Origin of the sequence: Variovorax sp. YR634, from assembly GCF_900106655.1 — a bacterium.
In the GTDB taxonomy this organism is placed as follows: domain Bacteria; phylum Pseudomonadota; class Gammaproteobacteria; order Burkholderiales; family Burkholderiaceae_C; genus Variovorax.
In genome coordinates this window covers 1-112,582 of sequence record NZ_FNOL01000020.1, presented here as the reverse complement: position 1 = coordinate 112,582, position 112,582 = coordinate 1, and the positions used below count along the sequence as shown (strand labels likewise).

Below are 112,582 nucleotides of genomic sequence, written 5' to 3'. Positions count from 1 at the left end.
ACGCGGCCCGCTTCGCCAGCGCAGAGCCCGCACAGGGCCTGAAGCCGCCCATTTCCTGATCTCCCTGCCCGTAGTCCGTCCGTAGTGAGCCCTTTCCGGCTCGCAGCGTCCGTCGTATTGCTCATGGAGATCGAGCGTGAACCCCATTGTTCGCCGGCAGCTTGCCGGCCCCCCTTGCTATCGAAGAAGTAGCGCGCTGCTCAAACGCGCCACTGCACTCGCGAGCGTCCTGATACTGGCAGGCTGCGCCAGCCTCTCGCCCGACGGCGGCACCGCCGACGTGCAGGCGCTGGTCAACGGCAACCCGCTGATGGCGGGCAGCGCAGCCCAGCGCATGCCCGACGAAGCCTCGCAAAGGAGCGTCGATGCCCTGCTCGCCAGGCCGCTGGACGTCGAAGCCGCGCTACGCATCGCGCTCATCAACGGCCCGCGCGTGCAAGACGCCTTCGCCACCCTGCAACTTAGCGATGCCGACCGTGTGCAGGCCGCGAGCCTGCCGAATCCGGTGCTTTCCTTCAGCCGGCTGGCGCAGGGCAGCGAGCGCGAGTTCGAGCGAATGCTCAGCTTCAACGTGGTGGGCCTGGTCACGCTGCCATGGCAGGCCCGATGGGCTGGCCAGCGGCACGAGGCGGCCAAGCTGCAGGCTGCGCAGAGCGTGCTGATGCTCGCCGCTGACACTCGCCGCGCCTGGGTACGCGCAGTGGCCGCGCAGCAAAGCGTGGTCTACCTGCGCGATGCGAAGGAGGCGGCCGAAGCCGGCGCCGAGCTCGCGCATCGCATGGCCCAGGTCGGCAACTGGAGCGCGCTGCAGCGCACGCGCGAACAACTGCTGCTGGCCGATGCCTCCGCGCAGCTCGCGCGGGCCGAACAGGCGGCTGTCGCCAGCCGCGAGCAGCTCACGCGCCTGATGGGCCTGAGCGGCGCTCGCGCCGGCTACACCCTGCCCGACCGCCTGCCACCGCTGCCGCAAGCCGCGCCCGAACTGGGCGACGTGCAGGCGCTGGCGCTGCGCGACCGCCTCGACGTGCGTTCGGCGCAAGCGCAGAACACGGCCGTAGCCGGCTCCCTCGGCCTGACGCATGCCACCAGCGTGATCAACGCGATGGAACTGGGCGTGGTGCGCAACACCACCTTCGACAACGACGCCGATCGCACGAAAAAGACCAAGCGCGGCTTCGAACTCGACCTGCCCATTCCGATCTTCGACTGGGGACAGGCCCGCAATGGCCGCGCCGAGGCGCAATACCTGCAGTCGGCCGCCCGCGTGCGCGACGTGGGCGTGCTGGCCGCGAGCGAGGCGCGCGAAGCATGGCAGGGCTGGAATACCGCCTACGCCATCGCCCGCCGCTACCGCGACGAGGTGCTGCCGCTGCGCAAGAAGGTCAACGAGGAGATGGTCCTTCGCTACAACGGCATGCTCGCGAGCGTGTGGGAGCTGCTTGGCGAAACGCGCGCCAGCATGCTCGCCGTGAACGCCGGCATCGAGGCGCAGCGCGATTTCTGGCTGGCGGACACCGATCTGCAGCTGGTGCTCACGGGCAGCTCGCCCGGTGGAATGACGGCTGCGCAGACCGCGTCGGCCGGTGATGCCCCCGCAACGGGAGGCCATTGAAATGAATCGTCGCAACTTCTTCGCAGGCGCAGCCACCGCTGTTGCCGCAACCACCGTCAGCCGTGTGTCCATGGCAGCGCTGCCCGAACCTGTGTCGCAAGGCTCCACCGCCACTGCGCCGCCGCTCGTTCCGCCGAACGGCCGCCCCTACAACCCCGTCGTCACGCTCAACGGCTGGACGCTGCCCTGGCGCATGAACGCCGGCGTCAAGGAATTCCACCTCGTCGCAGAACCCGTGGTGCGCGAGATGGCGCCTGGCTTCAAGGTCAACATGTGGGGCTACAACGGCCAGTCGCCCGGCCCGACCATCGAGGTGGTCGAGGGCGACCGCCTGCGCATCTTCGTGACCAACCGGCTGCCCGAGCACACCACCGTGCACTGGCACGGCCAGCGCCTGCCCAACGGCATGGACGGCGTGGGCGGCATCACGCAGCCGCACATTCCGCCGGGCAAGACCTTCGTCTACGAGTTCACCGCGCGCCGGCCCGGCACCTTCATGTACCACCCGCACGCCGACGAGATGGTGCAGATGGCGATGGGGATGATGGGCTTCTGGGTCACGCACCCGAAGGAGAGTCATCCGCTGATCGAGCCCGTGCAGCGCGACTTCTGCTTCCTGCTCGGCAGCTTCGACGTGGAGCCCGGCAGCGCCACGCCCAAGGTCAACACCATGACCGACTTCAACATCTGGAGCTTCAACAGCCGCGTGTTCCCGGCCATCGACACGCTGAACGTGCGCAAGGGCGACCGCGTGCGCATCCGCGTGGGCAACCTCACGATGACCAACCACCCCATTCACATCCACGGCCACGAGTTCGAGGTGACCGGCACCGACGGCGGCCCTGTGCCGCGCACCGCGCGCTGGCCCGAGGTGTCGGTGGACATCGCGGTGGGCCAGATGCGGCAGATGGAATTCATAGCCGACGAGGAAGGCGACTGGTCGCTGCACTGCCACAAGGCGCACCACACCATGGGGCCGATGGGCCACGACGTGCCGACCATGATCGGCGTGGACCACAAGGGCGTGGCCGAGAAGATCCGCAAGCTCGTGCCCGACTACATGGTGATGGGAGACAAGGGCATGGCGGACATGGGCGAAATGGAAATGCCCATCCCCGACAACACCGTGCCGATGATGACCGGCACCGGCCCCTTCGGATCAGCCGAGATGGGCGGCATGTTCACGCTGCTGAAGGTGCGGCGCGACCAGAAGCCCGGCGACTACCGCGACCCGGGGTGGTTCAAGCACCCGGCCGGCACGGTCGCACGCGAAGTGCCGAACGCGAACGTGCCGCCGGCCACGCGCAAGGAAACACCCGCGCCGTCGATGAAGAACAGCAGCCCCGACGCAACCGTGCGCAAGCCCTCCGGATCTGGCGCACACAACCACTGATTCCTTTACCCCTTCCTCTCTGGAGCTCAAATCATGAACAAGACACTCATCAAGTCCATCGCCGCGGGCCTCGTGCTCGCGGCTGCCACTACTGCTTCGTTGGCCCACGAGGCCCACAACGGCCCCAAGCCCAAAGGCGCTGCCACGCTCGCGCCCGAGCAGAAGGCCTGGGGCATCGCAGGCAAGGCCAATGCGGTGAAGCGAACCATCGACATCGCGATGGCCGACGACATGACCTTCACGCCCTCGGTCATCGAAGTGCGCGAAGGCGACACCATCCGCCTGCGCCTGAAGAACCGCGGCAAGGAACTGCACGAACTCGTGCTCGGCACCACCGCCGAGATCGAGGCTCACGCGGCCATGATGAAGAAGTTCCCGGACATGGAACACGACGATCCGTGGATGGTGCACGTGCCCGCCGGCAAGACCGGCGACATGGTCTGGACCTTCAACCGCGCCGGCGATTTCGACTTCGCCTGCCTCGTGAAGGACCACTACGAACTCGGCATGGCAGGCCGCATCCGCGTGCTGGCTGCCGCTGGCAAATCCTGAAGGAGAAACCATGCAACGAAGAAACCTGCTGCTGGCACTGGCTTCCACTGCCGTGCCTTTCACTGCGATGGCCGCGGCACCGATGGTCGAGATCTGGAAAGACCCGAACTGCGGCTGCTGCCAGGACTGGGTCAAGCACCTCAACAAGAGCGGCTTCGCCACGCGCGTGCACGACGAAGGCAACGCAGCCGCGCGCACCCGCCTGGGCGTGCCTGCCAAGCTGGGCTCGTGCCACACGGGCCTCGTCGGCGGCTACGCCATCGAAGGCCACGTGCCCGCACGCGAAGTGCAGCGACTGCTCAAGGAAAAGCCCAAGGCCGTCGGCCTCGCCGTGCCCGGAATGCCGGTCGGCTCGCCGGGCATGGATGGCCCCGCCTACGGCGACCAGCGCGATCCCTACGACGTGCTGCTGGTGCTGGCCGATGGCAGCACGCGCATCTATCAAAGCTATCGCTGAATCAACCGACAACCGAGGAAAGCAAACTCATCATGAAGAAACTGTTCACCGCACTCTGTGCCGCCCTGCTCGCCGCAGCCGCCTTCGCGCAGGCTGCATTGCCGTCCGTCGAAGGCGAGGTCCGCAAGATCGACACCGACGCGAAGAAGATCACGCTGAAGCACGGCGACATTCCCAACCTCGATATGACGGGCATGACGATGGTCTTCCGCGTGAGCGATCCCGCGCTGCTCACGAAGGTGAAGCCCGGCGACAAGGTGCAGTTCACGGCCGACAAGGTCGATGGCGCGCTCACTGTGCTGTCGATAGCGCCTGCGAACTGAGGTTCGCCTGCGTGCTTCTTGCGCAGCTGGAACGCGGCGAACTCTAGGACTTGAAGCGCCCCGGGTCGAAAGGCGCCAACGGTATCTCCGCAGCAACGCCCGCGAGCAACTGCGCCGCCAGCCGCCCCGTGCGCGCCGAGCCGCACAGGCCGACATGGCCATGCCCGAAGGCCAGCACGATGTCGGCGCTGCCGCCTGACGGGCCGATGCAGGGCAGCCCGTCGGGCAGGCTCGGGCGGTGTCCGAGCCAGTGCTTCACTGAAGGCGCGCCGGGCGCGGGTCGTGCAAGCGACGGAAACATCGATTGCAGATGCTCGTGCAGGATTTCGGCGCGGCGCCAGTCGGGCGCCGCTTCGAGGCCCGCGATCTCGACCTGCCCTGCCGCGCGCAGGCCGCCGTCCATCCAGTGCGCGATGAGCTTGCCGTCGGCCACCATGGTCGGCGTGCGCGGGCCGGCCGTGGCGTCTTCGACGACCACGTGGTAGCCGCGCTCCGACTCCAGCGGCACCGCGGAGCCGGCGGCTGCGGCCAGCGGGCCTGAGCAGGCACCGGCGCAGATGGCGGCGCCGTCGCAGGCGATTTCGCCAGCCTCTGTGCGCACGGCGCGCAGACGGCCGCCCTCGATGCGAAAGCCCGTCGCGCGGGCGGCGACACGTTCGGCGCCCACATCGAGTGCATGCTGCGCCAGGGCCGCCACGTAGGCGCCCGGATTGCGGCAGTGGCCGGCTTCGGGCACGAAGATGCCGAGCGTGTAGCGCGCCGCCAGATCGGGCTCGCGGCGGCGCAGTTCGTCTTCCGGCCATTCCTCCCACTGGACGCCGACGCGCTGGCGCACGCGCCAGCCCAGCGCATCGCCGTCGAACTCGGTGCGCGAACGGTAGGCGTGCAGCAGCCCGCGCCGCTCGATGAGCTGCGGCACGCCGGCCTCGGCGGCCAATTGCGCATGCAGCGCGGGCGCGTCGGCCAGCAGCGTGCGCAGGGCATCGGCTGTGCGCTGCACGCGCGCCTCGGTCCAGCCCGAGGCCAGGTAACGCAGCAGCCACGGCAGGGCCCTCGGTAGGTAGCGCCAGCGCAGGGCGAGCGGCCCGAGCGGGTCGGCCAGCCAGCCCGGCACCTTGCGCCAGGCACCCGGCAGCGCGGGCGGCACCACGGAGTGCGACGACAGCCAGCCGGCATTGCCGTAGCTCGTGGCCTGCGGACCACCCGGTTCGCCGGGCTCCACCACCGTCACGCGCAGGCCCGCGCGCAGGGCTTCGATGGCGGTGGCGCTGCCCACCGCGCCCGCGCCGATCACCACGACATGACGGCGGCCGCCGTCTGGGGAGAAACTTCTTGCAACTGTCATGGTGGGGATCGTAGAGGGTGCGGTCTCATAATCGGCCGCCATGTCTGCCCCGTCTTCCACCCCCACTCATTCCGCCGGTTCCATCACCGACGTCGCCGGCATCGAGGTCGGTCACTTCTCCGACACCCGCCGCCCCACCGGCTGCACCGTTGTCATGGCGCGCGACGGCGCCGTGGCCGGCGTGGACGTTCGCGGCGCTGCCCCCGGCACGCGCGAGACCGACCTGCTCGCGCCCGGCAACCTCGTGCAACAGGTACACGCCGTGATGCTCGCGGGCGGCAGCGCCTGGGGCCTGGCAGCCGCCGACGGCGCGATGCGCTGGATGGAAGAACGCAACATCGGCATGGACGTGCGCTTCGGCACCCTGCCCATCGTGCCGGCCGCCGTGCTGTTCGACCTGCCCATGGGCGACGCGCGCATCCGCCCCGACGCCGCGGCCGGCTATGCCGCCTGCGAGGCCGCGAGCACCGCTGCCCCCGCCGAAGGCAACGTGGGCGCCGGCACCGGAGCGCTGGTGGGCAAGCTCTTCGGCGTGCAGCGCGCGATGAAGGGCGGCATCGGCACCGCATCGGTCACGGTCGGCGGCGTCACGGTGGGTGCGCTGATCGCGGTGAACTCGCTGGGCGACGTGATCGATCACAACACCGGCCAGCCCGTGGCCGGCGCGCGCACCGAAGACGGCAAGGCGCTGCTCGACACCCGCCGCGCCCTGCTGCGCGGCGACAGCCCCAAGCCCCTGCTGGCGGGCACCAACACCACCATTGGCGTGATCGCCACCGACGCGGTGCTGACCAAGGTACAGGCCAACCGGCTCGCCATGGTCGCGCACGACGGGCTGGCGCGTTCCATCAACCCGGTGCACACCATGAGCGACGGCGACACGCTGTTCGCGCTGGCCACCGGCCGCGTGCCGCTGGAAGGCAACGCACCCGGCATGACGGTGCTCAGCACCATGGCCGCCGAGGCGGTGGCCATCGCCACGTTGCGCGCGGTGCATGCGGCGCGCACGGTGACGGTGGGCGAGCTGCACATTCCCTGCGCGGCGGATCTCGCTGCAGCGCGCGGCTGAACACGAGAAGACCACCATGGCGTTCCCCAGAACCCTGAAGCTGATCCTGCTGTCGATCCGCGACCTCATCGCCTCGGCAGGGCCGATCATTTTCATCGTCATCGGCCTGCTGATCGCCGCCTACTGGTGGCTGCAGCCGCAGCCGCCCAAGCACGTGACGCTGGCCACCGGCCCCACAGGCAGCGCCTATGCGCAGTTCGGCAAGCGCTATGCCGAAGCGCTCAAGCACAGCGGCATCGAGGTAGAGCTCAAGCCCACATCGGGCTCGACCGAGAACCTGCAGCTGCTGCGCACCGGCGGGGCCGACGTGGCCTTCGTGCGCGGCGGCAGCGCCGACCCGGTGGCCGACGAAGAGGCCGGCCTCACTTCGCTCGGCAGCCTGTTCTACGAGCCGATCTGGCTCTTCTACCGTGCCGACTCGGCGCAGAAGATCGATCGCAAGACCGGCACGCTGACCACGCTCGCCCAATTGCGCGGCCTGCGCGTGAACATCGACCTGCCTGGCAGCGGGCTGCCAGACATCATGGAGCGCCTGCTCAAGGCCAACAGGCTGGGCCCCGAAGACCTGCTGCTGTCGAACCTCGAACAGGCGTCGGCCGCCGAGGCGCTGCAGGCCGGCCTTCTCGATGCCATCGTGCTGTCTTCCGCGCCGCAATCGCCGCAGGTGCAACGGCTGCTGCGTTCGGACGACATCAAGCTCATGGACTTCGGCCAGGCCGACGCCTACTCGCGGCGCTTTCCGTTCCTCTCGGCGGTGACGCTGCCGCGCGGCGTGGTCGACCTGTCGAAAGACCTGCCGCCGCACGACGTGGCTCTGCTGGCAGCCACCACCTCGCTGCTGTCGCGTGACGAAACCCACCCGGCCCTGCGCCAGCTGTTCGCGCAGGCGGCGCAATCGGTGCACAGCGGCGCCGGCTGGTTCAACCGGGCGCGCGACTTTCCCAACACCCGCACCAGCGAACTGCCGGTGAGCCCCGAAGGCGACCGCGCCATCAACGGCACGCCGCCGATCTGGCAGCGCTACCTGCCCTTCTGGGCCAGCAACCTCGTCGAGCGCATGTGGCTGGTGCTGGGCGGCCTGCTGGTGCTGATGCTGCCGCTGAGCCGCGTGGTGCCGCCGCTGTACCAGTTCCGCGTGCGCCGGCGCGTGTTCCGCTGGTATGCGCGGCTGCGCGACATCGAGGCGAAGGTCGATGCAAAGACGGAAGTGAAAGAGGCCGAACAGAAGTCCCTGCTCGAAGACCTCGACCAGCTCGACCGTACGGTCAACAAGGTGGCGGTGCCGCTGTCGTATGCCGACGAGCTCTATGCGCTGCGCAACAACATCTATGCGGTGCGCAAGCGGGTGCTGGCCCGTGCGCCGCAAGGCAGCAGTGCGGGCGGTGGGGCCGGACCGACGACCGCGGCGAACGATGCCGCCTGATGGCGCCCTCCATCCGACCTTGCGCACGCTGATCGATTTCGCACAGCCGCGCGGCGATGGTGCGAGCCGGCTGCGCCTGTCTTTCGGTGCGCCGTCGCGCGTGCTGGTGGCGCGGACGGTCGCAGAGGTGTTGCCTGTGCTCGAAGCCGTCGAGGCGCTGGCGCGTGAGGGGCACTGGTGCGTGGGGTATCTGCGCTACGAGGCTGCAGCGGCCTTCGACCCCGCGTTCGCGGTGCATGCGGCGGACGGGCCGTTGGCCTGGTTCGGCGTGCACGACGAAGCCCTGCCATGGCCGGAAGCCCGGAGCGACGCTTCGGCAGTGCCTTCGGTCGATTGGCAAGACAGCCTCTCACGCGCCGACTTCGACCAGCGCATGCAGGCCATCCACCGCGCGATTGCGCACGGCGAGCTCTACCAGCTCAACTACACCGCCCCATCGCATGCCGGCTTTCATGGCGATGCACAAGACTGGTTTCTTGCGCTGCGGCAGGCGCAGCCCGACGGCTACACCGCCTTCATCGACACCGGCGAAGAGCAGGTGCTGTCGGTGTCACCCGAACTATTCTTCGACTGGCATGGCGATCGCATCCTCACGCGTCCCATGAAGGGCACCGCCCCGCGCGGCGCCACGCCCGCCGAAGACGAAGCGCTGGCGCAGCGGCTGCGCACCGTGCCGAAGGAGCGGGCCGAGAACGTCATGATCGTGGACCTGATCCGCAACGACCTCTCGCGCGTGGCCCGGCCTTTCTCGGTCCGCGTGCCGCGGCTGTTCCACACCGAGGCGCTGCCGACGGTGTGGCAGATGACGTCCGATGTCGAGGCCCTCGTGCGCGAAGGCACCACGCTGGCCGACGTGTTCGGTGCGCTGTTTCCGTGCGGCTCGATCACCGGAGCGCCCAAGGTCAGCGCGATGCGCATGATCCGCGAACTGGAGCCCGAGGCGCGCGGTGTGTACTGCGGTGCCGTGGGCGTGGTGCAGCCCGGCGGACGGGCGACTTTCAACGTACCGATCCGCACCGTGACGCTGCGCGACGGCGAGGCGCGTTGCGGCATCGGAAGCGGGATCACGGCCGACGCGCAAGCCGACGCCGAGTGGGAAGAGTGGCGGCACAAGCGTGCCTTCCTGTCGCACGCAAAGCTGCCCGTGAATCCGCCTTTCGAGCTGCTCGAAACACTGGCACTGGCGGAAGGCGAATTGCGCGATGCACCGGCGCACCTGGCGCGCATGGCAAACGCCGCCCGGCATTTCGGCTACGCGTGGAACGAAGCGCTCGCCGCCGCCTGCCTGCATCGTCTTCAGGCACAGCACACGGCCGGCACGTGGCGCGTGCGCCTGCTGTTCGATGCGCAAGGTACGCCCCGCGCCGAGGCGTTCGCGATGGAAGCGCCGCCCTCACGCGTGCAACTGCAGCTCGCGGACCGCGCATTCGACGAGGCCCATAGCGACTTCACCCGCTTCAAGACCACCCGCCGCGCCCACTACGAAGCCTTCGCGCCCACCGCTGCGGGCGTGTTCGACACCCTGCTGTGGAACCGCGACGGCGAGATCACCGAATGCACGCGCGGCAACATTGCCCTGCTGCTCGACGGCCGCTGGGTCACGCCGCCCTTGCGCTGTGGTTTGCTGAACGGCATCGGCCGCGCCAACCGCGTGCGCAGCGGCCAGCTTGCCGAAGCGGTCGTGCGGGTGGACGATCTGCCCCGGGTGCAGGCGCTGGCCTTCGTGAACAGCCTGCGCGGCTGGCTGGATGCCGATCTGAACGTCCCGCAAAAATAGTTCGACAAAGCGCTTGACTTAGAGCGCGCTCTAATTTCGAGAATCAACGCCATGGAAACCAGTCTGACCATTGCGGAAGTCGCAGAGCGAACCGGCCTGACGGCCTACACGCTGCGCTACTACGAACGCATCGGGCTGATTGCCGCGGTGCCGCGTGCACCGGGCGGTCAGCGGCGCTATGCGAGCGCCGACATGGACTTGCTGGATTTCCTGTTGCGCCTGCGCGAGACCGGCATGTCCATCCAGGGCATGCAGGCCTTCGTCAGGCTTCGAAGCCAGGGGGACGCCAGCGTCGGCGAACGGCGCGAGATGCTCGAACAGCACCTTGCCGAAGTTCAGGCCCGGGTGGCGACGCTGCAGCAATCCATGCAGGCGCTGTCGCTCAAGATCGACCACTACCGCGAGGTCGAGAAGACGAAGAAGCGTCCTCCTCTATCGGGCAAAGCCCGGGAAGGAAAGACGAGCAATGACGAACACACAGAACCAGGGCCACAACGACAACCTGCGCTACACGCGTGGCCTGGCCAAGCTCCACGAGATCGACGGTGAAGGCGGCGTCAAGGTGGTCGAGAGCCTGGCCGACATCGCGCCCGACTTTGGCCGTCTGGTGATCGAGTTTCCGTTCGGCGACATCTACTCGCGCCCCGGCCTCGACCTGCGCTCCCGCGAGATCGCGACCGTGGCCGCGCTCACCGCCATGGGCAATGCCGCGCCGCAGTTGAAGGTGCACATCCACGCTGCGCTCAACGTCGGCGTGACGCGCGACGAGGTGGTCGAGGTCATCATGCAGATGGCGGTATACGCGGGCTTTCCGGCGGCACTGAACGGCCTCTTCGCCGCACGCGAGGTGTTTGCGGCGGACGATGAAAAAAGCGCGCAGCCCCTTGCGGAACCGCGCGCTCTTGCTGAAGCAGACTGAGCTTTTTTCAGAGGCCGTCTGCCCCCACCCAACCCTCCCCCGGCAGGGGGAAGGAGAAGCGACACGAACTGCGCGCAGCCTGGGGGTGAGCCTTATTTCAGGGCCTTGTAGCGCATGCGCTTGGGTTTTGCGCCTTCTTCGCCGAGGCGCTTCTTCTTGTCGGCTTCGTACTCCTGGTAGTTGCCGTCGAAGAAGGTCCACTGGCTGTCGCCTTCGGCGGCCAGGATGTGCGTGGCGATACGGTCGAGGAACCAGCGGTCATGGCTGATCACCATGACCGTGCCGGCGAATTCGAGCAGCGCGTCTTCGAGCGCGCGCAGCGTTTCCACGTCGAGGTCGTTCGACGGTTCGTCAAGCAGCAGCACGTTGCCGCCCGCGATCAGCGTCTTGGCCAGGTGCAGGCGGCCGCGTTCACCGCCCGACAGCGTGCCGACCTTCTTCTGCTGGTCGGCGCCGTTGAAGTTGAAGCGGCCCGCATACGCGCGGCTGGCCATCTGGAACTTGCCGACGTTGATGATGTCGAGGCCGTTCGAGATGTCTTCCCACACGGTCTTCTGGTTGGCCAGTTCGTCGCGATGCTGGTCGACGAAAGCCATCTTCACGGTCTGGCCGATGACGACCTCGCCCGAATCCGGCTTTTCCTTGCCCGCGAGCAGCTTGAACAGCGTCGACTTGCCGGCGCCGTTCGGGCCGATGATGCCGACGATGGCGCCCGGCGGCACGGTGAAGCTCAGGTTGTCGATCAGCATGCGGTCGCCGAAGGACTTGCTGACGCCGTGGAACTCGAACACCTGCTGACCCAGCCGCTCCGCCACCGGAATGAAGATTTCCTGGGTCTCGTTGCGCTTCTGGTATTCCATGTCGCTCAGCTCTTCGAAGCGGGCCAGGCGGGATTTGCTCTTGGCCTGGCGTGCCTTCGGGTTCTGGCGCGACCACTCCAGCTCCTTCTTCAGCGCCTTGGCGTGGGCTTCTTCGCTCTTCTGCTCCTGCGCCAGGCGTTCGCCCTTCTGCTCGAGCCAGGTGCTGTAGTTGCCCTTCCAGGGAATGCCGCGACCACGGTCCATTTCCAGGATCCACTCGGCCGCGTTGTCGAGGAAGTAGCGATCGTGGGTGATGGCCACCACGGTGCCCGTGAAGCGCTGCAGGAACACTTCGAGCCATTCGACAGATTCGGCGTCCAAATGGTTGGTCGGTTCGTCGAGCAGCAGCATGTCGGGCTTGCTCAGCAGCAGGCGACACAGTGCCACGCGGCGCTTTTCGCCGCCCGACAGCACGCCGATCTTGGCGTCCCAGGCCGGCAGGCGCAGGGCGTCGGCGGCAATTTCGAGCTGGTGTTCGGAATCGGTGCCGGCGGTGGCGATGATGGCTTCGAGCTGGGCCTGCTCGGCCGCCAGCGCGTCGAAGTCGGCGTCTTCGGCACCATAGGCGATGTACACCTCTTCGAGGCGCGCCTTGGCCGCGAACACCGCGCCCATGGACTCTTCGACCGACTCGCGCACCGTGTGCTCGGTGTTGAGCTTGGGTTCCTGCTCCAGATAGCCGATCGTCATCCCCGGCATGGGCAGCGCCTCGCCCTCGAATTCCTTGTCCACACCCGCCATGATCTTGAGCAGCGTGGACTTGCCCGAGCCGTTCAGGCCGAGCACGCCGATCTTGGCGCCGGGGAAGAAAGAGAGCGAAATGTCTTTCAAGAGCTGCCGCTTGGGCGGCACGGTCTTGCTGACACGGTTCATCGAATAGACGTATTGAGCCATGTGTGGGTAGTTACCTTGGGTAGCGGGGATTCAGGGAAAGCGCGGCGGCCGGAATGCGGGCATTCAGGCGCGGCAAACCACCGATTATCGACTCATGCGACAATAGGCCCCGTTGCCGGGTCCAGTTGCCCGCAACACCGGCTCTCTGCCGGGGACGAAGAAAGCCCTTTATCACGACGGGTTTTTCGGCTCCCACCCCTGACCTTCATCTGCCTTGACTGGCTCGGTGTCAACAAGACGCCTGGCGGGCCGATGCCACTGCGCCGTGTATGGCGCTTATTGTTTCCAATGAATTTTGACGAACTGAAGCTGGCCCCCGCCATCTTGAAGGCTGTGCACGAGCACGGCTACGACACCCCCACCCCCATCCAGGCGCAAGCCATTCCCGCGGTTCTCGAAGGCCACGACCTGCTGGGCGGCGCCCAGACCGGCACCGGCAAGACGGCCGCCTTCACGCTGCCGATGCTGCACAAGCTCAGCATGAGCCGCAGCGCCACCAACAAGTTCGGCGGCACCGGTATCCGCGCCCTTGTGCTGACCCCCACGCGCGAACTCGCGGCCCAGGTCGAAGAGTCGGTGCGCACCTACGGCAAGTACCTGCAGCTCGACTCCACCGTGATCTTCGGCGGTGTCGGCATGAACCCGCAGATCAGCAAGCTCAAGAAGGGCGTCGACATCCTCGTGGCCACCCCCGGCCGCCTGCTCGACCTGCAGCAGCAAGGCATGCTCGACCTGAGCCAGGTCCAGATGCTGATCCTGGACGAAGCCGACCGCATGCTGGACATGGGCTTCATCCATGACGTGAAGAAGATCCTGGCCCTGGTGCCCAGGGAAAAGCAGAGCCTGCTGTTCTCGGCCACCTTCAGCGACGAGATCCGCGACCTCGCAGCCACGCTGCTGAAGAATCCGCAAAGCATCCAGGTCACGCCTCGCAACACCACCGTGCAGCGCATCACCCAGGTGATCCACCCCGTGGGCCGCGGCAAGAAGAAGGCGCTGCTCGCGCACATCATCAACGAGAACAAGTGGAGCCAGGTGCTCGTGTTCACGCGCACCAAGTTCGGCGCCAACAGCGTGGCCGAATTCCTCACCAAGAACGGCATCGAGGCGATGGCGCTGCACGGCAACAAGAGCCAGAGCGCGCGCACGCAGGCGCTGGCCGGCTTCAAGAGCGGCGACATCCGCGCGCTGGTGGCCACCGACATCGCGGCCCGCGGCATCGACATCGATGAGCTGCCGCACGTCGTGAACTACGAGATCCCGAACGTCAGCGAAGACTACGTTCACCGCATCGGCCGCACCGGCCGTGCCGGTTCGAGCGGCGAGGCCGTGAGCTTCGTGTGCCTGGACGAAGAAGGCTTCATGCAGGAAATCGAACGCTTCACCAAGCAGACGATTCCCGTGCAGATCGTCGACGGCTTCGGTCCTGAAGAAGGCGAACGCGCCGAGCCCATCGCCATGGGCCGCCAGACCATCTGGGGCGGCGCTGGTCGTCCCCCGAGCCGCGACGTGATGCAGGCAGCCGCCAAGGCTGCCCGCACCGAGATGCTGCAGCGCATCCGCGAGAACAAGGCCGGCCAGGGTGCTGGCGGTGGCGGTGGTGGCGGCAATGGCGGCGGTCAGCGCCGCGGTGGCGGCCAGGGCGGTGGCGGTCAAGGCCGCAACGCCAACAACGGCGGCGGACAAGGCCAAGGCCAGGGTCCGCGCGGCCAGGGCGCTCGCCCGCCGCAAGGCCGCGGCCCGCAAGGTCCGGCACGCACGCCGCACCATGCCCCGCAGCACCAACAAGGCCATCTGCCGCATGACGAGCGCCAACCGCGCCATCACGGCAACAGCCACAGCCCGACGCAAGCCAACCAGGTCGCGCACCTGCGCGCCGAAGCGGTCGCAGGCGGCGCCGGCCAGCCGGATCCGTTGCGCACGAGCGTCGACCACATGGGTGGCGGCCGCGGACGCGGTCGTCCGGGTGGCGGCGGCGGTGGTGGCTACGGCGGCAATCGTTCGGGCGGCGGTGGCCGTTCGGGTGGTGGCGGCGGCTACGGCGGCGGTGGTGGCAACCGCTCGGGTGGCGGTGGCGGCGGACGTTCGTTCGGTCGCTGATATCCACGGGCAGAGCACCTGCCCCGGAACATGAAGAAAGGGCACCTCGGTGCCCTTTTTCTTTGGTGCATCGGCACAATCGTTCCGCCATGCAATACATCCCACCCAACTACGCCACCCTCTTCGTAGCCACCTGCAACCTCCTCAATCTCGCGGCCCCGAACCGCGTGTACTACGAGAACCAGGACGCCTACACCGAGCGCGAGTACGAGCGAAAGATCGACTGGACCGGCGAGCGCTTTCATGCGCTCAATGCCGACGTGCTGGCGGTGCAGGAGGTGTGGGACGAATCGGCGCTGAAGGCGGCCATCGCGCGCAGCGGCCTGCGCTACGACTTCGTCTCGGTGCCCGGCGCCGAAAACACACCACCGCCCGGCAGCCCCGAGGGCACGCCTGCGAGAACTGGCGCACAAGGCACGCCGCGCGTAGGCATCGTCACGCGGCTGATGGTGGACGAGGTCCGCTCCTTCGTCGACTTTCCGCCGGGCTTCGGCGTCGATGTGCCCGGCCTCGGTCCACACACACGCTTCGAACGGCCGCCCCTGCTGGTCACGGTGCGCATGAAGCACGGCCAGCAGGTGCATGTGCTCACGGTGCACCTGAAGTCCAAGCGCCCGAAGTTCCTGCAGGACGCGCAGGGCAACCACCTCGAGGACCGCGACGACCGCAAGATCGGCGTGATGGCGTCGCTGCGCTCGCTGCTGATGCGCGGCGCGGAGGCCGCGGCCCTGCGCTGCATCGTCATCGATCTGCTGCAGGGCACGAACGTACCGCTCGTGGTGATGGGCGACTTCAACGACAACCCGCACAGCGTGACGACGCAGCTCGTGGCGGCTACCTCCGAAGTGGCCTACGACAAGGCCGCGCGCGACGTGGCCTTGTTCAACGCCTACGAGATGCAGGGCGAGTCGGCGCTCAAGAAGGACGTGGCGTACTCGCACATCCACCAGGGCTTTCCGGATGTGCTCGACCAGATTCTCGTGAGCGAGGAGTTCGTCGCCAGCAGCCGGCACAGCCTTGGCGACGTGCGGCGTGTCGACTACTTCAACGATCACCTGCACGAAGGGCGCGACCGCTCGCGCTCCGACCACGGCTTCGTGCGCGCCCTGCTGCGGCTGCGCACGGCCTGACCCAGGCGACTCAGCCCATGCGCCGGCCGGTCTGCCGGTCGAACATGTGCACGCTCTCGGCCTCGATGGCCAGCCGCACCGTGTCGTCGGGTCCAGCATCGACGCGGCCATGCACTGCGAGCACCAGCTTGGCTTCGCCGACCTGCACCAGCAGTTCGGTCTCCGCGCCCGTGGGCTCGACCACGATCACCCTGGCCTCCACGCCGTGCGAGCCGCCGCCGAGCGTCATGTCGCCGGGTCGGATGCCGTAGTGCACCGGCTGGCCGTCTGGCGCCGAGGTGCCGATGGGAACCGGCCAGCGCGCGCCCTGCGATTCGACCCAGCAGTCGCCGCCCGAACGCCGCACCGTGCCTTCGATGACGTTCATCGACGGCGAACCGATGAACTGCGCGACGAACAGGTTGTCGGGCCGGTCGTACAGGTCCAGCGGAGTGCCGATCTGCTCGACGATGCCGTCGTGCATCACGACGATGCGGTCGGCCATGGTCATGGCCTCGATCTGGTCGTGCGTCACATAGACGGTGGTGGTCTTCAGGCGCTGGTGCAGCGCCTTGATCTCGGCGCGCATTGCCACACGCAGCTTGGCGTCGAGGTTCGACAGCGGCTCGTCGAACAGGAAAACCTTCGGGTCGCGCACGATGGCGCGGCCCATGGCCACACGCTGGCGCTGGCCGCCCGAGAGCTCGCGCGGGTAGCGGCCCAGCAGCGCGTCGAGGTTGAGAATTTTTGCGGCCCTGGCCACGCGCTCGTCGGTCACCGACTTCTCGGCGTTGCGCAGCCGCAGGCTGAAGCCCATGTTCTCGCCCACCGTCATGTGCGGGTACAGCGCGTAGCTCTGGAACACCATCGCGATGTCGCGGTCCTTCGACTCGAGGTCGTTGACCACGCGGCCGTCGATGACGATCTCGCCGCCGCTGATGTCTTCCAGGCCCGCGAGCATGCGCAGCAGCGTCGACTTGCCGCAGCCCGAAGGGCCGACCAGCACGACGAACTCGCCGTCGGTGATGTCGAAGCCCAGGCCCTTGATGATCTGGACCTTGCCGAAGGATTTCTCGATATTGCGAAAGGATACGGATGCCATGTGTTGTCCCTGAAATCGTTCAGCTCTTGACGGCGCCGGCGGTCAGGCCGCCGACCATGTAGCGCTTGAATGCGTAATAGATGGCCGCGGGCGGCAGTGCGTAGATGAGGCCGGTGGCCATCAGCAGCTCCCACGGCGAATCATCGGCCGACAGGAAATTGCCCAGCGCCACCGCCAGCGTCACGCTCTTGTCGTTCGACAGCAGCAGGAAGGCATAGAGGTACTCGTTCCAGGCCAGCAGCAGCGAATATGTGCCCACAGCCACCAGGGACGGCACCATCAGCGGCAGGTACACGAGGCGGAACAGCTGCAGCGGCGAGGCGCCGTCCATGCGCGCGGCTTCGTCGAGCTCGTAGGGCAGCTTGTCCGACGCCTGCTTCAGCACCCAGATGCAGTACGGCGAGGCGATGGTCACCATCGCGAGGATCAGCGCCCACTGGCTGTTGAGCAGCCCGTAGTTGCCCATGGTCTTGTACATGGGCACGGCCAGGAACGCCGCCGGAATGAAGTACGTGAACAGCGCCAGGTTCATCACCGTGCGCCCGCCACGCACGCGCAGCCGGCTGATCGCGAAGGCTGCCGTGGTTGCCACGAAGAGCGTGATCGCACCTACCGACACCGCGATCAGCAGCGAGTTCCACAGCTGCAGCCAGAAGTGGTCGAGGTAGAAGTGCTTCTGCTGGAACACGATGCGGAAGTTGTCCAGCGTCGGATTCTTGGGCCACAGGTGGCCCGAGGTTGCGGAATCTTTCGACGAGATCGCGAACAGCACCATGTGATAGACCGGGATCAGCGTCCACAGCAGCACCGGAATGCCGATGAGCAGCAGCTTGGCCTCTGTCGCCACGGCCTTGGGGGTCCAGCGCTTCATTTCGAGAGCCTCTTCATCATGAAGTACACGAGCGGCAGCACGAGTGGCAAGGCCACCACGATGGATGCCATCGACAGGTCGACCTGGTCGAGCCGCAGGTAGCGGATGCCCAGCGTGGCGAGCACGTGCGTCAGGTCGGCGGGGCCACCACCGGTGAGCAGATAGACGCTGTTGAAGTCGCCCAGCGTCCAGATCATCGAGAGGATCAGCGATGTGATGTAGAGCGTCTTGAGCGCAGGCCAGCTCACGAAGCGGAACTTCTGCCACGACGAGGCTCCATCGACCGAAGCCGCTTCATATTGCTCGGTGGGAATGGCCAGCCGCCCCGCCACGAGGATGAGCGTCCAGAACGGCAGCGACTTCCACACGTGCACCACCATCGCGAAGCTCAGCGCCAGCGCAGGGTCGTTGAGCCAGTTGGGACCATCGGCGCCGGTCAGGCGAAAGATGGTGCTGTTGATCACGCCCCACTCCGGGTTCAGCATGAAGCGGATCGACAGGATGGTCGGAATCGAGGGCATCGCCCACGGGAGGATGAAGATCGCCGAAATGATCTTGATCCACCAGCGAGACGTTACGAAGAAGCCCGAGAGCACCAACGCCACGAGCATCTTGAGGTTGATCGCCACGACCAGGAAGATGGCCGTGTTGATCACGGAGCGGAAGAAGATCGGGTCTTCGACCAGCTTCACGTAGCTTTGCGGATGGCGGGCGAGCCAAAGCCCGTAGCCCACCGGGTACAGCACGAACACCACGAACACCAGCAGGTAGGGCACGACCATGACCGCGCCCCAGAACTGCCAGCGCGCATGCCGCGCCCCGAGATTGACGACAGGCGCCGGTGTGGTCGACGCGGCGGCGGTGGCAGTGGCGCTCATGGCATGCAGCTGCTGTTGTTGACGGGTGCCGTGCGTGCGCGGCTTACTGCCCCGCCACCGTCTTGATGCGCGCGATCATCTCGTCCACGGCCTTGTCCACCGGCACCTTGTCGGTCACGACGCGGCTCATGGCCTTGGCCCAGACGTTCTCGTTGTTCAGCACGGTGAACTTGTAGTTCTTGGTGAATTCGAAGGTCACGGTGCCGGCGGCATACTGGTTGTAGACCGAGAGGCGATGCGGGTCGGCCTTCCAGAAGTCACGCTGCTGCGCGGTCTTGGTTACGGGGAACCAGCGGCCCAGCGAACCCTCGACGTACGGCGTCAGGTTTTCTTCCTGCAGCAGGAAGGTGACGAACTCCTTGGCACGGGCCTTGTTCTTCGCGTCCTTGAACACCACGCCGGTCTTCACGGCCGTGCGGTAGACCATCTTGCTGCCGTCGGGCTTGCTCGGAAAGCCTGCCGTGCGGATGCGCTCGGTGTAGTTCTTGCGCGCTTCTTCACGCTGCTCGGTCGTGAGCGAGGCGTTGTTCGAATCGTCGAGCCACTTGGCGGCAATGGAGATGGTCGCGTTGTGCGTCATCACGGTCGTCTTGTTGTGGAAGGCGACGTTGTTGTCCGGGTCCTTCCAGCTGGTGGAAGAAGGCGGCGTGCAACCCTTGGTGTAGGGCGTGGTGTAGTCGGTCATGGCGCCGATCAGGCCGGTGCGAACCTTCGGGTCGTCGACCAGCAGCTTGCCGTTGTCGTCCACCAGCTTGACGTTGTAGGCGTCCATGAAGGTCAGGAAGGAATAGAACGCATCGCTCGAATCAACGCCCATCGGCATGCCGATGCCGAAGTTGCGCTTGCCGCTTTCCTTGCGGCTGGCGGGCTGCACCTTGTCGCACCAGAACGACCAATACTCCTTCCAGGTGGTCGGGATGTCCGACTCCTTGAAGCCCGCCTCGGCCAGCATGTCGCGCCAGTACTCGATGTGCATCGTCTGCTGCTTGATCGGGAAGGCGTAGTAGGCCTTGGTCTTGGTCTGCTCGTTGTAGAGGTAGGTGGTCTCCAGCGTGTTGGGCGCGAAGCGGTCCTTCATGGGCGTGAGCACGCTGCTGATGTCTTCGAGCTTGCCGTCGTAGGCCCACTTGCCGGTGACCTGGAAGTCGTACACGTCGGCGTACGCCACGTCTGGCGGGCTGCCCGAGTCGAGCGCGGACACGGTCTTGGGGATCATGTCCTGGATCGGGTACTGCGACAGTTCGATCTTCACGTTCTTGTTCTTCTCCTCGAACTTCTTGATGGCGGCGAACAGCGCGTCGTCCTCCGCCTTGTAGAAGCCCTTGACCCACCATACGGTGAGTTTTTCCTGCGCGGCAGCGTGGCCTGCCGACAGCAGGCCCAGCGCGACCAGCGTCGGCGCAATCAGCGACTTGACGAGTTTCATGGTTGGTGTCTCCTTCTTCTCTTGGGTGGAATTTGCTCGGGGCGCGAGCGTAGGGTGAAAGAACCGGATGCGAACTGCGGACAAACGCGTAGACGGCGCCGATGCGGCCAGCTAACTGGCCTTGAGCCTGGGCGGTGGTCTGCTCAGGCGCGGCAATCGTCGGCGCGAGCCCAGCACGTCCTCGATGTCCTGGCGCGCGCCGTCGATGAGACGGATGATCGCGAGCTCGGCCCTGGCCGGGTCGTGCGCGATCACCGCGTCGAGCACCGCGCGATGCAGCGGCAGCGAAAGCGTGGGGCCGTCGGGCTTGGTGGTCGAAATCTCGAAGCTGGTGCGCAGCAGCGCGTTGAGCACCTTGCTCATCTGCGACAGCATGCGGTTGCCCGCGGCACTCAGCAGGCCGTTGTGAAAGCGCAGGTCGAAGGTGACGTAGTCGCCGCCGTTCTCCACGGCTTCCTTCATGCCCGCGAAGGCGCTTTCTATTTCCTCGATGTCGGTGGCCGTGGCCCGCTCGGCCGCGAGCCTTACTGCCGCCGGCTCCACCACGCGGCGCAGGTCCTGCAGGTCGCGCAGGAACTCGGGCGTGAGCCCCGCGCGCGCCTGCCAGGTAATGACGTCGGGATCGAACCAGTTCCACTTGTCCTTGGGCAGCACGCGCGTGCCGACCTTCGGCCCCGTGACGATCAGGCCCTTGGCCGCCAGCGACTTGATGGCCTCGCGCACCACGGTCCGGCTCACGCCGAGTTCCTCGCCGAGCACGGGCTCGGAGGGGATCGACGCGCCGATCGCATAGCGCCCCGCCACCACGGCTTCACCGAGGAGTTCGAGCGTGCGACCGTGGATGTTCTTGATCATGTGTGATGTGAAATCTGGTATCTCGCCGCTCGAAAACACTAAGGCTCCGGCGCATTGTTCACGCTTATCATATGATGATTGAAACGCTGGATCGGCAGGACAAACCCTGAGGGTCGAGCCCACGCATCGACAACAAAGAGAGACATTTCATGAGCACCGCACCAAAGAAAAAACCCGGTGAACTTCGCAGCCAGCAATGGTTCGGCCGTCATGACCGCGACGGCTTCATCTACCGCAGCTGGATGAAGGGCAAGGGTGTGCCGCACGATCAGTTCGACGGTCGCCCGGTCATCGGCATCTGCAACACCTTCAGCGAACTCACGCCTTGCAATTCGCACTTCCGCACGCTCGCGGAGCAGGTGAAGATCGGCGTGTACGAAGCGGGCGGCTTCCCGCTCGAGTTTCCCGTGATGTCGCTCGGCGAAACGCTGCTGCGCCCCACCGCCATGCTGTATCGCAACCTCGCGAGCATGGACGTGGAAGAAAGCATTCGCGGCAATCCGCTCGACGGCGTGGTGCTGCTCATGGGCTGCGACAAGACCACGCCCGCGCTCATGATGGGCGCGGCCAGCGTCGACCTGCCGACCATCGGCGTGTCGGGCGGCCCGATGCTCTCGGGCAAGTGGCGCGGGCAAGAGCTCGGCTCGGGCACCGGCGTGTGGCAGATGAGCGAGCAGGTGCGCGCCGGCACGCTCAAGCTGCAGGAATTCTTCGAGGCCGAGAGCTGCATGCATCGCAGCCACGGCCACTGCATGACGATGGGCACCGCGAGCACCATGGCCAGCATGGTCGAGTCGCTGGGCATCGGCCTGCCGGGCAACGCGGCCTACCCCGCCGTGGACGGCCGCCGCAACGTGCTGGCACGCCAGGCGGGCAGACGCATCGTCGACATGGTGCATGAAGACATGAACATGTCGAAGATCCTCACGCGCCAGGCCATCGAGAACGCGATCAAGGTCAACGCGGCCATCGGCGGCTCGACCAACCTCGTGATCCACCTGCTGGCCATTGCGGGCCGCATCGGCGTCGACCTCTCGCTCGACGACTTCGACCGTCTCGCCTCCGATCTGCCCTGCCTCGTGAACCTGCAACCCTCGGGCCAGTACCTGATGGAAGACTTCTGCTACGCAGGCGGCCTGCCGGTAGTCATCAAGGAGATCGCCGAGCACCTGCACAAGGACATCCTCACTGTCACCGGCCAGAGCCTGTGGGAGAACGTGAAGGACGCCGAGAACTACGGCCCGCAAGTCATCCGCACGCTGGCGGAGCCCTTCAAGGAAAAGGCCGGCATCTGCGTGCTGCGCGGCAACCTCGCACCCAACGGCGCCATCATCAAGCCGAGCGCGGCCACGCCCGAGCTGCTGGTGCACAAGGGCCGCGCGGTGGTGTTCGAAAGCGCCGAAGACCTGCACAAGCGCATCGACGACGAGAACCTCGACATCGACGAGCACTGCATCATGGTGCTCAAGAACTGCGGCCCCAAGGGCTACCCCGGCATGGCCGAAGCGGGCAACATGCCGCTGCCGCCGAAGGTGCTGCGCAAGGGCATCACCGACATGGTCCGCATCAGCGATGCACGCATGAGCGGCACGGCCTACGGCACAGTGGTTCTGCACACCGCGCCCGAAGCGGCCGCGGGCGGCCCGCTGGCGCTGGTGCAGGACGGCGACATCGTCGAGCTCGACGTGCCGAACCGCAAATTGCATCTGCATGTGAGCGACGAAGAACTGGCCGAGCGCCGTGCGAAGTGGGTGGCACCGAAGGCGCCGCTCGACTCTGGTTACTGGAAGTTGTACGTCGATACAGTTTTGCAGGCTGACCAAGGGGCTGACTTGGCCTTCCTGCGTGGTCGCCGCGGGGCATTCGTGCCGCGCGACAATCACTGAGATGACAAGACTGGTAGCAATCGACTGGGGCACGAGTTCACTGCGCGGCGCACTGCTGGATGCCGGCGGCAAGGTGCTGGAAGAACGCAGCGATGCGCGCGGCATCCTCACGGTGCCCGAAGGCGGTTTCCCCGCCGTCTTCGAGACGCTGTTCGGCGACTGGATGCGCCTTGAGGGCACGCGCTGCCTGATCTCCGGCATGGCCGGCAGCAAGCAGGGCTGGGTGGAAGCGCCCTACTGCGCCTGCCCTGCGGGCCGTGTCGAAGTGGGCCGCAAGATCATCGACATCGATGCCATTCCCGGAGCCCGCATCGCGATCGTGCCGGGCCTGAGCGACGAGCACGCCGGCGTGCCCGACGTGATGCGCGGCGAAGAGGTGCAGATCTTCGGCGCGATGGAGCTCACCGGCCTGAGCGAAGGCGTCTTCGTGCTGCCCGGCACGCACAACAAATGGGCCACGGTAAAAAGGGGCCGCGTCGCGGGCTTTCGCACCTACATGACGGGCGAGTTCTATGCGCTGCTGAGCCAGCACTCGATCCTGGCGCGCACGCTCGATGCATCGGCACCGCTCGACGAAGCCTCGTTCCTCGAAGGTGTGACCCGCTCCGAGAACGGGCACGGCCTGCTGCACAACGCCTTCGGCACGCGCACGCTCGCGCTGTTCGAGCGCATGCCGAAGGAAGAACTCGCGAGCTACCTCTCGGGCCTGCTGATCGGCGAAGAGTTGCGCACGCAGTCGCTGCAGGCGGCCGGCGAGGTGATCCTGATCGGTTCGTCCGCCCTCACCCAGCGCTACACACTGGCCCTGCGCGCCACCGGCGTTGCCACGCGCACGCTGGGGGCCGAAGCCACCTGGGCCGGGCTGCATGCGCTGTCCGGCTTTCTCGATTCCGACAGAATTCCCGCATGAGCACCCCCACACCCCTCGACAAATTCGGCGCCGCGATGCGCGAGCTGCCACTGGTGGCGATCCTGCGCGGCCTCACGCCCGCCGAGGCAGCCGATGTCGGCGACGCCATCGTCGAGCCCGGCTTCCGGCTGCTCGAAGTGCCGCTCAATTCGCCTCAGCCGCTGGAAAGCATCGCGCTGATGCGCAAGCGCTTTCCGCAGGCGCTGGTCGGCGCCGGCACGGTGCTCGGCGCGCGGCAGGTGCGCGAGGTTCATGCGGCCGGCGGCGAGCTGATCGTCTCGCCCAACTTCAACGCCGAAGTCATCGCCGAAGCCGTGCGGCTCGGCATGGTCTGCCTGCCGGGCGTGATGACGCCGACCGAGGCCTTCGGCGCGCTCGCGGCCGGCGCGACCGGGCTCAAGCTGTTCCCGGCCGAACTGGCTTCGCCCGCCGTGGTGAAGGCGCTATTGGCCGTGCTGCCGGCCGGCACGCCGGTGATGCCCGTGGGCGGCATCACGCCCGCGAACATGGCCGAATGGCGCACGGCCGGCGCAGCCGGCTTCGGCATCGGCTCAGCGCTCTACAAGCCCGGTAAGCAGGCCGCGGCGGTGCGCGACGATGCGAAGAAATTCATCGCGGCCTGGACGGGCACAACCCTCGCCTGATCTACGCCCTTCCTCCGCAACAAGAAAAATGGAGAGCCCCTCGATGTCCGCCGATGCCACCTACGCCAGCCCTGCCGTCCGCAAGCTGCGCGAAGACCTCGCCCTGGCCCTGCGCGCCGCCGCCCATCACGGGCTGTCCGAAGGCGTCTGCAACCACTTCAGCGTGATGCTGCCGGGCGCGCAAGACCGCTACCTCATCAACCCGCGCGGGCTGCACTGGAGCGAGATCGGCCCCGACGACATCGTGCTGATCGACGTGCATGGCGAGGTGCTCGCCGGGCGCCATCGCGTGGAGCCCACAGCCCTCTTCATCCACGGCGCGGTGCATCGCATCACGGGTCATGCGGTCGTGCTGCACTGCCACATGCCGTACGCCACGGCGCTCACGATCACGGTCGACCGCGCGCTCGACCCGACCGCGAGCCAGAACGCCATGCGCTACATGAACCGCATCGCCGTCGACGCCGAATACAACGGCCTCGCGCTCGACGACGCGGAGGGTGAACGCATCGCCCGCGCCATGGCGGGCAAGGACGTGGCCTTTCTGGCGAACCACGGCGTGATCGTGGCCGGCGGCAACATCGCCCACGCCTACGACGACCTCTATTACCTCGAGCGCGCCTGCCTGCACCAGGTGATCGCGCAGTCGACTGGGCGTCCGCTGGTGCCGGTCAACGCGAAGCTGGCCGCGCACGTGGCGGCGCAGATCCAGGGCGAGCGCGAGCAGTCGGACCTGTTCTTCGAAGCCCTGCGCCGCATGCTGCCCGCCCCGCGCGGCTGAACTTCCGGCCGATACGGCCAATGGCCTATCCGCGGGACATGTTCCGCGGTGCAAACTCCATTCACAATTGTGTCTTGGCCTTGCTACGTCCTGCGCGCAAGGCGCTTACAGCTCTTCATCCGATTTCGCTCCAGCCTTACACCAACTTCACACAAGGCCGCGAGGATGGGGCTTCCAACCACAACCGGGGGATCACATGAAACAGCTTTCTTTTGCATTCGGCGCCGCGGCCCTTCTGTCGCTGGCCACGCTCACCGTTCCGGCCCAGGCCCATGCGAGCGGAAACTTCATCCAGGCGCAGGTGTATGTCGTGCCCGCACCGCCGCCTCCGCGCCGCTACTACGCACCGCCGCCTCCGCCGCGCCACTATTACGGCCCCGGTTATCGCCGCGACGGCTACTACGACCGCCGCTGGGATGACCGCCGCCACCATGGCGGCCGCCGGGACAACGACGGTGACGGTGTGCCCAACCGTTACGACCGCCGGCCCAACAACCCCCATCGCTATTGATGAAGACCCGGGCCGCTTGCCCGGGTTTTTCGTTCAGGCCGGGGAACCCGCATAGGGCGGCGTCGCGCTCGACAGGGTCTGCTTGAGCTGCCGCGAGACTTCGTCCGCCAGCACCTCGGGCTGCCCCGCCTCAATGCCCGCCAGCGCCTGGCGCGCCACGTCGTCCGGCGAGGACTTGTCGCCCTGCACGTGCGCGGCCATGTCGGTGTCCATGTAGCCCACGTGCAGGCTCGTGACCTGCGTGCCCTGCCCGGCCAGTTCGTTGCGCAGGCCGTTGCTCAGCGACCAGGCCGCCGACTTGGTTGCGCTGTAGGTCGCCACGCTCGGGAAGGTGGTCCAGCTCAGGGCCGACAGCACGTTGATCACACCTCCGCCGCCATTGGCCGCGAGCACGGGCGCGAAGGCCTGCGTCAGCGCCCAGGGGCCGAAGAAGTTGGTTTCGAATTCAGCGCGAGCGGCAGCCAGCGCATCGGGCGAGCCGAGGAAGCTGGAACCGCGCGAGATGCCCGCGTTGTTGACGAGCAGCGTGACGTCGCCGCAGGCACGCACGGCCGCTTCGATCTGCGCCGGCTGCGTCACGTCGAGTGCCACTGGCGTCACGCCGGGCAAGGTGACGCTCTTGGGGTCGCGCGCCGCGCCATAGACCTTGCGTGCGCCTGCTGCCAGCGCTGCCTTCGCAAAGGCGAGACCGAGGCCGCGATTGGCGCCAGTGATGAAGACCACGGAGTCCTTGATTTTCATGATGAGTCTTTCGTTGATGGAAATCGTTGAAAACTGTTCTCAGGCCTGCACCACGCGCCGTAGCAGGCCGCTGGTGGTGCGCGGCCAGCCCACGCGGCCGAACCAGGCGCCGCCCGCGATGGCCGATGCGATCACGATGCCGTACACCACGAGTGCCACGCCCTGCGCCGCGAACACGCCGGTGAGCCCGCCGCCCCAGCGCAGCGCCAGCCAGCCGCCCGTGCCGGCAACCGCCAGGCGCGCGATGTTGCCCAGCACCGGCCACAACAGCCGCCCCGCGCCCTGCGACGCGAAATACAGCACCAGCCCGACACCGAAGAAGCCATACAGCGGCCCCACCACGCGCAGGTAGTGCGCGCCGGTTTCGAGCATGGCTGGGTCATTGCCGAACAGCAGCAGCCACGGGCGCGGGAACAGTGCGGCCGCAATGCCGATGGTCTCGGTCAGCGCAAAGGCCAGCGCCGCGCCGGCCCAGGTGGCACGCAGCGCACGCTCGCGCTGCCCGGCGCCCATGCAGGTGCCGACCATCGCCACCAGCGGCGCGCCCAGCCCGAACACCAGGGGCACCAGCAGGTATTCGAGCCGCGAGGCCGTGCCGTAGCCAGCCAGCGCGCCCGAGCCGAAGTGCCCCGTCAGCGCAGTGGCAATGCCGATCGACAGGTTGGTCGCCACCGTCGACACCGCGCCCACCAGCCCGATGCGCAGGATGTCGCGGAACAGCGGCCAGCGCAGCTTGAGCGCGGCCAGCGTGGGCCGCAGCAAACTGCGCGGCGAGCGCAGGTAGACGATGAGCGCGATGGAGCCCAGCAGGTAGTACAGCAGCAGCGCCATCGCGCCGCCCGCGATGCCCATGCCCGGCAGCGGCCCGACGCCGAAGATCAGCAGCGGCGACGCCGGAATGAGGAACACCACGCCCACCACCGTCACGTTGGCCGGCACCGACATGTTGCCGGTGCCGCGGATGATGGCCGAGAGCGAGTTGAAGAGCCACACCAGCGTCGCGCCCGCGAACACCCAGTTCGAGTACGTGAGCGCCGCGTCGAGCGCGGCCCCGGTGCCGCCCATGATTCCGTACAACCAGCGCCCGCCCAGCAGCAGCGCCAGCGTGAAGCACAGGCCGAAGCCCAGCGCGATGACGATGGCGTGCCACACCAGCGCGTCGGCATCGGCGCGGCGGCGTGCGCCGAGCGCACGGGCGATCGACGAAGCGATGCCGCCTCCCATCGCGCCGCTCGATGTCATCTGCATCAGCATGACGATGGGGAACACCAGTGCCATGCCCGCGAGCGCATTGGTGCCGAGCTTGCCGACGAAGTAGGTTTCGATGAGGCCGACGGAGGCCTGCGCCACCATCACCAGCACGTTGGGTGCAGCAAGGCGCAGCAGCGTGGGAACGATGGGGGCTTCGAGCAGGCGGCGCGTGCGCGGGTCGAGTTCAGTGGCGCTGTTTGGTGCGGTCATGGCGGGAACCCTGGTGCGTTCAGGCACGGGCCGCGGCGGAAGGCGTGACCGGCGAGCCGGCCTTCGCCGCCGGGCGGCGGATCATCATCACGATCAGCGCCGCCACCAGGCAGGCCGCGCCGGCCGCGTAGAGCGCCGGTGTGTAGGTCAGCAGCAGCGTGCGAGCAAAGCCGGCGCCGTAGGCAGCCGTGGCGGCGCCCAGCTGGTGCGCGGCAAAGACCCAGCCGAACACCAGGCCGACCTTGGCGGGGCCGAAGGCGGCGCCCGCGAGTTTGACGGTCGGCGGCACGGTGGCGATCCAATCGAGGCCGTAGAACATCGCGAAGATGCCCAGGCCGTAGATGGTGAACTCCGAATGCGGCAGCCAGAACAGCGACAGCCCGCGCAGGCCGTAGTACCAGAACAGCAGCTTGCGGTTGTCATAGCGGTCCGACAGCCAGCCCGAGAGGATGGTGCCGACGAAGTCGAAGGCGCCCATCATCGCGAGCACCGAGGCAGCGGGCACCGCGCCCATGCCGTTGTCGCCGCACAGCGAGATGAAGTGCGTCTGCACGAGTCCGTTGGTGCTCAGGCCGCAGATGAAGAAGGTGCCGGCCAGGATCCAGAAGGTGCGGTTGGTCGACACCTCCTTCAGCACGCGGAACGGCGTGGCGAAGTTCATCGCTGGCGCGGCGGCGGCCGGCGCTGCCGGCTGCGTGCCGGGCAGTTCACCGTAAGGCAGCAGGCCGATGTCCGAAGGCCGGTTGCGCATGAGGCACAGCGCCAGCACGCCGATGAGGATGCTGCCGATCACGATCGGCACGATGGCCGAGCGCCAGCCCCAGTGTTCGATCATCCAGGCCGCGAACGGCAGGAAGGCCAGCTGCCCGGTCGCAGAACTGGCCGTGAGCATGCCGATCACCAGCCCGCGCCGCGCGACGAACCACCGGTTCGCCACCACCGCGCCGAGCACCAGCGCCGTCATGCCGGTGCCCAGGCCCAGCATCAGGCTCCACAGCACGAACAGCTGCCACAGCTGCGAGGCCATGGTGACCAGCGCCATGCCCATGCCTACGAGCGCAAGGCCGGTGCAGATCACCGCGCGCAGGCCGTAGCGTTCCATCAGCACCGCGGCGAACGGCCCCATGAGGCCGAACAGCGCGAAACGCAGCGCGAGCGCCGAGGAGATCTGTTCGGTGCTCCAGCCGAACTCCTTGCCCAGCGGCTGCAGCATGGCGCCCGGCAGGCCCAGCGCGGCCGACATGGTCAGCATGGTCAGGAAGGTGATGGCGGCGACGATCCATCCGTAGTGGATGCCGCGGCGCTGGAGCCATGCGGAAACGGGGGTGGCGAACATGGGACCTCTGCTGTTGGAATGAGATGTGGAGGAAAAAAGGAAAACGGGTAGCCGCGCGTGACTGCTCGCGTGACGCGGTGTTGGGAAAGCGGTTAGGGGCGGGTCAGTCGTCGCCGTCGGGCACGTCTTCGGCGCCCAGCAGTTCCATCGACTCGTCGATCAGCAGGTGCAGCGCCAGCACGCGCTCCACACCCAGCAGCGCATTGAGCTTTTGCTGCGCGGTCTTCCAGTGGGCCAGCGCCTCGCGCCGTTTTTCTTCGCCCTCGGGCGTGACATGCACCAGCCGGCTGCGCGCATCGGCGCCGGCGGTCTGCGCGACCAGGCCCGCGACGATCAGCGGCTGCAGGTTGCGGCTCAGGGTCGAGGCGGTCATCTTGAGTTCGCCCGCCAGGTCGACCGGCCGCGAAGGGCCGAGCCGCGCGAGATTCGACAGCAGCGAGTACTGCGTGGTCTTCAAGCCGCTCTTCGACACCTCGGCGTCGTAGAACTGCGAAAGACGGCGCGAAAGCTGGCGCACCTTGAAGCTGGTGCAGCCGCGTGGCTTGGTGGGGGTGTCCATGGGATATTATTGTATGTGCAACTATTGCATATGCAACTACCACCCTACACCAAAGCCCCCAGAAGGAACACAGGCATGACACAAAACCCCAACCAGCTCGAAACCTGGATCGCCGAAGAACGCCGTATCGCCGAGCGCCTTGACGCCGGCCCAGGCCCCGGCCTAGCCCGCCCCGAACAGATCGCGGGCAAGACCGGCCTCGAAGTGATGCAGGCGATGCTGAACGGCGACATTCCCTACGCAGCCATCGCCAAGACGCTGGACTTCACGATCCTCGAAGTGCGCCAGGGCGTGGCCATCTTCCAGGGCACGCCGCTGCCGCAGCACCTGAACCCGCTAGGCACCATCCACGGCGGCTGGGTCGCGACGATGCTCGACTCGGCCCTGGGCTGCTCAGTGCACACGATGATGCCGCCCGGGCGCGCCTACACCACCGCCGAGCTGAGCGTGAACTACGTGAAGGGCCTCACGCCCAAGGTGCAGCGCGTGCGCGCCGAAGGAAAGGTGATCCATTGCGGCAAGCAGCTTGCCACCGCCGAGGCCCGCCTCTACGGACCCGACGGCACGCTGTTCGCGCACGCCACGACCACCTGCCTGGTGTTCGAGGTGCTGCCAGCACGCTGAGCCCCTGCGCCCGGATTGTCATCGGGTTGGGCGGGAGGGCGTCAGCAGGAGGAAGCGGACGCCATCACATGCTGTTGAGCAGCGCAGGCACCGCACTTTGCAACGAGGCAGTAGGCCTTCGACCTGTAAGTCCAAAGGCGTCGCAACTCACACCTCCAGTGATAATTATTCTCATCCGAGACCTGCAACAGGCCTCGGAGCTTTCCAGAACACCCGCTCCCGGAGGATTCTCATGACCGAACGCTCAAGCGTCCAAGGCCGCGCCGCGCGCGCATTGTTCGCCACCAGCGCCGCCTGGCTTGCCGTCGCCGCCCTGCCCGCACAGGCTGCCGCAGCCGACGAACTCACGCTCTACACGACGCGCGAGCCCGCGCTGATCCAGCCGCTGATCTCGGCCTTCAGTGCGCAGAGCAACATCAAGGTCAACACCGTGTTCGTGAAAGACGGCCTGCTGGAGCGCGTCAAGGCCGAAGGCGCACGCTCGCCGGCCGACGTGCTGATGACGGTGGACATCGGCAACCTCATGGACTTGGTCGACGGCGGCGTGACGCAGCCGGTGAAATCGGCCGCGCTCGAATCGGCCATTCCGGCCAACCTGCGCGGCGCCGACGGCCAGTGGTTCTCGCTCTCGCTGCGCGCGCGTGTGCTGTATGCCGACAAGAGCCTGCCCCTCACGAGTTTCCGCTACGAAGACCTGGCCAGCCCGAAGTACAAGGGCAAGGTCTGCATCCGCGCCGGCCAGCACCCCTACAACACCGCGCTGGTCGCCTCGCTGATCGCGCACGACGGCGAAGCCAAGGCCGAGCAGTGGCTGCGCGGCGTCAAGGCCAACCTGGCACGCAAGGCCACGGGCGGCGACCGCGACGTGGCGCGCGACATCCTCGGTGGCATCTGCGACGTGGGCCTGGCCAACTCGTACTACGTCGGCCAGATGAAGAGCGCCAAGGAAGGCACTGACGCGCGCAAGTGGGGCGACGCCATCAAGGTCGTGCGCCCGACCTTCGCCAATGCAAAAAGCGGCGGCACGCACGTCAACATCAGCGGCGCGGCCGTGGCAAAGAACGCGCCGCAGCGCGCCAACGCGGTCAAGCTGCTCGAGTTCCTGGTGTCGGAACCGGCGCAGTCGCTGTACGCGCAGACCAACTATGAATACCCGGTGCGCAAGGGAGTGGCACTCGACCCGATCATCGGCCAGACCATCGGCGAGCTGAAGGTCGATCCGCTGCCGCTGACCGAGATCGCGAAGTACCGCAAGCAGGCCAGCGCCCTGGTGGACAAGGTCGGCTTCGACCAGTGACATGAATGGCCGGGCACGCCTTGCCGGCGACTGAATGCTGACAGCGCGGCGCCAGCCGCCGGGCCTGCGCGCCGCGGGCCCGGCGTGGCGCTGCGCGTCGTTCCTCATTGCCATCGGCGTGCTCGCGCCGGTGCTCACGCTGGCGTGGCTCGCGTTCGGTTCGGGCGTCGGCCACTGGGGTCCGCTGTTCGCACATGTACTACCGCAGGCGGCGCTCAACACGGCCTTGCTGCTTACGGGGGTGGGCGCACTGGTGCTGGTGATCGGCACCGGCTGCGCGTGGCTGGTAACGGCGCACGACTTTCCAGGGCGCGGCGTGCTGCACTGGGCGCTGCTGCTGCCACTGGCCATGCCGACCTACATCGTCGCCTTCGCGTACCTCGACCTGCTGCACCCCATCGGCCCTCTGCAGGGCGCGATCCGCTGGGTGCTGGGCTTCGACAGCCCGCGCCAGTTCCGCCTGCCCGACCTGCGCTCGGCGCCTGGTGCGATCTTCGTGCTGGGCTTCGTGCTCTACCCGTACGTCTACATGACGGCTCGCGCGATGTTCATGACGCAGCCGGCGCACCTGATGGAAGCGGCGCGCATGCTCGGCGAAAGCCGGCGCGGCGCGTTCTTTCGCGTGGCACTGCCGCTGGCGCGACCGGCGCTGGCCGTGGGACTGAGCCTCGCGCTGCTCGAAACGCTCAATGACATCGGCGCTTCTGAATTCCTGGGCGTGAACACCTTGACGGTGGCGGTCTACACCACGTGGATCACGCGCTCCGACCTGGCCGGAGCAGCGCAGATTGCGTGCGCGATGCTGTTCGTGGTGGTGGCGCTGGTCTGGCTCGAACGCAACGGCCGGCAGCACCAGCGCTTCGGTTCGGCACAACGCATGCGCGCGGTGCAGCCACGGCGCCTGCATGGCGGCGCGGCCTGGGCTGCGACTGTGACGGCAGCGACGCCCGTGCTGATCGGCTTCGTGGCTCCTGCGCTCTACCTCGTCTGCGAAAGCGCCAAGCGGCTGCAACAGGGCGGTGGCGTTTCCCGGGGTCTGATCGCGAGCCTCGGCAACACGCTGGCGCTGGCTTCGGGCGTCACCGTGGTCGCGGTGGCGGCGGGGCTGGTCGTCGCCTGGGCTTCGCGCAGCCAGGGCTCAAGCCTCAACCGTGCGCGCTGGCAGGCGCGTGTAGCAACACTGGGCTATGCGGTGCCGGGCACGGTGCTGGCCATCGGGCTGCTCACGCCTGCGCTGGCCTTCGATGCCGCTCTGGCCACCGCGCTCGGCTGGCAGGGCCTGCCGCTGATGGGCGCCGGCGTCGTGCTGGTCGTGGCCTGCGCGATCCGATTTCTTGCGATGCCCGTGGGCGGCATCGAGGCCGGCCTCGCGCGCATTCCCCCCGCCATCGAGCAGGCCTCACGCCTGCTTGGCGAAACCACCGCCGGCACGCTGCGCCGCGTGCACCTGCCGTTGCTGCGCCCCGCCATGGCTGCAGCCGCGCTGCTGGTGTTCGTCGACGCGATGAAGGAGCTGCCGGCCACGCTGCTGCTGCGGCCCGCCAACTTCGACACCCTCGCCACCTGGCTCTATGCCGAGGCCGCGCGCGGCACGTATGAAGAAGGCGCAATTGCCGCGCTCGCGATCGTGCTGGCCGGCCTGCTGCCCGTCGTGCTGCTTGCGCGCAACCAGCTGGGCACGTCCTCGCTCACACCCGGCCCCGACAAGACATGAGTTCTCCCCTGCACATCGATGCGATCCAGCTCGCCTACGACACACCGCGCGGCCTGCACACGGTCGTCGATGGCTTCTCGCTGGCATTGAACGCGGGCGACATCGGCTGCCTGTTCGGCCCCTCGGGCTGCGGCAAGACGACGGTGCTGCGCGCCATCGCCGGCTTCGAGCCCGTGCGCGCCGGCACCGTCCAGCTCGGCGACGTGCTGCTGTCGTCCGCGCAGAAGCACCTGCCGCCCGAGCAGCGGCGCGTGGGCATGATGTTCCAGGAGTACGCGCTGTTTCCGCATCTGTCGGCCGCGAAGAACGTGGCGTTCGGGCTGCGTCGCCTGGACCGTGCGGCGCAGCAATCGCGCGTCGCAGAAATGCTTGCGCTGGTCGGCCTGGCCGACGCGGGCGAACGCTACCCTCACGAACTCTCCGGCGGCCAGCAGCAACGCATTGCGCTGGCCCGCGCGCTCGCGCCCTCGCCCGCGCTGCTGCTGCTCGACGAGCCGTTCTCCAACCTCGACGGCGGCACGCGCGAGCGACTGACGGCAGAAGTGCGCGGCATCCTGAAGCAGGCCGGCCAGACCGCGATTCTCGTTACGCACAACGAGGCCGAGGCGCACGCCATGGCCGACCGCATCGGCGTGATGCACGGCGGGCGCATCACGCACTGGCTCGACACGGCGGCCTAGCACACAGGGGCCTTTTCTCGAATGGGCTTATCGGGAAAAGGTTGTTCGGGATCGCAAGAATCGCGGCGTTCCAGACACATCCTTCCCAAAGAACGGAAAGCCCCATGACGCGACAAGCCCTCACCCTCGTCAGCCACCTGCTGTGCCCGTACGTGCAGCGCGCCGCGATTGCGCTGAATGAAAAAGACGTGCCCTTCGAGCGCGTCGTGATCGACCTCGCCAACAAGCCCCAGTGGTTCCTCGACATCTCGCCGCTCGGCAAGGTGCCGCTGCTGAAGGTGCAGCGCCCCGATGGCAGCGAGGCCGTGCTGTTCGAAAGCAACGTGATCTGCGAGTACCTCGAAGAAACGCAGCCCGGCGCGCGCCTGCACCCCGAAGACCCGCTCACCCGCGCCGAGCACCGCGCCTGGATGGAGTTCGGCTCGGCCATCCTCGCCGACCTCTGGGGCTACGAGACCACGCAGGACGCAGCCGTGTTCGAGCAGAAGCGCCTCGCGCTCATCGCCAAGTTCGGGCGTGTCGAGGCCGCACTGGGCGAAGGGCCCTACTTCGCAGGCCGCAGCTTCAGCCTCGTCGATGCGGTCTTCGCGCCGGTGTTCCGCTACTTCGAGGTGTTCGATGCGATCAGCGACTCGCACGTCTTCGATGCCCTGCCCAAGGTCGATGCCTGGCGCAAGGCGCTGGCCGCCCGTCCCAGCGTGCGCAACGCCGTGGTGCCTGAGTACCCGCAGCACCTGATGGAATTCCTGCAGCGCCACCAGGCCCACCTGCTGACCCTGGCAGCTTGATCGCCGCGCCGGGAGGCAGACAATAGCGGCCTCCCTTTCCGATCTTTCCCATAACTACACGGCACCACGAGATGCGACTCCTTCACACCATGCTGCGCGTTGGCAACCTCCAGCGCTCCATCGACTTCTACACCAAGGTGCTCGGCATGAACCTGCTGCGCACGTCCGAAAACCCCGAGTACAAATACAGCCTCGCCTTCATCGGCTACGGCAAGGGCAACCCCGACCAGGCCGAGATCGAGCTCACCTACAACTGGGGCACCGAAAGCTACGAACTCGGCTCCGCCTACGGCCACATCGCGCTGGGCGTACCCGATGCGTACGCGGCCTGCGAGAAGATCAAGGCCGCGGGCGGCAACGTGACGCGCGAGGCGGGGCCGGTCAAGGGTGGCACCACGGTGATCGCGTTCGTCACGGACCCTGATGGCTACAAGATCGAGCTGATCCAGCGCGACGAAGGCGCCGCTGGCGGCGGCCTGCGCTGAACCTCGGCGGGGCAGCCCATGGCAAGCACGAAGAAGCAGGCCACGACAACCCGCCATGTCGCGCTGCTGCGCGGCGTGAACGTCAACGGCATCACGATCAAGAGCGCCGATCTGAAGGCGCTCTTCGTCGAACTGGGCTTCGGCGCGGTGCGCACCGTGCTCGCCAGCGGCAACGTGCTGTTCGACACCAGCGAGAGCGACGCCGCCGCGCTGCGCACGCGCATCGAGCAGGCCCTGCGCAAGCGCTTCGGCTACGACGCGTGGATCGTGCTGCTCACGCAGAAGACCGTGGCCGAAATGGCGGCGAGCTACCCCTTCGAGCGCATCGACGAAGAACGCCATCCCTATATCGTGTTCGGCTCCGACGCCGCGATGCTCGATGAAATCGTGGAGAAGGCCGGCACCGTCGATGCTGACGTTGAACAGCTGAAGCGCGGCAAGGGCGTGCTGTACTGGCAATGCCCGCGTGGCGAGAGTCTCGATACGCCGGTGGCCAAGCTGCTCGCCAAGACCCGCTACAAGTCAAGCACCACCACGCGCAACCTGCGCACGGTAGAGAAGCTGCTCACAGACTGATCAGCAGCCCAGCAGGTCCGCCAGCTCGTTGATGTCGCACGCATGCAGGTTGTTGTCCGGCTGCGGCGAAACATCCTTCGGCCTGGCGCGGCCGAATTCATGCGGGCGCTCGATGTACGCGGTCTTCAGGCCGCAGGTGCGCGCGGCGGCCAGGTCGTCGTGGTGCGCGGCGGCCAGCATCACCTGCCCGGGCGTTGCGTCGAACACGCCCGCCACGCCGAGGTAGGTTCGCGGGTCGGGCTTGTAGGCCTTGAACACTTCGGCCGACAGCACGCAGTCCCAGGGCAGGCCGGCGCGCTTGGCCATTTCGGTGAGCAGGCCGATGTTGCCGTTCGACAGCGTGCAGATGGTGAACTTCTTCTTGAGCCGCGTGAGCCCGGCCACCGAATCGGGCCACGCCGGCAGTCGATGCCAGGCACGGCTCAGGTCGCGCTTGGCGGCGGTGTCGAGGCGGTCGGCCAGGCTGAAGTCGTGCAGCACCTGTTCGAGCATGCTCAGGTGCAGTTCGTCGAGCAGCGTGAAGCCGCCCTCGCCCGCGGCGATGCGCTCCATCACTGCCTTCATCGCGGGCTGGTAGCCGGCACGCCATGCCAACGCGAAGGCTGCGCCGTCCACGCCCGGCAGTGCGCTCTCGGCCTCGGCGGCAATGCCGCTGTGCCAGTCGACCACCGTGCCGAAAACGTCGAACGCGATGACCTTGAGGTCGCTCGCGTCGAAATCAGCGCCGCTCATGGCGATGCTCAGCGCGGCAGCTGGCTCGCGGCGCGTGCCAGTTGCTCGATGCGCGCCCAGTCGCCGTCACGGATCGCGTCGGTCGGCACGATCCACGAACCGCCCACGCAGGCCACGTTCGACAGCGCGAGAAACTCGGCCGCGTTGCCCGCATGGATGCCGCCCGTCGGGCAGAAGGTGACGTCGCCGAACGGCCCCTGCCAGGCCTTGAGCATCGGCAGGCCACCAGCCTGCAGCGCGGGGAAGAACTTCAGCTGCGTGTAGCCGTCTTCCTGCGCGGTCATGATTTCGCTGCCGGTGGCCACGCCGGGCAGCAGCGGCAGGCCGAGGTCGTGGCAGGCCTTGCCAACCGCGCGCGTGTAGCCCGGGCTCACGCCGAACTTGGCACCGGCCAGCGCCGAGGCTTGCGCATCGGCTGCGCTGCGGATGGTGCCGGCGCCGGCCACGGCTTCGGGCACGTCCTTGGCGATGGCCTCGATGCATTGCAGCGCCTGCGGCGTGCGCAGCGTGACTTCGAGCATGCGGATACCGCCGGCCACCAGCGCGCGCGCCAGCGGCACGGCGTCTTTCACGTCGTTCAGCACGATGACCGGGATGACCGGGGCGTCGCGCATCACGTCCAGCGCGGTGAGTTTTTCGTTCATAGCCATGAGCAGGCTCCTTCTTCTGCGGTAAGTGCGTTACGGCGCATGCCGGCGAACAGTTCACGGCCGAGGCCGTGTCCGTCGGCGATGCGCTGCGCTTCGGGTTGCGTTGCGGTCTCGCGCGCTGCCCATTCGTCTTCGGGCAGCAACACGGCGAGCGTACCCGCGACGGAGTCGAGGCGGATCAGGTCGCCGTCGCGCACCTTGGCGAGCGGGCCGCCCGCTGCCGCTTCGGGCGAGACGTGGATCGCGGCCGGAATCTTGCCCGACGCGCCGCTCATGCGGCCATCGGTGACCAGCGCCACGCGGAACCCCTTGCCCTGCAGCACCGACAGCGGCGGCGTGAGCTTGTGCAGCTCGGGCATGCCGTTGGCCTGCGGGCCCTGCCAGCGCACCACGCAGACCACGTCGCGCTCGAGTTCCCCGGCCGTGAATGCCTTCTGCAGCGCAGCCTGCGAGTCGAACACGCGCGCCGGGGCTTCGATGACGTGGCGGTCGTCGGGCACCGAGGACACCTTGATGACGCTGCGGCCGAGGTTGCCACTCAGCAGCTTCAGGCCGCCAGTGGCGCTGAACGGGCTCGCGACCGTGCGCGTGACGGCTTCGTTCTTCAGGGGCGCGGCGGGGGTCCATTGCAGGCGGTGCTCGCCCGCATCGCCTGCCAGCGCCGGAATGTTCGCGAATTCACGGATGCCGCCCGAACGCACCGTCAGCACGTCGGCATGCATGAGGCCGGCATCGACCAGTTCGCCGATCACGAAGCCGGGGCCGCCCGAGGCCTGGAACTCGTTCACGTCGGCGCTGCCGTTGGGATACACGCGGCTCAGCAGCGGCACCACGTCGGAGAGCTTGGAGAAGTCGTCCCAGTCGATCAGGATGCCGGCAGCGCGCGCCACGGCCACCCAGTGGATCAGGTGGTTGGTGGAGCCGCCCGTGGCGAGCAGGGCGACCATGGCGTTGACGATGCAGCGCTCGTCGACCATCTCGCCGATGGGCGGGCAATTGAATGCTGCCTCGCCCGCCTTGCCCAGCACAGTGCGCACGGCCTCGCGCGTGAGCGTTTCGCGCATCGCGTCGCCGGGCTGGATGAAGGCCGTGCCGGGCACGTGCAGGCCCATGGCTTCGAGCAGCATCTGGTTGCTGTTGGCGGTGCCGTAGAAGGTGCAGGTGCCCACCGTGTGATAGGCGGCCATCTCGGCGTCGAGCAGGCCCTGGCGGCCCACAAGGCCCTGCGCCGCCTGTTCGCGCACCTTCGACTTGGCGCCGTTCGACAGGCCCGAGGGCATCGGGCCGGCCGGCACGAACACGGTCGGCAAGTGGCCGAAGTGCAGCGCGCCGATCAGGAGGCCCGGCACGATCTTGTCGCACACGCCGAGCAACAGCGCCGCATCGAACATGTCGTGCGTGAGCGCGACGGCGGTGCTCATGGCGATCAGGTCGCGGCTGAACAGGCTCAGCTCCATGCCGGGCGTGCCTTGCGTGACGCCGTCGCACATGGCGGGTACGCCGCCGGCCACCTGCGCGGTGGCGCCGAGGCGGCGGGCCTCCTGCTTGATGATGTCCGGGTAGCCCTGGTACGGCGCGTGGGCCGAGAGCATGTCGTTGTAGGCGGTGACGATGCCGATGTTGGGTGCGCGCTCGGTCACCACGCGGAATTTGTCGTTGGCCGGGATGCCGGCCACGGCGTGCGCCACGTTGGCGCAGCCCATGCGGTCGGAGCCGCGGTCGCGGGCGCGGATTTCGGCAAGGCGGGTGAGGTAGGCGCCGCGCAGCCCCTGGCTGCGCTCGCGGATGCGATCGGTAACGTCGCGGACGGTGGGGTTTGTGCTGCTGCTCATGGGGGTACGTGGCTCTTGCTGCATGTCGCCAGGGCGACTGTGGGCCTGGAGGCCCATGGTAACAAGCCGGGCGCGAAAGCCCGATGAAATCCGGGCGCCAGGCAATACGAATTTACCCATTCGAGCCTTGCAGGGAGGCGCACGCAAAAAAGCCCGGCGTTACCGGGCTTCTTCTCTGATCTGGCAATCGGAGCGCGTGGCGCTCAGTCGACCAGCTTCACCTCGACACGGCGAGCCTCGGCGTTGTTGCCAGTGCCGGCCGTCACGGCGGGCTTCTGCAGGTCGACCTTGGCCGCCGGAACGCCCAGGCCCACGAGCACGTCGCGCACCATCTCGGCGCGCTTCTTCGCGAGCTGTTCGTTGATGGCGGCGTCGCCGGTGGTGTCGTGGAAGCCCGAGATCACCGCCTTGCGGCCGCTTTCGACGCCCTTGATGACCGCGGCCAGTGCTTCGGCGGCGCCCGGTGCGAGATCGGCGCTGCCGGTCGCGAAGTAGAAGCTCACCACGCCATCGACCACGCGGACGCTGGCGCCGTCGGGGATCGTGACCGTCACCGTCTCTGTGACCTCGGCCACCTTGGGCGCCGCTCCGGGTGCGGGCGCCGAGATTGTCACTGCCGCAGCGGGCTTGGCGGCCGCCGGGTTGTGCCCCTTGTGCCAGAGCACGATGCCCACCACGAAGAAGATCACCAGGGCGATCAGCGCCATGACGAATCCGATGATGAAATTCTGCTGGCTGTCGTCGTCGCTCATTGCGGGTCTTGCTCCGTAGGAAAGAGGTCGGTAAATAATGGTGCGGTGAACCATGATCAGGAAATTGTAGGCGTCGGCCCTGACACCCCCGTGTCGGACCCTGCGCCGAACCCCGGTCCGCCGGGACTCGACCCCATGCCCAAGCCCCTGCGCGACCCGCAGCCGATGCTCGAGCGCGCCATCGCCGACTGGGGCGGACATGAGGACCTCTGGCTCTTCGGCTACGGCTCGCTGATATGGCGGCCCGAGTTCGGCTTTACCGAGCGCCGGCCGGCCTGGGTGCACGGCTGGCACCGCGCGCTGAAGATGTGGAGCCGCGTGAACCGCGGCAGCGTGCAGACACCGGGCCTCGTGTTCGGACTGCTCTCGGGCGGCAGCTGCCGCGGCATGGTGTTCCGCGTGCCGAAGGCCGAGGGCCTCGAAACCCTGCGCCGGCTCTGGCTGCGCGAGATGCCGACCGGCGTGTACGACCCCAGGTGGCTGCAATGCGGCACGGCCGAAGGCCATGTGCGCGCGCTGGCGTTCACGCTCTCGCGGCGCAGCCCCAACTTCACGGGCGAGCTCAGCGACGAGCGCTACCGCCACATCTTCGCCCACGCGGTGGGCCGCTACGGCAGCTCGCTCGACTACGCGCAGCAGACGCTGCTGGAGCTGCAGCGGCATTCGATCCACGACGCGGCGCTGGCGCGGCTGGTGGCGCTGGCCGCGGCGAAGGAACAGGAGCAGCGCCAGTCAGGGAACGCTGCTGATTGCGATGCACCGCAGGCTCCGGTATATGTTCCGGGGTCTCCAGACAAATCCGAATCCTCCCAACCTTCCGGACCCTCCAAGGAAAACACATGAACCAACGTCGTCTCATCGCCACCGGCGCCGCCCTCCTCGCCTCGGCCCTCCTGGCCGCCTGCGGCAGCATGGGCGGCAAGCCGAGCACGGCCGTCGAACTGGTGCCGACAGCCGCGATCACGCCCAACCCGACGCGCGGCACGGTGACCTTCACCGCCCTCGAGCATGGCGTGCGCGTGTCGGGCGAGGTGCGCGGCCTGGTGCCGGGCAGCGAGCACGGCTTCCACATCCACGAAAAGGGCGACTGCGGCGACAACGGCAATGCCTCGGGCGGCCACTTCAACCCGACCGGCGGCACGCACGGCAAGTTCGCCGCGCCAGGCAGCCATGCCGGCGAACTGCCGAGCCTGCGCGCCGACGCCAACGGCATGGCACGCTTCAGCGTGGAAGACCACGCGATCTCGCTGACCCCGGGCGCTGCCAACAGCGTGGTCGGCCGTGCGCTGGTGGTGCACCGCGACCCCGACGATTTCACGACGCAGCCGGCAGGCAACTCGGGCCCGCGCATCGCCTGCGCCGTGATCGCCAAGCCCTGATCAAATAGAAAAGGCTAGGCGTTCACGCGCGCCAGCCACAGCGCCTCGGCCTGCGCCAGCGCCTCGGGCGTGTCGATGTCGGTGACCACGCCGACATCGTCCACCGCCAGGTCGGCAACCGAATCGATGGCGCGCATCGACCGCAGGATGGACGATGCGCCGAGGCCTCCCTCCAAGGTAGCGAGTTGCGCGCCGCACCCGGCGGCAAAGCCCACCGGATGCCCGCGCTCTCCCCGGTACTGCGGCTGCACGGCATTCACCCGGCCGCCAAGGGCGGCTGCAACCGCCTGCAGCGTCGCGGGCAGCACCAGCGGCAGGTCGCCCGGCAGGATCAGCCAGCCCTGCGCATCGGACGTGGCGCGCACGGCAGCCGCGATCGAGTCGCCCATGCCGGGGTGCCCAGCGTCTTCCACATGCCACGGCAGGCCGCTGGCGCGCACCGCGTCGATCGTGCGCTCCAGCACCGGCTTGCCGGCGAGCAGAGCCTTCAGCTTCGATCCCGTGCCGCCGGCCGCGATGAAGCGCTCGCCGCGGCCCGAGGCCAGCACGATCACTACCGGGGAATTCGCCTTCTGTGTCGTCATGGGCCGAGTATGTGCGCAACAATCCCGGCATGACTTCCCCTCTCTCCAATGACGCACTGGCGGCACTGCGCAAGAGCTACGAGCGAGCCGAGCTCGGCGAGGCCCACAGCGCCGGCGATCCGCTGAAGCAGTTCGAACGCTGGCTCACCGAAGCCATCGACGCGCAGGTGCCCGAGCCCAACGCGATGACGCTGTGCACCGTGGGCAGCGACCTGCGGCCGTCGAGCCGCATCGTTCTCATCAAGGGCTACGACGCGCGCGGCATCGTCTGGTACACCAACTACGAAAGCCGCAAGGGCCGCGAGCTGTCGGGCAATCCGTATGCGTCGCTGCAGTTCCACTGGGTCGAGCTGGAGCGCGTGGTGCGCATCGAGGGCCGCGTCGGGAAGGCGGGCGCCGAAGAGAGCGACGCCTACTTCGCAAGCCGACCGCTCGACTCGCGCATCGGCGCCTGGGCCAGCCCGCAGAGCGAAGTGATCAGCGGACGCGACGTGCTGGTGAAAAACGCGGCCGTGTTCGCGGCCAAGCACCTGCTCTCGCCGCCGCGCCCACCGCATTGGGGCGGCTACCGGCTGGTGCCCGACCGCTGGGAATTCTGGCAAGGCCGCAAGAGCCGGCTGCACGACCGGCTGCGCTACCGGCTCGAAGGCAGCGACTGGGTGCGCGAGCGCCTCGCCCCCTGAGCCGCGTCGTCAGGCCTCGCAGCCGACCACCTTGAATTCGACGCGCCGGTCCAGCGCGTCGCTCGCATCGTCGGCCCCCGTTCCGACGATGTTCTCGCGAAAGCCCATGCCCGATTCGCGCAGCTTCTTCGACAGCGGCGGCGCCTCGCCCACCAGCCGGGCCTTCACGCTCACCGCGCGCTGCAGCGACAGCCGCTCGTTCACCGCCTCCGAGCCCGTGCGGCTCGTGTGGCCCGTGACCACCACGCACGAATCGATCTGCGCCGCCTGCCGCGCGATCTGGCGCAGCCACATCGGATAGGCGGTGCTGATCTTCGGGTCGGAGAGGAAGTCGGTCGAGCCCGGCTTGAACAGGAACTTCACGCTCAGGTTGTTGGTTTCGAGCCCCAGGCGCGCGATGGTGCCGAAGGTCTTCTCGGCATCGGCAGTGCGGCCGAGCTGCGATTGCGTGAGGTACAGCCCGCTGTAGATGCGCAGCTGCTGGCCGTCGGGCCGTTTCGACGCGGCCTCGTAGCGGCTCAGCGCCTCGCTCATGCGGCCGGCCTCGTAGGCAGCGGTGGCTTCCTGCAGCACGGTCGAGGTCGGCAGGCGCTCCAGGTACAGCGCGTCGGCGGCCTGGCCGGGTTGGGTTTCGGCGGTGCGGATGTAGCCCTCGACGCCGCGGTCCTTGCCGTTCACCGGGCTGTCGCGGAAGAAGGCGGTGGGCCGCGTGTCGAGCGTGGCATCGCTGATGCGCGTGACCGACTGCGCGATCACCACGCCGCTCTTGATCTCGGTCAGCGCAAGGTTCAACCGGTACGGCCCGCCCGAGGCGTCCTTGTCGCGCACCAGCGTGCCGTTCAGCACGTACTGTGCGTTGCCGATTTCGCTGGCGTTGAACGGCGTGACGGTGAACTGCTTGAACTGCGCCTGCATGCGCTGGACGATGCGCTGCTCGGCCACGCGCGTCACCTCGGTCTGCTGGCCGCTCGCGCCTTCGAGCAGCGGGTCGATCACGATGCGGCGCTGCGTGAGCGTCGATTCCACCTTGGCCAGGAAGGCCGGCAGCTTCTGCGTCTGCACCATCAGGTCGTCCACTGCCTGGTTCACGGCCTGGTCGAAAGGCATGGCGTTGCCGGGTGCGGGGCGGTGCGCGCAGGCGGCGGCAAGCACGGCGGCAGCGCACAGCGCGAACACGCGCAGTGCCACGCGGACTCGTTGGGTGGTGGTCGTCATCAGCATTGGCTCCTCAATGTCTTCATGTCCTGGTCCGACAGCGGCTCGCCGACGGCGGCGCGCATGTTGATTTCGCTGCAGCGCTTCGATGGCGTGGGGCGCGGCGCGGCGGCTTCCCGTTGCACCGGCGGCGGTAGCGGCGGCGCGGCTGGCTGCTGTGCGCGCGTCCTGATCACCGGCTTCGGCTTCGACGGCGCCTCGTCGGTCTTTTCAGACTTCTCGGCGGGCGACGGCTCGGCCGGCTCGCGCGGCACGTTCGCCGACAGGCACGGCGTACGGCACGGCTTGGCCGCGCCAGCAGGCTCCGCGGCCTGCGCGGGACGGCCGTGCAGCGCGATCACCATCGCGACCACCGCCATAGCAAGAAGGGGCGAAGAGCGCGCCGGGTGAATCATCAGCCGGCAAATGTAGGGTGCCAGCGGCCCCGCGCCATCTCGCCAAACGGCCACCCTGCCAAACGGCATAGGCGGGCGGCGAAGCGCTCTAAGGCGAAAGTCCGCTCAACGCCAAGGAGAAGAGACCGAAGGACTCAGGGCAGCCATTGCACACACATCATCACGAGCGTGAGCGTGACGAGCCCCAGCACCGTCGACACCGCGACGCTGGCCGTCACCAGGTCTTCGGACGTGCGGTAGCGCTGCGAGAACAGGAACACGTTGGCGCCAATGGGCAGCGCCGCTGCCACAACCATCACCGTGAGCGGAATGCCGCGCACGCCCAGCAGCCAGCCGATGACAGCCACCAGCAGCGGATGCAGCAGGTTCTTCACCAGCGCCTGCACCAGCGCGCCGCGCCAGTGCCGGCCGATGGGCGTGAGCGCGAGCGTGATGCCCACCATCACCAGCGCGATCGGCCCGAAAGCCTGGCCCAGCAACTGGATCGGCTTGTCGATGACCTCGGGCATCACCAGTCCGGTCTGCGCGAACAGCAGGCCCGCGATGATCGGCATCGGCACGGGGTGAATGATGGCGTTGCGCAGCGCGCGCATCACGGTGCGCGCCATCGACGGACGCTTGTCTGCGCCAGCGGCGCCAGCCTGCTCGCGCGCGACGGCCAGCTCCAGCACCACCGTGGCGCTCGTCAGCAGCACCAGCGAATGCAGCGAGATCAACGTGAGCAGTACCACCATGCCCTCCTCGCCGTATGCGAGGCCGATCAGCGCGATGCCGATCATCACGGTGTTGCTGTAGGTGTTGGCCAGCGCGAGCACCGCCGCCGTGCGGTTGAACCCGCGCAGCGCCAGCGTGCCCGCGAACAGCAGGCCCGAGGCGATGAAGTACGCCGCCACGGGCTTGAGGCTCAACTGCTCGACGTGCACCGTGCTCATGGCGCGGAACAGCAGCGCAGGCGCGAGCAGCAGGAAGATGAGATGCGACAGGTCTTTCACCGCATTGCCGCCGATCCAGCGGCGCTTGCCTGCCAGATAGCCGACAGCGATGAGCAGGACGACGGGAAGGAGCGAGGAGATGACGATGGAATTCACTCGGCGAGGATAGCCGAGGGACTCCTTCGTCTTCGCCCGCCCCTTGCGCCCTTAGAACGTCACGCGCAGCCCGACCTTCAGCGTCCGCCCCGGCAACGGCGCGTTCGGATACACCGTCGTCGTCAGGATCGAGGTCGCGCTGTAGGCCAGCTTGTTCGTGATGTTGTCCATGCGCGCATACCAGGTGAGGTTGGCGCGCTGCACCTTCATGCGGTAGGTGATGGCCGCATTCCACAGCGTGTATGCATCGGTTTCGCGCGCACCCACCGACGGAATGCGGTGCTGCGCCGCGTTGTAGTCGAAGCCGAAGCGCGCGCCCCACGGGCCGTTGGCATAGGCCAGCGTTGCGCCCAGGCGCAGCGGCGCGATGCGCGGCAGCGGCTCGCCGGTGTCGAGGTTCTTCGCGCGCACGATGTCGCCGCGCCACTCGAGGTCGAGCGTGCCCGCATCGCCCATGCGTGCGAAGCCGTCAGTGCCCAGCAGGCGCAAGTTGCCGTTGGCCTCGATGCCGGTGAAGCGCGCGCGCACGCCGCTGTAGACGTACTCGGCCAGCGTGTCGGTGGCGCCGGGCTCGGCCACGTTGCCCTCTTCATCGAGGTTGCGCCCCGATGCCGTCAGGCCGATGTAGTTGCTGAAGCGCGTGACATACGCGTTGACGCGTGCCGTGTTGGGGCCCGACTTCCATTGCGCGCCCAGATCGAGGCCGGTCGACTTTTCCTTCTTCAGGTTCGGGTCGCCCACCTCCCATGCGGCCGTTGCCACGTGGGGGCCGTTGGCCAGCAGCTCGTAGTCTTTCGGCGCACGCTCGGTGTAGGCGAGATTCGAAGTCAGCTGCCACTGCGGCGCGAGGTTGACCAGCGCACCGAAGGCCGCGCTGTGCGGATTGAAGGTGCGCTCTCCGACGGCAAAGCGCGTGACCGTCGGATCGTCCGGGTAGCCCAGCGAGCGGATGCGGACCTGCTCGGTGCGCGCACCGAAGCTCAGGCGGCCCCATGAAGTGCCGTATTCCTCGTACATGAACAGCGCGTTGGAGCGCGTGCGGCTGTGCGGCGCAAAGGCCTCCTCGCCGTCGGCAGCGAAGCGGTTGGTTTCGCTGCTGAAGCCGACCAGGCCTTCGAAGTCGCCGATCTTCTGGTGGCGCGCCTCGATGCGCAGGTCGTTGCTCATGTTCGAGAACGTGGTGCCGGCTTCGCCGCCCTCGAACTCGGTGTGGCGGTAGTCGGTGTGGCTCAGCTTCGCGTGGATGCTGCTGATGAAGCCGCCCGGGCGCCACTCGCCTTCGATCGCATAGCGGTCGGACTTCATGCCGATGGTCACGTCGTCTTCAGCCACGGTGCCGTACTTGCTGCGATAGGTGCTGACCGAGGCGCCGATGTAGCCCTGGTCGAAGAACATCGTGCCGCCGACGGCGCCGCCGTGCGCTTCGTTGGCTGAGTTGCAGATCTTGCGCGCAGTCCACGGCGAGCCGGGCTTGCTGCATTCGAGCGTGATCGGCACCGACACGTCTTTCGAGTCGCGGTTGAAGGCGTCGACGTGAATCGCCAGGCGGTCGTTGCCGCCTTCGAGCACCACGCCGCCGTTCTTCTCCTTGTTGCCGGTGGAGTAACCCAGGTCGGCACGGCCGCCGAAGCCGTTGATCGGTTCCGTCGGAATGCGGTTGTCGATCACGTTGACCACGCCGCCGACGGCGCTGCCGCCGTACTGCAGCGCCGAGGGGCCGCGCAGCACTTCGATGCGGTCGGTCACAAGTGCATCGATCGGCACGGCGTGGTCGTAGCTCAGCGCCGAGGCATCGGGCGCGCCGCCGCCGTTCTGCAGGATGCGGATGCGGTCGCCGTCCTGGCCGCGAATGATCGGGCGGCTGGCGTTGGGGCCGAAGTAGCTGCTGCTCACGCCGGGCACGTTATCGAGCGTTTCGCCGAGCGTCGATTGGGAGCGCAGCAGCAGCTTGTCGCCCGACAGGGTGGTGGTCGGCGCGATCAGGTCGCTTGCGCCGAGCGGGTTGCCGGTGACGGTGACTTCGCGCAGGCTGGTGGCGTCGGCGGGTTGGGCCTGGGCAGCATCAGGAGTCTGCGTCTGGGCCTGGGCCTGACTCGCGAAAGCGGCGAGCGAAAGAACGGCAACGCCAATGGCGTTGCGACGGAAGTTATGGGACATGAATGGACACTCGTTGAATCAAGGGACGACCAGCCGCCACCGCGCAAGAAGCGGGTGCAGCAGCCGGAACACAGGGGATTCAGCGAGTGGAAGGCGGGCCGCGCGCGTCGAACAGCGCGACCCAGCGGGCGATGACCTCGCCCTGCAGGAAAGCAAAGGTGGCCGACGGCAGCAGCATCGGCAGCACCACCAGCGGCACGCCGGGCACGCTGGAGCCGTGCGAGAGCTGGTCGTACAGGCGGCACTCGGCGTCGGTGTGCTCGCCGAACAGCCCGGCCAGGTGGTGGCCCGCATGCTTGTGGGCAACCTGCGCGGCCTGCTCCGCAGCGGCCGGCAGGCCCGGCACATGCAGCGAGCGGTGCATCAGCCCCAGCGTGCCCGCGAACCACACCGCGACCATCAGCGCGATGACGAGCGCGCGGGTCGAACGGGTCCGGGGTTGATGGATGGCGAGGTGCACAGGGCGCGAGTCTTGATGGCCGATCAGGCCTTCAGGCGCGAGGCGAAGGTCTTCTGGAACTTCTCGACCTTCGGGCCCACGACGAATGCGCAGTAGCCCTGGTTCGGGTTGTTCAGGAAGTAGTCCTGGTGGTAGGCCTCGGCTGTCGAGTAGTTGGCGAGCTTTGCCACTTCGGTGACGACGGGCGAGTGATAGGTCTTGCTGGCCTCGATCTCGCGGATGACCCCTTCGGCCACCTCTTTCTGGGCGTCGCTGGTGTAGTAGATGCCGCTGCGGTACTGGGTGCCGACGTCGTTGCCCTGGCGGTTGAGCGTGGTCGGGTCGTGCACGACGAAGAAGATTTCGAGGATTTCGCGCAGGCTGATCTGCGCCGGGTCGAATTCGAGCTTCACCACCTCGGCATGGCCGGTGCGGCCGGTGCAGACCTGCTCATAGGTCGGGTTGACGGTCTGGCCGTTGCAATAGCCCGATTCCACGTCCAGCACGCCCTGCACCCGGTCGAACACCGCCTCGGTGCACCAGAAGCAGCCACCGCCCAGCACGATGGTTTCGGTCGGCGACGGTGAAGTGGACATGGTGCTGCTCCGGCAGGTTGGAAAAAGACGAACCCGATATTGTCGCGGCTTGACGTGACGGATGCCGGTCACTACATTACTAACCCGCGAGTCATTAACACCATGCCCACGCCCCGCTCCTTCGTCGAAAAGATCTGCCCGGTGCACGCCAAGCGCGAGCGCCGGAAAGAGGCGCGTCCCGGCGAGCTGCTGGCCGCCGCGCTCGATCTGTTCGTCGAAAAGGGCTTTGCCGCCACCCGTTCCGAGGAAGTGGCGGCGCGTGCCGGCGTCTCCAAGGGCACCCTCTTTCTCTACTTTCCGAGCAAGGAAGAGCTGTTCAAGGCCGTGGTCATGGAAAACCTCGGCGGCCGTTTCACGGAGTGGAATGCCGAGTTCGAGGCCTTCGAAGGCACCACGGCCGAGATGCTGCGCTACTGCATGAACGTGTGGTGGGAGCGCGTCGGCAAGACCCAGGCCTCGGGCCTGACCAAGCTCATGATGAGCGAGGGCGCCAACTTTCCAGAACTGGCGGAGTTCTACCGCCGCGAGGTGGTCCGCCCCGGCCACGAGCTGCTGCGGCGCATTTTCAAGCGCGGCATCGACAGCGGCGAGTTCGCGCCGATGGACATCGACCACGCGATCTACTCGGTGGTGGCGCCCATGGTCTTCCTCATGCTCTGGAAGCATTCGGCCATGGTCTGCGTCGACGGCGCATCGGCTCTCGACCCCGAAAAGTACCTCGCCGTGCAGGCCGACGTGGTGATCAACGGGCTCAGCTCGCACCCCGGAAGGCCGAGCGTGCCGACGGTGTCACCGACGGCACCTAAAATTGAAGGTTTGTCCTGAGCCCACTAGGAAAACCACGCCATGAACCCCACCCCCACCCTCGAGCGCTTGCGCTTCAACATGATCGAACAGCAGATCCGCCCCTGGGATGTGCTGGAAACGGACATCCTCGAACTGCTGGCCGAAATCCACCGCGAAGACTACGTGCCGGAAGAACACCGCACGCTGTCTTTCTTCGACATGGAACTGCCCCTGCTCGACGGCTCCGTGCCCGGCGAATTCATGCTGTCGCCCAAGGTCGAGGCACGCACGCTGCAAGACCTGCACATCCAGAAGCACGAATCGGTGCTCGAGATCGGCACCGGCTCCGGCTTCATGGCCGCCCTGCTGGGCGCCCGCGCCGCCCAGGTGCTGTCGCTTGAAATCAACCCCGTGCTGGCCGCCCGCGCCGCCGAGACGCTGCGCCGCAACGGCGTGACCAACGTCGAAGTGCGCAATGCCGACGGCGCCGTGCCCCTGGCCAGCGGCCCGAGCTTCGACGTGATCGTGCTGAGCGGCTCGGTCGCCCGCATTCCGCAGAACCTGCTGGGTTCGCTCAAGGTCGGCGGCCGCCTCTCGGCCATCGTGGGCGAAGAGCCGATGATGCGCGCCCACTTCGTCACCCGCTCGAGCGAAAGCAAGTGGGACACCATCCAGCCCTGGGACATCGTGGCCCCGCGCCTGCTGAACTTCCCCGAGCCCTCGCGCTTCTCGTTCTGAGCCGGCGGTTGACCGAATGATCGACCAAGTCCGCCCCGCCGACCTTGCCGCCTGGTTCGCCCAGAACGCCGATGCCACCCCCGTGCTGCTCGACGTGCGCGAGCCCTGGGAACTGCAGACGGCGAGCGTCGCTCCCCAGGGCTTCACCCTGGTGGCGATTCCGATGAACGAGATTCCCGGGCGGCTGGCCGAACTGAATGACGGCCAGTCCGAACTTCGAATTGCATGCCTGTGCCATCACGGCGCGCGCAGCCAGCGCGTGGCCGCCTTTTTGAACCAGAACGGCTTTGACCAGCTCGCCAACGTGGCGGGCGGCATCGACGCCTGGTCTTCGCACGACCCCTCGGTCCCGCGCTACTGATTCTTTCTTCAAGGACGTTCAATGCCTTCCAGGCCCCGGCTTTCGCCTCTTTCCGCAGCGCTCGCAAGCATCTTCGCAGCCCTGCTCGCATCGCCGGCCCTGACCCAGGCCCAGACACTGAACGAACTCTATGACGCCGCCCGCGGCTACGACGCCACCTACCAGGGCGCACGGGCCCAGTACGAGGCCAACGTCGCGCGTGCCGCGCAGGCCAAGGCCGGCATCCTTCCCGCCGTGGGGCTCACGGCCGGCGTGACGCGCAGCGACCTCGACATCGACACTCTCACGGGCAGCGGCCGCGGCACCACCACGCCGCGCGACTTCAACACGCAGAACGTCGGCATCAACGCCACGCAGCCGCTGTACCGACCGGCCAACTGGGCCACGTACGAGCAGGGCAAGCGCCAGGCCGACATCGCGCAGGCGGTGCTCACCATTGCCGAACAAGACCTGATCGTGCGCGTGAGCCAGGCGTACTTCGACGTGCTCGCAAGCCAGGACAGCCTGGCGCTGGTGCGCGCGCAAAAGGTTGCCGTGGCCGAGCAGTTGGCGTCGGCCAAGCGCAACTTCGAGGTCGGCACCTCCACCATCACTGACTCGCGCGAGGCACAGGCCCGCTACGACCTGGTGATCGCGCAGGAGATCGCGGCCGAGAACGACCTGCAGGTGAAGAAGATCGTGCTCGACCAGCTGGTCGGCCGCCCCGGCAGCGTGCCGGTGCCGCTGCGGGTGCCGGTAGTGCTGCCCGCCGCCGTGCCCGCGGACATCAACGCATGGGTCGCGCAGGCTGACGAGGTGCATCCCTCGATCCAGCAGGCCCGCCTGGGCCTCGACGTGGCCGGGCTCGAAGTGGACAAGGCCAAGGCCGGCCACAAGCCCACGCTCGACGCCAACCTGGGCTACAACGTCACGCGCAACCCGACGGGCACCAGCACCAGCACCGTGGGCACCCGCGTCAACGCGACCACAGTCGGCGTGACCTTCAACCTGCCGCTGTTCGCCGGCTTCGCCACCGAAAACCGCATCAAGGAAACGCTGGCGCTCGAAGACCAGTCGCGCAGCGTGCTCGACGGCACCCGCCGCAGCGTGGCGCAGGCCACGCGCGCGGCCTACCTCGGGCTCGTCTCCGGCGCAGGACAGGTGAAGGCGCTGGAAGCAGCCGAGGCATCGAGCCAGAGCGCGCTCGACGCCAACCGGCTCGGCTACCAGGTGGGCGTGCGCATCAACATCGACGTGCTGAACTCGCAAAGCCAGCTGTACCAGACTAAACGCGACCTGGCGCAGGCGCGCTACAACGTGCTGCTGGGCAACCTGAAGCTGCGCCAGGCCAACGGCACGCTGACGACCGACGACATGAATGCGATCAACGCGACGCTGGCGAGCAACGGCAGCGTGCCGGCCGTGCCCTCGGCCACCGGGCCTGATCGCAGCACCACAGTGCCGCCTGCGACAACCGTGACGCCGCCGAGCATTCCGGTGATCCCGCCGGTGCCGGTGCAGCCGTTCAATCCGCCGGCGCCGACGATGCCGACAGCACCCGTGCCGCCGGTGATCCTGAACCCGCCGGTGCGCTGAGCGCGCGCCGCAGTCAGTCCAGCGTGGGCTCGGCCCGCGTTGGCTCTTCGTCCAGCGGCTCGCCTGCCGCCGTCACCGGCTCCGCCGCCTGCGCAATCGCCAGCACCGCGGCCGCAGTGCGCTCGGCAGCCCCGCGGTTCGATGAAGAGAACGCCAGCGCGGCCTGCGCCATCGTGGCGCGGCGCTCGGGGTTCTCGACCAGCTTCAGCGCGGCCGTCACGGCCTGCTCCATGCCCTCGACCCGCAGCGACGCACCGGCCGCCAGCGACAGCTGCGCCGCCTCGGCGAAGTTGAAGGTCGACGGGCCCATGATCACCGGGCAACCGCAGGCGGCCGGCTCGATGAGGTTCTGGCCGCCCAGCGGCTCGAAGCTGCCGCCCAGCAGCGCCACGTCGGCAAGGCCGTAGTACAGCGCCATCTCGCCCAGCGAATCGCCGAGCCAGATCTCGGCGTCGGAAGGCTGGCCCGCCGCGCTGCGGCGCGCGACGGCAAAGCCTTCGGCCTCGATCAGCGCTGCCACTTCGTCGAAGCGCTGCGGATGCCGCGGCACGATCATCCATTGCACGTCGTGCACACGCTTGGCGATCGAGCGGATCGCGCCCTGCTCGGGCGGCACGGGCGAGGTTGCGCCGAAGCGCTTGAGCACTTCGAGCAGCAACCGCTCTTCGCCGTCGCGCGAGCTTGCGAGCACGACCATCGGCTTGGGCAGGCGCTCGCGCAGCGACACCGCCGCGTTCAGCTGGCGCGCATCGGGCGTGGCGTCGAACTTGAGGTTGCCGTAGATGCCGGCCACCTTGGCGCCGAGCGACACCAGGCGGTGCGCATCGGCCTCGGTCTGCGCCCACACGGCGGTGAGCGCCGAGTACGCGGGCCGCGCCAGCCATGCAAGCCGTTCGGCCGAGGCCAGCGATTTCTCGTTGAGCCGCGCGTTGGCCAGCACCAGCGGAATATGGCGCTCGGCGCACGCGGCGGCCATCTCGGGCCAGACCTCGGTTTCCATCAGCACGCCGATGCGTGGCTGGAATTTGTCAAGAAAACGCGCCACCGCGCCCGGCGTGTCCCACGGCTGCCAGACCTGCGTGTCGCCGGGTTCGAGCAGCTTGGCGCCTTCTTCGCGACCGGTGGCGGTGCCATGCGTGAGCAGGATCGGAATGCCCGGGTACTGCCGCCGCAGCTCGGCGATCAGGATGGCGGCCGCGCGCGTCTCGCCGAGCGAAACCGCATGCACCCAGCACTGGGCCTGGCCGGTGGTGGCTTCGTCATAGTGGCCGAAGCGCTCTTCCACGGCCACGCCATAGCCCGGCTCGGCCTCGGCGCGGCGCCGCAGCTTGCGGCGCACTAGCGGTTGCACGACGGTGGTGAAGACGCCGTAGAGGCGAAGCAGCAGGGAACGCACGGGCTCAGTTCAATGGGAGGCTTCAGCCAGCTTGGCGTCGGGCTTGACGGTTCTCAACAGAGCCAGCATCTCGGCTTCGATGCGCTTCAATGCGGCATCGGTCTGGCCTTCGAAGCGCAGCACCAGCACGGGGGTGGTGTTCGAGGCGCGGATCAGGCCGAAGCCATCGGGCCAGTCGACGCGCAAGCCATCGATGGTCGAGACCTTGGCTGGGGCCGCGAAGCTCGCGCCCTTCACGAGCTTGTCGACCACCACGTGCGGCTCGCCTTCGGCGCAGGCCACGTTGAGTTCGGGCGTCGAGAAGCTGGTGGGCAGCGCGTTGAGCACGTCGCTCGCGTTCGGGCTCTTGCTCAGGATCTCGAGCAGCCGGCAGCCCGCATAGGTGCCGTCGTCGAAGCCGAACCACCGCTCCTTGAAGAAGATGTGGCCGCTCATCTCGCCGCCCAGCGGCGAATCGATCTCCTTCATCTTCGCCTTGATCAGCGAATGGCCGGTCTTGAAGATCATCGGCACGCCGCCCGCTGCCTCGATGGCCGGTGCCAGGCGCTGCGAGCACTTCACGTCGTAAATGATGGTGCCGCCGGGCACGCGCGACAGCACGTCCTGTGCAAAGAGTTGCATCTGGCGGTCGGGGAAGATGTTCTGGCCGTCCTTGGTGACGATGCCCAGGCGGTCGCCGTCGCCGTCGAAGGCCAGGCCCAGTTCGGCGTCGCCGGTGGCCAGCGCGGCCATCAGGTCCTTGAGGTTCTCGGGCTTGCTGGGGTCCGGGTGATGGTTGGGGAAGTCGCCGTCGACTTCGCTGAACAGCTCGGTCACTTCGCAGCCGATGGCGCGGAAGATGGCAGGGGCCGACGCACCCGCGATGCCGTTGCCCGAATCGACCACGATCTTCATCGGCCGCGCCAGCTTGATGTCGCCGGCAATGCGCTTGACGTAGGCCTCGGTCACGTCGACCTTGCGCACGCTACCGCCTGGGGCGAGCTGAGCGGTGCCAGCTTCCATGGTCTTGCGCAGGCCCTGGATCTCGTCGCCGTAGATCGCGCGGCCGGCCAGCACCATCTTGAAGCCGTTGTAGTCCTTGGGGTTGTGGCTGCCGGTGACCTGGATGCCGCTCTTGCACAGCGTGTGGGCCGCGAAGTACAGCATCGGGGTGGTGACGGCGCCCACGTCGATCACTTCGACGCCGGTGGCCACCAGGCCCTTGATCAGCGCCTCTGCCAGCGCGGGGCCCGACAGGCGGCCATCGCGACCTACGGCCACCGACTTCTCACCGGCGGCGCGGGCTGCGCTGCCGAAGGCCCTGCCGAGCGCTTCCGCCACCTCCGTATCGAGAGTGACGGGCACGACGCCGCGAATGTCATAGGCCTTGAAGATCGACGCGCTGAGCTGCATGAAAGGCGTTTCCCTGTTGGTTTTGTAAACGGGGCATTGTAGGCAAGGCTCCAGATGCCCACATGTCCGAAAACGGCCAGTTGAAACGAGTCGAAACCGTATCATTTCCCCATGCCTACCAGCCACACCCTCACCGAAGCGCTCGAGAGCGACGCCTGCTACCTGGCGATGAAGACGCATGATGCGCGCTTCGACGGGTCGTTCTTCACCGCCGTGACCTCCACCGGCATCTATTGCCGCCCGGTCTGCCGCGTCAAGCTGCCGCGCCGCGAGAACTGCCGGTTCTTCCGCCACGCGGCACAGGCCGAGGCCGCGGGCTTCCGCCCCTGCCTGCGCTGCCGGCCCGAGCTGGCCCCTCGTGCTTCAGGCGCAGCCAGCTGGTCGACCGAAGACGCCTCGCGCATCCTCGCGCTGCAGGCAGCACGGCTGATCGACGAGCCCGACGCCTGGTCGGAAGACGGCCCGGGCGCGGCGCAGATCGCGGCGCGGCTCGGCGTGAGCGACCGCCACCTGCGGCGCATCTTCGAGGTGCAGTTCGGCGTCTCGCCCCTTCAATATCTGCAGACGCGCCGCCTGCTGGCCGCCAAGCAGCTCATCGCCGACACCCGCCTGCCGATGACGCAGGTGGCGCTGGCCAGCGGCTTCGCCAGCGTGCGGCGCTTCAATGCGGCCTTTCTGGAGCACTACGGCCTGAACCCGAGCGCCCTGCGGCGCGCCGGTGGCGCCACCGTCGAAGGTGGCGAAGGCAAGGCCATCGAGGTGCGGCTGGGCTTTCGCCCGCCCTACGACGCCAACGCGATGCTGGGCTTCTTCGCGCGCCGTGCGCTGCGCGGCGTCGAAGTCGTATCCACGGCGGACGGCAAGGAGCCCGCCAAGGGCAGCACGCCCACCTATGTAAAGCTGACCCGCACGCTGCGCGTCCAGCAAGGCGGACAGGCGCATGCGGGCTGGCTGCAACTGCGCTTCGACCTCGAACGCGAGCAACTGCTGCTGTCGGTCAGCGATTCACTGGCCGCGGTGCTGCCCATCGTCATCAGCCGCGCACGCGCCCTGTTCGACCTCGACGCCGAGCCGATGGCCATCAATGCAGCGCTGCATGCGGCCTTTCCGCATGGCGACGGGCTGCGCGTGCCGGGCACGGTCGACGGCTTCGAGCTGGCGGTGCGCGCGGTGCTGGGCCAGCAGATCACGGTGGCCGCGGCGCGCACGCTGGGCTCGCGGCTGGTCGAGGCCTTCGGCGAGCCACTGGCTACGCCCATCGAGGGGCTGAACCGCCTGTTTCCCACGCCCGCGACCATTGCCGCCGCGAGCGGCGATGCGCTGGGGCAGCTCGGCATCGTGCGGCAGCGGCAGACGGCCCTGCACGCCATCGCACGCGAAGTCGCGTCCGGCAAGCTGGCGCTGCATGCGGGGGCCGACGTGCCTTCGACCATCGCGGCGCTGCAGGAGCTGCCCGGCATCGGCGCCTGGACCGCGCAGTACATCGCGATGCGCGCGCTGCGTTGGCCCGATGCATTTCCGGCCGGCGACGTGGCACTGCAGAAGGCGCTGGGCGTAACCACAGCGCGCGCTGCCAGCGAGGCCTCGCAAGCCTGGCGGCCATGGCGCAGCTACGCAGTGCTGCGGGCGTGGCATGCGCCCTCTTCCACTCCTGCAACCGCCACCGAAACGGCGGCCGCGGAACTCCCTCTCATCACTACGGCAGGCCTCGCCGCCTGAAACGTCATGAAATTCAAGAGCAAAGTCATCTACACCTCGCACATCGACACGCCGCTCGGCGGCATCACGATGGCGGCCACCGACCAGGGCCTGGCCGGCGTCTGGTTCGACCAGCAGCGCCACTGGCCCGACACCAGCGGCTGGATCACGAAGGACGACCACCCCGCGCTGGTCGAGGCGGCCGCGCAGCTGCACGACTACTTCGCCGGCAAGCGCGACAACTTCGACATGAAGCTCGACCTGTCGCACGGCACCGCGTTCCAGCAGAGCGTGTGGCAGCAACTGCTGGCCATTCCGGCGGGCGCCACCACGAGCTATGGCGCGCTCAGCGTCAACGTGGGCAACCCGGCCGCGGTACGCGCCGTTGGCGCGGCCGTGGGGCGCAATCCGATCAGCGTGATCGTGCCTTGCCACCGCGTGCTGGGCGCCGACGGATCGCTGACCGGTTACGCTGGCGGGCTCGACCGCAAGACCGCCCTTCTGGAGCTCGAAGGCGCGCTGTAAGAACATCCAACGAAGAAGAGACAGAGAGCGAAAGACGCATGACCACAACGAACAACAACATCGCAGCCGCCAAGCCCCTCGCACCAACCGCCTGGCTCATCGACCTGGTGCTGCTGGGCGCGCTCTGGGGCGCGTCTTTCCTCTTCATGCGCATCGGCGCGGCGGAGTTCGGCGCGCTGCCGACGGCCGCGGTGCGGGTGGCCATCGCCGCGCTGTTCCTGCTGCCCATCGCGCTGCTGCGCGGCCAGGGACCGTCTCTCGCCAAGCACTGGAAGGCCAGTTTCGCGGTCGGTGTCTTCAACTCGGGCATGCCGTTCGCCCTGTTCTGTTTCGCGCTGCTGACCATCAACACCGGCCTGGCCGCCGTGCTCAATGCCACGACACCGATGTTCGGCGCGCTCGTCGCCTGGGCCTGGTTCCGCGAGCGGCCTGCGGGTTCGCGCATCGTCGGGCTGGTGATCGGCTTTGCCGGCGTGGCAATGCTCGCCAGCCGCAGTGCCGGCCTGCATGCGGGCGCCAGCGGCAATGCCGCGCTCTTCGCGGTGCTGGCCTGCCTGGGTGCATGCCTTTGCTACGGCATCTCGGCCAGCGCCACGCGGGCCCACCTGGGCGGCGTGCCCGCGCTCACCACAGCCACCGGCAGCCAGATCGGCGCCACGCTGTTCCTCGCCCTGCCCGCCTTCTGGCTCTGGCCCGCGCAGATGCCCAGCCTGCGCGCGTGGCTCGCGCTGCTGGCGCTCGGCATCGCCTGCACGGGCGTCGCCTACATCCTGTTCTTCCGGCTGATCGAACGCGCCGGCCCGGCGCGCGCGCTGACGGTGACCTTCCTGGTGCCGGTGTTCGCGCTGTTCTACGGCGCGGTCTTCCTCGGCGAGAACATCACGCAGTGGATGCTGATCTGCGCGGCCGTCATCGTCTGCGGCGTGGCGCTGTCGACGGGCATCGTCAAGCTGGGCTCGCCCCGCAAGGCCTCGGCCTGAGCGCGCTTCGCCGGGGCGCCTACACGGCGCCCGCGACGACGTTCACCGAGAGTGCGAGCACCAGCATGTTGAACGCGAAGGCCAGCACGCTGTGCAGCAACGTGATGCGTCGCATCTCCTTCGACGTCGCCTGCACATCGGACACCTGCGAGGTCATGCCGATCACGTACGAGTAGTAGAGAAAGTCGAAGTAGTCGGGGGCGTCGTCCTTGCCCGGAAAGTCGAGCCCGCCGTCGGGCGTGCCGCTCTTCTGGTCGATGTAGTAGCGGTGCGCGTAATGAAAGGCATAGATCGTGTGCATCATCAGCCACGAGCCCGCCAGCGCCACGAGCCCGAGCGCCACGTGCGCCGCGCGCTCCCAGCCGCTCAGCGCCTTCACCTGCTGCAGCAGCATGGCGATGGCCACCACGCTGGCGCCGACCACCACCAGCATCGAGACGAGGATCACCACGTTGGGCTGGTCCAGCGACTGCGCCCGTTCGCGCGTGCGCTTCGCATCGAAGGTGTCGGCCAGCCACCACGACAGCACCTGGTAGACCACCACGGCCACGCACCACCCGGCCAGCGCGCGCGCCATGCCGCTCATGGGCACCGGCATCAACGCCGCGGCGGTGGCGCAGCCTGAGACAGCGCCGTAGAAAAGACGTTGGGGACCGGTGGTGGTGGAAAGGTGTTTGCGCATGGCGGCACTGTAGCTCCGCGCAGTCTCCCGTCGTCGGCGTTCAAGGGAGTCATGCCCGGAGACATTCGCTTCTAGCGCCGTCTCTGCCCTTCTCCGTCCGACAGCAACGCTGCGCGCACTTCCTTCTTCAGCACCTTGCCCACCTTGGAGCGCGGCAGGTCGAGCCACACCTCGATCTGCTTGGGTGCCTTCACGCTGCCGATGCGCGACTTGACGAAGGCCTTGATCTCCTCCACGTCCAGTTGCCGCCCGGCATGCGGTTGCAGCACTGCCACCACGCGCTCGCCCCACTTCTCGTCGGGCAGGCCGACGACGGCGCTGTCCTGCACGTCGGGGTGCTGCATCAGCACCTGCTCGACCTCGACGGAGTAGACGTTGAAGCCGCCCGAGATGATCATGTCCTTGGCGCGGTCCACGATGTAGAGAAAGCCGTCTGTGTCGAGGTAGCCGATGTCGCCGGTGTGGTGCCAGCCGTGGCGCGAGGCCTCTTCGGTGGCGCGCGCGTCCTTGTAGTAGCCGAGCATCACGAGCGAGCCGCGCACCACGATCTCGCCGCTCTCGCCCGTGGGCAGCAGCGCGCCGTCGCCGTTCATCACGCCCACCTGCACGAGCGGCCCGGGGCGGCCGGCCGATGACAGGCGTTGGCGTGCGACGGTGCCGTCATTGTTGAAGTGGTCGCGCGGCGACATCATCGAGATCATCATCGGCGCCTCTGTCTGGCCAAAGAGCTGGGCCATGACGGGACCGATCTTCTGCAGCGCCTCTTCGAGCCGCGCGGCCGACATGGGCGCCGCGCCGTACCAGAAGCACTGCAGCGAATCGAGCTTCGCATCTGCCAGCTGCGGGTGCTGCAGCAGCATGTAGATCAGCGTGGGTGGCAGGAAGGTGTGGGTGACGCCGTGTTCTTCGATGAGGCCGAGAAATTCGCCCAGGTCTGGCTTGGGCATGATCACGACCTGCCCGCCCAGCGCCATCACCGGCAGGCACAGCACGCCGGCCGCATGCGTGAGCGGTGCCAGCGCGAGGTAGACGGGCCGGCCCTCGAAGGGGTAGCCCATCAGCGTCAGCGCCGACATCGCCTCGAGGTTGCGCCCCGACAGCATCACGCCCTTGGGCTGGCCGGTGGTGCCGCCGGTGCCGGCGATCATCGCAACGTCGTCGACCACCGGCACATCGATGGGCGCATCGCCGGCATCCCCCAGCCATTGGTCGAGCGATGGCGCGAAGGGCTGCGCCTTGTCGAGGCAGACCAGCGTCGTCACCTTGGGCAGGTCGGCCCGCATCTGCTCGACCAGCGGTGCGTAGTCGCTGTGGAAGATCAGGCAGCTGCAGTCGAAGGCGTCGAGCACATAGCGGTTCTCGGCAGCCTCGTTGCGCGGGTTGATCGGACACCACACGGCCGCGGCGCGCGACAGCCCGAAGACGCATGCAAAGGCGACCGGGTCGTTACCCGACAGCACCGCCACCTTGCTGCCCGAGGCGATGCCGCTGCGCTGCAGCGCCCGCGCCACACGGTAGCTGAAGCGCTGCACGTCGCCGTACGACAGCAGCACGGCCCCCATGCGCAGGCAGGGCGCCGCGGCTCCCAGCGAAGCGCCCTTGTCCAGGTAGTCGATCAGGCGCATGGGAGTCAGCCCAGCCGGGTGAGCACGGGCTCCTGCACCAGTCCGAAGCTGCGCAGCGCGCCCAGCAACTCGCGATGCCCGAAGGCCTGGCAACCCGAGGCGAAGCCGGCGCGGCGCGGTGCCTGCTGCAGCAGCGAGGCCGCCGCATAGGCCTGCAACAAGCCGGTCTGCTTGTAGTTGCAATTCCCGAAGATCACGCAGTGCATGCGGCCCAGCGGACCGGAGGCATGCACCGAATCGACGGACTTGTTGATGCGCGGGTTCTCGCGCGGGGGCATGGTGTTCATCACGCCTGCCGCCGTCTGGGCCAGTGCGGCGTAGCGATCCTCGTCGTTCATGCCTTCCGTGGCCTTGAGCGCGGCGGCCACGATGTGCGGCACGCCCTGCATCAGCGCCTTGTTGAAGACCCCGCCGAGCACCTTCACATTGGCCACGCGCGGATCGCGCTTGAACCATACCGGGTGCGAGGTGCCGCCCCAGGGCAGCGCCAGCGCCGCCTCATGCTGGCCGGGAATCGACAGGTGGTACAGGCCCGCGTCGGGTTGCCACTCCACGTACTCGTTCTGCTCCAGGTAGTAGGCCTTGGACGTGGCTGCGTTGACCAGGATGGTCTGAGTGGACGCGATGGTCGGGCTGCCGCCCCAGAACACGGCAATGTCCAGCGTGTCGAGCCCGGGCGTCTCCAGGCACAGCTGCGCCGCGATCTCGCCGGTGGTGTACATCTGCGCCAGGCCGGGCGAGAGCAGCAGGCCCGCGGCGGCGAACTTGGCGCCGTACTTCTGTTCGAGCGTGATGAGCCAGTCCTGCTCGCCGGTGGTGTCGGTGTAGTGGCATCCGGCGGCCAGGCAGGCCTCGACCACCTCCGGGCCGAACTTGGCGAAAGGCCCCACCGTGTTGAGCACCACCGAGGCACCGGTGAAGAGCTCGGTGAGCGCCGCCACCGAATGCGCCACCTCCACCACTTCGTAGCTCGCAGTCTCGATGCCGGGCACGTTGGACTTCATCGCCGCTTCGACCTTCTGCGCGCTGCGGCCCGCGGCAACGAAGGGGATGTTGTACTCGCGCAGGTATTCGCACACCAGTCGGCCGGTGTAGCCGGAGGCGCCGTAGACGACGACGGGCTTCTTCTTGCTGCTGCTCATGTTGTGTCTCCTTTTTGTGCGCTCACATGCCCATGCCACCGTCCACCGCGATGCCGGCGCCGGTGATGAACCGGGCCGCATCGGAGCAGAGGAAGACCACCACGTCGGCCATGTCGCCGACTTCGCCGAGACGGCCCAATGGCGTCTGGCCGATCACGTCGCCCACGGCCGCCTCGACGCTGGGCGCGAGCCCTGCAGCGACGATGTCGCTGGCGAGCTTCATGCCCATGTCGGTGGGCACCAGCCCCGGGTAGATGCAGTTCACGCGAACGCCGTAGCCCAGCTTGCCGGACTCCATGGCCGCGACGCGCGTGGCGCGATCGACTGCGGACTTGGTCGCCGAGTAGCCCGCAATGGCCGGGAAAGCGATGGTCGCCGCGACCGAGGCGATGTTGACCACCGCCCCGCCGCCACCCGCGCCGCCGCCGGGACGCATCGCACGGAACGCGTGCTTCATGCCGAGCAGCGTGCCGGCCACATTCACGTCCAGCATGCGGCGCAGGTCGTCGCCGTCGACGTCGATCACCAGCGAAGTGATCTCGATGCCGGCGTTGTTGACGAGGATGTCGAAGCCGCCGAGCTCCTTGACGGTGGTCTCGGTGGCCGAGGCCCAGTCGCCGTCTTTCGTGACGTCGAGCGGCACGAAGCCCACCTTCGCTCCAGACGCAGACAACCTTGAAGCGGTTTCGCGCCCCAGGTCGGCGAGCACGTCGCCAATCATCACGGAGGCGCCGGCCACCGCCAGCGCTTCGGCAATGCCCGCACCAATGCCGCGCGCACCGCCCGTCACCAGGGCCTTGCGCCCTTTCAAGTCGAACTTGGCCATCACTTGTCTCCTGTAGATGTGTTGTGAGATGGAGCGGTCATCGTAGAAATCGACTTTACGGGTGTCAAGTTTTTCTTTGACGATTGTCAAAACTTCGTAAAATGACATGCGTGGCACGCCGGATGCGGGTTCTTCCGCTTGCGTGCTATGGTTTGGAATCACGAAGAACACAGGGGCCGGCATGCGTGCGGTCCGGCTTTCAATGACGACACATCAACGGCTAAAGAAACACGCTGAACGAGTGCCCAAGACGCGGGTCGACAAATTCTCGGAACGGCGCGCCGAACTGGGCGAAGCCGCGCTGACAACGCTGGCAGCACTGGGCTATGCACGCACCAGCCTGCGCGAGATCGCCCAGAACTCGGAGTTCTCTCACGGCGTTCTGCACTACTACTTCAGCGACAAGGTCGACCTGATCATCTGCAGCGTCAAGCAGTACAAGGCGCGCTGCGTCACGCGCTACGACCACGCGGTGGAAAGCGCCACCACCTACGACGAGCTGATGGATGGCTTCCTGCAGAGCCTTGGCGACACGCTGCGCGACGAAGGCCACGTGCATCGCCTCTGGTACGACCTGCGTTCGCAGGCGCTGTTCGAAGAAGCCTTCCGCGCCGATGTCGTGCAGATCGACAAGAGCCTCGAGGACATGATCTGGCGCATCATGAGCCGCTTTGCCGAGCTCTCGGGCGAAGCGCCCGGCATGCCGCCCTCGGCCACCTATGCGCTGTTCGACGGGCTGTTCCAGCAGGCGCTGCTGAAGCACCTGTCGGGCGATGCGAAGGCCATCGACAACATGCAGGCCGATGTGCGCCAGGCCATCTCGCACCTGTTCGCGGCCCCTGCCAAAGCCGCAGCGCCGGCCCGCAAGCGCCGCGCCTGAAACGAAGGGCCGGGCGTCAGGGCCTTGGCCCTTTCGCCGGCGCGACGGCACGCGCGCCCGCCCACTGCCCGCTCTCGCACAGATCGCGCACCACGTCGCCGATCAGCGTGCACACGGCGCGCTTCGCGTTCGTGGTCGGCAGATGCACCGACACGCACAGCCCGAGCGTGCGAAACATCGATGGCGAGTCGATGCGATGCGCGACAAGCCGGCCTTCCTGCACTTCGCGCTGCGCGAGCCCGAACGGCATGATGGTCGGCCCGAGCCCCGCCTCCACCGCCGCCTTCAGCGTGTAGACCGAATTGATCTCCGCGGCCACCTGCGCCGTGGAATGCCCCTCGCGCTCCAGCACCGCATCGACCAGCCAACGCGTGCAGTGGCCGTGCGCATTGGCGGGCCACACCAGCGGCCGCGCAGTAGCCTGCGCAATGCTCACGTCGCCGGGCGGCAGCGCATGCGGGCTCTGCGGCGATTCGAGGAACACGAAGTCTTCCTCCACCAGCGGGACGAACCGGATGTCTTCCGCCGGCATGGCAGGCGAGAACACCGCCACGTCGACCCGGCCGCGCAGCAGCTGGTCGGCCATGTTGCCGGTGAGTTCCTCGTTCAGATGCAGCACCACGTCGGGATAGCGCCGGGCCGCTGCGCGCATCAGCGGTAGCGCGATCATGGGCGACACGCTTTGCGGCAGCGCCGCCACCACCGAGCCCGCCACCGAATCGGCCGCGACATGCACGGCGGCCTTGGCGTCGCTCACCTGCTTGGTGATGCCCTGCGCGTACTCGTAGAAGACCTTGCCTGCCTCGGTCATCGCCACGCCGTTGCGGCTGCGAAGCAGCAGCTGGGTGCCGAGCTCGGCTTCGAGCTCGGCCATCTGCTTGCTCAATGCCGACTGTGCAATGAAGAGTTGCTGCGCGGCGCGCGACAGGCTGCCGCAATCCACGATGGCAACGAAGTACTTGAACTGACGCAGCTCCATCGAAGGGCCTCCGGCCGCGCACTGCGGGGTGCAGGCGAGGCCGGGGATTCTAGGCCGCACATCTCCGCTCGGGCACTCAGGCTCCGGCCGGAGCAACGACCTTTCCCGGGTTGAAGATGTTGTACGGGTCCAGCGCCTGCTTCACGGCACGCATCAGCGCCACCGTGTGCTCTCCGTGCTCCTCGACCAGGTACTTCATCTTGTGCATCCCCACGCCATGCTCGCCGGTCGAAGTGCCGCCATGGCGCAGCGCGCGCTGCACAAGCCGGTGGCTGAAGGCCTCGGCGGCTTCGTTCTCCGCCGCGCTGTTCGGGTCCACCAGCACCAGGCAATGGAAGTTGCCGTCGCCGACGTGGCCGAACACCGGCACCAGCAGGCCGTGTTCGGCGATGTCGGCCTGCGTCTCCTCGATGCACTGCGCGAGCGCGGACAGCGGCACGCACGCGTCGGTGGTCAGGCTACGGCTGCCCGCCTTCAGTTGCAGGCAGGCGAAGTAGGCGTGATGGCGCGGCGTCCACAGGCGCGAGCGCTCCTCGGGCCGGTTGGCCCATTGAAAGGCGCCACCGCCGTGGTTGCCCGCAATCTCCCGCACGATGCCGGCCTGCTCGTCGATCTGCGCCTGGCTCGCGCCGAACTCCAGGAACAGCGTCGGGTTCTCGCCCAGGTTGGTGTGGCTGTACGCGTTCACGGCGCGGATGGTCAGTGCGTCCAGCATCTCGGCGCGCGCCAGCGGAACGCCCATCTGGATCGACTCGATCACGCAGTCGACCGCCGCGCGCACCGACGGAAAGTGCACCACCGCTGCCGCGTAGGCCTCGGGGTGCGGATGCAGCCGCACGGTGGCCTCGGTGATCAGCCCCAGCGTGCCTTCGGAGCCGCAGTACAGCTGCGTGAGGTTGTAGCCCGCCGAGCTCTTGCGTGCCCGCGAGGCGGTGTGCGTCGTGTCTCCGTTGGCCGTGACCACCGTCAGGCTCACGAGGTTGTCGCGCATGGTGCCGTAGCGAACGGTGTTGGTGCCCGATGCGGCCGTGGCGATCATGCCGCCGATGGACGCATTGGCACCGGGGTCGACCGAGAAGAAAAAGCCGGTGCCCATCAGCTCCGCGTTCAGCTGCCCGCGCGTCACGCCGGCCTCGACCGTGGCCGTGAGGTCTCCGGGGCGAATTGCCAGCACCTTGTTCATCTGCGAGAAGTCGATGCACACGCCACCCTCGACGGCCAGCAGGTGCCCTTCCACCGACGAGCCCACGCCGAAGCCGATGACCGGCACGCGCTCGCGTGCGCAGGCCCGCACCACGAACGCCGTCTCTTCGGTGCTGCGCACGAACACCACCGCATCGGGCGGCTGCGGCAGATAGGTCGACTCGTCGGTGCCGTGCTGCAGCAGCACGGCCGGGTTGGTGGAAAAGCGCTCGGCAAACTTGCGCTGCAGTAGCGCAATCAGTTCAGGCGACGGGGAACGCCGCGTGTTCGAACTCACGACCGTGTCCATGGGGTTCCTTCAAGGAGGCAGATAAACGGATCAGCGCTTCGGCTTGACGAACAGCACCAGCACCGCGCCAGTCACCAGCAGCCCTGCAAGCATGTGCAGGCCGGCATCGGTGCTCTGCGTCGCATCCTTGATGAGCCCGATGAGAAATGGCGCGCTGAAGCCCGAGAGGTTGCCGAAGGAGTTGATGAGCGCAATGCCCGCCGCCGCAGCAGCACCGCCGAGAAAGGCCGTCGGCATGCCCCAGAAGACCGGGAAGGTCGACATGATGCCCATCGTGGCCAGCGTGAGGCCGGCCATCGCGAGCGTCGCATTGCCGTGGAAGGCCACGCTCAGCACCAGGCCGATGGCGCCGACGATGGCGGCCAGCGCGCTGTGCCAGCGGTACTCGAGCCGGCGGTCGGCGCTGCGGGCCACGAAGTACATCGCGATCACGCCGAAGGTCCACGGAATGGCGCTGAGCAGGCCGATGTCGAGCGCGCCCTTCACGCCGATCGCCTTGATGATGCTCGGCAGCCAGAACGAGATGCCGTACAGCCCCGAGGTGTACGCAAAGTACACCAGCGCCAGCAGCCACACGCGGCCGTTGCCCAGCACGCTGAGGATGCGCGGCTCGGCCTTGCCGGCGTCTTCGGCGGCGATGTCACGGGCGATGAGTTCGCGCTCGGCGGGCGTGAGCCACTGCACGTCCTTCACGCGGTCATCGAGGTAGCGCCACACGACCAGGCCCAGCGCCACGGTCGGCAGCCCCTGCAGCAGAAACAGCCACTGCCAGCCGGCCCATCCGTTGACGCCGCTCATGCCCTGCAGGATCCAGCCCGAGATCGGCCCGCCGAGGATGCCCGCGAACGGAATCGCCGCGAGGAACAGCGACGTGGCCTTGCCGCGCCGCGCGGCCGGGTACCAGTAGGTGAGGTACAGGATGATGCCGGGGAAGAAGCCCGCCTCGGCCGCACCGAGCAGGAAGCGGATCACGTAGAACGACACCGGCGAACTCACGAACATGGTGGCCGCCGAGAGCAGGCCCCAGGTGATCATGATCCGCGCGATCCAGCGGCGCGCGCCCACGCGGTGCAGCACGACGTTGCTCGGCACCTCGAACAGGAAATAGCCGATGAAGAAGATGCCCGCGCCCAGCCCGTAGACCGCGTCGCTGAACTGCAGGTCGCCCTGCATCTGCAGCTTGGCGAAGCCGACGTTCACGCGGTCGAGGTACGCCACGATGTAGCAAACGAATAGCAGCGGGATCAGCCGCCATCCGACCTTGCGGTAGACGGCGTCGGAGGTGCTGTCGAAGCGGCCGCTGTAGGGCGGCGTTGCGATGGTGCTGGTGCTCATGGGTGCGTCGCTTTCGTTCGTTCTGGCCCGGTTGCAGCCAATAGTCTCGTTCGCACCCCGCCGCGCAGGTGCGGGTTTCTACGCAAGATTCATATGGATTGAAGATCCGCGTATCTCCGAACGAGATGCGCACGCCGCCGGTTCGCCGAAGTGTTGTTTCATCAGGGCTAACCCTGCGGTCAAGGCCCTGTTCCTCCGCCCCGATGAATGTAATAATTTAGTTACAACATTACCCATCAACTGGAAGAAGGCCTCCATGAATCACCGCACTCTTCGTCCTTCGCTTCGCACCGTCGCTCGCGGTACAGCGGGGTTGCTTCTGGCAGTTGGCGCCTCGGCGCATGCCTTCGTGATCGGTGTCAGCGAAGGCGTGAGCTACAACGTGTCCGACGCGCAGGTCAGCGCCCGCTTCGAGCCCATCGCCGAAGTACTGTCCAAGGCGCTCAAGCAGCCGGTGACGGTCAAGGTGCTCAATTCGTACAACGGCGCGCGCGACGCGCTGAAGCAGCAGCAGGTCGACTTCGCCTTCGTGCATCCGTCGCACGTGGCGCTCGCCGCCATCAAGAGCGGGCAGTACAGCGCCTTCGCCTGGACCACCGGCTACACCGACTACAAGGTGTCGTTCCTGTGCAAGGAGCAGCAGCCGATCTCCGACTGGAAAAGCGTGGCGGGCAAGCAGCTGGTCATGCCCGATGCCGACTCGATCACTGCGGTGATCACCCGCGCGATGCTGCGCGAGCAGGGCCTGCAGGGGCCGACGGCGGTCAAGGTCACCAACACGCGCTTCCAGGAGGCCGTGCCCTTCTACGTGCAGAACGGCTTCGCAGCTTATGGCGCAACGGCAGCCTCCAGCGTGGTCAAGACCTGGAAGGACGGCGGGGGCAAGGTATGCGCGGAATCGCGCGCGGTGCCAATCAAGCAATGGCTCGCTTCACGCAAGCTCGACGCGGCCACGGTGAGCGCGGCGCGCGAAGCCCTGCTGAGCCTGGGGCAGACCGACGCGGGCAAGCGCGCGCTCGCGGCATCCAGCTACGTCGGCTTCGTCGCGCCTTCGGCCGACGTCGAGGCCTCGCTGATGAGCTGGCTGGGAATCTGAGGGCCAGGCAGAGGGTAAAGCCGCACGCGCACGCCATCTGCCCGACGCGGGCAGAATCCGGCGCTTGCAGTTTCCTCCCTCTCAAGGACTCCCTCCATGACCGATCTCTCGAGCTTCCCCATCACGAAAAAATGGCCCGCGCAGCACCCTGACCGGCTGCAGCTGTACTCGCTGCCCACGCCCAACGGCGTGAAGGTGTCGATCATGCTGGAGGAGACCGGCCTGCCCTACGAGCCGCACCTCGTGAGCTTCGAGACCAGTGACCAGATGTCGCCGGAGTTCTTGTCGCTCAACCCGAATAACAAGATCCCGGCCATCATCGACCCCAACGGCCCCGGCGGCAAACCGCTGGCGCTTTTCGAGTCAGGCGCCATCCTCATGTACCTTGCCGAGAAAACCGGCAAGTTCATTCCGCAGGACGCCGCCGGCCGCTACGAAACCCTGCAGTGGGTAATGTTCCAGATGGGCGGCATCGGCCCGATGTTCGGCCAGCTCGGCTTCTTCAACAAGTTCGCCGGCAAGGACTACGAAGACAAGCGCCCGCGCGACCGCTACGTGGGCGAATCGAAGCGCCTGCTCGGCGTGCTCGACAAGCACCTGACAGACCGCGCATGGATCATGGGCGACAGCTACACCATCGCCGACATCGCCACCTTCCCGTGGATCCGCAACCTGATCGGCTTCTACGAGGCTGCGGATCTGGTGGGCTTCAAGGATTTCAAGAACGTGGCGCGCGCGCTCGATGCCTTCGTGGCGCGCCCCGCCGTGGTGGCGGGGCTGGGCATTCCGAAGCGGGGCTGAACGGTCCGGTCCGTTCGCGATCAGTTCGCGGACAAGTCCATCAGCATGCGCGAGAGCAGATAAAGCCGCGGCACCACGCTCTCGACCTCCGCGTATTCCTCCGGCGTGTGGATGCCGCCACCCACGATGCCGAAGCCGTCGAGCACCGGCACGCCGACGCCCGCCACCAGGCTCGCGTCGGCCGCGCCGCCGCTGCTCTCGATGGTGAGCTTCTTGCCGATCTCGCCGTAGATGCCTTCGGCCATGCGCACCAGCTTGTCTGATGCTGGCAAACGCGGCATCGGGGGCAGGCCGCGAATCAGGCGCACGCGCACTTCGGTCTCGGGAATGAGCTTGTTCTGCGAGATGCGGATCAGGTCTTTCTCGACACGATCGAACTCTTCAGGCGTGGCCACGCGCACGTCGCCCTTGGCGCTGGCCGTCGCGGGAATCACGTTGGTCGGGCCGTTAGCCGTGAGCACCGTGAAGTTGACCGTGGTCTTCTTCGCCGCATCCGCCGTCTTCGACAGCTGCAGCACCTGGTGCGCCACCTCCATCGCCGCGTTGCGGCCCGCCTCGGGCGCCACGCCCGCGTGAGCGGCCACGCCCTTCACCTCGATGAGTGCGGTGGCCGAGCCCTTGCGCTCGACCACGAGGCCGTCAGCCGGTCGGCCCGGCTCCAGGTTCAGCGCCACGTCATGTTGCTTGGCAATGCGCTCGATGAGCGCGCTGGTGCCGACGGAGCCGACCTCTTCGTTGGTGTCGAGCAGGAAGGTGATCTGCCCATAGTCCTTGAAGCCGATCTGCTTCAGGATCTTCAGCGCATACAGGCCGGCCACCACGCCGCCCTTGTCGTCCATCACGCCGGGGCCGTAGGCGCGGCCGTCCTTGATGTAGAAGGGCTTGGCTGCAGCCGTGCCTTCCTTGAAGACGGTGTCCATGTGCGCGAGGATCAGGATCTTCTTCTTGCCCTGGCCGGTCAGCGTCGCGACCACGTTGGTGCCGGGGTGCGGATCGGCCGGAAAGGTCTCGATGCGCGCGCCGAGCTTGCGCAGTTCGTCCACGGCTATCTCGCGGACCTTTTCCAGGCCCGCGGTGTCGGCCGAGCCCGAGTCGATGTTGACCATGCGCTCCAGCATCTTGACTGCCTCGTCCTTGCTTTGCGTAGCTGCGTCGAGCACGCCCTGATGCGGCTTCTGGGCCGCGGCGTTGCCGGCAAGCAGCATGGCGCACGCGAGCACGGCGCCGTGGCAGGCGGTGCGCGCCCAGCGGCGGGTTGATGTGGATGCCGAAGGAACCGGGAAGAGATGGCGCGAATGAATCGTCATGTTGTGCGTTCTGTGCTTTCTGTGGAGGGACGGGGAAGCGGCGGCAGGCTATCACCCGCTTCGAGAACGGGTCAAGCACGATGCGGGCCGCGGCACACCGCACCGGCACGCACCTCTAGCCGGGGAAATCCTCGCCGCGCAACTCGATCGGCTGGCCATGCGGTGTGCGGTCGGCCGCGTGGTCCCAGGCGTGGCGGTAGCGGGCCAGTTCGTCGTCGGAGCTGGCGCCCTTGCGGGCCACGAGACCTTCGAGCGCGGCGAGCCAGTGGCGGTAATAGGTCTCGCCGGTGTCAGGGTCGCCTGCGGCCTGTGCAGCGGCGATCTGCCCGGCCAGCGCCTCAGCCCATTCCGGCCAGGTGAACAGGCCGCGTTCATGCAGCGCCAGCGTCATCGCGAAGGCCTGCGCCTCCCACGGTGCATTGAACACGGGCCCATCGGCATCGCGCGGCATGCCGGGCGACAGGGGCATGTCGCTCACGACGTGGCCTCCAGATAGCTTTCCCACGCATCGACCGACACCGACAGGTTCTGGCGCGGCGCTTCGTCGCCCCAAAGCTCGGCTTCATCGAACTCCACCGTGTAGAGCCACTGCGGCTGCTCGCCGAGCCCCTGCGCATGACTGTCGGCGAACACATGTGCGCCATGTACGTGCACGATGGTGCCGCGCTTGCCCTGCACATAGCCCGGTAGCCGTGTGTGATGGTCGACCTTGCCGAGGTGGTGCATACGCACCGGCTGGCCCATGGCAAAGCGCGCCGGGGCCGATGCCGGCCGCTCGGTCGGCGAGCCCTTGGCGAGAACGGCTGGCACGTTGGCCACCTGCAGCACGCGGGCCACGGGCGTGGGCGCGTGGCGCATTTCTCCGCTCGTGAGCTCGTCGGGAAAGACCTGCCCGCGCTGCAGCATCAGTTGCTCCAGTGCACTGAGCCAGATCTGGTAGTAGCTCAGGTCGCGATAGTCCGGCAGCGTCTCACGCACGGCGCGGCTCGCATCGATGTTCCATGAACCGGTCGCGCCCATGGCCAGCACGAGCGCCAGGGCGCGTGGCTCCCAGGCCGCATGAAAGAGTTCGCCCTCGGACTCCGGCACCACCTTGCCGAAACCCGGCTGGCCGCCGAGGTCGGCTTTCGTGACGTAGCTCATGCGGCGCTCCCCTCTTCGGCAGGCAACTCGACCAGCCGCGTGCCGATCATCGAATCGCGCGAGACCAGCGCGGCGAGTTCGTCTTCGCCCAGGCTTTCGGTTCCGGCGGGGCGCTTCGGAATCACGAGGTAGCGCACCTCGGCGGTCGAGTCCCACACGCGGATGCGCGTGGCCTCGGGCAGCGTCGTGCCGAAATCGGCAAGCACGCCGCGCGGGTCTTTCACCACGCGCGAGCGGTACGGCGCGCTCTTGTACCAGGTGGGCGGCAGGCCCAGCACTGGCCACGGGTAGCAGCTGCACAGCGTGCAGACCACCATGTGGTGCAGCTCGTCTGTGTTCTCCACCGCCACCATGTGCTCGCCCTGCCGGCCCGTGTAGCCCAGCGAGGTGATCGCCGCCGTGGCGTCGGCCAACAGCCACTGCCGAAAGGCCGGATCGACCCAGGCCCGTGCCACCACGCGTGCGCCGTTGCGCGGGCCGACGCGGGTCTGGTAGGTGTCGATCAGCGCATCGAGTGCGGCGGGGTCGATGTAGCCTTTCTGGGTGAGCACGCTTTCGAGGGCGCGGACGCGCAGGTCCATCTCGCCGAGTTCGCTGTGTCCGTGGGAGTGGTCATGACCGGTCATCGGCCAATGCTAGCGCCGCCCCGTAAAATTCCCAACATGACCTCGCCCACCCGCCCCGTCCGCTCCCAGTACGAAGATTTCATGCGCCATGTCGACACCCATGGTGTCTTCAAGAGCGACCGCACGGGTACCGGCACCAAGAGCGTGTTCGGCCACCAGATGCGCTTCGACCTGAACGAGGGCTTCCCGCTGGTCACCACGAAGAAGGTGCACCTGAAGTCCATCATCCAGGAACTGCTGTGGTTCCTGACCGGATCGAGCAACAACAACTGGCTCAAGGAGCGCGGCGTCACCATCTGGGACGAATGGGCGCGCGAAGACGGCGACCTGGGCCCGGTGTACGGCGTGCAATGGCGAAGCTGGCCCACGCCCGATGGCGGCCACATCGACCAGATTTCCGACGTCATCAAGACCCTCAAGACCAACCCCGATTCGCGCCGCATCATCGTGAGCGCGTGGAACGTGGCCGAGCTGTCGAAGATGGCGCTGATGCCTTGCCATGCCTTCTTCCAGTTCTACGTGGCGCCGCCGCAGGCCGAAGGCGAGCGCGGCAAGCTCAGCTGCCAGCTCTACCAGCGCAGCGCCGACATCTTCCTGGGCGTGCCCTTCAACATCGCAAGCTACGCGCTGCTTACGCACATGGTGGCACAGCAGTGCGACCTCGACGTGGGCGACTTCATCTGGACCGGCGGCGACTGCCACATCTACAGCAACCACGCCGACCAGGTTGCGCTGCAACTGAGCCGCACGCCGTACCCGTACCCGACGCTGAACATCAAGCGCAAGCCGGCGTCGATCTTCGACTACCAGTACGAAGACTTTGAAGTGCTGGACTACCGGCACGGCGATCCGATCAAGGCGCCCGTGGCGGTGTGAAGCCCGACGCCCTTCCCGCCACGCCGGGGAGCACCGCGGCTGGAGCCACAGTCCCGCCTCGTCCATTCGCGGAGCGTGCCGGCCTCGTCGCAATGACCGTGGCCGCCGAGCTGACCTTCCTGGCAGCCTCGTTGCTGGGATGGGCGCCGATGATCATTCTCCAGGCGGTCTTTCTCGGACCGACCACAGCAGCAGTAGTTGGCTCGGCCCTCACCGTGTGGGTCTGGTGGATCTTCCAGCCGAATCTCGACATCTCCGGCATCGAATTGCCGCGCGAGAAAGCACCCGCGCTGTTCGAAGCACTCGACGGGCTGCGCCAGAAACTCGATGCGCCTCCCATCCACCGCGTCATGCTGTGCGAAGACCTCAACGCTGCGGCCCACCTGTCCGGCGGGCTGCTCTCGTTGGTCGGCGGCCAGCGCACACTCGTGCTCGGCGTGCCGCTCCTGAAGCTGCTGTCGAAGGACGAGGCGACCGCGGTCATTGCACACGAGCTGGGGCATTTCTCGCGCCATCACGGCCGCCTGGGGCACTGGATCTACAACGTCCGCGCCAAATGGGGTGTCTACCTCAACAGCGACGAAAAACAAGACTCTGGCCTCGATCGGCTGCGCCGGTGGATTGCCTCGGCCTTCCTGCCGCGCTTCATGCGCATGTCGGCGAGCCGCTCGCGCGTCTGCGAGTTCGAGGCCGATGAATTGGCGGTGCGAGCGACGGGCAGCAGCCACCTCGCACAGGCCCTCATCAAACTGGACATCGCCGGGAGCCTGATGCGCCACGGCCTGCGCCGCAAGCTCAACGAACTGCAGGCCGAATCGCCGCATGCACCGGCAGCCTTCTGGGACTTCGTTGCGGCCTTCGTGCGCGACACCGCCCCCGACAAACTGCAGGCCGCGCTGGAAGAGGCGCGCAGCCTGCCGCGGCGCGTGCACGACACCCATCCGAGCCTCGATGACCGCATCGAAGCCATAGGCGCGTCGCTGAATCTGCCCGACTGGACACCGGCAGACTGTGCCGGCCAACAACTGCTGGGGGCCGACTGGCCCACGCAACTCAATGCAGCGAATGCGCGATGGTGCGAGCAGAAGGCGCCGGCATGGCGCTTGCGTCATCTGCGACTGGGTGCACTGCAGGCACGTCGGCTCGCAGACGCGGCCGGTGACGATTCCGTCGAACTTGCGCACCTGCAGTCCGAAGACGAGATCAAGGCCTCCGACGACACGCTGCGAGCACTCGAACGCCACGCCCAGACGCATGCAGCCGACGCGCTGGCCCAGTACGGCCTCGGCCTCGCGCTGCTGAATCGCGCGCGGCCCGAAGGCATTGCGCAAGTGCGTTCGGCCATCAAGCTGGACAGGCGCCTTGCGGTGCCGGGCTACGAAGCCATCCTTTCGCATGTACATCTGCACGGCACCGAAGACGAGATCCACGAGTTCTCGAAGCGCCGGGACCTTGCGGTCGAGAAGCAGGGATTGCTGCGCAAAGGCTTCTGGCGCCACCTGATGGACGTGCCCCTCACGCCGCTGCAACCCTGGGCCGCACAGCTGCTGTCCGAGGTGCTGCGCGAGGAAAAAGCACTCGATGGCTGCTGGGTGGCGCGCACGCGCATGACCAGCGAGACCGGCGAAATCTATGACATCAACCTGCTGATCGCGCGCGTCCACCATGCGAAGCTGGAAGCGGACGACCTCGACGAGGATGCGCTCTCCGCCCGGTATGCGACGTACCTCGCGGCTCTCTGCCCTCCGAACGAACTGCTGCGGCTCTCCGTCTACTTCGACACAGAGCCCATCAACCCGCGCCTGCTGGCACGCTTCATGGGCGTACCGGGCTGCGAACTCCACAAGCCAACCGGTACCATCAACGCGAACGTGATCAAAATCGACTCGCTCTGAAGCTGATACCTTGCCTGCCATGAACATCAACATCATCTTCGCCCGCGCCGCCAACGGCGTGATCGGTGCGAACAACACGATCCCCTGGCACATCCCGGAGGACATGGCGCACTTCAAGCAGCAGACCGCTGGCGCACCGGTGATCATGGGCCGCAAGACCTGGGACTCGCTGCCGCCACGCTTCCGGCCGCTGCCGGGCCGGCAGAACATCGTGGTGACGCGGCAGGCCGATTGGCAGGCCGAAGGCGCACTCCGCGCCAGCAGCCTGCAAGAGGCGCTGTCGCTTTGCGAATCGACTTCATCGAAGCCCGAGGCCGTGTGGGTCATCGGCGGCGCGCAGATCTACGCCGAGGCCGAGCCGCTTGCGCAACGCGCGGTGGTGACCGAGGTTGCGCGCGACTACGAAGGCGATGCCTACGCTCCTGAACTCGACGCCGCCGCGTGGCGCGAGACACAACGCGAATCGCATGTCTCCGCCAAGGAAGGCCTGGGCTTCAGCTTCGTGACTTACGAGCGCGTCGCCCCCACGAAGAAATGAGCGACAGCGCCCCGCACCGCTCGCCCGTGCCGGACTTGCGGCGCCGGTCGCTGGTGGCGGGCGCAGCGCTGCTCGCAGGCCTTGCGCCACTGCAGGCGGTGCAGGCAGCAGAGCCGCTGGAGCCCGACGAAGAAGCGCTCTTCATGACCGGCACGGCGCGCCCCACCGTCGACGGCCGGCTCGAAGTCGATATCCACGCGTGGATCTTCGAGCGCGAGCATCGCTGGGGGCTCAACACTGCCCTCGCACGCTACCTCGGCCTGAGCCTGAAGAAGCTCTCGCCCGCCGCGCGCCTGCGCTTCAACCAGCGCACCGCGCTGTTCCATGCGGAGTCGGAAGAAGACAAGGTGATCGACGTCGACTTCGACGGCAGCCCCGCACGCGTGACGATGCCGCCATCGGGCAAGGACGGCCGCAGCAACCTGCGCATCGTGATCGACGCACCGCGCGCGCCACTGCTGCCAACCTCGCCATCACCGCAGGAGTGGGTGCAGTTCCATGGCGTGACCGGCCCGGGTGAGCTGCTGCATCGCTTCAGGGGCCATGCGCTGGTCGTGCCCGCGCAGGGCGTGTCGGTCATCTCGGACATCGACGACACCATCAAGCGCACGCAGGTGCGCGACCGGCGCGAGATGCTGCTCAACACTTTCGCGCGCCGCTTCGAGGCCGCGCCACGCATGGCGGCCTGGTATCGCGCGCTGGCGAAGACGCCCGACACGCGCTTCCACTACCTTTCGGCGAGTCCGATCCAGCTCTACCCGGCGCTCTCGGATTTCATCCGCAACGCCGACTTTCCCGCGGGCAGCATGCATCTGCGCGAAAGCACCACGTGGCGCACGCTGATTCCCGGCGAGCAGGATTCGCGCGAGCACAAGCTCGGCGTGATCAACCGGCTGCTCACCGAATTTCCGCAGCGCCGCTTCGTGCTGGTGGGTGACTCTGGCGAAGCCGACCCCGAGATCTACGCGCAAACGTTTCACTCGCATCCGCAGCGCATCGACAGCATCGTGATCCGCGACGTGACGGGCGAAGGCCGCACCTCCGATCGCTATCGCGCGACCTTCGAAGGCATCGATCCGGTGCGATGGCACATCGTGATGCCGGACACCACGGCGTGGCCCGTGCAAGCGCTCAACTAGCCGCCGAGTTACCGGAAACAAACTGGCGCCTTCGTGGCTCCAGCAGCGCGAAAGGAACACTTCGGTACACCCGAGGAAAGGCATGCGCGGCGCAGGGTTTAGACAGCGCTAATTGTTTGTGCGCACAATGCCGTAAACGCCCTCAACCAAAAGGAGACGGCTCATGTCCATGGAATTTCTACGGGTTATCGCCGAGCAGAAATTGCCATACGTTATTCACACGCCGGCTGACATCGACAGGCTGCGCGTGCTGCGTGCGGCAGAGTTGGTGACTGCATTCATTCCGCCTTCGGACCGCGCCCCCGATGCGCGCGCGATCCGCCAGTTGGCCCAGGTCGAATCGATCACCGCCAAGGGCAAGCTGGCACTCAACAAAGCCACTTCGGCATTCATCGAGCTCTAGCAAGGCACCCTCGCGGCTTCGCACGAAGCCCGCGACGTTCGCGCCATTGACGCGGCCTCGCGCTGCGCTCACCCGGGTTCCCCGGGTCCTCCATTCCGGTTACACATCGCGCCATCCCGCGCACGCGGGAGCACGCGCGCGATAGCACCGCCCCCGCCTTCCTGTCATTGAACTTTGGTCCGATGCGCCGGCGGGCGCGTCTGCCCAGCATTCGGCTGCCTATTTGCGTGACAAAACCCTCATTTATGTAACTTTACAAAGCTCAGGCACTTGTTTTTGTTGAGGTTTGTCCAGCGCATGTGGGACCCCTCCCCAATTCTGGGGATTGTTAGCAAATATCTCGATTTGTATCTTCCATCCGTCTTTGATGCATGCCGGGACTGCAACGGCAACGGACCGCGCACCGCCCCAACCAGGCGACGAGCGTCGAGAAATTTCAACGTGTGTTCTTGTCAATTCAACCTTTTCTGAGAGCGAAAAATGTCGAATAGCCTGCAAAACTGGGTAGGACGCAATCGTCCGCCGCGCGTCCAGATCACCTATGACGTGGAGATCGGCGACGCCGTCGAAAAGAAAGAGCTGCCGCTGGTCGTGGGCCTGCTGGCCGACCTGTCGGGCCAGCCCGCACAGCCACTGCCGAAGCTCAAGGAGCGCCGCTTCGTCGAGATCGACCGCGACAACTTCGATGAAGTTCTCGGCAACATCACCCCCCGCCTCGACCTCTCGGTGCCCGACACCATGAAGGGCGAAGGCAACCTGAAGATCGAACTGAACTTCAAGGAGTTCAGCGACTTCCACCCCGAAGCCATCGTGGACCAGGTGCCCCGCCTGGCCAAGCTGCTCGAAGCCCGCCAGCAACTGCGCGACCTGCTCGCCAAGCTCGACGGCAACGACGAACTCGACGACCTGCTCGAGCGCGTGCTGCTGAACACCGAAGACCTGAAGACGGTCCAGAGCCAGGCCAGGGCCGAAGCCGGCAGCGCAGCAGCGCAAGCCGCCCCGGCCGCAGCCGCAGCCCCGCAAGCGGCTGCGGAAACCCAATCGTCCCCCGAAGCCGAAGCACCGGCAGCGTGATCAACCACGCCGGCCGCAGCCCTTCGGGCGCGACCCGGCAACTTTTGAATGGTGATAGAGATGGCCAACAAATCCAAAGCCGCTGAAGCCGGCAGCGCAGCAACCACCGTCACGACCAGTGACCTCGGTCTGCTCGACAAGATCGTCCTCGAAGGCAACATGACGACCGAGCCTTCGCAGGGCGCCTACGCGAAGAAGCTGATCGGTCAGCTGGCTTCGCAGATCCTCGACGAAGGCATGAAGACCAGCCCCGACAAGGGCGTGGTCACGCTGATCAACGAGCGCGTCGCCGAAATCGACCGCCTGCTGACCGACCAGCTCAACGCGATCCTGCACGCCCCCGAGTTCCAGGCCCTCGAAGCCTCCTGGCGCGGCCTGCACGACCTGGTGACCGGCACCGAGACCGGCAGCAACCTGAAGCTGCGCCTGCTCAACGTGAGCAAGAAGGACCTGCTGAAGGACCTGGAGACCGCCGTCGACCACGACACCAGCGTGCTCTTCAAGAAGATCTACGAAGAGGAATACGGCACCTACGGCGGCCACCCCTATTCGCTGCTGATCGGCGACTACTACTTCGGCCGCCACCCGCAGGACATCGCCCTGCTGGAGCGCATCTCCCGCGTGGCCGCCGCCGCGCACGCGCCTTTCATCGCAGCAGCCGCGCCCGCGCTGTTCGACTTCAAGTCGTTCACCGAACTCGGCATTCCGCGCGACCTGTCCAAGACCTTCGAGAGCGCCGAGCTCGCCTCGTGGCGCGGCTTCCGCGAATCGGAAGACTCGCGCTACGTCTCGCTGGTGCTGCCGAGCTACGCGGCTCGCCTGCCCTACGGTGCCAAGACCATTCCCGTCGAGAACTTCAACTACGAAGAAGACGTGGACGGCACCGACCACGGCAAGTACCTGTGGGCCAACGCGGCCTACCAGCTGGGCCTTCGCATCACGCAGGCTCACTCGCTGTACGGCTGGACCACGGCCATCCGCGGCGTCGAAGGCGGCGGCAAGGTCGACGGCATGGTGGCTCACGCCTACAAGACGGACGAAGGCGACATCGCCCTGAAGCCGCCGACGGAAGTGACCATCACCGACCGCCGCGAAAAGGAACTGAGCGACCTCGGCTTCATCGCCATCGTCAACTCCAAGGGCTCGAACACCGCGGCCTTCTTCGGCGGCCAGACCGTGAACAAGCCCAAGGTGTACGACAAGGATTCGGCCAACGCCAACGCGGCAGTCTCGGCTCGCCTGCCCTACATCCTGGCGGCCTCGCGTTTCGCGCACTACCTGAAGGTGATCGTGCGCGACAAGATCGGCAGCTTCCAGACGCAGGCCGACATGCAGAAGCACCTGAACAACTGGGTTGCCAACTACGTGCTGGTGAGCCCCTCGGCGCCGCAGGCCATGAAGGCCAAGTACCCGCTGAGCCAAGCCCGCGTGGACGTGACCGAAGTTCCGGGCAAGCCGGGCTCGTACCGCGCCATCGCCTTCCTGAAGCCGCACTTCCAGCTCGAGGAACTCTCGGCCTCGATCCGCCTGGTGGCCGACCTGCCGGCTGCCGCCGCCTGATCGCCCCCTTCATTCATCTGCATCGACAGACGAACCAACAGATTTACTGAAAGAACATTCACATGCCTATCTATCTCAAGATCCCAGGTGTCACCGGCCAAACCCAGATCGAGGGCCACAAGGACGAACTGGAAGTCCAGAGCTTCCAGTTCGGCGCCGGCCTCGCCGTGACGGCGGGCACCTCCAACCAGGAACGCACCGCGGGCAAGCCCAGCTTCTCCGAAATCACCGTGACCCGCACCAGCGACTCGGCCACGCCCCAGCTGCTGCAGAAGCTCGCCGGTGGCGAGGTGTTCGCGGGCGACACCATCATCACCTTCCCGCGCGAAGACAAGAGCGGCCTGCTGCCCTTGATGGTCGTGACCCTGACCGACGTCATCCTCAGCGGCCTCTCCGTTTCCAGCGGCGGTGACCTGCCGCAGGAAAGCGTCTCCCTGAACTACGCGGCCATCAAGGTCGAGTACACGAAGCAGAAGGAAGAAGGCGGCCAGGAAGGCATCGCACCGTTCGGCTGGGATCTCTCGAAGAACGTCGCGGTCGCATGACGGCTCGACGCTGACACCCGGCGCCTACCGTGTCCGAACTCATCAAAGGGGGCGTCGCGCCCCTGTTCGACCGGCTGGCGTCGGCGCCGTCCGAGCACGCCCGCGGCGCTGCTCATCTCGAAACGATGGAGTCCTTGCAGGACTCCATCGGTCGTGAGCTGCGCCGTCTGTTCAACACGCGCTCGCCGCTGTCGGCTGCCGACTATGCGCAGGGCAGCGGCACGGTGCTGGAGTACGGCATTCCGGATTTCTCCGCGCTCAGCGCGCAGAACGCCGCCGACTTGCAGCAGCTGGCTGCCACGCTGCGCCAGGCGGTGCAGCGCTACGAGCCGCGCCTGACGGACGTGAGCGTGCAAGTGAGCGCCACGCCCAACCGGCATGAAGTGGCGCTGGTGCGCATCGGCGCGCAGGCGCGGGCCGGGCTCGCGCTGCGCCACGTGGATTTCGAAATGCTGCTCGGCACGCCCGACAGCCTGATGAAGATCGCCTGACGTGTCCGACATCCAGCACAGCGACCTGCTGCAGTACTACAAGCGCGAACTGTCCTACCTGCGAGGACAGGGGTCGGACTTCGCCCAGCGCTATCCCAAGGTCGCCTCGCGCCTCTCGCTGCACGGCGGCGAGTCACTCGACCCGCACACCGAACGACTGATCGAGTCGGTGGCCTTCCTGTCGGCGCGCGTGCATCGCGACCTCGACCAGGAATTTCCCGACGTCGCCTACGCGCTGCTCGACAACCTCTGCCCGTCGCTGGTGCAGCCGCTGCCCTCGATGTCGGTGGCGCAGTTCGGGCTCGATCCGGCGCAGGGCAAGGTCACGGCGGGCTTTCGCGTGCCGCGCCACACCATGCTGCATGCGAGGACGCAAGCCACTCAGTCGCAGGAGTGCCGCTTCCGCACTGCGTGGGACACCGTGCTGTGGCCACTGCGCATCGCGCACGCCGCCATCGACGCCGACGCCGTGCTTCGGCTCAGGCTCGAATGCAATACCGAAGCCGACTTCTCCGAACTGGAGATCGACAGCCTGCGCATCCACCTGCAAGGCGACTGGATGACCACGATGCCGCTGTACGACGCGCTGGTGTCGGGCGTGAAGTCGGTAGGCATCACCCCCGAAGGCGGCGCGCTGCAGATGCTGCCGGCCGACGCATGGCGCGAGGTCGGCTTTGCCGAAGGCGAAGAAGTGCTGCCGCAGCCCGCCAACGCACAGCCCGCCTATGGCCTGCTGCAGGAGTACTTCGCGTTTCCGCGCAAGTTTCATTTCTTCGACCTGCATCACCTGCGCGCGCGCCTGGGCCGCGGACGCAGCTGCGAGCTGGTGTTCCAGCTCGATCGCACCACCAGGGTGCTGCGGCACATCGACGCCGACAACTTCCAGCTCGGCTGCACGCCCATCGTCAACCTGTTCCCGCGCGTGAGCGAGCCGCTGGTGATGGACCAGCGCCACTACGAATACATGCTGGTGCCCGACCGCCAGCGCGACGCCACCACCGAAGTGCATTCGATCGTCTCGGTGATCGCCTCCGACCCGGACGCCGACAAACCCGTCGACGTGCCGGGCTTCGCCGCACTGGGCCATGTGGACGGTGCACAGGGCGCGCAGGGTGGCGCGGTGTTCTGGGCCGCGCGGCGCGAGCCCTGCCTGCGCCAGAGCATTCCCGGCACCGACGTGTTCCTGTCCTTCGTCGACCAGGGCAAGACGCACAGCCGGCCCGCGCAACCGGTGGTCTACGCGCACCTGCTGTGCACCAACCGGCGGCTGGCCGAGCAGGTGCCCGTGGGCGCGCGCCTGGTGGCCGAAGGCCCGTCGCAGCCCACGCAAGTGCGCTGCCTGTACGAGCCCACCGCGCAACGCGATCCGCCGCTGGGCAGCGAGACGCTGTGGCGGCTGGTGTCGCTGCTCACGCTCAACCATCAGTCGCTGGTGGACGGCTCCACCGGCCGCGAGCAACTTCGCGAGATGCTGCTGCTGTTCGCTTCCGACAGCCGGCGCGACCATGCGCAGATCCGCGGCATCGCCGGGCTCTCGGCGCGGGGCGTCACCGCCCACGTGGGCACCGAAGCCTGGCGCGGCTACTGCCGCGGCACGCAGGTCACGCTCGAATTCGAGGACGACGCCTTCGTCGGCGGCTCGCCTCTCATGATGTCGGCCGTTCTCGCGCGCTTCTTCGCGATGTACACCTCGGTGAACTCCTTCGTTCGCCTCGTGGTGCGCAACGGCGAAGAGGTCAGAAAACAGTGGGCCCCGATGACGGGCCGGCAGGTGGTTCTGTGATCGAACAACTCACCGCCCGCCCGCAGGACTTCAACCTGTTCCAGGCCATCAGCCTGCTCGAGCGCGCCGCGCCCGAGGCGGTGCCTGTGGGCCGTTCGCAAGGCCCGCGCGAACGAGAGGCCGTGCGGCTGCATGCCTTCGTCACGCTGGCGTTCGAGGCCAGCGACGTGCGCGAAGTCGGCACTGACGCATCGACCGGCGAGCCCTTCGAGCTCACCACGCCCGCCCTTTCGCTGGGCGGCAGCGGCGGCCCGCTGCCGATGCCCTTCACCGAGATGCTGCTGGAGCGCCGGCAGCAGCGCGACCACGCGACGGGGGACTTCCTCGACATCTTCAATCACCGCTTCCTGGCCTTCCTGTACCGCAGCCGCCGCAAGCACCACGTGGCGCTCAACCCGCAGTCGCCTTCGAGCTCCACGCTGGCGTCCACGCTCGATGCAGCCAGCGCACTGGGCCTGCGCGCCGGTGTGCGCGCACCCGATGGCTCCGCCCTGTGGCTGCGCCATGCCGGTCTGCTCGGCGGCGCGCCACGCGGCATGACCGCGCTGCTAGCCCTGCTGCGCGACCGACTCGGCGTGCAGGTGCACGGCACGCAGTTCCGCGGCCGCTGGCTCGCACTGGAACCCGATGCCTCGGCGCGGCTGGACATGCGCACGCCGCTGGGCGGCGGCGCCGTGCTCGGCAAGCGCGTGTGGGACCAGGGCGCCGGCATCCGCCTCACCTTCAGCAACCTGAGCCAGCAGCGCCTGCGCGCCCTGCTGCCGCGCGGCGCAGACCATGCGCTCGCCAAATGGCTGGTGCGCCGCTTCATCCCGCAAGACCTGAAGGTCGAGATGGAGCTGAGCCTCGCGCCCACCGAATTGCGCAGCAGCGTGCTCGGCGCCGCGAACCCGATGCGACTGGGCTGGACTTCATGGGTCGCGGGCCCGACCTTCCGCGGCGCACTGCCGCCCGTTCACCACACCTTGACCAGCGACGGCGGCGACGCGCCCGGCGCCTGACCCGAACACGCCTTATGGACATCGACATCCGCACCCTGCTCGGCCGGCTCAACCCGGAATGCAAGCGCGCCATGGAACAGGCCGCCGAGCTGTGCGTGCAGCAGACGCACTACAACGTCGACCTCGAACACCTGCTGCTGAAGTTGGTGGACAACGACGCACCCGACCTGCGGCTGGTGTTCGGCCGCTTTGGCCTGCGCCCCGACACCGTGCAGGCGCAGTTGCAGAAGTCGCTCGACACCTTCAAGCGTGGCAACGGCCGCACGCCGAGCCTGACGCCCGACTTCGCGCCGCTGTTCCAGGAAGCGTGGCTCATGAGCTCGATGCTGCTGGGCCAGCAGCACATCCGCTCGGGCACGCTGATGCTGGCGCTGCTCGATGTGGACCGCCTGCGCGGCCGCCTGGTCGATGCCGCGCCCGCGCTGCTGCAGATTCCGCGCGGCACGCTGCGCGACGAACTCGCCGGCCTGCTGCAGTCGTCGCCCGAGGATGCGGCCGCCTCGGCACTGTCCGCCGCACCGATAGCCTCGGCGCCTGCCGCGAACCAGTCGGCTGCGCCATCGGCGCCAGACGCCGGTGCTCCGCCGCTGCAAATGCCCACCGCGCGCCGCAACAACTCGGCCACGCCTTCGCTCGACCAGTACACGGTCGACATGACGCAGCTCGCGCGCAACGGCGCGATCGACCCCATCCGCGGTCGCGACGGTGAGATCCGCCAGATCATCGATGTGCTGCTGCGCCGCCGCCAGAACAACCCCATCCTCACCGGCGAGGCCGGCGTCGGCAAGACGGCCGTGGTCGAAGGTTTCGCGCAACGCGTGGTGCAGGGCGACGTACCGCCCGCGCTGCGCCAGGTGTCTGTGCGCTCGCTCGACCTGGCACTGTTGCAGGCGGGCGCCGGCGTGAAGGGCGAGTTCGAGAACCGGCTCAAGTCGGTCATTGCCGAAGTCAAGGCCTCGCCCACGCCGGTGATTTTGTTCATCGACGAGGCGCACCAGCTCATCGGCGCGGGCGGCGCCGAGGGCCAGGGCGACGCGGCCAACCTGCTGAAGCCTGCGCTCGCGCGCGGCGAGCTGCGCACCATCGCGGCAACCACCTGGGCCGAGTACAAGAAATACGTCGAGCGCGACCCTGCACTGGCACGGCGCTTCCAGGTCGTGAAGGTCGAGGAGCCGAGCGAAGAAGTCGCCATCGACATGCTGCGCGGCATGGTCGAGACGCTGGAGAAGCACCACGGCGTGGAGATCGTCGACGACGCCGTGCGCGAGGCCGTCAAGCTCTCGCACCGCTACATCACCGGCCGCCAGCTGCCCGACAAGGCCATCAGCGTGCTCGACACCGCCTGCGCGCGCGTGGCCATCGGGCAGAGCGGTCTGCCCGCCGAGCTCGAATCGGCCGCGCGCGACATCTCCACGGGCGAGAGCGAGCTGCGCGTGCTGCGCCACGAGGCCGCCACCGGTGGCGACCACCAGGACGCCATCGCCGCGCTCACCTCGCGGCTCGACGTGCTGCGCCAGAAGCACAAGCGCCTGTCCGACAAGGTCGACGAAGAGAAGCACGCGGTGATGGAAATCGTCGCGCTGCGCCGCAAGATTTCTGACAGCCTGCGCGACAACGCACCGCCGCCCGACGAGGAGAACGACCCCGCGCTGCTCACCGCCGCGTTGCGCCGCCTCGAGAAAGGCCTGGAGGCGCTGCAGAGCGACGAGCCCATGGTGCCCGTGTGCGTCGATGGCGTGATGGTGGCCGAAGTCATCTCCGGCTGGACGGGCATCCCGGTCGGCAAGATGATGACCGACGAGTTGCACACGGTGCTCAACCTGAAGGAGAAGCTCGCCGAGCGCGTGGTCGGGCAGGACGATGCGCTCGACGCCATCGCGCGGCGCGTGCGTACCTTCCGCGCCGACCTCGACGACCCCGGCAAGCCCGTGGGCGTGTTCATGCTGGTGGGCCCCAGCGGCGTGGGCAAGACTGAGACGGCCTTCGCGCTGGCCGACCTGCTGTATGGCGGCGAGCGCAACGTCATCACCGTGAACATGTCGGAGTTCCAGGAGGCGCACACCGTCTCCAGCCTCAAGGGCGCGCCGCCCGGCTACGTGGGCTACGGGCGCGGCGGCGTGCTGACCGAGGCCGTGCGCCGCCGCCCCTACAGCGTGGTGCTGCTCGACGAAATGGAGAAGGCCCACCCCGACGTGCTGGAGTTGTTCTTCCAGGTGTTCGACAAGGGCACCATGGAAGACGGCGAAGGCGTGCAGATCGACTTCAAGAACACGCTGATCCTGCTCACCTCCAACGCCGCGCAAGACGTGATCACGCAGGCCTCGCAGGGCGGCCGCAGGCCCGACCCCGAGGAGCTTGTGGAGCGGCTGCGCCCCGAGTTGCTCAAGCAGTTCAGCCCCGCCTTCCTGGGCCGGCTGGCGCTGGTGCCTTATCACCACCTGGGCGACGAGCAGATCCGCTCGATCGTGAACCTCAAGCTCGGCAAGCTGGCGCGGCGCTTCGCGCTGAACCACCACGCGACCTTCACGTGGGACGTGCAGGTGGAAGACGCCATTACCGCGCGCTGCACCGAGGTGGACAGCGGCGCGCGCAACATCGACCACATCCTGGCTCATGCGGTGCTGCCCGAGCTTTCGCGCCAGGTGCTGGAGCGCATCTCGATGGCCGCCGCGTTCACCGCGGTGCACATGGGCATGGACGGCGACGGTGCGTTCGCCTTCAGCTTCGAACCGGCAACGCTGAGCTGATAGATGAACATGCGCGAAGGCTTCACCCAGCACGCCGCCTTCCTGACGGTGAAGACCGTGCTCGGGCCGGACGAACTGCTGCTCGACGCCTTCCAGGCCGCCGAGGGGTTGTCGCAGCTGTTCGCGTGCTCGCTCACCATGCGTTCCCCTTCGAGCGCGCTGAAAGCCGACGACCTGATCGGCACCTCGGCCACGGTTGTGCTGCAGCGGCCCGAGAAGGAAACCCGCTTCTTCAACGGCATCGTCTCGCGCTTCACCTACCTGGGCAGCAACCGGGACTTCGCGACCTATTCGCTCGAACTGGTGCCGCGCATGTGGCTGCTCACGCTGGGGCGCGACCGCGTGATCTACCAGAGCATGAGCACGCCCGACATCCTGCAGAAGGTGCTCGGCGAATTCGGCGTGGCCTTCAGCACGCAGCTGCAGGGCACCTACGCACCTCGCGAATACTGCGTGCGCTACGACGAGACAGCCTTCGACTTCATCTCGCGCCTGATGGAGGAGGAAGGCATCTTCTACTTCTTCACCTTCGCGGACGGCGCGCACACGCTGGTGCTGGCCGACAGCAACTCGGCGTGCATGCCCTGCCCCCACGCGGAAAAGCTCGTCATGCGCAGCAGCGAGGAAGGCTACGCGCACACCCATGCCGTCACCCGCTTCGAGTCGGACGCCCGGCTGGTGACCAAGGACCAGGCGGTGGACGACTACGACTTCCTCACGCCCGACACCGATCTGCGGGAGCAGCACGAGGGAAAGATCGGGCGCGGCCTTGACTACGAATATCCCTCGCGCGTGCCAGCGGCGGCCGGCGCGGCGCGCGCGCGCATCCGCCTGGAAATGCACCAGGCCGGCAGCCAGTCGGGCCGCGGCGACAGCCATTGCCACTACCTGACGCCGGGCACCACCTTCACGCTGGAAGAGCATTCCCGCGAGGATCTCAACGTGAAGCACGTGGTGTACAGCGTGCGGCACCACGCCGAGCGCGAGCACTACAGCAACAGCTTCGAGACCCTGCCTCCCGACCTGCCCTTCCGCCCGCAACGCCGCACGCCGCGACCGGTGGTGGCCGGCAACCATACGGCGCAGGTGGTGGGCCCGGCCGGCGAAGAAATCTGGACCGACGAGCACGGGCGCATCAAGGTGCAGTTTCCATGGGACCAGCTGGGCAAGAAGAACGACAAGAGTTCGTGCTGGATCCGCGTCTCGCAGATGTGGGCCGGCAAGGGCTGGGGCGCTCTCTTCCTGCCGCGCATCGGACAGGAGGTGGTCGTGAGCTATGTCGATGGCGATCCCGACCGGCCGCTGGTCTCGGGCAGCGTCTACAACGGCACGAACCCCACGCCGGTCACCCTGCCTGGCATGTCGTCGCAAAGCACGATCCGATCGCGCTCGACCAAGACCGGCGACGCGGGCAACGAGATGCGCTTCGAGGACAAGAAGGGCTCCGAAGAGTTCTACCTGCACGCCCAGAAAGACATGCGCGTGGAAATCGAGAACGACCTGACCACCACGGTGATGGCCGGCAACGAACTCCACACCGTCACCAAGGGCAACCGCACGGTCAAGGTCGACACGGGCAACGAAACCCACTCGGTGAAGGGCACGCGCGCGCTGGACGTCACAGGCAACGAGACGCACGACAACAAGGCCAACTTCACACAGACGGTCACCGGCAACTACGAGCTCAAGGTCACGGGCAACCTGGTGATCGACGTGACAGGCACCCTGCTCATCAAGTCGGCCCAGACGCTGGACCTGAAGGCCGGCACCGACCTGGGCGCCAACGCCGGCGTCAACTTCAAGGCCGAGGCCGGCGTGGCGCTGTCGGCCAAGGGCGGCGCCTCGCTGTCGAACGAGGCGCCCTCGATCAGCAGCAAGGCCTCGGGCATGAACGCCGTCGAAGGCGGCGGCATGGTCACGCTCAAGGGCGGGCTGGTGAAGATCAATTGAACGATTGAACACCATGGCACTTCCTTCTCTCCCAACAAAAGACCTGGCCTCGGTGCCCGAGGCCGTGGTGCGCGAAGCCCTCGACGGCGCCGGCCAGACGGTGGTGCGCGCGTCTTTCCTGGGCGATGTTCCGCACGGGCCGATGCAGGTGTTCTCGGCCGCGGGCAAGCCGGCAATGGAGGCCTCCTACCAGGCCGGCGTGCCGCACGGCGCCATGCGCCTGTTCGACGAACGCGGCCAGCTGCTGCAGGAAACGCAGCGCTTCGGCGGCGTGGCCGAAGGCACCACACGCAGCTACTACCCCAGCGGCAAGCTCATGCAGACACACCAGCACGTGCGCGGCACGCTGCATGGCGATGCCGTGGCGTACGCCGAATCGGGCGATGTCACAGCGCGGCTGCGCTACGTGGCCGGCCGCCTCGAAGGCGAAGCCACCTACTACAACGAAGGCCGCATGGTGCGACGCGAGCAGTACCGCGCCGGCCTGCTCGACGGCGAAGTGCTCGACTACCTGGCAAGCGGCGGCGTGGCGCAGTCGTCCACCTACGTGGCCAGCGTGCTGCACGGCCCGCTGCGGCGCTTCTGGCCCAACGGCCAGCTGATGGAAGAAATCGCGTACCGCCAGGGCAAGCCGCACGGCAACCCGCGCCGCTTCGACCAGGCCGGCCACGAGGTCGTGGAGACAGCCGCATCGCCGGGCTTCATGAAGAGCCTGGAAAAACTCGTGAGGGGAGGCTGAGCCATGGGCATGCACGTCTGCATGGGGGCCACGCTGCAGTGCAGCTTCGGCGCCGCGCCTTCCAACCTCGTGGTGCTGCCCGTGAACGCAGTGGTCACCAGTGGCGTGCCGGCGGCCACCATCATCGACAACAAGCCGATCGCCAACATCCTGCCCTTCGGCACCTGCAACAGCATGTCGAACCCGATGGTGGCCGCGGCCACCGCCGCCGCGCTCGGCGCCTTCACGCCGATGCCCTGCATTCCGGTAACGGCCGCGCCCTGGGCACCCGGCTCGCCCACGGTGCTGGTCGGCAGCATGCCCGCACTGCAGGACAGCTCGAAGCTCGCATGCAACTGGGGTGGCGTGATCCAGGTCGTCGTGCCGGGGCAGTTCACTTCAATGGTTCCCTGACCGATCCCTACTTACTCATGTCGCAATACGTTTTCACGATGAGCTCCCGCATGGTCGCCATCACGGTGACCTGCCTGGTGCTGCTGTGCGTCCTCCTGTTCCTGATGGGCGTGGAGATCGGCAAGCTGCTGGCGCCTGCGCCCATCCCTTCGGCTCCCGCCGCCGTGGCGCCTGCGCCGCTGCAGTCGCCCTCTCCCGCACCTGCCCCCACAGCCGCGCCGGCTCCCGCCGCCTCCACCCAATGACCAAAGTAGATCAAAGCATGTCGAACAACACACGACACCTCACGGGCATGCACAGCGCGCTGCGTCGCCTCGCCCTTCCAACATTGCTGGCGCTGGCCGGCCTCTGCGCGGGTGGCTCCGCCAGCGCGGCGGGCGAACGGCCCGTGGCGCAGGGCGTGATCGCCGTGCCAGCCGCACTCGCCGCGCCCGCCGCCGCGGCGCCCGCGCCCGCGCCCGCGTTTCCGGTCGAGCCGGCAGCCCCTGTCGCGCCACCGGCACCCGTGCTCACCAACGGCCTCGTGCGCGTACCCGACGGCCGCCTGCTCGCGCCCGACATCGCGCGCATCGTGACGCGCGGCGAGCTCGTGGTGGCCATGCTCAAGGTCGACACGCCGCCGTTCTTCTTCTTCGACGACGCCGGCCAGTGGACCGGGCTCGAGGTCGGCCTGGCGCAGTCGCTCGCCAAGGAACTGGGCGTCAAGCTGCGCTTCAACCGCGAGGCCGGCACTTTCAACGCGGTGGTCGACCTGCTGGCCAACGGCCAGGCCGACCTGGCCATCAGCAAGCTGTCGCGCACGCTGGCGCGCACGCAGACCATTGCGTTCAGCGACGCCTACCTCACGCTGAACCACTCGCTGATCCTGAACCGCGTGAAGTTCGCGCAGCTCTCGCACGGGCGCCCGCTGCCGGAGGTCATCCGCAACTTCAACGGCAGCATCGGCGTGATCGCCAAGTCGTCCTTCGCGGACTACGCGCGCACCAACTTCCCGCACGCCAAGGTGCAGGAGTTTCCGACCTGGAACGAGGTGCTGGTGGCCCTGCACAAGGGCGAGATCGTGAGCGCCTATCGCGACGAGTTCGAGGTCAAGCGCGTGCTCAAGGCCGACCCGACCGTATCGCTCGTGCTGCGCACCGTGACGCTGAAGGACCTGGAAGACACCCTCGGCATCGGCGTTGCCGTGACCGACACCACGCTGCTGGCCTACGTCAACCAGTTCCTCGCCCAGCGCACCGAGAAGCTGGACATCCAGAAGGTGCTGCAGGCACTCGACCGCTGAGCCGCAAAGAACACGCACCCATCATGAATTCCTCCAAGCTCTACGCCTTCGTCCTCAACCCCTGGGTCGTGATCATCAGCCTCGGGGCCGGCGTGGCCTTCGGCATGCTCGCACCCCCGCTCGCGACCACCCTGAGTTTCGTGGGCGACATCTACGTCGACCTGCTGAAGATGATCACGCTGCCCTTCATGGTCTCGGCCGTGATCTTCAGCCTGCAGCGGCTGTTTCGCGACGGCGGCACGGCCAGCCTGCTGGGCCGCGTGGCGCTGGTGTTCCTCGCGTTCTCGGCCTTCGTGGCCATTGCCGGCGCGGCCACGCTGCTGCTGCTTCGCCCCGGCGAGAACCTGCCGGCCAGCACCATGCAGACCTTCGGCCAGATCGTCGGCGGCGACCTGAGCGCCAGCGACACGGCCATGAGCCTGCGCGGCACCGACGAAGTGAAGAAAACCGCCAGCTTCGCCGACATGCTGGTGAGCCTGGTGCCCGCCAACATCTTCACGGCCCTGGCCAACGGCGACACGCTGAAGACGCTGGTGTTCGCGCTGCTGTTCGGCCTGGCGGTGGGGCACGTGCCCACGCGCATTTCAGACGGGCTGACCCAGGCGCTCGAAACCGTCTATCACGCCTGCCAGACGCTGATGCGCTGGCTGAGCTTTCCGCTGCCGGTGGTGCTGTTCTGCATGAGCGCGGCACAACTGGGCAAGACGGGCATCGAGCCGCTGCGCGCGATGGGCGCCTTCGTGCTGGCCTTCCTGGTGGTGTCGACGGTGCTGCTGGCGGTGGCGTGCGTCATCATCTGGAAGCGCTCCAACGGCACGCTGGGGCAGACGCTCAACGCCATGCGTGGCCCCTTCGCACTGGCGCTGGCCACGCGCAGCAGCGCCACCTGCATGCCGATCATGATCGAGAGCCTGGTCACGCGGCTGGGCTTCGCGCGCTCACGGGTTGAATTGCTGGTGCCGCTCACGGTGTCGCTGCTGCGCATCGGGCCCGTCGTGTACTACGTGTGCGCCACTCTCTTCATCGCGCAGATCTACGGGCGCTCGCTGTCGCCGGTGGAAATCGGCATCGTGCTCACATCGTCGGTGCTCGCGGGCTTTGCCTCTGCGGGCATGACGGGGCTGGTGACGGTGTCGCTGATCGGCATGACCTGCACCTACCTGGGCCTGCCCTTCGAGGCGGCGTTCATCCTGTTCCTGGCGGTGGACCCGGTGTGCGACATGCTGCGCACGCTGGTGCTGGTCATTGGCAACACCGCGGCCGTCGCTGTCGTGTGCCCCCGGCCACTGAAGATCTAGAAGGCACGCACTCATGTCACGCATCGGCGTTCTCGGCGGCATGGGCCCATCGGCAACGGTGGACTTCATGGAAAAGATCATCCAGCTCACTCCCGCCACGCGCGACCAGGAGCACCTGCCGGTGATCGTAGCGAACCTGCCGCACGTGCCGGACCGCTCCAGCGCCATCCTGGGCACGGGGCCCGACCCGCTGGGCGCGCTGCTCGCGGGCATCGACGTGCTCAACGACATCGGCGTGGGCGTGATCGCGATTCCCTGCAACTCGTCGCACCACTGGTATGCGCAGATGGTCGAGCACAGTCGGGCGCCGGTGATCCACATCGCGCAGTCGTGCGTGGCCGCCATTGCCACGACACCGGGCGAACGGCCGGTGCGGGTGGCAGTGCTGGCCACGCGAGGCGCGCTGGCCTCGGGCTTCTACCAGCAGGCGCTGCGCGAACGCGGCATCGACTTTCTGGTGCCCGACGCCACGACCGGCCAGGACCACGTGGACGCCTGCATCCGCGCCGTGAAGGGCGGCGACGTGCAGGCCGGCGCGGCAGCCTTCGAGCTTGCGCTGGAAGCGCTGTCCGCCACCGGCGCCACCGTGGTGATCATGGGCTGCACCGAATTGCCGATCGCCGCGAAGGCAGCGAACGCCGCCGGGCACAGCACGCTGATGCTGATCGACAGCTCGCTGGAGCTGGCCCGCGCCACCGTCGCCTTCGCGCTCGACAAGGGATGGAACAAGCCGACATGGGTTTCCTGACGCGCATGTCCCACAGCCTGCTCGCCCTGCTTCTGTGCATGGCGGCAGGCGGAGTCGTGGGCGTCTATGCGCCCGTGGTGGGCGACGTGGGGTACACGGCGGCGCAGGTCTACCTGGCCATCGTGAGCATGGCGGCCATTCCGCTGCTGGTGGTCGCCACTTTCTTCGGCCTGCGCCAGACCATGGGGCTGCCCTTTCCGGGACGGCGCATCGCGATGATCGCGGGCCTTGCACTGCTGCTGGTGATGAGCTGCGCGGGCACCGGGCTGGCACTGGGCTGGGTGAACGCACCGGGCGCGCACCTGGACGCCGAATCGCGCGAGCACCTGGGCGAACTGGTGCAGCAGGCCGGCGACGGCGGCGACCTCGAAATGCGCCTGCACGACAGCAGCACGCAGGCAACGGCCATCGAGCGGCCCCGCGTCACGCTGGTGCCCGACAACTTCTTCCGCGTGCTGGTGGAGGGGCGCTCTCTGGGCATCCTGTCGTGCGCGCTGCTGTTCGGCCTGGCCTTTGCCGCGCTGGCGCGCACGCAGCACGCCGCGCTCAACCACATGTTCGAGGGCATCTACCGCACGCTCGAACTCATCATCGCGCGCGCCAACATCCTGCTGCCGGTGGTGGCCTTCGGCATGTCGGCGCACGTGTTCGCGCAGACCGACGCGGTGACGATCCGCGCCATGAGCGGCTTCCTGCTGCACTTCGTGGCGCTGGTGGCGCTGCTGGCCGCGGGCGCCATCGCGGTGATCCACCAGCGCGGCAACCAGCCGCTGGCCGATGTGCTGCAGCACCTGAAGACGCCGATGCTGGTAAGCCTGATGTCGTCGAGCACCACTGCCAGCATTCCGCACACCATCGAGGCGATGAGCGCGCGCCTGGGCTTCAGCCGCGGCATCGTCGAGCTGGTGGTGCCCACCGCCTCGGTGTTCCTGCGCGCGGGCTCGGCGCTGTACTACGTGCTGCTGGCGCTGTTCGTGGCCAACCTCTATGACCGCACGCTCAGCGCGGCCGACATCGGAATGATCGGCATGGGCGCGACGGTTGCGGCCTTCGCCTCGGCCGGCAACAACAGCCTAACCAACGTGGGCTACGCGGGCATCGTGCTGGCGATGCTGCAGCTGCCCATCGAGGCCGCGCTGGCGCTGTTCCTGGCCATCGACCTGATCTGCGAGGGGCCGCGCAACCTGCTGACGCTGCTGGCCACCTGCGTGCTGATTTCCGTCGTGTCGGCCGGCCTGCCGTCGGAGCGCGTGACGGCGCCTGCCGCCGACGTGGCACCCGCGAAGCCGCTGCGCTTCGTGCTCACGCGCGGCAACGTCATGCTGCTGGCGGGCTGCAGCGTGCTGGCCTCCCTGCTGATTTTGCTGATGGGCATTGCCGTGGGCGCGCGGCAGGCACAGCCCTCCGCCGCATATGCAACTTCGGCCGCGGCGAACCCTGGAATATCGCGATGAACCGCACAAAGACTCTTCTCTTCAGATGGATCGCCGCCCTGCTGCTGCTCTCGCAGCTGGCCGCATGCGGCAGCCTGTTTCCCAAGGGCACGCGCGTGAACTGGAGCGAGCTCACGCTGTCGGCCTCACCCGACGCCAACCAGAACAGCCCGGTGGCGGTCGACGTGGTGATGGTGCTCGACGACACCATGCTCGCCCGCATCACCGAGCTCACCGCAGCCAAGTGGTTCGGCGCGCGCGCCGACCTGCAGAAGACCTTTCCGCAGAGCCTGTCTTACCTCTCGTGGGAGCTGGTGCCGGGCCAGACGATTCGCGTGCCCTCCAGCGCCTTCGGCTCGCAGCGCGTGGCGGCCGTGCTCGTCTTCGCGAACTACACCACGCCCGGCGCCAATCGCGTGCGGGTGGAAGACCTCAAGGGCGCCGTTGTCGCCCGCTTCGACGTTCAAAGCTTCGACGTGTCGACCACACGCTGAACAACCCGGACCCTCGCCAGTGAACACCGCATTCCATCTTTCTTCTTCCTGCGCAGGAGCCCGCCATGTCTGACGTGCACAGCGCCGCCCCCATCACCGACCGCATCGAGTGGCACGAAGGCATGCTGCTGTCGCCGCAGCACTTCCAGCAACTCTCGGCGCGCACCGATTCCCTCGTGGCCTGGCAGACGCTGGCCGCCGCGCCCTTCAGCTGGGGCGTGCGCCGCCTGGTGTTCGACCAGGGCCTGCTGCCCGCCGGCCTGCTGCGCGTGCTGGCGCTCGACGCCATCCTGCCGGACGGCACCGCCGTGCAGTACTCGGCCGCCGAGGCCGCGCACGGTGCGCTCGAACTCTCGCTCGCACCGCATAAAGACCAGCTGGCCGTCGAGCCGCTCGACATCTACCTCACGCTGCCGGTCGCCGGCCCCGCGCGGCATCGCGGCGCGACTGTGCGCTTTCGCTCGGTGTCGGGCGCGCCGGTGGAAGACGCCGTGTCGGACGCCGAGCCCGCGAACATCCCCCGCATGCTGCCGCGCCTGGCACTCAGCGCGGGCGCGGTGCCGCCCGGCACGCACGTGCATCTGCGCCTGGGCCAGGTGTTCAAGGACAACGAAGTCGTGAAGCTCGGCGACGCGCAACCGCCGCTGCTCGAAGTAGCGCGCGACAACCCGCTGTGGACTGCGGCCGCCGGCCTGCTGGGCCAGCTGCGCGGCAAGGCGGCCTTCGTCGCGAAGCAGACGGCTGTGCCCTCTTCACGCGTGGACGACCGCCTCGCGCACCTCGAACTGAAGGACCGGCTACGCAGCCTGCTGTCGGGCCTGCCGCATGCCGAGGCCGTGCTGCGCACGCCGCACCTGCATCCGCTGCCGATGTACTGGTCGCTGTGCGCGCTGCTGGCATCGCTGAGCCTGCTGCGGCCCGGCGGCCTGCCGCCGGTGCCGGTGGACTATGACCATGCGAACCCCTCGCGCGTGTTCCAGCCGCTGCTGCTGGCGCTGCGCGACGCGGTGTCCGAAGTGAGCCAGGAGTACCGCGAGCACAAGTTCGAGTTTCGCCAGGGCGCCTTCGAGACCACGCTGCAGCCGCAGTGGCTGGCCGGCACGCGCATCGTGGTCGGCCTGCGTGGCCAGTCCGACAAGGATCTGCTGGCCTGGATGGACAGTGCCATCGTCGGCGCGCAGTCGGCCTACCCCTCGTTGCGCGAACGCCGCGTGCTGGGCGCGGTGCGCCGACCCATCGAGTCGGCCGACGAACTCGGCCTGCGCCCCGGCTCGGGCTACCTGCTCTACGCCATCCAGACCAGCACCGCTTTGACCGTGCCCGGCGAACTCCTGGTGATCGCCAACGCGAACGAAGGCGCCACCGCGCAGCCGCCGCAGGAAATCGTGCTGTTCATCAAAGACTGATCGACCCCCATGGCACGCACCCTTCCCGACCTTGCGGTCGACGACCACATCACCAAGCAGTTCCGCGCGTTCTACGACGAGATCGTGAAAGCGCGCGACCGCACCGCCGAATCGCGCGAGACCGACATCGACATGGTGGCGCAGGCGCTGGCCCGCCACCTCGAGAACCTGCTCGAGCTGCAATCGCTCGAATCGCGCCGCGAGAGCACGCGCTTCGAGCTGGAGAACGTGGCCGACGCGCGCTACCTCAAGGCCGCGCTGGCCGACGAGATCCTGCTGCACACGCCGTGGATCGGCCGCGAGCGCTGGACCGCCCACCTGCTGGAGTCTTCGCTGTTCCGCACCAATATCGCGGGCGACCTGGTGTTCAGCCGCATCGAAGAGCTGCTGTCGGGCCGCGAGCCTTCGCGTCGCGACATCGCGCGGCTGTATCTCTTTGCACTGGCACTGGGCTTCCAGGGCAAGTACCGCGGCGGCGGCGAAGAAGCGCGCCTGCTGGGCTACCGCGAAGAGCTGTTCCAGTTCGTCTACCAGCGGCAGGCCGACTTCTCGGGCCGCGACCGCGTGGTGTCGGAGCGCGCCTATGCGAGCACGCTCTCGCACATCGCTCCGCGCAAGCTGCCCACGCTGAGCCGCTGGACGGTGCTGTTCCTGCTGTGTACCGCCTCGCTGCTGGCGGTGTCGGAGCTGTTGTGGCTGTGGCAGTCGTGGCCGGTGCGGCAGGTGCTGCAGCCGGGTGCGGTCGATGCATCGGGGGCATACCAGCGATGAACGACATGCTGCGCCATTCAAAGAGCCCCAGGAGGTCGTCGCCATGCTGACAGACCAGCTCTTCCTCATTTCCATCGCGGTGCTCACGCTGGTGGTGCTGCTCGTGCTCGGCATGGTGCTGTACTTTGCGGCACGGCGTTCGCACGCCAAGCCGTCGAGCGACCCGAAGGTCGCGCGCATCCGCTTCGACTCGCTGCGCAGTTCGTTCCGCCAGGCCGTGGAGCTGATCGAAGGCAACATCGCCTCGCGCGCCGACCGCTACGGCATTCCGTGGATCATGCTGCTCAACGAGGGCGACGACCATCGCCAGCTGCCCATCGAGCAGTCGGGCGTGGCGAGCGCACTGAGCACCGAGTCGGCCTCGGCCGCGACCACGCAGGGCATCTCGTGGCACTTCTTCGACCGCGGCGTGGTCATCGACATCCAGGGCGCCTATCTCGGCTCGCCCGATGACGACGACGCCTCAGAGAAGCCATGGGACGAGTTCCTGGGCATGTGCCGGGCCTACCGGCCGCAGCGGCCGTTCGACTCGGTGGTCATCACCATTCCGGCGGCGCTGCTGCTCGACGACAGCACCGACGGCCGGCTCGAACTATCCAAGCGCGCCAAGCTCGCGCACCGCCGCCTGTGGCTCGCACAGAACCGCTTTGCGATGCGCTTCGCCGTGTATGTGCTGGTCACTGGCGCGGAACACCTCGAAGGCTTCAGCGCCTTCGCGAGCGCCCTGCCCGAGCCGCTGCGCGCGAGCATGCTCGGCTGGTCGTCGCCTTATGACCTGTCGACCACCTACCAGCCGGGCTGGGTCGACGAGGCGGTGGGTACCGTGGTGCGTTCGGTGTCCGACGTGTCGGCCGAGCTCTTCGCCACCGACACCGCGCCGCAGGGCGCCGGCCCGCAACTGCTGCTGCCTTCGCGCATCGAGGCGCTGCGCGGCCAGCTGCAGCTGTATGTCGATGAGCTGATGCGCCCGAGCGCGTACCACGAGCCCTTCTTCTTCCGCGGCATCTACCTGACGGGCGACAGCGGCGAATCGGCACAGGCAGTTGCCGCCATCGACGCCGAGCACGACAGCTACGGCCAGAAGGACCTAGAGCCCATCGGCGGCGACCTGATCGCGCAGCTGATGCGCCAGCCGGCGTTCCTGCGTGACCTGTTCGAGAAGAAGATCTTTCTCGAGTACGGCCTCACGCGGCCGTCGCGCACGCAGACACTGGCGCGCCCGGTGCTGCACCGCGCGCTGCGCTGGACGGCCATCTTGTTCCTCAGCGGCTGGGGCATTGGCCTGGTTGTGGCCACATGGCAGCTGCACCGGCACAACAGCACGCTGGTATCGGCGCTCTCACAGCTGCAGCACGATGCGCAATACCGCATGCGCGCACTGCAGCGCGGCGAGACCATTCCGACCGCGTGGTACCGCAACAAGGCGCTGTCGCTGCTGGCCATGAACGAGCGACTGCGCACTGACGGCACGTACTCCTTCTTCATGCCCGGCTCGTGGCGCCCCTTCGACGACCTGAACGAACGCGTGATAGAGCGCATCGAGCGCGAGTTCGGCGACATCGCAGTAAGCACGCTGCGCCGCGAGCTGATGGCCCGCGTGAGCCAGCTGAGCGGCGTGGAGCAGGACGAGGCTACCGGCGAATTCATCGTCGGTGCCAACTGCAGCCTGCCGCCGAGCTTCAAGACCATCGGCGATGCGCCGCGCAAGAACGGCCTGCTGGTGGAAGACCAGCCCGAGTTCGGCGCCCTGCAACGCTACCTGGGTTCAGCCGAGCAGCTCGACACCGCCCTGCAGGCGGTGGAGCGCCTGCGCCAGCCTTCCACCGGCAATGCGGAAGACCTGCGCGTGGCCGTGCGCTACGCGCTGGGCGCCGAGCTGCCCGCCGACCTGAGCCGCAACCTGCGCTACTTCCGCCAGGCGGCCGAGGGCAATGCACTGGCGATTCCGCTGGCGCCGGTGCAGTCGGCGCTGCGCTGCGCGCTCGACAAGGGCACTGCGCAGCTCGACACGCGGCTGTTCGTCAACAACGAACTGCTGGTGTCCGAGCAGTCGCTGGGGCGGCTGCTGCCATCGCTCGCCAGCGCAGGCACTTTCGCGCGCACCACGGCCAGTTATCGCGAAGTGATCGCCGCCATCAAGGACCAGGAAGACCTGGTCGCGTCGGGCAAGGGCGGCTGGATGCGCCAGCCGGTGCTGGTGCTGGGCGCCTCGTACGACCGCACAATCGCGCGCATCGAGCAGAACCGCCTGCTGGGGCAGGAGCCGGCCGATGCGGTGCGCGGCCGCGCGCAAGATGCCTTCCAGAAATTCCGCGCCGAGTTCAACCTGCGCTTCGGTGGCGCGCAGCCCGGCCTCGTGTGGCAGGACAAGGAAGGCCGCTTCGCGCTGGCGCCCGAACGCATCGCGCTACGCGACGCACTCACCGCGTTGCTGGCACAGCCCTTCATGGCCGCCGCGCGCGACCGTGAGCTGCCGGGCGCGGGCCTGCGCTCGACGGCCACATGGGACCTCATGCGGCTCGACCAGGCACTGGCCGTCGGCGACATCCGCAAGCGCTACATGACCGACGGCATGACGGCCTTTCCGGCGACGGTTCGCCCGGGCATCGAGAGCGCGCTGAATGCGCACTTCGCGCAGCTCGTGGTCGACCAGGTGGCCGAGGCCGCGACCGGTGCCAACGACGGCATGCGCCCCACGTCAGGCGCACTGATGGCCACCGACACGCAGGCTGCGGCTTATGAAGCCTCGCGCCAGCGCCTGGCCAAGATACAGGCGCTGCTGTACGAGATGGGCGCCGGTCCGCGCGCCGAAGACCTGCGCGCAATGATGTCGCGCGACGCGCTGCAACGCCTGGAAAGCGTGGACGAAGCCTTCAACCAGTCGGAGCTGTACGCCATGCGCGGGCGCGACTTCCAGGGCTGGCGCGGCGAGCGCGGGCCGATGCTGGTGGCCTTCGGCGTGCCGGACACGGGCTCGCTCGCGGCCTACCTGGGGCAGCAGTTCAACCGCACCGAAACGCTGGGCAAGCTGGCCGACAGCTACATCGCGGCGCTCGACGGCGCGGGTGCGGGCTCGGTGCTCGCGCAGCGCTGGCAGGCCATCAACCGCGACCTGGAGCGCTACCGGCTGAAGAACCCGAACAGCAGCCTGCTGCTGCTCGAACAGTTCCTCGGCACGACCGGCGCCGAGATCGACCGCGAGACCTGCGCCGCCAAGCTGGCCGGCAAGGCGCCGGCGGCGCGCATCGGCGACTACTTTGCCGACCGCCACCAGCAGATCTACAGCGCCCTGCTCGCGCGCTGCTACGAGCTGCAGTTCGGCGACCAGCAGGAGCTGTGGACGCAGTTCTCCACGCGCTTCAACCGCTCGCTGGCGGGCCGGCATCCGTTCGGCGCGGCGACGGGCCGCGCCTTCGACCTGGCAGACCCGGCGGACGTGAACGACCTCGCACGGGCCTTCGACCCGCTGTCGCGCGCGCTGAAGGACAACCGCACCGACGGCGCCGTGCGCACCTCGGCCATGCCGGGAACGGCCGCGCGACGCTTCGCGGAGCAGTTCGGCCGCGCACGCGACTTCATGCTGCCGCTGTTCCCGACCGAGGAAGGCGCCGCGCCGGGCTACGACCTGAGCGTGGACTTCCGCGTGAACACCGGCGCCGAGATCGAGGGCAACAAGATCATCGACTGGTCCTTCGAAGTCGGCGACCAGGTGCTCAAGCAGCGCGACCCGCCGCGCACGCTGCGCTGGGAATACGGCATGCCGGTGGCGCTGGTGCTGCGCATCGCGAAAGACTCGCCACTGGTGGCGCGCGCCGACCCGCAACAGCACGCGCTGCTGACCGACGGCCAGACCGTGAGCTTCCGCTTCGCCGACCCGTGGGCGCTGTTCACGCTGGCGCAGCGCCAGCGTGAAGCCGACACGGTGCAACGGCCGGACGGCCGCTCGCAGTTGCTGAAGTTCGAGTTTCCGCTGGTGGCCCAGTCGGCCGGCGACACCGCCCAGTCGCCTGCGGGAGGACGCGCGCGCGTGTTCCTGCGCGTTGCCGCAAGCCCCGCCGGCAAGAAGACCGCCCTGATCTGGCCCGCCGCGTTCCCGATGCGCGCCCCTGAATGGAACACGCCCTGATGGCCGCCGTGCTCGCTCCCCTGAACACCGAGGCCGCCAACGGCTTCGCACCCGACCTCGCGGCCTTCCTCGCGCCGCTGGAAATCGAAGGCGAAGGCCCCGCCGGGCCGCCGCTGCGCTACGACCCGGTGTACTCCCGCATCCGCGATGCGCGCATGGAGGAAGACGCCAGCCTGCCGATGGGTGAATGGACCCGTCCGCTCAAGAAGGCCGACTGGCGCGCCACCGAGATGTTGTGCGCCGAGGTGCTGCAACGGCGCAGCAAGGACCTGCAGGTGGCCGCGTGGCTCACCGAGGCGTGGGTGCATCGCCATGCGATCGACGGGCTGATCGCCGGCACGCGGCTGCTCGAAGGGCTGGCGCGCGACTTCTGGCAAGACGTGCATCCGTGCATCGGAGAGGACGGCGACGCCGACATGCGCACGGCCACCTTCGTGTGGCTCAACGACACCCTCGCGCAGACCCTGCTGATGCGCGTGCCGCTGCTCGCGTGGCCAGATTTCTCGCCGCCCTTCATCAACCTGGGCGACTGGCAGCGCGCGCTGACCACCGAGTTCGGCGCCGGTGCGGGCAATACCAAGTCGAAGGCGAAGGAAGTGGCGGCAGAGCCGAGCGCGCAGACGGTGTCGCGCCAGGACATCCTCGACCAGGCCGCACGCGACCTGCATGCGCTTGCCGCGCTCGACGACCGGGTGGCGCTGGCCGCCGATGCATGGCGCGACCTGGGCGCGCTGCTCGACGAGCGCCTGGGCGCGGACGCGCCGAGCCTGTCGAAGGTGACGGAGATGCTGCTTCGCATGCGGCAGGCGCTGCGCAGCCTGCTGCAGGAGCGCGACCCGCGCGATGAAGAACCACCGGCCATGCCAATGGAGCCGCCCGCAAGTTGGGCGGCGGACACATCAACGCCTTCCGCGACCTCGATGGACGACAACGACATGAGCGAAGCCCCTTCTCCTTCTCTTTCTCCTTCCGCGCCGCTTCCGCAGGCCGCGGCGAGCGGGCGCATCGGCAGCCGCGCCGAGGCCTACCAGCTGCTGGAGCTGGCCGCCGCCTACCTGCTGCGCGAAGAGCCGCACAGCCCCACTCCCTACCTCGTGAACCGCGCGGTGGCGTGGGGACGCATGCCATTGCCGCAACTGATGCAGGAAGTGCTGCGCGAGGACGGCGACCTCAATCGCTACTTCTCGATCATCGGTGTCAGGCCCGACGCCTAGACAGATTGATCTCTTCGATGGAGCTTTCAACATGCCACGCCACCTCAAGCGCACCGGTCAGCACCTGTATGTCGATGGTTTGCATCTGCTCGGCATCTGCGAGCGATTGATGAAGGAAGCGGTGCTGGCCGGCGCTCCCGGAGGCGCCGGGACGCCTGCGGCCCCCTACACCATGGCCAATGCCGGTGACTGGGTCGCACGCTGGCGCGCGTCGACGCGCGAGGGCATGGTCTATTACAAGATGGCGGGCAGGCTCATCAGCAAGAACCACAAGGTGTATGTCGGCGACGTCGGGCCTGCATACCTTCAATCCACAAGCATCCTGGAGAGTTCGCTCAAGGCATTCCGGTCCAAATACGGCAGGCTGCCAAAGCTCAATCTCCACTTTGGCTATGCCGTCACCTCAATAACAGTAATCAGGGCTGCACTCAACGTCGACAACGCGACGTGGAAAGCATTGCGAATCGAGCAGACGGGCACTCCTCCGCCAACCTGGACGGCATCCATCCTGAGCACTCACCTCATTGCGATGGCAAGAACCCCAGGCGCTTCATCGAACGACCCCAACGATTACATCGATGCGAAGGACAGAGAACTCCTCCAGGAGTGGGCCACCAAGAACGCAATCAACGACCCGCAGTACCAGGTACTCGCGCAGAGGGTGGCCGACCCGGGCCTCATCTATGCAAAGAGCACCGACAGCGTCTATGGCGGCACACGGCCTGCCCCCTGGAGCGAGATACGCCATTCCCCCGTGATCGCCAAGGCGGTCCGCTCCCTGATGAAGGGCGAGTCCCCGTCGTTGGCCGCCGGCCCGGCTGGATACGACAAGGACTACGCGCGCAAGCAGTTGCTGCTGCCCGTCATGACGATGGCGATCTTTCACGCGGAGCCTGCGAGAAACCCGCGTGCATGGCCGATCAACCTGATGATCCTGGACCTCGCGGAGTCCACCACCGCACGCTTCACGTGGGACGCGATCCTGTGGCATCCGCTTGCAATTCCGCAATCGGCCACTACGGGCGCCGGCCATGTTCTCGCCGTGCCCCTGAGCGGCCCCCGGGGGCCGCATGCTCCCCTGGTGCCCTTCGTCGGGCCGCAGCCGACGCAACAGGAAAAGACGGCACAGGCACGCGCGGAGCGCGCGATCGTGCCCATCACAAGCACGCTGAAGCTGCATCTCGTCGGCGGACTGATTCCGGCAAGCCCCACTGACGGCGGTCGAATAGGCGGACGGCCGCTCTGGGCGCAGAACAGGTTTGCTGCAACCGAGCCTTTCGACTTCATCCATCAGAAAGAGATCGACGTGCTGCTGCAGTGGTTGATGCAATTTCCGGAGATCGGCACCCATTGGAGCGTGCAGGACCCGCCGCCGCACGGCGCCACGCTCGTGCCGGCGATGCAGGTTCTGCAGCGCCAGGTTCCCGCCGATGTGGCAACGACCACAGGCTTGACCCGCATCGCCGCCCGGCTCCAGACCCGGATCGGGACCCTGGATTACATGCATTAGCCAGACCCCCGTCTCTCAGGAGTTCTCCGCTCCGGCGCTTGCTGTTCAATGCGCCCGCGAGCGCCAAGTTCACGCACAAGTACGAAGTCGTCCGGGCCGAGCTGCCCGGCGCCGAGTTCAATACCAAGACCAAGGCCTGACCCAAGACGAACTTCACGCAGCTCCAGGCGTGGAAGCAGATGGAGGCGCTGCCCTGCTTCAAGGCGAACAAGGAGATTCCGGACGCGGTTGCGCTCTAGGCGGCAACGGTCGCAGCGGGACCGAACGCCGCGCCTCAACCCAGCACGTCGTTCACCTGCTCCCGAAATTCGCTCAAGCTCACGGCGGCCCCAATCTCCCGCGGCAACGCATCGCGCACCGAGAACACGCCCAGGATCTTCGCCCCCGCCGCCAGCGGCAGGTGGCGAAAGCCCCGTTCGAGCATGAGCACGACGGCGTCGGACACCAGCGTTTCGGGCGGCACGCAGATGGGGTTGGGCGTCATCACGTCGCGCACCGCCGTGCGATCAGGGTCCAGCCCCTTGGCCAGCACCCGGGTCATCAGGTCGCGCTCGGTCAGGATACCCAGCAGCGTGTCGGGCAGGTCCATGATGAGCACGCTGCCGCAGTTGGCACGCGTCATCACGCATGCGGCGTCGCGTACGTTCGCCTGCGGACCCAGGCTGATCACGTGCTTGCGCGAGATGGACTGGAAAACAGTGCGCTCGGTCATGATGCACCCTCCGGAAGTGGCGTCGTGGATGGTGCCGCCGACAGCGGCTCAGCGCAAGGAGGCGTTGAGCCGCTCCAGCGCCGTGGCGCCGGGGCAAAGCTGGTCAGGCCCCATCGCGTTGAGCGACTGGTCGCTGGTGTTGAGCGCCGTGTGCAGGTCGGTGGCCAGCGGGTCGACATAGAGCAGGCCGGTCACCACCTCGCCCATCTCGTGGTGCCGCTGCATGTAGGCCATGGCGGCATAACGGTCGCCAGGGTTGTAGTCGGGGTGCAGGCTGCGCAGGCGCAGCAGCGTGCCGTCGTGCTGGCGCACGTCCATCACTTCTCCGGGCTCGATGTCGGCGACGATTTCGTCCCGCCCGCTGATGAAGTCGATGCGGCTCACCGCCTCGTTGTGCTCTCGCACGTAGTCGTAGCTCTTGGTGCTGCCGGGGTGGTTGTTGAAGGCAACGCAGGGGCTGATGACGTCGATGAAGGCGGAGCCACCATGGCTGATCGCCCCTTTTATCAGTGGCACAAGTTGCGCCTTGTTACCCGAAAAACCCCGCCCCACGTAGCTGGCGCCCAACTGCAGCGCCATGGCCACGAGGTCCACCGGGCTGTCGGTGTTGACGACGCCCTTCTTGCTCTTCGAGCCCTGGTCGGCGGTGGCGGAGAACTGGCCCTTGGTGAGGCCGTAGACGCCGTTGTTCTCCACGATGTAGGCCATGCGCACGCCGCGCCGCATGGCGTGGGCAAACTGGCCCAGGCCGATGGAAGCCGAATCGCCGTCGCCCGAAACGCCCAGGTACAGCAGGTCGCGGTTGGCGAGGTTGGCGCCGGTCAGCACGCTGGGCATGCGGCCGTGCACGGTGTTGAAGCCGTGCGATGCGCCCAGAAAGTAATCCGGCGTCTTGGAGCTGCAGCCAATGCCCGAGAGCTTGGCCACGCGATGCGGCTCGATGTCCAGCTCCCAGCAGGCCTCGATGATGGCGGCGGAGATGGAGTCGTGGCCGCAGCCCGCGCACAGCGTGGAGATCTTTCCCTCGTAGTCGCGCCGCGTGTAGCCGACCTTGTTGGTGGCCAGTGTCGGGTGCCGCAACCGGGGCTTGGCAAGGTAGGTCATGCAGGCTCTTTCTTATCGGTGCTGCCGGAGGCTTGCGTCTGTTGTTGCACATGCGCTCTGATCGACTGGACGATGAAGCGCGCGGTGATGGGCGTGCCGTCGAAATGCAGCACCCGTATCAACCGCGCCGGATCGGCGTCCAGTTCGTTCACCAGCAGGCTGCGCATCTGTGCGTCGCGGTTCTGCTCGACCACGAACACCCGCTCGTGCTGCGCCAGGAACTGCACCACGCTGTCCGGGAAGGGAAAGGCGCGCAGCCGCAGTGCATCGAGATGGATGCCGCGTTCTTCCAGCGCCTGCAACGCCTCGTGCATCGACGGGCTGGTCGAACCGAAATAGATCACGCCCAGCTTGGTCTTTTCGGCGGCTGGCCTCAGCACCGGCTGCGGCACCAGCGTGGCTGCTGTCGCGAACTTCTTCAGCAGCCGCTCCATGTTGTAGATGTAGTCCGGCCCGCGCTCCGAGTACCGGGCGTAGGCATCGCGTGTCGTGCCGCGCGTGAAGTAGCTGCCCTTGGTCGGGTGCGTTCCGGGCAGCGTGCGCCAGGGAATGCCGTCGCCGTCCACATCCTTGTAGCGGCCGAAGTCGCGGCCCGCCTCGAGCTCTTCGGCGCTCATGACCTTGCCGCGGTCGTAGGCCTTGCTGTCGTCCCAGGCAAAGGGCTCGCACAGGCGCTGGTTCATGCCGATGTCCAGGTCCGTCATCACGAACACCGGCGTCTGCAGCCGGTCGGCCAGGTCCAGCGCCGCCGCTGCATGCTCGAAGCACTCGTGCGGGTCCTCGGGAAACAGCAGCACGTGCTTGGTATCGCCGTGCGAGGCATACGCGCACGAGAGGATGTCGGCCTGCTGCGTGCGCGTCGGCATACCGGTGGAAGGGCCGCCGCGCTGCACGTTGATGAGCGTGACGGGAATCTCCGCAAAGTAGGCCAGCCCGATGAACTCGCTCATCAGCGAAATGCCCGGCCCCGAGGTCGCGGTGAAGGCCCGTGCGCCGTTCCAGCCGGCGCCGACCACCACGCCAATCGATGCGAGTTCGTCTTCCGCCTGCACGATGGCAAAGCGGTGCTGGCCGGTGGCCGGGTCCACGCGGAACTTGGTGCAGTACTTCTGGAAGGCCTCGGCCACCGAGGACGACGGCGTGATCGGATACCAGGCCGCGACCGTGGCACCGCCATACACGCAGCCCAGCGCGGCGGCACTGTTGCCGTCGACGAAGATCCGGTTGCCAACCCCGTCGGCACGCCGCACCCGCAGCCCCAATGGCTCGTGCAGGTTCTCCCGCGCGAAGTCGCAGCCCAGGTGCAGCGCCTGCACATTGGAGGCCAGCAGCTTCTCCTTGCCCTTGTACTGTTCGCCGAACAGCTTCTCGACCACCTCCGGCTCAATGCCAAGCAGGATGGCCAGGGCGCCCACATAGACGATGTTCTTGAACAGCTGGCGCTGCCGCGGGTCCTGATAAACGGCGTTGCAGATTTCGGTGAGCGGCATGCCGATCACGCGCACGTCGCTGCGGAACTTCGATGGCGGCAGCGGCCGCGTGCTGTCGTAGAAGAGATAGCCGCCGGGCTCCAGTTCGGCCAGGTCGGCCTCCCAGGTCTGCGGATTCATCGCCACCATCATGTCGGTGCCGCCGCGCCGTCCGAGATGGCCCTGCTCGGTCACGCGCACTTCGTACCAGGTCGGCAGGCCCTGGATGTTGCTGGGAAAGATGTTGCGCGGACTCACCGGCACGCCCATGCGCAGGATGGCCTTGGCGAACAGCTCGTTGGCAGAGGCCGAACCCGAGCCGTTGACGTTGGCGAACTTGATGACGAAGTCGTTGACCGCCTCTATCTGCTTCATACGGCCACCTCCTGCGCATGCCCTTGCCCGGCAGGTGTCATCTTCAACAAGAACTTCTGCATGTCCCACGCGCCCGTGGGGCAGCGCTCGGCGCACAGGCCGCAGTGCAGGCAGACGTCTTCATCCTTGACCATCACGCGGCCCGTCTTGAGCCCGCCGGACACATACAGGTCTTGCGCCAGGTTCAGCGCCGGCGCCTTGAGCCGTGATCGCAACTCGACTTCTTCGCCGTTGTCGATGAAGTTGATGCAGTCCATCGGGCAGATGTCCACGCAGGCATCGCATTCGATGCAGGCAGCTTCGGTGAACACGGTCTGCACGTCGCAGTTCAGGCAGCGCTCGGCCTCCTTGAAGGCGGTGGCTGCGTCGAAGCCCAGTTCCACTTCCACGCGGATGCTGGCCAGTGCGGTCTCTGCCTTGGCCCACGGCACCTTGTAGCGCAGGTCGTTGGAGGTGTCGTTGTCGTAGCTCCACTCGTGGATGCCCATCTTCTGCGAGACCAGGTTGGTCATCGGCGCCGGGCGAACGTAGACCGGCTCGGCACGCAGCAGCTTGTCGATCGACACCGCAGCCTCGTGGCCATGGGCCACGGCCGTGATGATGTTCTTGGGGCCGAAGGCCGCATCGCCGCCGAAGAACACGTTGGGCACCGTCGACTGGAAGGTGTTCTCGTCCAGCTTCGGCAGGCCCGACTTGTCGAAGGCGATGCCGCAATCGCGCTCGATCCACGGGAATGCGTTTTCCTGGCCCACCGCGACCAGCACTTCGTCGCATTCGAAATACGCGTCCGGCTCGCCGGTGGGCACCAGCGTACGGCGGCCCTTGTCGTCGTACTCGGCGCGGACGATCTCGAAGCGCATGCCCAAGAGCTTGCCTTCTTCGTGGACGAAGGCCTTGGGCACGTGGAAGTCGATGATCGGAATGCCTTCGTGCTGGGCGTCTTCCTTTTCCCAGGGCGAGGCCTTCATTTCAGCGAAGCCACTGCGCACGATGACCTTCACGTCGGTGCCGCCCAGGCGGCGGGCCGAGCGGCAGCAGTCCATTGCCGTGTTGCCACCGCCCAGCACGATCACGCGCTTGCCGATGCTGCTGACGTGGCCGAAAGAAACCGAGTTGAGCCAGTCGATGCCGATGTGGATGCTGGCCGCCGCTTCCTGTCGGCCAGGCACATCCAGGTCACGCCCACGCGGTGCACCGCAGCCGACGAAGATCGCGTCCCACTCTTGCGCCATCAGAGCCGTCATCGAGTCGATGCGCTCGCCGCTGCGGAACTCGACGCCCAGGTCGAGGATGTAGCCAGTCTCTTCGTCGATCACCGACTCCGGCAGGCGAAAGCGCGGTATCTGCGTGCGGATGAAGCCGCCGGCCTTGGCTTCGCCGTCGAACACCGTCACTTCGTAGCCCAAAGGCGCCAGGTCGCGCGCGACGGTGAGCGAGGCCGGCCCCGCACCGACGCAGGCAACACGCTTGCCGTTCTTCGGCTCCAGCTTCGGCATGCGCGCGCGCACGTCGTCCTTCATGTCGGCTGCCACGCGCTTGAGCCTGCAGATGGCCACCGGCTCGGGCTCCCCCGTGTTGCCCTCTTCCACCCGCCCTCGCCTGCAGGCCGGCTCGCAGGGCCGGTCGCAGGTGCGCCCCAGGATGCCGGGGAAGACGTTGGACACCCAGTTGATCATGTAGGCGTCGCTGTAGCGGCGCTGCGCGATCATGCGGATGTATTCAGGGACGGGGGTGTGCGCCGGGCAGGCGTACTGGCAATCGACGACCTTGTGGAAATAGGCCGGGTTGGCAATGTTCGTTCGCTGCAATGCGTGTCTCCTGCCAGCCGCCAGGGACCCCGGAGGGGCCGACGCGCGGCTCTGGCGCAGTATGCGCCGCACAGGCGGGAGCGCAACCTTGGTGAAATCCCGCAGCTAGCCGGCCTGCCCCTCCAGGGCAACGGCAAAGAGGGCATCGATCAGCGGCCGCTCCCTGCGGATGGAAAGGCAGCACAGCGAATAGCTGATCGACAGCTGCTCATCGTCGATTGCCACGGCCGCCAGGCCCGGCAGCGGAATGAACTCCACCTGCGTGACGAAGCCGACGCCCATTCCGTTGGCCACCGCGTGCAGGATGGCCTCGCGGCTGTTGATTTCCATGGCGCAGTGCAGGTTGACTTTCTGCTGCAGGCAGGCGCGCTCGACGCGATGCCGGGTCTTGGAACCGGGCTCGCGCAGGATGACCGTTTCGTGTTCGATGTCGCGGGTGGTGATCGATGCGCGCTTCGTCCACGCATGGCCCTCGGGCACCACCGCGACGATACGCTCAGCGCGGTAGGGCGCGATGTGCAGGCCCTCGGCCGCCGCGGGTTCGGCGACGATGCCCACGTCGATGGAGAAGTCCTGCAACCCCCGGAGGGTGGACTCCTCCGACCCGATCGACACCGTCAGGTCCAGCGACGGATGCGCCTCCTTGAAGTTGCGCGCCAGCTCCAGCGCAATGGGCGGCGAGACCGCGCCGACGCGCACCAGCCCCACCTTGAGCTTGCGGGCGCTCTCCAGGAAGAGCATCGCCTCCTCCTCCTGCCCGAACAGGCCCTGCGTGATGGCATAGAGCCGCTCGCCGGCCGCGGTGAGCCGCACGCCGCGCCCGCTGCGCAGGAACAGTTCCACGTTGAAGCGGGCCTCCAGGGCCTTGACCTGGTCGGTCACCGTCGGCTGCCCGATGTGCAGGTACTGCGCCGCCGAGGTGAAGCCGCCCGTCTTCGCCACGGCATGGAAGCATCTGATCGATTTGTAGTACTGGTGGAACATGCATTCGGGCCCCGGCGAAGCCGGCGGCTCCTTCAGGAAGAAAGCCTCTCACAAGCACGCCCGGGCGCGAATGAGCGCTTTCCCGGTCGCGATGCCCGCACGGGCGATCCATCGATTTTCGACCATGCGGACACCGGAAATGCGATTGGACGCGATGGCGGGCCGCTTCGACACTGGCCGCCATACGAGACAACCGAAGCGAAAGACCCGATGCCCCACGCGTACCACAACCCCGTTTCCATCCACTGCGGCCGAGGCAGTCTGGAGCGGCTGCCCACGATCCTCGCCGGCCGCCGCGTCGTCGTCGTCACCTTTCCCGAAGCCCGCGAGCTCGGACTGGTCGCCCGCCTCCGCGAGCTCCTGAAAGACTCGCTGCTCGGCGTGATCGACGACGTGCGCCCCAATCCCGACGTGGCGCACTTGAGCGACCTCTACAACCGCTTCTGGCAATCGCCCGAAGCATGCGATGCCATCGTCGCCGTCGGCGGCGGCAGCGCCATCGACACGGCCAAGGCGCTGATGGTGGGCACGGCAAGCGGTCAGTTCGACGAACTCGTCGGCCTGCTGGCAACCGGCAAGCCCTTTGCCCCCACCAGCGTCAAGCCGCTGATCGCGGTGCCGACGACGGCGGGCACCGGCAGCGAAGTGACGCCCTGGGCCACGATCTGGGATGCCGCCCGGCAGAAGAAGTACTCGCTGCACCTGGATGCCACCTGGCCCGAGGCCGCCATCGTCGATCCCGAGCTGATGCTTTCGGTGCCGGCGGGCACCACCGTGTCGACGGGGCTCGATGCGCTTTCCCACGCGCTGGAGTCGGTGTGGAACGTGAACGCGAATCCCATCTCCGACACCTTCGCCATCTCCGCCGTGCAGGACATCTTCGAATGCCTGCCGGCGCTGCGGGCCGATCTCGGCAACATCGAACTGCGCGAACGCATGGCGCTGGCCGCACTCAAGGCCGGGCTTGCGTTCTCCAACACGAAGACGGCCCTGGCGCATTCGATCTCGTACGAGATGACCCTGCGCTACGGCCTGGCACATGGAATCGCCTGCTCGTTCACGCTGCCGATCGTTCTTGAAAAGGCATGGGCCCGCTCTCCCGATCGGGACCGCACGCTGCAGCGCCTGTTCGGGCCGGACCTGGCCGCCGGTGCCCGGCGCTTGCGCGACTTTCTCCAGGGACTCGGCGTGAAGACCGAGTTCGCGGACTACGGCGTGGCGGACAGCGAAGCCGCGGCCATGATCGCGCGCGCCATGGATGGAGCGCGCGGCAAGAACTTCATAGGGGCGGTGTCCGCCTAGTAGTCAGTTAGTCGGTTAGTCGGTTGAATCTGTAGAACGTCGAAAAAAATGCCGGCATTCGAGCCGGTCCCACGGACCCACGTCCGTCAAGAACAGGAGACAAAGACATGCAATTGGCAAATCAGGGCCTGCAGGCCGGGGCGTACGCGCCGCCTCTCGAACATTCATTCCGGCGCGCGCAGTGGCGAATGCTGCTGGCCGCGATGTTCTGCTACCTCTTCTTCTATACCGGCCGGCAGACCTTCGGCTTCGCGATTCCAGGGCTGCAGAAGGAATTCGGATTGTCGAAGGAGGTCTTGGGTTGGGCCTCGGCCAGCCTGCTGTGGTGCTACGCCATCGGCCAGGCGATCAACGGCAACCTCGCCGACAAGTTCGGCGGCCGGCGCGTGATGACCGCGGGCGCCATCCTGTCCTGCGCGGCCAACTGGGTCGTGAGCTTCGCCGTCGGGTTCAAGACGCTCGCGATTCCATGGGGCGTCAACGGCTACTTCCAGGCGCTCGGCTGGGCGCCGGGCAGCCGCCTGCTGTCGAACTGGTGGGGCACCGGGGAGCGCGGCAAGGTCTTCGGCTTCTACACCTTCGCGGCCGGATGCGCGTCGGTACTGTCGTTCGTCACGTCCATCGTGGTGGTCAACGTGCTGCACCTGGACTGGCGCTGGATCTTCAGGCTGCCCGTGCTGCTGATGCTGGTGGGCGGCATCGCGTTCTACCTGATCGCCCGGGAGCGCCCCGAAGACCTCGGGTTCAAGTCGCCCGACACCGGCATCGCCAACGCGGAAGACGCGAAGGCCGCGTCCCTGCAGCACACCACGCCCGACGAAAGCTCGTGGACGCGCTACAAGGCCGTGCTCTGCAACCCGAAGCTGCTCATCGCGGCACTCGCCATCGGCTTCCAGAATGCCGCGCGCTACGGGCTGATCGTCTGGGTGCCGGTGCACTTTCTCGGCAAGGACTGGAGCAAGATGGCCGACGGCATGATCGATCCCGCATGGATCTCGGTCGCACTGCCGGTGGGCATGGCCTTCGGTGCTCTCACCAACGGCTGGATCTCCGACCGCGTCTTCGGCTCGAAGCGCTACAAGGCCATCGTGCTGTACATGCTGCTGGGTGCGGCGGCCTCCGTCGGCATGTACCTGCTGCCCACGAGCATCGGCGGGCTGGCGCTTCTGTTCCTCGCAGGCTTCTTCGTCTACGGCCCCGCCTCTTCGTTCTGGGCGCTGTGCCCCGACCTCGTGGGAGCCAAGCGCTCGGGCACCGCCACCGGCGTCATGAACTTCTTCTCGTACCTGCTGGCGGGCCTCGGCGAACCGCTGATCGGCCGGCTGCTGGATCACTCGGGCAACACCTCGATGGTCTTTCCGATCGTGGCCGCCAGCTGCCTCATCAGCGCCTTCATCGCGGTCTTCATCCGTCGCTGAAAGAGCCCTTTTCTCTTCACCTCCAAGGAATCCCTTCTCATGAAACCCGACTCGCTCGAAGTCAATGCCCGCAGCTACCGCTGGATGAGCCGCCCCGTCGTGGTGGTGTGCGTCGATGGCTGCGAGCCTGCGTACCTGGATGCCGCCAT

The 112,582-nt window shown here is 67.4% G+C and carries 106 protein-coding genes (1 of these 106 cut by a window edge); 66 read left to right on the top strand and 40 right to left on the bottom strand.

The features are described from left to right. From BLV60_RS26605 to BLV60_RS26580, 6 genes are all read left to right on the top strand, one after another. Positions 1–59, top strand: partial view of a hypothetical protein gene (locus BLV60_RS26605; protein ID WP_093058290.1) — the 3' end only. 358 nt of this gene lie to the left of the window's left edge; only the last 59 of its 417 coding nucleotides appear in the window; its start codon lies beyond the left edge, outside the window; the stop codon is at positions 57–59. Positions 60–136: 77 nt separating this feature from the next. Beyond that, a complete protein-coding gene (locus BLV60_RS26600) occupies positions 137–1,612 on the top strand; it encodes a TolC family protein (protein ID WP_093058289.1) in 1,476 nt (491 codons plus the stop codon). Position 1,613: 1 nt separating this feature from the next. Further along, positions 1,614–3,005: a multicopper oxidase family protein gene (locus BLV60_RS26595; RefSeq protein WP_093058288.1), complete on the top strand. Its 1,392-nt coding sequence runs from the start codon at positions 1,614–1,616 to the stop codon at positions 3,003–3,005. Positions 3,006–3,038: 33 nt separating this feature from the next. Next, a complete protein-coding gene (locus tag BLV60_RS26590; protein WP_007829565.1) occupies positions 3,039–3,557 on the top strand; it encodes a cupredoxin domain-containing protein in 519 nt (172 codons plus the stop codon). 10 nt (positions 3,558–3,567) lie between these two features. After that, a complete protein-coding gene (locus tag BLV60_RS26585; RefSeq protein ID WP_093058287.1) occupies positions 3,568–4,014 on the top strand; it encodes a DUF411 domain-containing protein in 447 nt (148 codons plus the stop codon). Between the two features lie 32 nt (positions 4,015–4,046). Next, positions 4,047–4,337 carry a copper-binding protein gene (locus tag BLV60_RS26580; protein ID WP_093058286.1) on the top strand — a complete coding sequence of 97 codons (291 nt, stop codon included), beginning with the start codon at positions 4,047–4,049 and terminating at the stop codon, positions 4,335–4,337. A gap of 43 nt (positions 4,338–4,380) precedes the next feature. Here the strand turns inward: BLV60_RS26580 and BLV60_RS26575 are convergent, their stop codons facing one another. Continuing rightward, complete coding sequence (locus BLV60_RS26575) at positions 4,381–5,682, bottom strand: NAD(P)/FAD-dependent oxidoreductase (RefSeq protein WP_093058285.1); 1,302 nt, start codon at positions 5,680–5,682, stop codon at positions 4,381–4,383. Between the two features lie 40 nt (positions 5,683–5,722). Here BLV60_RS26575 and BLV60_RS26570 point away from each other — a divergent pair, with 40 nt between their 5' ends. From BLV60_RS26570 to BLV60_RS26550, 5 genes are read left to right on the top strand one after another with little or no spacing between them, the layout of a single operon-like run. Then, positions 5,723–6,751: a P1 family peptidase gene (locus BLV60_RS26570; RefSeq protein WP_093058284.1), complete on the top strand. Its 1,029-nt coding sequence runs from the start codon at positions 5,723–5,725 to the stop codon at positions 6,749–6,751. Positions 6,752–6,767: 16 nt separating this feature from the next. After that, positions 6,768–8,174, top strand: a complete 1,407-nt coding sequence (locus BLV60_RS26565) for a TAXI family TRAP transporter solute-binding subunit (RefSeq protein ID WP_093058283.1) — start codon at positions 6,768–6,770, stop codon at positions 8,172–8,174. Beyond that, positions 8,164–9,951, top strand: coding sequence for an aminodeoxychorismate synthase component I (gene pabB / locus BLV60_RS26560; protein WP_093058325.1), 1,788 nt, complete (start codon positions 8,164–8,166; stop codon positions 9,949–9,951). Before BLV60_RS26565 ends, pabB begins: the two co-directional genes overlap by 11 nt. A 51-nt stretch (positions 9,952–10,002) precedes the next feature. Next, positions 10,003–10,500, top strand: a complete 498-nt coding sequence (locus BLV60_RS26555) for a MerR family transcriptional regulator (RefSeq protein ID WP_093058282.1) — start codon at positions 10,003–10,005, stop codon at positions 10,498–10,500. Next, entirely contained in the window at positions 10,418–10,870 is a 453-nt protein-coding gene (locus tag BLV60_RS26550) for a carboxymuconolactone decarboxylase family protein (protein ID WP_093058281.1), read from the top strand. Before BLV60_RS26555 ends, BLV60_RS26550 begins: the two co-directional genes overlap by 83 nt. Positions 10,871–10,962: 92 nt before the next feature. Here BLV60_RS26550 and ettA read toward each other — a convergent pair whose 3' ends face one another. Next, positions 10,963–12,624, bottom strand: coding sequence for an energy-dependent translational throttle protein EttA (gene ettA, locus BLV60_RS26545; RefSeq protein WP_093058280.1), 1,662 nt, complete (start codon positions 12,622–12,624; stop codon positions 10,963–10,965). 288 nt (positions 12,625–12,912) lie between these two features. On the opposite strand from ettA, the gene BLV60_RS26540 reads away from it, so the two are divergent. Together BLV60_RS26540 and BLV60_RS26535 are read left to right on the top strand one after the other, a co-directional pair. Continuing rightward, entirely contained in the window at positions 12,913–14,724 is a 1,812-nt protein-coding gene (locus BLV60_RS26540) for a DEAD/DEAH box helicase (RefSeq protein WP_093058279.1), read from the top strand. A gap of 89 nt (positions 14,725–14,813) precedes the next feature. Beyond that, positions 14,814–15,854, top strand: a complete 1,041-nt coding sequence (locus tag BLV60_RS26535; protein ID WP_093058278.1) for an endonuclease/exonuclease/phosphatase family protein — start codon at positions 14,814–14,816, stop codon at positions 15,852–15,854. A gap of 10 nt (positions 15,855–15,864) precedes the next feature. Here the strand turns inward: BLV60_RS26535 and BLV60_RS26530 are convergent, their stop codons facing one another. The 5 genes from BLV60_RS26530 to BLV60_RS26510 form a co-directional block, all read right to left on the bottom strand. Further along, positions 15,865–16,935: an ABC transporter ATP-binding protein gene (locus BLV60_RS26530; protein ID WP_093058277.1), complete on the bottom strand. Its 1,071-nt coding sequence runs from the start codon at positions 16,933–16,935 to the stop codon at positions 15,865–15,867. A 19-nt stretch (positions 16,936–16,954) separates the two neighbouring features. Further along, entirely contained in the window at positions 16,955–17,806 is an 852-nt protein-coding gene (locus tag BLV60_RS26525) for a carbohydrate ABC transporter permease (protein ID WP_093058276.1), read from the bottom strand. Next, positions 17,803–18,684 (bottom strand): carbohydrate ABC transporter permease, encoded by an 882-nt coding sequence (locus tag BLV60_RS26520; protein WP_093058275.1) that lies wholly within the window; start codon positions 18,682–18,684, stop codon positions 17,803–17,805. The genes BLV60_RS26525 and BLV60_RS26520 overlap by 4 nt, the downstream gene beginning before the upstream one ends. Positions 18,685–18,727: 43 nt before the next feature. Next, positions 18,728–20,110, bottom strand: coding sequence for an ABC transporter substrate-binding protein (locus tag BLV60_RS26515; RefSeq protein ID WP_093058274.1), 1,383 nt, complete (start codon positions 20,108–20,110; stop codon positions 18,728–18,730). Positions 20,111–20,221: 111 nt separating this feature from the next. Continuing rightward, positions 20,222–20,965, bottom strand: a complete 744-nt coding sequence (locus tag BLV60_RS26510; protein ID WP_093058273.1) for a FadR/GntR family transcriptional regulator — start codon at positions 20,963–20,965, stop codon at positions 20,222–20,224. Positions 20,966–21,114: 149 nt separating this feature from the next. Here BLV60_RS26510 and BLV60_RS26505 point away from each other — a divergent pair, with 149 nt between their 5' ends. From BLV60_RS26505 to BLV60_RS26485, 5 genes are all read left to right on the top strand, one after another. Beyond that, positions 21,115–22,851: an IlvD/Edd family dehydratase gene (locus tag BLV60_RS26505; protein ID WP_093058272.1), complete on the top strand. Its 1,737-nt coding sequence runs from the start codon at positions 21,115–21,117 to the stop codon at positions 22,849–22,851. Between the two features lies 1 nt (position 22,852). Next, positions 22,853–23,761 (top strand): 2-dehydro-3-deoxygalactonokinase, encoded by a 909-nt coding sequence (locus BLV60_RS26500; RefSeq protein WP_093058271.1) that lies wholly within the window; start codon positions 22,853–22,855, stop codon positions 23,759–23,761. Next, complete coding sequence (locus BLV60_RS26495; protein WP_093058270.1) at positions 23,758–24,405, top strand: 2-dehydro-3-deoxy-6-phosphogalactonate aldolase; 648 nt, start codon at positions 23,758–23,760, stop codon at positions 24,403–24,405. The genes BLV60_RS26500 and BLV60_RS26495 overlap by 4 nt, the downstream gene beginning before the upstream one ends. 28 nt (positions 24,406–24,433) lie before the next feature. Then, positions 24,434–25,186: an aldolase gene (locus BLV60_RS26490; RefSeq protein WP_093058269.1), complete on the top strand. Its 753-nt coding sequence runs from the start codon at positions 24,434–24,436 to the stop codon at positions 25,184–25,186. Positions 25,187–25,382: 196 nt separating this feature from the next. Further along, positions 25,383–25,697: a hypothetical protein gene (locus tag BLV60_RS26485; protein ID WP_093058268.1), complete on the top strand. Its 315-nt coding sequence runs from the start codon at positions 25,383–25,385 to the stop codon at positions 25,695–25,697. A 33-nt stretch (positions 25,698–25,730) separates the two neighbouring features. On the opposite strand, the gene BLV60_RS26480 is transcribed toward BLV60_RS26485, so the two are convergent. The 4 genes from BLV60_RS26480 to BLV60_RS26465 all read right to left on the bottom strand — a co-directional run bounded on the left by BLV60_RS26480 (position 25,731) and on the right by BLV60_RS26465 (position 29,794). After that, on the bottom strand, positions 25,731–26,438 hold the full coding sequence (locus tag BLV60_RS26480; RefSeq protein WP_093058267.1) for an SDR family oxidoreductase: 708 nt from the start codon (positions 26,436–26,438) through the stop codon (positions 25,731–25,733). Between the two features lie 39 nt (positions 26,439–26,477). Next, positions 26,478–27,899, bottom strand: coding sequence for an MATE family efflux transporter (locus tag BLV60_RS26475; RefSeq protein ID WP_093058266.1), 1,422 nt, complete (start codon positions 27,897–27,899; stop codon positions 26,478–26,480). A gap of 19 nt (positions 27,900–27,918) precedes the next feature. Beyond that, a complete protein-coding gene (locus BLV60_RS26470; RefSeq protein ID WP_093058265.1) occupies positions 27,919–29,235 on the bottom strand; it encodes an MFS transporter in 1,317 nt (438 codons plus the stop codon). 103 nt (positions 29,236–29,338) lie between these two features. Continuing rightward, positions 29,339–29,794, bottom strand: a complete 456-nt coding sequence (locus tag BLV60_RS26465; RefSeq protein ID WP_093058264.1) for a MarR family winged helix-turn-helix transcriptional regulator — start codon at positions 29,792–29,794, stop codon at positions 29,339–29,341. A gap of 75 nt (positions 29,795–29,869) precedes the next feature. On the opposite strand from BLV60_RS26465, the gene BLV60_RS26460 reads away from it, so the two are divergent. The 7 genes from BLV60_RS26460 (at position 29,870) to BLV60_RS26430 (ending at position 35,958) form a co-directional block, all read left to right on the top strand. Then, complete coding sequence (locus BLV60_RS26460; RefSeq protein WP_093058263.1) at positions 29,870–30,418, top strand: PaaI family thioesterase; 549 nt, start codon at positions 29,870–29,872, stop codon at positions 30,416–30,418. 232 nt (positions 30,419–30,650) lie between these two features. Beyond that, positions 30,651–31,715: a Fe(3+) ABC transporter substrate-binding protein gene (locus tag BLV60_RS26455; protein ID WP_093058262.1), complete on the top strand. Its 1,065-nt coding sequence runs from the start codon at positions 30,651–30,653 to the stop codon at positions 31,713–31,715. Between the two features lie 34 nt (positions 31,716–31,749). Continuing rightward, positions 31,750–33,429 (top strand): ABC transporter permease, encoded by a 1,680-nt coding sequence (locus BLV60_RS26450; protein ID WP_093058261.1) that lies wholly within the window; start codon positions 31,750–31,752, stop codon positions 33,427–33,429. Continuing rightward, complete coding sequence (locus tag BLV60_RS26445; protein WP_093058260.1) at positions 33,426–34,109, top strand: ABC transporter ATP-binding protein; 684 nt, start codon at positions 33,426–33,428, stop codon at positions 34,107–34,109. Before BLV60_RS26450 ends, BLV60_RS26445 begins: the two co-directional genes overlap by 4 nt. A gap of 104 nt (positions 34,110–34,213) precedes the next feature. Continuing rightward, entirely contained in the window at positions 34,214–34,897 is a 684-nt protein-coding gene (locus BLV60_RS26440) for a glutathione S-transferase family protein (protein ID WP_093058259.1), read from the top strand. A 71-nt stretch (positions 34,898–34,968) separates the two neighbouring features. Beyond that, positions 34,969–35,382, top strand: a complete 414-nt coding sequence (gene gloA / locus BLV60_RS26435) for a lactoylglutathione lyase (RefSeq protein WP_093058258.1) — start codon at positions 34,969–34,971, stop codon at positions 35,380–35,382. Between the two features lie 18 nt (positions 35,383–35,400). Next, positions 35,401–35,958, top strand: coding sequence for a DUF1697 domain-containing protein (locus BLV60_RS26430; protein WP_093058257.1), 558 nt, complete (start codon positions 35,401–35,403; stop codon positions 35,956–35,958). Here the strand turns inward: BLV60_RS26430 and BLV60_RS26425 are convergent, their stop codons facing one another. The 4 genes from BLV60_RS26425 to BLV60_RS26410 all read right to left on the bottom strand — a co-directional run bounded on the left by BLV60_RS26425 (position 35,959) and on the right by BLV60_RS26410 (position 39,924). Next, positions 35,959–36,690 carry a haloacid dehalogenase type II gene (locus tag BLV60_RS26425; RefSeq protein ID WP_093058256.1) on the bottom strand — a complete coding sequence of 244 codons (732 nt, stop codon included), beginning with the start codon at positions 36,688–36,690 and terminating at the stop codon, positions 35,959–35,961. A gap of 8 nt (positions 36,691–36,698) precedes the next feature. Next, a complete protein-coding gene (gene eda, locus BLV60_RS26420; protein WP_093058255.1) occupies positions 36,699–37,340 on the bottom strand; it encodes a bifunctional 4-hydroxy-2-oxoglutarate aldolase/2-dehydro-3-deoxy-phosphogluconate aldolase in 642 nt (213 codons plus the stop codon). Continuing rightward, complete coding sequence (gene edd / locus BLV60_RS26415; RefSeq protein ID WP_093058254.1) at positions 37,331–39,172, bottom strand: phosphogluconate dehydratase; 1,842 nt, start codon at positions 39,170–39,172, stop codon at positions 37,331–37,333. The genes eda and edd overlap by 10 nt, the downstream gene beginning before the upstream one ends. 203 nt (positions 39,173–39,375) lie before the next feature. Next, positions 39,376–39,924 (bottom strand): OmpA family protein, encoded by a 549-nt coding sequence (locus BLV60_RS26410; protein ID WP_093058253.1) that lies wholly within the window; start codon positions 39,922–39,924, stop codon positions 39,376–39,378. Between the two features lie 135 nt (positions 39,925–40,059). On the opposite strand from BLV60_RS26410, the gene BLV60_RS26405 reads away from it, so the two are divergent. Both BLV60_RS26405 and BLV60_RS26400 read left to right on the top strand, forming a co-directional pair. Then, a complete protein-coding gene (locus BLV60_RS26405; RefSeq protein ID WP_093058252.1) occupies positions 40,060–40,767 on the top strand; it encodes a gamma-glutamylcyclotransferase in 708 nt (235 codons plus the stop codon). Then, positions 40,764–41,303 (top strand): superoxide dismutase family protein, encoded by a 540-nt coding sequence (locus tag BLV60_RS26400; RefSeq protein ID WP_093058251.1) that lies wholly within the window; start codon positions 40,764–40,766, stop codon positions 41,301–41,303. The genes BLV60_RS26405 and BLV60_RS26400 overlap by 4 nt, the downstream gene beginning before the upstream one ends. Before the next feature lie 14 nt (positions 41,304–41,317). On the opposite strand, the gene BLV60_RS26395 is transcribed toward BLV60_RS26400, so the two are convergent. After that, the gene (locus tag BLV60_RS26395; RefSeq protein WP_093058250.1) at positions 41,318–41,887 is read right to left on the bottom strand and encodes a nucleotidyltransferase family protein; all 570 of its coding nucleotides are present in this window, start codon (positions 41,885–41,887) and stop codon (positions 41,318–41,320) included. A 29-nt stretch (positions 41,888–41,916) separates the two neighbouring features. Between BLV60_RS26395 and pdxH the strand changes: the two genes are divergently transcribed. Next, positions 41,917–42,570: a pyridoxamine 5'-phosphate oxidase gene (pdxH, locus tag BLV60_RS26390; protein WP_093058324.1), complete on the top strand. Its 654-nt coding sequence runs from the start codon at positions 41,917–41,919 to the stop codon at positions 42,568–42,570. Between the two features lie 9 nt (positions 42,571–42,579). On the opposite strand, the gene BLV60_RS26385 is transcribed toward pdxH, so the two are convergent. From BLV60_RS26385 to msrA, 6 genes are all read right to left on the bottom strand, one after another. Further along, the gene (locus tag BLV60_RS26385) at positions 42,580–43,791 is read right to left on the bottom strand and encodes an OmpA family protein (RefSeq protein WP_093058249.1); all 1,212 of its coding nucleotides are present in this window, start codon (positions 43,789–43,791) and stop codon (positions 42,580–42,582) included. Next, a complete protein-coding gene (locus BLV60_RS34495) occupies positions 43,785–44,180 on the bottom strand; it encodes a hypothetical protein (protein ID WP_176928955.1) in 396 nt (131 codons plus the stop codon). Before BLV60_RS34495 ends, BLV60_RS26385 begins: the two co-directional genes overlap by 7 nt. Before the next feature lie 134 nt (positions 44,181–44,314). Beyond that, positions 44,315–45,268, bottom strand: a complete 954-nt coding sequence (locus BLV60_RS26375) for an AEC family transporter (RefSeq protein WP_093058248.1) — start codon at positions 45,266–45,268, stop codon at positions 44,315–44,317. Positions 45,269–45,319: 51 nt separating this feature from the next. Further along, complete coding sequence (locus BLV60_RS26370) at positions 45,320–47,425, bottom strand: TonB-dependent receptor (RefSeq protein ID WP_093058247.1); 2,106 nt, start codon at positions 47,423–47,425, stop codon at positions 45,320–45,322. A 79-nt stretch (positions 47,426–47,504) separates the two neighbouring features. Next, complete coding sequence (locus BLV60_RS26365; protein WP_093058246.1) at positions 47,505–47,885, bottom strand: hypothetical protein; 381 nt, start codon at positions 47,883–47,885, stop codon at positions 47,505–47,507. Positions 47,886–47,908: 23 nt separating this feature from the next. Continuing rightward, positions 47,909–48,460: a peptide-methionine (S)-S-oxide reductase MsrA gene (msrA, locus tag BLV60_RS26360; RefSeq protein ID WP_093058245.1), complete on the bottom strand. Its 552-nt coding sequence runs from the start codon at positions 48,458–48,460 to the stop codon at positions 47,909–47,911. A gap of 102 nt (positions 48,461–48,562) precedes the next feature. Between msrA and BLV60_RS26355 the strand changes: the two genes are divergently transcribed. Genes BLV60_RS26355 through BLV60_RS26340 form a run of 4 tightly spaced genes read left to right on the top strand, consistent with a single transcriptional unit; the run spans position 48,563 to position 51,920 of the window. After that, positions 48,563–49,285, top strand: a complete 723-nt coding sequence (locus tag BLV60_RS26355; RefSeq protein ID WP_093058244.1) for a TetR/AcrR family transcriptional regulator — start codon at positions 48,563–48,565, stop codon at positions 49,283–49,285. 21 nt (positions 49,286–49,306) lie between these two features. After that, complete coding sequence (locus tag BLV60_RS26350; RefSeq protein WP_093058243.1) at positions 49,307–49,984, top strand: protein-L-isoaspartate O-methyltransferase family protein; 678 nt, start codon at positions 49,307–49,309, stop codon at positions 49,982–49,984. Positions 49,985–50,000: 16 nt separating this feature from the next. Next, a complete protein-coding gene (locus BLV60_RS26345; protein ID WP_093058242.1) occupies positions 50,001–50,345 on the top strand; it encodes a rhodanese-like domain-containing protein in 345 nt (114 codons plus the stop codon). 21 nt (positions 50,346–50,366) lie between these two features. Continuing rightward, a complete protein-coding gene (locus BLV60_RS26340) occupies positions 50,367–51,920 on the top strand; it encodes a TolC family outer membrane protein (RefSeq protein WP_093058241.1) in 1,554 nt (517 codons plus the stop codon). Positions 51,921–51,933: 13 nt separating this feature from the next. Here the strand turns inward: BLV60_RS26340 and BLV60_RS26335 are convergent, their stop codons facing one another. Both BLV60_RS26335 and BLV60_RS26330 read right to left on the bottom strand, forming a co-directional pair. Further along, positions 51,934–53,316: a 3-deoxy-D-manno-octulosonic acid transferase gene (locus BLV60_RS26335; protein WP_093058240.1), complete on the bottom strand. Its 1,383-nt coding sequence runs from the start codon at positions 53,314–53,316 to the stop codon at positions 51,934–51,936. 9 nt (positions 53,317–53,325) lie between these two features. Then, a complete protein-coding gene (locus BLV60_RS26330; protein WP_093058239.1) occupies positions 53,326–54,708 on the bottom strand; it encodes a phosphomannomutase/phosphoglucomutase in 1,383 nt (460 codons plus the stop codon). A gap of 111 nt (positions 54,709–54,819) precedes the next feature. Here BLV60_RS26330 and BLV60_RS26325 point away from each other — a divergent pair, with 111 nt between their 5' ends. From BLV60_RS26325 to BLV60_RS26315, 3 genes are read left to right on the top strand one after another with little or no spacing between them, the layout of a single operon-like run. Next, a complete protein-coding gene (locus BLV60_RS26325) occupies positions 54,820–56,427 on the top strand; it encodes a DNA-3-methyladenine glycosylase 2 family protein (protein WP_093058238.1) in 1,608 nt (535 codons plus the stop codon). A 6-nt stretch (positions 56,428–56,433) separates the two neighbouring features. Next, complete coding sequence (locus BLV60_RS26320) at positions 56,434–56,931, top strand: methylated-DNA--[protein]-cysteine S-methyltransferase (protein ID WP_093058237.1); 498 nt, start codon at positions 56,434–56,436, stop codon at positions 56,929–56,931. Between the two features lie 38 nt (positions 56,932–56,969). Beyond that, positions 56,970–57,911: a DMT family transporter gene (locus BLV60_RS26315; protein WP_093058236.1), complete on the top strand. Its 942-nt coding sequence runs from the start codon at positions 56,970–56,972 to the stop codon at positions 57,909–57,911. A 19-nt stretch (positions 57,912–57,930) separates the two neighbouring features. Here the strand turns inward: BLV60_RS26315 and BLV60_RS26310 are convergent, their stop codons facing one another. The 4 genes from BLV60_RS26310 to BLV60_RS26295 form a co-directional block, all read right to left on the bottom strand. Beyond that, entirely contained in the window at positions 57,931–58,593 is a 663-nt protein-coding gene (locus BLV60_RS26310) for a DUF1345 domain-containing protein (RefSeq protein WP_093058235.1), read from the bottom strand. A 71-nt stretch (positions 58,594–58,664) separates the two neighbouring features. Continuing rightward, entirely contained in the window at positions 58,665–60,218 is a 1,554-nt protein-coding gene (locus tag BLV60_RS26305; protein WP_093058234.1) for an AMP-binding protein, read from the bottom strand. A 5-nt stretch (positions 60,219–60,223) separates the two neighbouring features. After that, on the bottom strand, positions 60,224–61,360 hold the full coding sequence (locus BLV60_RS26300) for a DUF5938 domain-containing protein (protein ID WP_093058233.1): 1,137 nt from the start codon (positions 61,358–61,360) through the stop codon (positions 60,224–60,226). Between the two features lie 22 nt (positions 61,361–61,382). Next, entirely contained in the window at positions 61,383–62,186 is an 804-nt protein-coding gene (locus BLV60_RS26295) for an SDR family NAD(P)-dependent oxidoreductase (RefSeq protein WP_093058232.1), read from the bottom strand. 241 nt (positions 62,187–62,427) lie between these two features. Here BLV60_RS26295 and BLV60_RS26290 point away from each other — a divergent pair, with 241 nt between their 5' ends. Beyond that, positions 62,428–63,066, top strand: coding sequence for a TetR/AcrR family transcriptional regulator (locus BLV60_RS26290; protein WP_218132252.1), 639 nt, complete (start codon positions 62,428–62,430; stop codon positions 63,064–63,066). Positions 63,067–63,082: 16 nt separating this feature from the next. On the opposite strand, the gene BLV60_RS26285 is transcribed toward BLV60_RS26290, so the two are convergent. The 3 genes from BLV60_RS26285 to BLV60_RS26275 form a co-directional block, all read right to left on the bottom strand. Beyond that, positions 63,083–64,045: a LysR substrate-binding domain-containing protein gene (locus BLV60_RS26285; RefSeq protein WP_093058230.1), complete on the bottom strand. Its 963-nt coding sequence runs from the start codon at positions 64,043–64,045 to the stop codon at positions 63,083–63,085. Positions 64,046–64,121: 76 nt separating this feature from the next. Continuing rightward, positions 64,122–65,537, bottom strand: a complete 1,416-nt coding sequence (locus tag BLV60_RS26280) for an FAD-binding oxidoreductase (RefSeq protein WP_093058229.1) — start codon at positions 65,535–65,537, stop codon at positions 64,122–64,124. A 30-nt stretch (positions 65,538–65,567) separates the two neighbouring features. Beyond that, positions 65,568–66,872 carry an MFS transporter gene (locus BLV60_RS26275; RefSeq protein WP_093058228.1) on the bottom strand — a complete coding sequence of 435 codons (1,305 nt, stop codon included), beginning with the start codon at positions 66,870–66,872 and terminating at the stop codon, positions 65,568–65,570. A gap of 256 nt (positions 66,873–67,128) precedes the next feature. On the opposite strand from BLV60_RS26275, the gene BLV60_RS26270 reads away from it, so the two are divergent. Together BLV60_RS26270 and BLV60_RS26265 are read left to right on the top strand one after the other, a co-directional pair. Beyond that, positions 67,129–67,968 carry a phosphate/phosphite/phosphonate ABC transporter substrate-binding protein gene (locus tag BLV60_RS26270; RefSeq protein WP_093058227.1) on the top strand — a complete coding sequence of 280 codons (840 nt, stop codon included), beginning with the start codon at positions 67,129–67,131 and terminating at the stop codon, positions 67,966–67,968. 96 nt (positions 67,969–68,064) lie between these two features. Further along, on the top strand, positions 68,065–68,769 hold the full coding sequence (locus BLV60_RS26265) for a glutathione S-transferase N-terminal domain-containing protein (protein ID WP_093058226.1): 705 nt from the start codon (positions 68,065–68,067) through the stop codon (positions 68,767–68,769). 20 nt (positions 68,770–68,789) lie between these two features. Here BLV60_RS26265 and BLV60_RS26260 read toward each other — a convergent pair whose 3' ends face one another. The 4 genes from BLV60_RS26260 to nthA all read right to left on the bottom strand — a co-directional run bounded on the left by BLV60_RS26260 (position 68,790) and on the right by nthA (position 71,845). Beyond that, on the bottom strand, positions 68,790–70,076 hold the full coding sequence (locus BLV60_RS26260) for a M20/M25/M40 family metallo-hydrolase (RefSeq protein ID WP_093058225.1): 1,287 nt from the start codon (positions 70,074–70,076) through the stop codon (positions 68,790–68,792). Positions 70,077–70,191: 115 nt separating this feature from the next. Beyond that, on the bottom strand, positions 70,192–70,545 hold the full coding sequence (locus BLV60_RS26255) for a nitrile hydratase accessory protein (protein ID WP_093058322.1): 354 nt from the start codon (positions 70,543–70,545) through the stop codon (positions 70,192–70,194). A gap of 5 nt (positions 70,546–70,550) precedes the next feature. Then, a complete protein-coding gene (nthB, locus tag BLV60_RS26250) occupies positions 70,551–71,219 on the bottom strand; it encodes a nitrile hydratase subunit beta (protein ID WP_093058224.1) in 669 nt (222 codons plus the stop codon). Then, positions 71,216–71,845, bottom strand: a complete 630-nt coding sequence (gene nthA / locus BLV60_RS26245; RefSeq protein WP_093058223.1) for a nitrile hydratase subunit alpha — start codon at positions 71,843–71,845, stop codon at positions 71,216–71,218. The genes nthB and nthA overlap by 4 nt, the downstream gene beginning before the upstream one ends. Positions 71,846–71,881: 36 nt before the next feature. Here nthA and BLV60_RS26240 point away from each other — a divergent pair, with 36 nt between their 5' ends. The 26 genes from BLV60_RS26240 (at position 71,882) to BLV60_RS26115 (ending at position 103,261) form a co-directional block, all read left to right on the top strand. Further along, the gene (locus tag BLV60_RS26240; protein WP_093058222.1) at positions 71,882–72,721 is read left to right on the top strand and encodes a thymidylate synthase; all 840 of its coding nucleotides are present in this window, start codon (positions 71,882–71,884) and stop codon (positions 72,719–72,721) included. A 92-nt stretch (positions 72,722–72,813) separates the two neighbouring features. Next, positions 72,814–74,616: a M48 family metallopeptidase gene (locus BLV60_RS26235; protein WP_093058221.1), complete on the top strand. Its 1,803-nt coding sequence runs from the start codon at positions 72,814–72,816 to the stop codon at positions 74,614–74,616. Positions 74,617–74,635: 19 nt separating this feature from the next. Beyond that, entirely contained in the window at positions 74,636–75,154 is a 519-nt protein-coding gene (locus BLV60_RS26230; protein WP_093058220.1) for a dihydrofolate reductase, read from the top strand. After that, entirely contained in the window at positions 75,151–76,293 is a 1,143-nt protein-coding gene (locus tag BLV60_RS26225; RefSeq protein ID WP_093058219.1) for a phosphatidate phosphatase App1 family protein, read from the top strand. Before BLV60_RS26230 ends, BLV60_RS26225 begins: the two co-directional genes overlap by 4 nt. A 163-nt stretch (positions 76,294–76,456) precedes the next feature. Next, positions 76,457–76,696 (top strand): hypothetical protein, encoded by a 240-nt coding sequence (locus BLV60_RS26220; protein WP_007829428.1) that lies wholly within the window; start codon positions 76,457–76,459, stop codon positions 76,694–76,696. Between the two features lie 480 nt (positions 76,697–77,176). Continuing rightward, a complete protein-coding gene (tssB, locus tag BLV60_RS26215) occupies positions 77,177–77,770 on the top strand; it encodes a type VI secretion system contractile sheath small subunit (protein WP_093058218.1) in 594 nt (197 codons plus the stop codon). Between the two features lie 60 nt (positions 77,771–77,830). Further along, positions 77,831–79,330: a type VI secretion system contractile sheath large subunit gene (gene tssC / locus BLV60_RS26210; protein ID WP_093058321.1), complete on the top strand. Its 1,500-nt coding sequence runs from the start codon at positions 77,831–77,833 to the stop codon at positions 79,328–79,330. A 62-nt stretch (positions 79,331–79,392) separates the two neighbouring features. Further along, positions 79,393–79,875: an Hcp family type VI secretion system effector gene (locus BLV60_RS26205; protein ID WP_093058217.1), complete on the top strand. Its 483-nt coding sequence runs from the start codon at positions 79,393–79,395 to the stop codon at positions 79,873–79,875. Between the two features lie 29 nt (positions 79,876–79,904). Continuing rightward, positions 79,905–80,366, top strand: coding sequence for a type VI secretion system baseplate subunit TssE (gene tssE, locus BLV60_RS26200; protein WP_093058216.1), 462 nt, complete (start codon positions 79,905–79,907; stop codon positions 80,364–80,366). Position 80,367: 1 nt separating this feature from the next. Beyond that, the gene (tssF, locus tag BLV60_RS26195) at positions 80,368–82,149 is read left to right on the top strand and encodes a type VI secretion system baseplate subunit TssF (RefSeq protein ID WP_371127406.1); all 1,782 of its coding nucleotides are present in this window, start codon (positions 80,368–80,370) and stop codon (positions 82,147–82,149) included. Further along, on the top strand, positions 82,146–83,150 hold the full coding sequence (gene tssG, locus BLV60_RS26190) for a type VI secretion system baseplate subunit TssG (protein WP_256329589.1): 1,005 nt from the start codon (positions 82,146–82,148) through the stop codon (positions 83,148–83,150). Before tssF ends, tssG begins: the two co-directional genes overlap by 4 nt. A 14-nt stretch (positions 83,151–83,164) precedes the next feature. Further along, the gene (tssH, locus tag BLV60_RS26185) at positions 83,165–85,897 is read left to right on the top strand and encodes a type VI secretion system ATPase TssH (RefSeq protein ID WP_093058214.1); all 2,733 of its coding nucleotides are present in this window, start codon (positions 83,165–83,167) and stop codon (positions 85,895–85,897) included. A 3-nt stretch (positions 85,898–85,900) separates the two neighbouring features. Continuing rightward, positions 85,901–87,847: a type VI secretion system Vgr family protein gene (locus tag BLV60_RS26180; protein WP_371127405.1), complete on the top strand. Its 1,947-nt coding sequence runs from the start codon at positions 85,901–85,903 to the stop codon at positions 87,845–87,847. A gap of 13 nt (positions 87,848–87,860) precedes the next feature. Beyond that, on the top strand, positions 87,861–88,586 hold the full coding sequence (locus BLV60_RS26175) for a toxin-antitoxin system YwqK family antitoxin (protein WP_143042642.1): 726 nt from the start codon (positions 87,861–87,863) through the stop codon (positions 88,584–88,586). A gap of 3 nt (positions 88,587–88,589) precedes the next feature. Next, positions 88,590–88,979 carry a DUF4280 domain-containing protein gene (locus BLV60_RS26170; RefSeq protein WP_093058212.1) on the top strand — a complete coding sequence of 130 codons (390 nt, stop codon included), beginning with the start codon at positions 88,590–88,592 and terminating at the stop codon, positions 88,977–88,979. A gap of 17 nt (positions 88,980–88,996) precedes the next feature. Next, complete coding sequence (locus BLV60_RS26165) at positions 88,997–89,224, top strand: hypothetical protein (protein ID WP_093058211.1); 228 nt, start codon at positions 88,997–88,999, stop codon at positions 89,222–89,224. After that, positions 89,221–90,261 carry an ABC transporter substrate-binding protein gene (locus tag BLV60_RS26160; protein ID WP_256329588.1) on the top strand — a complete coding sequence of 347 codons (1,041 nt, stop codon included), beginning with the start codon at positions 89,221–89,223 and terminating at the stop codon, positions 90,259–90,261. Before BLV60_RS26165 ends, BLV60_RS26160 begins: the two co-directional genes overlap by 4 nt. A 23-nt stretch (positions 90,262–90,284) precedes the next feature. Continuing rightward, entirely contained in the window at positions 90,285–91,559 is a 1,275-nt protein-coding gene (locus BLV60_RS26155) for a dicarboxylate/amino acid:cation symporter (RefSeq protein WP_093058209.1), read from the top strand. Between the two features lie 13 nt (positions 91,560–91,572). Next, positions 91,573–92,307 (top strand): cysteate racemase, encoded by a 735-nt coding sequence (locus tag BLV60_RS26150; protein ID WP_093058208.1) that lies wholly within the window; start codon positions 91,573–91,575, stop codon positions 92,305–92,307. Beyond that, positions 92,280–93,761, top strand: a complete 1,482-nt coding sequence (locus BLV60_RS26145) for a dicarboxylate/amino acid:cation symporter (protein ID WP_256329587.1) — start codon at positions 92,280–92,282, stop codon at positions 93,759–93,761. Before BLV60_RS26150 ends, BLV60_RS26145 begins: the two co-directional genes overlap by 28 nt. Beyond that, positions 93,758–94,234: a hypothetical protein gene (locus BLV60_RS26140; RefSeq protein WP_093058207.1), complete on the top strand. Its 477-nt coding sequence runs from the start codon at positions 93,758–93,760 to the stop codon at positions 94,232–94,234. The genes BLV60_RS26145 and BLV60_RS26140 overlap by 4 nt, the downstream gene beginning before the upstream one ends. 65 nt (positions 94,235–94,299) lie before the next feature. Then, positions 94,300–95,640, top strand: a complete 1,341-nt coding sequence (tssK, locus tag BLV60_RS26135) for a type VI secretion system baseplate subunit TssK (protein WP_093058206.1) — start codon at positions 94,300–94,302, stop codon at positions 95,638–95,640. A gap of 9 nt (positions 95,641–95,649) precedes the next feature. After that, a complete protein-coding gene (locus BLV60_RS26130) occupies positions 95,650–96,411 on the top strand; it encodes a DotU family type IV/VI secretion system protein (RefSeq protein ID WP_093058205.1) in 762 nt (253 codons plus the stop codon). 43 nt (positions 96,412–96,454) lie between these two features. Further along, positions 96,455–100,537 (top strand): type VI secretion system protein, encoded by a 4,083-nt coding sequence (locus BLV60_RS26125; RefSeq protein ID WP_093058204.1) that lies wholly within the window; start codon positions 96,455–96,457, stop codon positions 100,535–100,537. After that, positions 100,522–101,751 (top strand): type VI secretion system protein TssA, encoded by a 1,230-nt coding sequence (tssA, locus tag BLV60_RS26120; RefSeq protein WP_256329586.1) that lies wholly within the window; start codon positions 100,522–100,524, stop codon positions 101,749–101,751. Before BLV60_RS26125 ends, tssA begins: the two co-directional genes overlap by 16 nt. Before the next feature lie 31 nt (positions 101,752–101,782). After that, a complete protein-coding gene (locus tag BLV60_RS26115) occupies positions 101,783–103,261 on the top strand; it encodes a hypothetical protein (protein WP_093058203.1) in 1,479 nt (492 codons plus the stop codon). 274 nt (positions 103,262–103,535) lie between these two features. Here BLV60_RS26115 and BLV60_RS26110 read toward each other — a convergent pair whose 3' ends face one another. From BLV60_RS26110 to BLV60_RS26090, 5 genes are all read right to left on the bottom strand, one after another. Further along, positions 103,536–103,973 (bottom strand): CBS domain-containing protein, encoded by a 438-nt coding sequence (locus BLV60_RS26110; RefSeq protein WP_093058202.1) that lies wholly within the window; start codon positions 103,971–103,973, stop codon positions 103,536–103,538. Positions 103,974–104,021: 48 nt separating this feature from the next. Continuing rightward, the gene (locus BLV60_RS26105; RefSeq protein WP_093058201.1) at positions 104,022–105,077 is read right to left on the bottom strand and encodes a 2-oxoacid:ferredoxin oxidoreductase subunit beta; all 1,056 of its coding nucleotides are present in this window, start codon (positions 105,075–105,077) and stop codon (positions 104,022–104,024) included. Beyond that, a complete protein-coding gene (locus BLV60_RS26100) occupies positions 105,074–106,921 on the bottom strand; it encodes a 2-oxoacid:acceptor oxidoreductase subunit alpha (protein ID WP_093058200.1) in 1,848 nt (615 codons plus the stop codon). Before BLV60_RS26100 ends, BLV60_RS26105 begins: the two co-directional genes overlap by 4 nt. Beyond that, positions 106,918–108,729, bottom strand: a complete 1,812-nt coding sequence (locus BLV60_RS26095; protein ID WP_093058199.1) for an FAD-dependent oxidoreductase — start codon at positions 108,727–108,729, stop codon at positions 106,918–106,920. Before BLV60_RS26095 ends, BLV60_RS26100 begins: the two co-directional genes overlap by 4 nt. A gap of 105 nt (positions 108,730–108,834) precedes the next feature. Then, positions 108,835–109,713 carry a LysR substrate-binding domain-containing protein gene (locus BLV60_RS26090; protein ID WP_093058198.1) on the bottom strand — a complete coding sequence of 293 codons (879 nt, stop codon included), beginning with the start codon at positions 109,711–109,713 and terminating at the stop codon, positions 108,835–108,837. A gap of 210 nt (positions 109,714–109,923) precedes the next feature. Here BLV60_RS26090 and psrA point away from each other — a divergent pair, with 210 nt between their 5' ends. After that, positions 109,924–111,015 (top strand): iron-containing alcohol dehydrogenase PsrA, encoded by a 1,092-nt coding sequence (gene psrA / locus BLV60_RS26085; RefSeq protein ID WP_093058197.1) that lies wholly within the window; start codon positions 109,924–109,926, stop codon positions 111,013–111,015. A gap of 107 nt (positions 111,016–111,122) precedes the next feature. Beyond that, complete coding sequence (locus BLV60_RS26080) at positions 111,123–112,433, top strand: MFS transporter (RefSeq protein WP_093058196.1); 1,311 nt, start codon at positions 111,123–111,125, stop codon at positions 112,431–112,433. The last annotated feature ends 149 nt before the right edge of the window (positions 112,434–112,582 follow it).

Bases quoted from the DNA above. Each gene is read 5' to 3' on its own strand.
- BLV60_RS26595 (WP_093058288.1), top strand. From the start codon at position 1,614: ATGAATCGTCGCAACTTCTTCGCAGGCGCAGCCACCGCTGTTGCCGCA.
- BLV60_RS26590 (WP_007829565.1), top strand. From the start codon at position 3,039: ATGAACAAGACACTCATCAAGTCCATCGCCGCGGGCCTCGTGCTCGCG.
- BLV60_RS26585 (WP_093058287.1), top strand. From the start codon at position 3,568: ATGCAACGAAGAAACCTGCTGCTGGCACTGGCTTCCACTGCCGTGCCT.
- BLV60_RS26580 (WP_093058286.1), top strand. From the start codon at position 4,047: ATGAAGAAACTGTTCACCGCACTCTGTGCCGCCCTGCTCGCCGCAGCC.
- BLV60_RS26575 (WP_093058285.1), bottom strand. From the start codon at position 5,682: ATGACAGTTGCAAGAAGTTTCTCCCCAGACGGCGGCCGCCGTCATGTC.
- BLV60_RS26570 (WP_093058284.1), top strand. From the start codon at position 5,723: ATGTCTGCCCCGTCTTCCACCCCCACTCATTCCGCCGGTTCCATCACC.
- BLV60_RS26565 (WP_093058283.1), top strand. From the start codon at position 6,768: ATGGCGTTCCCCAGAACCCTGAAGCTGATCCTGCTGTCGATCCGCGAC.
- pabB (WP_093058325.1), top strand. From the start codon at position 8,164: ATGCCGCCTGATGGCGCCCTCCATCCGACCTTGCGCACGCTGATCGAT.
- BLV60_RS26555 (WP_093058282.1), top strand. From the start codon at position 10,003: ATGGAAACCAGTCTGACCATTGCGGAAGTCGCAGAGCGAACCGGCCTG.
- BLV60_RS26550 (WP_093058281.1), top strand. From the start codon at position 10,418: ATGACGAACACACAGAACCAGGGCCACAACGACAACCTGCGCTACACG.
- ettA (WP_093058280.1), bottom strand. From the start codon at position 12,624: ATGGCTCAATACGTCTATTCGATGAACCGTGTCAGCAAGACCGTGCCG.
- BLV60_RS26540 (WP_093058279.1), top strand. From the start codon at position 12,913: ATGAATTTTGACGAACTGAAGCTGGCCCCCGCCATCTTGAAGGCTGTG.
- BLV60_RS26535 (WP_093058278.1), top strand. From the start codon at position 14,814: ATGCAATACATCCCACCCAACTACGCCACCCTCTTCGTAGCCACCTGC.
- BLV60_RS26530 (WP_093058277.1), bottom strand. From the start codon at position 16,935: ATGGCATCCGTATCCTTTCGCAATATCGAGAAATCCTTCGGCAAGGTC.
- BLV60_RS26525 (WP_093058276.1), bottom strand. From the start codon at position 17,806: ATGAAGCGCTGGACCCCCAAGGCCGTGGCGACAGAGGCCAAGCTGCTG.
- BLV60_RS26520 (WP_093058275.1), bottom strand. From the start codon at position 18,684: ATGAGCGCCACTGCCACCGCCGCCGCGTCGACCACACCGGCGCCTGTC.
- BLV60_RS26515 (WP_093058274.1), bottom strand. From the start codon at position 20,110: ATGAAACTCGTCAAGTCGCTGATTGCGCCGACGCTGGTCGCGCTGGGC.
- BLV60_RS26510 (WP_093058273.1), bottom strand. From the start codon at position 20,965: ATGATCAAGAACATCCACGGTCGCACGCTCGAACTCCTCGGTGAAGCC.
- BLV60_RS26505 (WP_093058272.1), top strand. From the start codon at position 21,115: ATGAGCACCGCACCAAAGAAAAAACCCGGTGAACTTCGCAGCCAGCAA.
- BLV60_RS26500 (WP_093058271.1), top strand. From the start codon at position 22,853: ATGACAAGACTGGTAGCAATCGACTGGGGCACGAGTTCACTGCGCGGC.
- BLV60_RS26495 (WP_093058270.1), top strand. From the start codon at position 23,758: ATGAGCACCCCCACACCCCTCGACAAATTCGGCGCCGCGATGCGCGAG.
- BLV60_RS26490 (WP_093058269.1), top strand. From the start codon at position 24,434: ATGGAGAGCCCCTCGATGTCCGCCGATGCCACCTACGCCAGCCCTGCC.
- BLV60_RS26485 (WP_093058268.1), top strand. From the start codon at position 25,383: ATGAAACAGCTTTCTTTTGCATTCGGCGCCGCGGCCCTTCTGTCGCTG.
- BLV60_RS26480 (WP_093058267.1), bottom strand. From the start codon at position 26,438: ATGAAAATCAAGGACTCCGTGGTCTTCATCACTGGCGCCAATCGCGGC.
- BLV60_RS26475 (WP_093058266.1), bottom strand. From the start codon at position 27,899: ATGACCGCACCAAACAGCGCCACTGAACTCGACCCGCGCACGCGCCGC.
- BLV60_RS26470 (WP_093058265.1), bottom strand. From the start codon at position 29,235: ATGTTCGCCACCCCCGTTTCCGCATGGCTCCAGCGCCGCGGCATCCAC.
- BLV60_RS26465 (WP_093058264.1), bottom strand. From the start codon at position 29,794: ATGGACACCCCCACCAAGCCACGCGGCTGCACCAGCTTCAAGGTGCGC.
- BLV60_RS26460 (WP_093058263.1), top strand. From the start codon at position 29,870: ATGACACAAAACCCCAACCAGCTCGAAACCTGGATCGCCGAAGAACGC.
- BLV60_RS26455 (WP_093058262.1), top strand. From the start codon at position 30,651: ATGACCGAACGCTCAAGCGTCCAAGGCCGCGCCGCGCGCGCATTGTTC.
- BLV60_RS26450 (WP_093058261.1), top strand. From the start codon at position 31,750: ATGCTGACAGCGCGGCGCCAGCCGCCGGGCCTGCGCGCCGCGGGCCCG.
- BLV60_RS26445 (WP_093058260.1), top strand. From the start codon at position 33,426: ATGAGTTCTCCCCTGCACATCGATGCGATCCAGCTCGCCTACGACACA.
- BLV60_RS26440 (WP_093058259.1), top strand. From the start codon at position 34,214: ATGACGCGACAAGCCCTCACCCTCGTCAGCCACCTGCTGTGCCCGTAC.
- gloA (WP_093058258.1), top strand. From the start codon at position 34,969: ATGCGACTCCTTCACACCATGCTGCGCGTTGGCAACCTCCAGCGCTCC.
- BLV60_RS26430 (WP_093058257.1), top strand. From the start codon at position 35,401: ATGGCAAGCACGAAGAAGCAGGCCACGACAACCCGCCATGTCGCGCTG.
- BLV60_RS26425 (WP_093058256.1), bottom strand. From the start codon at position 36,690: ATGAGCGGCGCTGATTTCGACGCGAGCGACCTCAAGGTCATCGCGTTC.
- eda (WP_093058255.1), bottom strand. From the start codon at position 37,340: ATGGCTATGAACGAAAAACTCACCGCGCTGGACGTGATGCGCGACGCC.
- edd (WP_093058254.1), bottom strand. From the start codon at position 39,172: ATGAGCAGCAGCACAAACCCCACCGTCCGCGACGTTACCGATCGCATC.
- BLV60_RS26410 (WP_093058253.1), bottom strand. From the start codon at position 39,924: ATGAGCGACGACGACAGCCAGCAGAATTTCATCATCGGATTCGTCATG.
- BLV60_RS26405 (WP_093058252.1), top strand. From the start codon at position 40,060: ATGCCCAAGCCCCTGCGCGACCCGCAGCCGATGCTCGAGCGCGCCATC.
- BLV60_RS26400 (WP_093058251.1), top strand. From the start codon at position 40,764: ATGAACCAACGTCGTCTCATCGCCACCGGCGCCGCCCTCCTCGCCTCG.
- BLV60_RS26395 (WP_093058250.1), bottom strand. From the start codon at position 41,887: ATGACGACACAGAAGGCGAATTCCCCGGTAGTGATCGTGCTGGCCTCG.
- pdxH (WP_093058324.1), top strand. From the start codon at position 41,917: ATGACTTCCCCTCTCTCCAATGACGCACTGGCGGCACTGCGCAAGAGC.
- BLV60_RS26385 (WP_093058249.1), bottom strand. From the start codon at position 43,791: ATGCTGATGACGACCACCACCCAACGAGTCCGCGTGGCACTGCGCGTG.
- BLV60_RS34495 (WP_176928955.1), bottom strand. From the start codon at position 44,180: ATGATTCACCCGGCGCGCTCTTCGCCCCTTCTTGCTATGGCGGTGGTC.
- BLV60_RS26370 (WP_093058247.1), bottom strand. From the start codon at position 47,425: ATGTCCCATAACTTCCGTCGCAACGCCATTGGCGTTGCCGTTCTTTCG.
- msrA (WP_093058245.1), bottom strand. From the start codon at position 48,460: ATGTCCACTTCACCGTCGCCGACCGAAACCATCGTGCTGGGCGGTGGC.
- BLV60_RS26355 (WP_093058244.1), top strand. From the start codon at position 48,563: ATGCCCACGCCCCGCTCCTTCGTCGAAAAGATCTGCCCGGTGCACGCC.
- BLV60_RS26350 (WP_093058243.1), top strand. From the start codon at position 49,307: ATGAACCCCACCCCCACCCTCGAGCGCTTGCGCTTCAACATGATCGAA.
- BLV60_RS26345 (WP_093058242.1), top strand. From the start codon at position 50,001: ATGATCGACCAAGTCCGCCCCGCCGACCTTGCCGCCTGGTTCGCCCAG.
- BLV60_RS26340 (WP_093058241.1), top strand. From the start codon at position 50,367: ATGCCTTCCAGGCCCCGGCTTTCGCCTCTTTCCGCAGCGCTCGCAAGC.
- BLV60_RS26330 (WP_093058239.1), bottom strand. From the start codon at position 54,708: ATGCAGCTCAGCGCGTCGATCTTCAAGGCCTATGACATTCGCGGCGTC.
- BLV60_RS26325 (WP_093058238.1), top strand. From the start codon at position 54,820: ATGCCTACCAGCCACACCCTCACCGAAGCGCTCGAGAGCGACGCCTGC.
- BLV60_RS26320 (WP_093058237.1), top strand. From the start codon at position 56,434: ATGAAATTCAAGAGCAAAGTCATCTACACCTCGCACATCGACACGCCG.
- BLV60_RS26315 (WP_093058236.1), top strand. From the start codon at position 56,970: ATGACCACAACGAACAACAACATCGCAGCCGCCAAGCCCCTCGCACCA.
- BLV60_RS26310 (WP_093058235.1), bottom strand. From the start codon at position 58,593: ATGCGCAAACACCTTTCCACCACCACCGGTCCCCAACGTCTTTTCTAC.
- BLV60_RS26305 (WP_093058234.1), bottom strand. From the start codon at position 60,218: ATGCGCCTGATCGACTACCTGGACAAGGGCGCTTCGCTGGGAGCCGCG.
- BLV60_RS26300 (WP_093058233.1), bottom strand. From the start codon at position 61,360: ATGAGCAGCAGCAAGAAGAAGCCCGTCGTCGTCTACGGCGCCTCCGGC.
- BLV60_RS26295 (WP_093058232.1), bottom strand. From the start codon at position 62,186: ATGGCCAAGTTCGACTTGAAAGGGCGCAAGGCCCTGGTGACGGGCGGT.
- BLV60_RS26285 (WP_093058230.1), bottom strand. From the start codon at position 64,045: ATGGAGCTGCGTCAGTTCAAGTACTTCGTTGCCATCGTGGATTGCGGC.
- BLV60_RS26280 (WP_093058229.1), bottom strand. From the start codon at position 65,537: ATGGACACGGTCGTGAGTTCGAACACGCGGCGTTCCCCGTCGCCTGAA.
- BLV60_RS26275 (WP_093058228.1), bottom strand. From the start codon at position 66,872: ATGAGCACCAGCACCATCGCAACGCCGCCCTACAGCGGCCGCTTCGAC.
- BLV60_RS26270 (WP_093058227.1), top strand. From the start codon at position 67,129: ATGAATCACCGCACTCTTCGTCCTTCGCTTCGCACCGTCGCTCGCGGT.
- BLV60_RS26265 (WP_093058226.1), top strand. From the start codon at position 68,065: ATGACCGATCTCTCGAGCTTCCCCATCACGAAAAAATGGCCCGCGCAG.
- BLV60_RS26260 (WP_093058225.1), bottom strand. From the start codon at position 70,076: ATGACGATTCATTCGCGCCATCTCTTCCCGGTTCCTTCGGCATCCACA.
- BLV60_RS26255 (WP_093058322.1), bottom strand. From the start codon at position 70,545: ATGCCCCTGTCGCCCGGCATGCCGCGCGATGCCGATGGGCCCGTGTTC.
- nthB (WP_093058224.1), bottom strand. From the start codon at position 71,219: ATGAGCTACGTCACGAAAGCCGACCTCGGCGGCCAGCCGGGTTTCGGC.
- nthA (WP_093058223.1), bottom strand. From the start codon at position 71,845: ATGACCGGTCATGACCACTCCCACGGACACAGCGAACTCGGCGAGATG.
- BLV60_RS26240 (WP_093058222.1), top strand. From the start codon at position 71,882: ATGACCTCGCCCACCCGCCCCGTCCGCTCCCAGTACGAAGATTTCATG.
- BLV60_RS26235 (WP_093058221.1), top strand. From the start codon at position 72,814: ATGACCGTGGCCGCCGAGCTGACCTTCCTGGCAGCCTCGTTGCTGGGA.
- BLV60_RS26230 (WP_093058220.1), top strand. From the start codon at position 74,636: ATGAACATCAACATCATCTTCGCCCGCGCCGCCAACGGCGTGATCGGT.
- BLV60_RS26225 (WP_093058219.1), top strand. From the start codon at position 75,151: ATGAGCGACAGCGCCCCGCACCGCTCGCCCGTGCCGGACTTGCGGCGC.
- BLV60_RS26220 (WP_007829428.1), top strand. From the start codon at position 76,457: ATGTCCATGGAATTTCTACGGGTTATCGCCGAGCAGAAATTGCCATAC.
- tssB (WP_093058218.1), top strand. From the start codon at position 77,177: ATGTCGAATAGCCTGCAAAACTGGGTAGGACGCAATCGTCCGCCGCGC.
- tssC (WP_093058321.1), top strand. From the start codon at position 77,831: ATGGCCAACAAATCCAAAGCCGCTGAAGCCGGCAGCGCAGCAACCACC.
- BLV60_RS26205 (WP_093058217.1), top strand. From the start codon at position 79,393: ATGCCTATCTATCTCAAGATCCCAGGTGTCACCGGCCAAACCCAGATC.
- tssH (WP_093058214.1), top strand. From the start codon at position 83,165: ATGGACATCGACATCCGCACCCTGCTCGGCCGGCTCAACCCGGAATGC.
- BLV60_RS26180 (WP_371127405.1), top strand. From the start codon at position 85,901: ATGAACATGCGCGAAGGCTTCACCCAGCACGCCGCCTTCCTGACGGTG.
- BLV60_RS26175 (WP_143042642.1), top strand. From the start codon at position 87,861: ATGGCACTTCCTTCTCTCCCAACAAAAGACCTGGCCTCGGTGCCCGAG.
- BLV60_RS26170 (WP_093058212.1), top strand. From the start codon at position 88,590: ATGGGCATGCACGTCTGCATGGGGGCCACGCTGCAGTGCAGCTTCGGC.
- BLV60_RS26165 (WP_093058211.1), top strand. From the start codon at position 88,997: ATGTCGCAATACGTTTTCACGATGAGCTCCCGCATGGTCGCCATCACG.
- BLV60_RS26160 (WP_256329588.1), top strand. From the start codon at position 89,221: ATGACCAAAGTAGATCAAAGCATGTCGAACAACACACGACACCTCACG.
- BLV60_RS26155 (WP_093058209.1), top strand. From the start codon at position 90,285: ATGAATTCCTCCAAGCTCTACGCCTTCGTCCTCAACCCCTGGGTCGTG.
- BLV60_RS26150 (WP_093058208.1), top strand. From the start codon at position 91,573: ATGTCACGCATCGGCGTTCTCGGCGGCATGGGCCCATCGGCAACGGTG.
- BLV60_RS26145 (WP_256329587.1), top strand. From the start codon at position 92,280: ATGGAACAAGCCGACATGGGTTTCCTGACGCGCATGTCCCACAGCCTG.
- BLV60_RS26140 (WP_093058207.1), top strand. From the start codon at position 93,758: ATGAACCGCACAAAGACTCTTCTCTTCAGATGGATCGCCGCCCTGCTG.
- tssK (WP_093058206.1), top strand. From the start codon at position 94,300: ATGTCTGACGTGCACAGCGCCGCCCCCATCACCGACCGCATCGAGTGG.
- BLV60_RS26130 (WP_093058205.1), top strand. From the start codon at position 95,650: ATGGCACGCACCCTTCCCGACCTTGCGGTCGACGACCACATCACCAAG.
- BLV60_RS26125 (WP_093058204.1), top strand. From the start codon at position 96,455: ATGCTGACAGACCAGCTCTTCCTCATTTCCATCGCGGTGCTCACGCTG.
- tssA (WP_256329586.1), top strand. From the start codon at position 100,522: ATGGAACACGCCCTGATGGCCGCCGTGCTCGCTCCCCTGAACACCGAG.
- BLV60_RS26115 (WP_093058203.1), top strand. From the start codon at position 101,783: ATGCCACGCCACCTCAAGCGCACCGGTCAGCACCTGTATGTCGATGGT.
- BLV60_RS26110 (WP_093058202.1), bottom strand. From the start codon at position 103,973: ATGACCGAGCGCACTGTTTTCCAGTCCATCTCGCGCAAGCACGTGATC.
- BLV60_RS26105 (WP_093058201.1), bottom strand. From the start codon at position 105,077: ATGACCTACCTTGCCAAGCCCCGGTTGCGGCACCCGACACTGGCCACC.
- BLV60_RS26100 (WP_093058200.1), bottom strand. From the start codon at position 106,921: ATGAAGCAGATAGAGGCGGTCAACGACTTCGTCATCAAGTTCGCCAAC.
- BLV60_RS26090 (WP_093058198.1), bottom strand. From the start codon at position 109,713: ATGTTCCACCAGTACTACAAATCGATCAGATGCTTCCATGCCGTGGCG.
- psrA (WP_093058197.1), top strand. From the start codon at position 109,924: ATGCCCCACGCGTACCACAACCCCGTTTCCATCCACTGCGGCCGAGGC.
- BLV60_RS26080 (WP_093058196.1), top strand. From the start codon at position 111,123: ATGCAATTGGCAAATCAGGGCCTGCAGGCCGGGGCGTACGCGCCGCCT.